Below are 115,343 nucleotides of genomic sequence, written 5' to 3' on the forward strand. Positions count from 1 at the left end.
GACGGACCGGAATCTTTTCCCGTTGCAGGTGTATTTGCGTGAGCTGATCATGTTCAATCAATCGAACATCAGCAATAACAACGGGTACTCCGCCAATATCGACAGCACCCTGCTGGCCTTGGAGTCCTTAAAGGCTGCGGCGCTGATTGCCAGCACGGTTCCGATCCTGATCGTGTATCCGTTTCTGCAGAAGCATTTTGTCAAAGGGATTATGCTTGGATCCGTAAAAGGCTAGAACGGCATGTAACATGAAAAAAGAGAGGGGATTGTGATATGAAAGTTTCAATCTTCGTAAAAAGATCCGTATCCATTCTGGTGGTGACTTCCATGCTGCTGGTGTCCGCGTGTTCATCCGGCACGAAGGAGGAAGGAGCCGAAGGGAAGGAAAAACGCCAGGCCATTGATATCGTATTAAGCAATGCCGGACGGAAGTTCCCGCCGGGCATGGACGAGAACAATAATCCTTATATTGATTACATCCGTGAGAACACGGGCCTGGACATCAAGCTGATCACGCCTCCTGCGGACGGTTACGGGGATGCCCTGAACGTGATTATGGCCTCCGATGATCTGCCCGATATGCTCCTGTCCTATGATGCCAATTGGTTCGAAAGCTATGTCCGGCAGAAGGCCCTTACCCCTCTGAATAATTTAATCGACGAATACGGACCGAATTTGAAGAAAAGTATCCCGGAGGAAGCCTGGAAGGTTGTCACTGTGGACGGAAAGATCTATGCGATTCCCGGCCTGAACCCGATCCCGGGCAATGAAATCATGTTTGCACGCAAGGATTGGCTGGACCGTCTGGGGCTCAAACCGCCGACAACGCTGGAAGAATACAAACAGGTGATTCGCGCTTTTGCGCAGGATGATCCGGACGGAAACGGCAAAAACGATACGTTTGGTCTGATCCTGCAGGAAAACCTCGGCAGAGTAGCTCCGTTTATCGGGGCATGGGGAATCCAGCGGGGCCAATGGACTGAACGGGACGGGCAATTGGTGAATTCCAGCACACTGCCGGAAATGAAGGAAGCACTAAGCTATCTTGCCGGTCTCTATAAGGAAAAGCTGATTGATCCCGAGTGGGCTTTAAATAAGATGGCCAATGTTGACGAGAAAGTCGCCAGCGGCAAAGTGGGTCTGTTCTCCGGGAACTGGTATGATACCCGCGGCCCGATCCTGACCAACCAGAAAAATGATCCCAATGCCGAGTGGATTACCCTCGAATATCCAACCGGACCTGACGGGAAGCAGGGAACCTGGGGCAATAGCTATGTTTCCGGATTTAATGTGATTCCGGTTACGAGCAAACATCCGGAGGCTGTCATTAAGATGCTTGATTTCATGATCGGAGACGGATACCGCACACTCATGCTCGGATTTGAGGGCGAGGTATGGAATATGGAGGACGGGAAGGTGGTTACGAACTTTGATGAGCACAACAAGCATATTTACCGGCTAACGCTCGGCGAAGCGATTGTACCGTTCAATTCTGAAGTATCCAGAGAACGTCTGGACTCGCTCGGTATGGAGTTTAAGCTGAATGAGATTGTCGACAAGATTAACAAGGTTGCCATCCGTAATCAATATCTGGGCGTACCGACGCCTGGAATGGGTAAATACGGGCCTAAGCTGTCCAAAATGGAGGTCGAAGCCTTCACGAAAATCATCATCGGCCAGCAGCCGGTAGACAGTTTTGATCAATTTGTTGAAGACTGGAAGAAAAACGGCGGCGAAGAAATGACGAAGGAAGTCAACGGGCAATAAACAGGACGGATAACGGGGTCTAAGCTATAATGAAGGCAGCATGTATCGTGGGGGAATCGTATGAAGTGGCTGACGCAATTCCGCAGCGTCTTGAAGCAGTCGATACAGTTTAGGCTAACCTGTTATTTTCTTCTCATCCTGCTGCCGCTGGTGGCGTTCAGCATGTTTGCCAATGTAAAGTCTCAGCGGATTTTGGAGCAGGAGCTTGGCGAGCGCACGCTCAGTGCCATGAACTCCGCTTTGGAGTTTGTTGACTTGACCTTAAAGAGCATCCATAATCTGTCCACCTTGATCGCAACCGATACTAATTTATCCACCCTGCTGTCTCATCAGGAGAAGACCCTGACCTCCGGGGCGATTATGGACTTCACGCGTGTCATGGAAGAGATTACGAATATAACCATGGTCAATGAATATTTAAGCGACGCCATGATTTATCATCGTCCCTCCAACTCGCTGATCGCAAGCAAGCTCGGGCTGCTGCACCGTGAATCCCAAGGCCCTGAACCATGGTACGATGAAGCACTGAAGGCAAATGGCGCAAGCATATACTACTTGTCAGAACGCCATGAAGAGAATTTGTCCGGACTCCCGGATCCTATCTATAACCGGAATCAGCTTATTATGATGAGACTTATGGATTTCTATCGCGCCGAAAAAGGCGAAAATGTTCTCATGCTGTCGATTTCGAAGAATCAGTTGCTCCGCTCGCTGTCCCATTTGCTGGCGAACAGCAGCTCCAAGGTCTATCTGTTTGATGCCCGGGAGCGGTTGATCGTATCGAATGCTTCTACAGAAGAAACGTTGTCTTTCGAATGGAGGGACGTCCAGCCAGGCAGTGTTGTTGTCCGGGTAACCCCGGAAACGGATGAGAAAAATTTGATTCTGCGGGTGACTTCTCCCCGAAGCGGATGGTCGCTGCTGCTGATCCAGCCCGAGCGTGAGATTTATGATAAGTCGAGGCCGCTGCAAATTTTTGCGTACTGCATTATTGCACTCAGCATCGTGCTTGCCGTCTGGATTGCCTGGTTTATCTACAGCGGAATTGCTTCTCCGATATCAAGACTTGTGTCCGGTATGCGGCAGCTGCGTAAAGGCAATCTGAATATCAGGCTGGAGAACGGGCGGCAGGACGAGTTGGGGTATTTAACGGATGCTTTCAACGAAACGGCGAGTCAGCAGCGTCATCTGATCAAGGATATCTATGAGCAACAGCTCAGAATGACCAAGACGGAGCTCAAATTTCTGCAGGCTCAGATTAATCCCCACTTCTTGTACAACACGCTGGATTCGATTTATTGGACGGCCAAAAATTATGAAGCGGAAGAGATCAGTACAATGGTGCTCAACTTGTCGAACTTCTTCAGGCTGAGTTTGAGCAAAGGGCAGGAGTCGTTTACGGTGGAGGAAACGTTCAAGCACCTTCATTACTATATTCGCATTCAGCAAATCCGTTTTGCCGACCGGTTTACGGTGGAGTACTGCGCTTCTGAGGATAGCCATCATTTGCATATTCTGAAGCTGCTGCTTCAGCCGCTGGTTGAGAATGCCATATTGCATGGATTGGAGAAACGAAAAAAAGGCGGAACCTTAAGCATCCGCACCGATGTGTCTAATGACCGGCTGATCATCCAGGTAACCGATAATGGAAGAGGGATTCCAGGGCCGAGGCTTATGCGGATTCAACAGGCCTTGGCAAGAATCAGATTCGGGGATTACACGACGCCCCCCGAGAAGAACTCCGAGTTTTTTGCGCTGCTCAATGTCCAGGCTCGAATCGCCATTTACTATGGGGAGACGGCGGAATTGAAGATCGTCAGCGGGGAAGGGAACGGAACGGTGGCGGTCATCGATTTACCGGCAGACCGCTGCCGGGAGGAGAGAGGGGAAGCGGAACATGAATCTCATGATTGTTGAAGATGAAATTCGAATTTTGAATAGTCTGGCCAACAATATACCGTGGAATGAGCATGGCATCGAAGTGGTAGCGCTTGCCGAGAACGGCTTGGAAGCGCTATCCATGATCGAACGCAGGAAGCCCGATATCGTGCTGCTCGATATCGAGATGCCGGAGATGGACGGGTTAACCTTGGCGAGAACGGTGCTGCAGCAGGAAACGCACATGAAATTCGTGATTTTAAGCGGCCATGACGATTTCCCGTATGCGCAGGCTGCTGTGGGGCTTGGCGTCATGAAGTACTTGCTGAAGCCGGCCGGAGACGATGAAATCTTGAAGGCTATTCTTGCGGCTGCGGAAGAGATCCGAGAGGAACTGATGGAAAAGCACAGTATGATTGAGCTGGAGCGGAAATGGCATGACCGCCTGCCTCAGCTCCAGGATGATTTTTATAGAAACTGGATACAGGGCCGGTATGCGGACTGGGAGCTCAAGAAGCATATGGAGGAGCTGAATCTGGAGCTTGCCCTCTATAGCTGGTTTGCTGTAGCCGTATGTGAAATCGATCCGATTCACGAGCAAGGAGAACGATTTACGTCTTCGGATCAGGCGTTGCTGCAGTTTTCGCTGGAATGCATAGCGGCTGAATGTTTGCAGCATGAAGACTGCCGGGTCTTTAATGATGCGGACGGAGCAACCGTGCTGCTCTTTTTGGGACAACCGGAGGAATCGGCTCCAGATATCATTCAGCGGATTAATGTTCACGTTCCCCGTCTCTTCAACATTGTTAAAGAGTGTCTGAAGCTTACCGCCAGTGCCGGACTAGGGACCCCAGGCTCATGGGACCATGTTTCGCTGTCCTATCGGCAGGCACGCCGTGCACTGCAGGAGCGGGCCATTTACGGACATGAGGTGTTCGTTCCTTACCTGGACGTAACCAACAAAGAGCAGCCGTTTCATTATGACGCTGAATTCGAAAAGCAGCTGGAGATTGCGGTTCATACGGATCACGCAGCAGCGGTTGCTGAGCTGATAGACTGCTATTTCAAGAACGTATACTCCCAGGCTGTCTCAACCCAAAAGGTATACGAGCATTTGCTGTATTTGAGCAGCTTATTTACACGTATGATTCAATCGCGGGGCTGGTCGATGCAAGAGGTGCTGCAAGAGGATTATTCGATGTTTCTGTCCTTTGAATCCCTGCTCTCCAAAGAGCAAATTGTGGAATGGTCCAAAAGAGTGGCCAGCCGCATTACCCAATACCGGGAACGCGAGCGAAAGCATTCAAGCCATCGGCTCGTTAAACAAATGATTGAGGCTGTGGAGGAAATGCTGGGGAAAGAAGAACTGACCTTGCACACGCTGGCCGAAAGATTATATGTCAATCCCTCTTACCTTAGCCGGCTCTTTAAGCGGGAGGAAGGGAAATCCATTTCGGAATATCTCCTGAAGCGGAGTATGGAGCACGCCAAAGAGCTCTTACACAGCGGCGTTAAGGTGTATGATGCAGCAGAAGCGGCAGGATACCGTGATGTCAGCTATTTTGCCAGAGTATTTCGTAAATATTGGGGCGTAGCCCCGAGTGAATTAAAGAAACAAGAGCGTTCGGTCTCACCGCGTTCGATGTAAGCTGAAGCTGCAATGGAAGAAATCAGGTGGAGGTGGTCAGAATGACCGATATGGCATTAACCGTTAAAATACCCGAGCGCGATATTCCTGTCTACACAGAAGTGGATGTTGTCGTTGCCGGAGGAGGACCGTCAGGAGTAGCGGCAGCGCTCGCAGCGGCAAGAAACGGGGCATCTGTATTGCTGATCGAGCAAAGAGGATACCTGGGCGGTATGGCGACGGTCTCTCAGGTTCCTGCATTTTGCCCGTATACCGATCAGGTCAAGGCGGTCATACGTGGGATTGGGCTGGAAATTCTGCTTGATATGAAGAGCAGGATGGAGGAGAGGTTTCAGGAAGCATGGAAGGACCGGCTGGATTGGGTGCCGATTGATGCGGAAATTCTAAAACGCCTATTGGACGAGAAGATGATGGAGGCTGGCGTTAAAGTGCTGTATCATACGTTCGTCGGTCAAGTTCTTGGGCAGGACGGCATCCTTGAAGCGGCGGTCATTACCAACAAGACCGGAACCCAGGCGGTGAAGGGGAAGATATACATTGATGCAACGAGCGATGCGGATCTTACCTATCTTGCGGGCGGGCAGTTCGCCAAAGGTGGAGATGATGGAGAGCTGCAGCCGGGGACGATGTGCTTCGTTCTAAATAACCTGGACCGGAACAAATTTCTCTCAAGTGCTGAGACGCACAGTCATGATCTGAAACATGCGATCAACAAGGCGAAGAGTGAAGGGCGGTTACGCGTCGCCAGAGATTGGGCCGGTATTTCCTGGATAAACGATCATACGGCAGGCTTCAATTTCGGGCATGTATTCGGAATTGACGGCTCCAATACGGATGATCTGACCCGCGGAGCAATCGAAGGCCGCGCACTTGTTGAACACATTACCGGTTGGCTGAGGGAAGCGATTCCCGGATTTGAGAACGCTTTCCTGACGTTGACGGGCGAACAGATCGGGATTCGGGAAACCCGCCGGATCATCGGCGATTATATCGTCACCGCCGACGATTTTCTGGCGTGCCGTTCGTTCCCGGACGATATTGCCCGAAATGCCTACTTTATTGATATTCATATGGCAAAGCCTACGAGCGGCATGACGATGGTACGTCTATCTCCGGGAGAGTCGCACGGCATTCCTTATCGCGCCTTGCTTCCGGCCGGTATTCAGAACGTAATCGTAGCCGGCAGAGCGATATCAACCGATCGAGCGGCCCAAGGCTCCACCCGGGTTATGCCGAATTGCTTTGCAATGGGCGAAGCCTCCGGTACGGCCGCGGCGATTCTGGCCGAGACAGGCACGCGGGAAACGCGCAGTATCGACATCACTGAGCTACAGCGCAGACTTGTCCGCCAAGGCGCATGGTTAGGAGAGCAGATCAATGAGCGGTACTAGGAAATAAGAAGGCTGAGCCCAAAGTCATATTTTTGACTTAGGCTCAGCCTTTTGCTGTTTCAAACCAATATGTACGATGTCTGAATAACAAAAGGCATAGTCCCGGAGCGATGGGTCTATCGATTCGAATTACAAATGTCGATAATATTATGTATTCCAATCAAAAAGGAAAGTTGAGGTTTTCGTTTTGAAAAAGAAGTTAATCAGTTTCACGGTTGCTGCCCTGGTTTTTGCAAATGTTGGTGGGGTGGTGTCTGCTAAGAATTATGAATCCTTACCAATAGCGGTTTGGACTCAAACACCGAATGAAGATTACATACCGATTCAACCAGAGAGTTATTATGTGCCGGGACAAGAAACGCTGTACTTACATGTTGGAGAAGAAAGATTCTCTGAGACAAAAGTTTGGTCACCTGATACAATCCGAGCCGTAGATCCCAAAACCGGAAAGGTGAAATGGGTATTCTCGTTTGCAAAGGCAGGATACGGATGGCCAAGTACAGAATATCCTTTTGCTTATGCACCAGACGGTACGGTATACGCCTATTTCTCATTTCCAGGAGTTCTTTATTCTGTGAGCCCTGCAGGGAAGGAGAATTGGAGTAAGCGTGTAGGACAAGATCTAGGGGCATTTGACGGCAAGTTATATCGCATGAGTGACGGAAACTTAATTATTGCAGGTCAGAAATCGAATACAATCGGTGCAGAAACGGTGCAACTACTCTCTTTTGATAAAAATGGCAAGCAGAAAGCAAGTAAGGTGGTATCCGGAAAGTTAACTACCGTGTCGAAGAACCAAATCGCCATAGAGATGTTAACCAAGCAGGGCAATGCTCAAAAAGTTGAAGTGTACAATTCATCCTTACAGCGCTCATTCCAATACACCTTCCCAAAGGGAGCAGGCGTCAGCTTTTATACTGATTTTGCACTCGATGATGGCACTTTTGTGTTTTCAGTACATCAAGCAAATACGCAGAAACTTATAGCTTTATCTCCAAAAGGCTCCGCTATCTGGGGAAGAACAATCGATCCACTTGGGTTTGCTTTCCAAGCCGGGGATCATTACATGGTATTTAATCCTAAAACCAAAAAATTAAGCTTGTTCAACCAGAAGGGTTTAGTAAAGGATAGAGTACTAGCGAATTTTAATATGCCTGAGGGTGACGGTCTGCCAACAGCGAAGAAAACGATAGAAGGAAACCTGTATGTCGATTTGCTTACCTCCCAGTATATTTTAGATGCAAAAACGTTGGCCTCTATTCACGAATTTTATGGAATAAAAGGAACTATATTAGATTATCGTGAGAATAGTGTCTTAGTATACGACTGGAATGAAGATAGGATCTCAAAGCATCTATTGAAATAATGACCGCAAAAGACAACACGAAACTATTGAGATCGGAGCCGTAAAACTCAATGAAAGACTGAAGACTGTGAGCGATTTTCAAATTTTTGTAAATCCCGCATTAAGCCCACAGCTTTCTGATTTTTGTAAACAGCTTACCTCCATCTCTCAGGCGGATGTGGATGCTGCAATGTATTTTCCGCAGGCAATAAGTCAATTTCAAGAGTGGATAGGCAATGAACCTCATGTCCTCTGCTCCTGGGGATTTTATGATAAAAACCAGTTGCAGAAGGATTGTGCACTACATCAAATCGCAAGTGAATGGACGGATAACCATATCAGTCTCAAGCATCAGCACGGGAGAATGATTGGTAAGGAGAGGGGAGTAGGCATGGAAAGAGCCTTAACTATGCTTAAACTGCCGCTTGAAGGTACTCACCATAGAGGTATCGATGATGCCAAGAACATTGCGAAAATCTTCGTTAAAATTTTTGACCAATTGAAGTTTTGATAATATAGGGTTCATACTGTTGTCTTTAAAAAATCAATCATTTTCCTGTTCATAGTTTCTGCATCCTTGCCAAGCCAGATCAAATGTCCCCATGATTCAAAAAGACAAAGCTCGGCTTGCGGAATGAGTTCAAAGGCTGCATGAGCGTGCGCAGGTAAAACGGCCTGGTCATATTTACTATGTATAATCAGAGTAGGACATAATATTGCAGGTAGACCGGAAGGTTCAAACGAAGCTAGCTGCTCAAGATCTAGTATAAATCCATGCCCTGAGCGCTGGCGTTGATTCATGGCAACAAATTGTTTAACATCTTCTTGGGTGAATTGTTGCATGACTTGGCTGGCCGGAAGGCTACTGAAGGAAGGAATCATCTGCTTCAGCATGAATTTCGAAAAGCTGCGGCTGAAGACGGAGAGCAGTTTCCAAGTATATTTTTCTGTCTTCGGATGGAACAATATTTTGGACACTTTATATGTTGTATCCTCATGGCTATGCCATGCCTTAGATACAGCAGACTGAAGCGTAAGGCTGTGAACCCGATGGGGATAGCGGGCAGCAAAAGTTAAGCCAGAGGGGCCTCCGGCAGATACAGCGATAATATGCACTTTAGTAAGATTCAAATGATCCAGTAATTGCTCATATGCTTTACAGGCAGTATTTAATGAGCTTCCAAGCTCTTTGCTTGTTCGGCCATAACCGGGCCGCGATGGTGTAATAATGGAATACCCGTTCTCCAGGAGAATTTTATAGCCAAAATCCTCCTGGCAGTTGGAATGTCCGCCATGAAGAATGAACACTGGTTCACCTCTTCCCGCAACTGTATACTCAATAACCGCTCCTGTCTCCAATTTAAATGTTTGGGCAATTCTTGGCATATTCCATTCCCCCAGCTTGCCAAATAGGTTAAATAGGCAAGTCTTTTTTATTAAACCAAAGAATTCCCACAGTATACAGCACAGCCGCCAGTCCCGCAAATACAGCCATCCCTATATATGCAAAACTATCACCGGCGAATAATCGTTCCGGGTCGAACAAGGCGAATAAAGAGAAATTTCCGAGCCATTCCAGCCTTTCCCCGGAATCACCTAGCATTTGCAGCAATACAAATGTGATCGGGAGGCCGGCCCCCAGTCCGAGGCTGTATCTGGCTTCGTTCGCCAGGCAGGAGGCCAGGAAACAGATTCCATTAATCGTGTAATACATCAGGAGTGCGTAAAGATTCAATAGTATAAATTGCTTGGTGTCCATTAGTCCGGGAAACATGACAGAAGAGGTGATTAGCGTCAGGACAGTGATCCAGCTGAAGATTGCAGTTACAGAGGTCAGACTAAATACGGCCTGAGTCACGGCGATCCGAATTCTTGAGTTGGAAGTTGAGAGCAGGTAGGCCATACTGCCTTTATCTACATGTACGGCTATAAGCCGGTGGTTAACAACAATGGACAAGATCATGGGGAATAGATACAGAAGGATACTGTATAACGTCCCTGACAGAAAAGTCAGCAGGGTTGACCCGAAATTCATTCCCATGGCGTTCATTAGCCCGGAAGGAAGCATATGTAGCATATCCTTCAATTCATCTGCGCTATCCGGGTTGAACATACTTAATAAGACCACGGAATAAAAAGAATACACGGCGACAATCAGAAGCCACAGAAAACGGTTAACTCGTATATTTGCTTTAAATAGAGCCCAAGACATCACAATTAGCGCCCCTTTCCATAAAAGTCCATAAAAATCTGTTCAAGCGTCTGGGGAGTTGACACCATATGAGCCACTTTACATTGAGCCAGTAGGCGCAGCATAGGGTCATAATCCTCTTTGATAAAGATCTCAACGATAAGAGGAGCTCTTTGTATATAATTCAGAGTACTGTTTTGGAGAAGGGCCATATCTTCCTTATCCTCCATGGTAACAACAAAGCTTTGCGGCAACGCTGCTTTTAGTAAGCGGATGTTCTCAACGGCAACAAGTTCTCCCTCCCGTATAATAGCTGCCCGTTCACAGGTCTGATCGATCTCTTCGAATAGGTGAGAGGACATCAGGACGGTTTTCCCCCGGCCGCGTTCCTCAATAATTAATTCTATAAAACGTTTCTGCATAAGCGGGTCCAGTCCGCTTGTCGGCTCATCCAGAATGATAACCTCAGGATCATGCATAAAGGCCGCAATTAATCCTACTTTTTGCTTCATTCCTTTGGACATTTTACGGATTTTCCCGCCAGGCTCCAGCTCGAATCTGTCGATTAATTGACTGCGGCGTATATGATCTTTACGTCCCCTTAACTCATCAATAAAGGTCAGAAATTGGAGTCCGGTCATGTAATCGTAGAACGCAATTTCCCCGGGTACATATCCCAGAGTCTTTTGGATCTGTGCAGCGTCTCTACTGCAGTCAAGGCCCTTGATCGTTGCCTTCCCGCTCGTTGGGTGAACGAAACCCATCAACTGGCGGAGCGTTGTTGTTTTTCCGGCTCCATTAGGTCCCAGGAAACCGAAAACCTCGCCTTCCTTCACCTCAAAGCTAATCTCCCGCACTCCTTTACCGTTGGAATAGAGCTTTGTTAATGCTTCAATTGTAATCAAAAGCTTGACGCCTCCCGTCAAAGTTATATAACAAATATGATTTCAGTTACATAATATTCTCATCTTGCTATGAAGTCAATAAATATATAACATAAGGGTATGCTGTTTCATAAATATCAGGATTAGGTGGAATTTATCATGAATGGCTTTGAAAAACGAAGACAACAGAAAAAAAAGCAAATTTTAGAATCGTTAACGGATATGGTCATGACGAGAAACTTTAAAGAAATAGGCGTCCGCGAGATTGCACAGCAGGCAGGTGTCTCTCCGGGATCCATCTATAATTTTTTTGGCAATAAAGAGGAGCTGGCCAAAGAAGTCTTTTACCATCAAATGGAGGAAGAGGGTAAAGATTTCATCCAAATGATGAACTCAGACCTGCCCTTTGAAGAAAAGATGAATAAGATGTATGAGGTATCGGTGAACAATCAGGAATCCATAACCAGCGAAGGGATGAAGAACTTTATCTTTACAGATCCGGCATTCAAAGCATATGTTGAGCAGTATGCCAATACTGTTGCCATCCCAGAAATCATGAAATTAATTGAACAGGGGAAAGCTGAGGGGAAAGTAACTGGGGGCGTATCTGCAGAAGCTATTATGATTTTTATGAACGGAATTATCACTATGCTAGGCAATCCGTCCATTGCTGAGAACTTAACTGTTGACTTAAGAAAAGAGTTAGGAAATCTATTTCTGTATGGGGTATTGGGCAAGAAAGAGTAGTGTTCTCCAGATGGAGAGGACAATATACGCCGTCAATATTCTTTACTTTCTCTCTTGAGAACTATATAATAAAGCCAATTGTATACTGAAGTACCCGGAGGAGCCTGCCAACAGCGGGCTCTTTTTGTGTTTTTACCTGGAAAAAATTAACTTACGGAGGATTTCAAATGGAAATGAAGCTGGAGAGTATTATGGTGTGTGTGCATTACGGGCCCCATGGACAACGGTTGATTCAGAGAGGCGGCGAGCTGGCCAGAAAGCTTCAGGCTCCGCTTACTGTTCTTACTGTAGATGCCAGCGGAGATGGTGAATATAATCACGAGAAGCAGTTGTACCTCTCCGCTTGGGAGCAGCAGACCCAGGATGCCGGAGGGCAATTTCTGAACCGCAAATGCAACGGGAAAAAGACAGCTCAGGTAATCGTGGAAACTGCTCAAGAATACCAAGTGACACAGATTGTGCTGGGGCAATCCAGCCAAACCCTGTGGCAGGAAATTACACGCGGCAATTTCATCAATGATCTGATGGAGCTGGTCGGCACCATTGATCTTCATATCGTTGCCGTTCAAAGGTATCCCGAGCTTCTGGAGCAGACACATGAACGGGGATTTACTGCCTATCTGGCCAAAAAAGGCGACCGCTATATTTTAATGGAGGAGAATACTGGCAGCGAGGCGATAAAGGGCACCTTCTTCCGGGAATTGGATACGGATTTTAATACAGGTCTCTTTAAAATGGTTACCAATGGCGAGGCACAATATTTAAGAATTGTACAGAATGAATGGGTCAAGCCGAAGTGAGCACTATAACTATAGATAGAAAGGGGTACTGAGCCGTGCTGCATATCATCATTCTTCTTCCGTTTCTACTATCCGCGCTGTTACTGCTGACCAGACAAACTGCGCGCTTCCATCTGGGATGGCTCGTTCTGCCCCTGCCAGCGGCGCTATTCCTGTATTTGCTGACGAGGATTCCTGTGATCCGTGCAGGTGATTCTATAGTAGACACCTTCGCCTGGATGCCGTCTTTTGGAGTGAATATCACCTTGATCCTGGATGGGCTAAGTCTGATCTTTGTCCTGCTGATTTCGGGAATGGGCGCGCTTGTTGTGCTATACTCCATTTTTTATCTCGACAAACAGACGGAGGGAATCCGGCGGTTCTATATGTACCTGCTCATCTTCATGGGCGCCATGCTGGGGGTAGTGCTGTCCGATAATCTGATCGTACTATACGGGTTCTGGGAACTTACCAGTATATCCTCATTCCTGCTTATTGCTTTCTGGTACGGGCGGGAAAGATCCGGTTATGGGGCACTCAAGTCTATGCTGATCACCGTGTTCGGCGGACTTGCCATGTTTGCCGGATTTAATCTGCTGTATGTGATGACCGGTACTTATAGTATCCGCGAGATTATTGCATTGGCAGGAACCATCACGGATCACGCTATGTTTATCCCGGCTATGCTGCTGATTCTGCTGGGAGCCTTTACGAAATCGGCTCAGTTTCCGTTCCATATCTGGCTGCCGGACGCCATGGAAGCTCCGACTCCGGTCAGCGCCTATCTTCACTCCGCTACCATGGTCAAGGCAGGGATTTATCTGGTGGCCAGGCTTACTCCTGTCTTTGCGGGGCAAGCGGAGTGGTTCTGGCTGGTGTCTGTAACCGGCCTGCTTACTTTGATCTATGGGTCGTTCAAAGCGATCCGGCAGACAGATCTCAAAGCCTTACTGGCCTATTCTACGATCAGCCAATTGGGCCTCATCATGTCACTCTTTGGTCTGGGATCAGCAGCCGGCTTTGCCGGCGGAAGACAAGACGCGATTTTTTATACGATGGCTACTACAGCCGCGCTGTTCCACCTCATCAATCATGCTGTGTTCAAAGGCAGCCTGTTCATGGTGGTAGGTATCATCGACCATGAGACCGGCACCCGCGATCTCCGCAAGCTGGGCGGATTGATGTCTCTTATGCCGATTACCTTCTCGGTCGCACTAATGGGGGCGTTCTCCATGGCCGGGCTGCCGCCGTTCAGCGGATTTCTCAGCAAGGAGATGTTTTTCACTGCGGTACTGAATATCCGCGAGTTCGATGTTCTGAATTCAGCATTCTGGCTGCAGCTCTTTCCTGTCATTGCCTGGATTGCGAGTGTATTTACTTTTGTATACAGTATGATTCTTGTATTTAAGACCTTCGGCGGTAAGCTGCATTCAGACAAACTGGACAAAACGCCGCATGAAGCTCCACTAGGACTCTTGCTGGCACCCGTCATTCTGATTTCTTTTACACTAGTGTTTGCCTTTTTCCCGGATCTGGTCTCGGTCACGCTGATTGAGCCGGCAATGGCCTCCATACACACGGGGATGCTCTCTCCGGGAGAAAGCTTTGAGACTTCTATTCATTTCTGGCACGGCTGGACACCCGAGATCTTCATGACACTTGGTGTTGTAGCCGCCGGAATTCTCCTGTTCAAAAGCTATACCCGTCTGCGGGTGCTGGACCGTGAAGCCAGGGGGCGGAATACGCTTAACCGGGTGTATGATGCGTCGCTCCGGCTACTGGAACGGGGGTCTGCGCGTTTGACAGATGCTTATATGACCGGCTCTAACCGCCATTATCTACTCTATATCTTCAGCTTTTTGATCGTGGCTGTGCTTAGTGTTCTCCTCCGGGAACCCGGGATCAGCTTTGGCATGAAGCAGTATGCGGACTTATCCTTCTATGAATGGGCCGTTATTGTAACGATGCTGCTGGCAGCCTTTGCTGTTCCTTTTGCCAAATCACGGGTCAATGCGATCCTATTCACTGGCGGTGTCGGGTACATGGTAACGCTGCTGTTTGTCCTTTTCCGGGCACCTGATCTTGCGCTGACCCAGATGATTATTGAGACCGTGTCCGTCATCCTGTTCCTGCTCTGTTTCCGGTACTTGCCGAAGCTGAGGAAGCAGAAGGAGAACATGCGCTTCAAGTTGCCTAACCTGATCATCTCGCTTGGTGTGGGTGTAACAGTGACGCTGGTCGCTCTGGCAGCAATGGGCAGCAGTCCGTTCGCGTCCATCTCCGAGTATTTCTTACAAGAAAGCTACGCTCTGGCGGGCGGAAAAAATGTAGTTAACGTCATTCTTGTAGACTTCCGCGGATTCGATACTTTGTTTGAGATCATGGTGCTGGGCATCGCTTCGCTGGGCATTTATGCCCTTGTCCATCTGAGAATGGAAGAGGAGCCTAAGCGAATTGATCCGCAGCTGGCTGTACCTCTGCGCAGTAATGATGTGATTCTGCAGACGATGTCCAAAGGAATTGTCATCATCATTCTGATCTTCTCCCTGTATCTGTTCTTTGCAGGTCATAATCATCCGGGGGGAGGCTTCATTGGCGCATTGATGACTTCCGCAGCGCTTATACTGATAACCATCGCGTTTGGCATGGATCAGATTCGTAAAGTGTTTCCTGTAAACTACCGTCTGCTCACGGCAGCAGGGCTCATGCTGGCTATTCTTACAGCTTCAGGCTCATTTCTCTTTGGTGTCCCTTTTCTGAGTCATTCCTTCGGACACTTCCATCTTCCTATCCTTGGAGATGTCGAACTGGCAACAGCTGTGCTATTTGACTTAGGCGTCTATTTAGCAGTGGTAGGAGTTGCGATGAACATTATTTTAACGATTGGAGGGGATAAAAGATGGAACTAGTAATGGCGATAGCAATAGGCATTCTGTTTACTATAGGGGTGTACCTGATTTTGTCCAAAATCCTCCTGCGGGTTGTCCTGGGAACCTCCTTACTGACGCATGGTGTACATCTGCTGCTTCTGACCATGGCCGGACTCAAGCGGGGGGCAGCTCCTGTGCTGGGTAATGAGGAGACTTATGTCGACCCGCTGCCGCAGGCTCTGATCCTGACCTCTATCGTGATCAGCTTCGGCGTAACTGCCTTCTATTTCGTGCTTGCTTACCGCTCTTATCAGGCCTTAGGTACGGATGAAATCGACAGTATCAAGGAGGCCAAGGAATGAATAACCTTCTGGTTCTGCCTATTCTGATTCCGTTATGTACAGCAGTGATTCTGATTCTATTCAAAGAGCAGATACGCCTTCAGCGGGGGATTAGCGTAGTTAGCGGTATCCTTACTATCCTTAGTACAGCCTTGCTGGTTACACGTGTACATGCTGATGGCATTCTGACCTTACAAATGGGAGGGTGGGTACCCCCTTACGGAATTGTATTTGTTGGAGATATGTTCGCTTTACTAATGGTGATGATGGCTTCCATCGTAAGCTTCGCCATATTGCTCTATTCCTTCAGCAGCATTGGAGAGCAGAGGGAGCGGTATTATTATTATACTTTCTTTCATTTTTTGCTGGTCGGGGTATACGGCTCTTTCCTTACAGGAGATATTTTCAACTTGTTCGTCTTCTTTGAGGTGATGCTGATTTCTTCATATGCCCTTATCTCCCTGGGAGGGACCAAGCTGCAGTTACGGGAGACGGCGAAATACCTGCTGATCAATATTGTGTCGTCAACGTTGTTTGTAGCAGCCGTAGCGTATCTGTATGCGGCTGTAGGGACGCTGAATATGGCGCATTTGTCACAGCGGATTGCTGAAGCGGGGCAAGGAGGCATATTGAACGTAATTGCTGTACTTTTTTTAATCGTATTCTCCTTAAAAGCGGGGCTGTTCCTGTTCTATTGGCTCCCAGGATCGTACGGCGCACCGCCTTCGGCGATCAGAGCACTATTTGGTGCTCTTCTTACCAAAGTAGGACTATATGCCATTATCCGCACGTTCACCCTGATGTTTGTGAATGATACCAGTCTCACGCATAGCTTGATCGCCTGGATGGCTGCGGCAACCATGATTCTGGGCAGCATTGGGGCAGTGGCCTACAAGGATATCACTCGGATTCTTAACTATAATGTCATTATTAGTGTCGGATTTGTGGCTTTCGGGCTTGCTGCAGGTACCGGGGATTCGCTGAACGGAGTCATCTTCTATCTGCTTCACGATATGCTGGCTAAAGGGCTCCTGTTTATACTGGGCGGATTAATCATCTCCGCAGCAGGAACAGATCGTTTGAGTGGTATGGGAGGCATGATCAAAAAATATCCGCTGCTGGGCTGGATGTTCTTCATCCTGGCTCTTGCATTGGTAGGGATTCCGCCGCTGAGCGGTTTTGCCGGAAAGCTGCTGATCATCCGCGGAGCTTTGGATGCCGGTATGCTGACACTGTCTCTGATCGGTCTCGGCTCAAGCTTTATGGTGCTGTATTCCTTAATCAAGATGTTCAGGCTGGCCTTCTGGGGAAATGAACCTGAGAGAGAACTGCCTGCTGTGAACCTGAAGAGAGCTTCTGCTGTCGCCGCTGCACTGCTTGTGCTTGTCATTGCAATGGGTATTGGAGCAGATGCTCTATATGCCTATGTAGCACAGGCCGGAGAGGTTCTGGCTTCACCTGCGGAATACATTCAAGCCATACTGAAGGAGTAGATATAATGGCTCTACAATTCTTGTTTAATCTGTTAGTTGCTTTATTGTGGATGGCAATCAATAATAGCAGCTCCGGCGCCACTTTTCTTATCGGGTTTCTGCTCGGCATAGGGATGCTGCTGTTATTCAGAAGATCCAAGCCTCAGGCCCGGCCATTTTATTTAAAACGCCTATGGTCCATATTCAAGCTGCTGCTGATCTTTATCCGCGAATTGACCATCTCGAACTTTGTGGTAATTTATCATATTCTTCGTCCGAAGCTGGCGATCCGCCCTGGAATATTCGCCTATGAGACGGCGTTAACCTCAGCCTGGGAAGTTACACTGTTGTCTTGTCTAATATGTCTGACTCCTGGCACGCTGACCCTTGATGTGTCGAGGGATGGGAAGACCCTATTTATTCATGCCATTGACATCAAAGATGCTGAGGAAATGGTGAAGCAGATCCGGGGTAATTTCGAACAAGTGATCATGGAGGTGACCCGCTGATGGTCTCCGTACTATTAACTACCGCATTGATCATTCTGGGAATGGCCATACTCGCGTGCCTGTTCCGGCTTCTGAAAGGACCTACCCGTTCGGATAGGGTGGCCGCCCTAGATACGATAGGCATTCATGTACTGGCTATGATTACTGTCATTAGTATGCTGCTGGATACCCGCAATTTTCTTGAGGTAATTCTGGTTATAGGTATTCTGACGTTTATTGGAACCACTGCACTCGCAAGGTATATCGAACGTGGGGTTGTTGTGGAAGAAGGAGGGGAACTGCATGACAGGTGAGTTGTTTAGCTCGATTCTAGTGGTGCTGGGCGCCATTTTTTGCGGCATCAGTGCCTTTGGCCTGATCCGGCTGCCCGATGTCTATCTGCGTTCACATGCGGCCACCAAAAGCGCAACGTTCGGGGTGTTATGTTTACTGGGCGGCGGCTTCCTTTACTTTTGGTTCAAAGATGGAGAGATCAGTGTCAAGCTGCTGCTGGCGATTCTTTTTGTATTCATCACTTCGCCGGTCGCAGGCCATCTAAATGGCCGGGCGGCCTACCGTTCGGGCGTTCCCTTGTGGAAAAACAGCGTACAGGATGATCTGCTGACCCATAAGGAAAGAAGTAAGGAGCAATCTGAGAAATGATATTTGCCGCTGAATTCCTGTAAAGGAAACGGGGGAACCAAAAGTTCCGGGGTGAATCTCGAGAATATCGAGTAGGGCTACTCAGGTCCGAATCCGTCAGCTAACCCCGTAAGCGTTCATGAGAGGGGAATCCTGCAGTGCCTATTGTTGATGTCAACGGAACAACCTTGTATTATGAGATATCGGGTAGCGGTCTGCCCATCGTTTTTATCCATGATTATTCGACCTCCCACCATCTTTTTGAACCACAGGCGGAATATTTCAGTAAGCGCGCGAAAGTAATTGTCTATGATCTAAGAGGAAACGGGCTGTCAGGGAAGATGAATGTTGAGATTGGCCGGATCGTAGACACTCAAGTTGAGGATCTAAAGGCATTATTAGATAAGCTGGATGTAGAAAAGATTGTAATTGTAGCCTGCTCCAGTGGAGCTATACTTGCCCAGAAGTTCGCCTATCTATTCCCTGAGCGGGTGATTACCATGATTTTGGTGGATAGTTATTTTCAAGGTGATTACTCTGCTAGCGGAAGTAAGTTGAAAGAAGCGTTGCAGTTCTGTGCCTGGATTTCTCATTATCTCCCTGCTGAAATGTTTATCAAGCCTTTACGTATCACCTATCACAGGTGGCTCTTGGCTTACCATATCTTGAGAAAAGAGCTTATGCATAAACGGACGACAGAATGGATTAAGCAACGCATGGCGTTGAAGTATTCGGACGGTTACGGGTTTGCGCTGCGGCTGCAAATTCCGGTGCTGATCGTGTCAGGTAATCACAATGAGCGGGTGTTAGAGCAAGTTAAAAAAACAGCGGCTAAGTATCCCAAAGCTCATTTAGCGATCATCGAGAATGCCATGTATCCTAGTCACCTATGTCAACCGCAATTATTTAACCGGCTTTTGCTCGATTATCTAAAGGATCAACAGTGTTTTCAACAAGAGCTACCTGGCTGATACTCTCACTGGACACACACCCTTGAAGGTGACGCAGCGCTGTTTATTTACGAAAAGAATCATTACAGGAGCCAGTGATATGTTTACAAAAAGGTACCTTTGGTTTACTCGAAAACTCAGTCTAACCTCATCAAGAATTATTCTTTTAGGTTTTGCTGTAACCATCATTCTGGGGACAATTATGTTGTCCTTACCGGTATCTTCATCCACCGGAACTAGTGTGGGATGGCTAAATGCATTGTTTACCTCAACTTCAGCTGTGTGTGTCACTGGATTGGTGGTGCTGGATACAGGAACCGACTTTTCCAACTTTGGACAAATCATTATCCTGCTCCTCATTCAAATCGGAGGATTAGGATTCATGACGTTCAGTGTTCTAATTGCCGTAATTCTGGGGAAGAAGATTGGGCTGAAGGAGCGTTTACTCATCCAGCAATCTTCGAACTCCATTGAAACACAAGGGGTCGTCCGGCTATCACTAAGCATTGTACTAATCTCATTTATCTTCGAAACTCTTGGGGCATTGTTGTTGACCATCCGGTGGGCGAATGACCTGGGTGTTGCCAAAGCCCTATATTATGGAATTTTCCATTCCATCTCGGCCTTTAATAACGCAGGTTTTTCATTATGGTCGGATAGTCTGAGCCGGTATGTTGGTGATCCGTTAGTCAATATTGTCATTTCATTTTTATTTATCATTGGTGGAATTGGATTTATTGTGATTCTGGATCTATACCGCAAGAGAAGCTGGAAGGCTCTGTCTTTTCACACAAAAATCGTGCTAATCACTTCAGGAGTGCTTTGTTTTGCAGGGTTTCTGGTCATATTTGTCTTTGAGCTTTTTAATACCAGAACATTTGGTACACTCACATGGGGGGGAAGAATCTGGGGTGGATATTTCCAGGGAGTGGTTACCCGCACAGCGGGTTTCAACTCCATTGATATTGGTGCGATGTTACCGGCGTCCCAGTTCTTTATGATCTTTCTGATGTTCATAGGAGCTTCATCAGGCTCGACAGGCGGGGGGATCAAGACGACCACCTTTGCGGTACTCATATTAAGCATCTTCTCAACCATCAAGGGGAATGCTGATGTGCAGCTGCTAAAAAAACGGATACCTCAAGATCTTATTTTCAGATCACTGGCTGTAATGACCATCTCCTTAGGCCTTGTTCTTGGAGCAACCTTTTTATTAACAATTACTGAATATACCCGCCATACGGATATTCTTGCTCTTTTATTTGAAGCTACATCAGCCTTTGGAACCGTGGGCATGTCCATGGGCTTAACCCCTGATCTGTCACCAATTGGTAAATGTATCATCATAGTTATAATGTATATTGGGAGACTGGGCCCTTTAACCTTAGCCTTTGCCTTGGCACAAAAAAGTGTTAAACAGAAGTACCGTTACCCAGAGGACAAGTTGCTGATTGGTTAGTAAGTAAGGAGTAGTTGGAACTGATTGAAAGGAGAAGTTCTTCCGTTTACGGGTAGAACTTCTCCTTTTTTATCTTCATTTTTATAGTAGAAGCTTCTCCATAATCATCACATCAATAAACGTTTTGTCTATAATCCCCTGCTTCTCCAATAGACCAACCTGCCGGTAGCCCATCTTCCGATACAACCCTTGACCACTCTCATTAAACGGGAAGGTAAAGAGAACGATTTTATAAAAGCTATTTTCCTTGGCCACCTTGTGCAAAGAATCCAGGAGCGAGTTGCCTACACCTTGGCCACGGAAGCGGCGATCAATGTAAACGGACAGGTCAGCTACCCCGTTATAAGCGCAGCGGAGGGAATAGGGATTCAGGGAGGCCCAGCCAATCACTTCACCTTCTCGTTCCGCTACAATAACGCTATAGCGGCCTTGATGATCTTTGAACCACGCCTCCATATAAGAGAAATCTTTCGTCTCTGTTTCAAGTGTAGCGATTCGATCCTCGATTCCCTGATTATAGATTCGGAGGATACTACCGATATCTTCTGGTGTGGCCTGACGAACAGTTAATGTAGTGATCAATTGAACATCCCCTTAAGATTGTTTTCTCGCTTTAATCACAGTAGAGACGATGTATTGCTCAACGTTCGCACCGGGAACCCAATCTTTGATAAATGTTCTGGATTCGTCTTTGGGCTCAATATGGATCTCAGTAAAGCCGCTTTCCTGAAGCATCATCTCCAGATCAGAAATGAAAGAGGCCCCGGAGATACAACCCGAATATAATTCGCCCAGGTCATTTTTGATCTCGGGGGGTAGCTCAGCTGTAGTTACAATATCAGAGATGGCCAGACGCCCTCCGGGCATAAGTACGCGATAGGCTTCACGGAATACTTGCTGCTTATCAGGCGAGAGGTTAATCACACAGTTGGAGATTATGACATTAACCGAATTGTCGGCCGCCGGAAGATGTTCAATTTCTCCCAACCTGAATTCGGTATTATTAAACTTACCTTTAATGGCATTATCTCTTGCCCGGCTAATCATCTCAGGAGTCATATCTACACCGATAACATGGCCTTGTTCACCTACCTGCCGGGAAGCGAGGAAGCAATCGAACCCGCCGCCGCTCCCGAGATCCATAACATATTCACCTGCCCGCAGTTCAGCAATAGCCTGGGGGTTGCCGCATCCAAGTCCTAGATTTGCGCCTTCAGGAACAGCAGCGAGATCTTCGTTTGAATACCCTAATTCAGCGGATATAGCATCATAATCAGCAGAGGAGCAGCAGGAAGAGGCAGGTTCGACCTTATTTACAGCAATCGTTTGATAACGTCCCCGTACATTTTGGCGGATTTGGTCATTCGTAAGTTTGTTCATGAATACACACTCCTTATCATTAAAATAACTTGCAAGTTACAAATAAAGACCAAGGGAAATCACCCTTTAACAGGTGCGCAGCAATTGCTGGATTTCCCCATAGCATCGTTGAAAAGCTTGATGGATCGTAGCAATGTTTCTACTTCAAACTCACTCATATGCGAGAAGGCTTCATTCAGGTATTCATTCATTTGTTGATCAATAGTTGCAGCCACCAGTTTTCCTTCGGAAGTAAGGGAAAGGGTATAGATTCTCCGATCGCTGGGTTCAGGTGTCTTTTTTACCAAATTCATTTTCACCAACGACTGGACTTGTCTGCTGAAGGTGGTAATGTCCGTGCCCAGTGCTTCGGCAACTTGCTGCATGGAGGGATTATGGCTCCGGGCGATCTCATAAAGCAGATGGCTTTGGGCCGCGGATAGTTTACATCCCCTTACGCTGCAGCAGTCCTTATTGAGCAATCCTAAACGCCGGGTCATGATTTGAAATAGTTCTCGTGGGGTTTCCATGTGTTCACCTCTTGAACTGGTTATACTGCAATTGATTGCAAAATGCAAATATTATTTTAATCTGGTTGCTAATTGGCCATTAAGGTCTTAGAATATAAGTATTGCCTTATATAGATGGGAGGAGCTTTTAAATGAATGTACTAAATGAACTTGCGGAAGATTTAAAACTCCTTGGAGATAAAACACGGCTCACGATTCTAACCCTTTTAAAAGAACGGGAGTGGTGTGTATGTGAATTCGTGGATCTTTTTGACATCTCCCAACCAGCCGTAAGCCAGCATCTGCGCAAATTGAAAAGCAGCGGATTGGTTAAGGAACAGAAAAAAGGCCAGTGGGTGTATTACTCTTTAAGCATTGAAGATAAGCCTCATGTTGCGGCCATTCTTCAGCTTACACCGGATACCAGCTTCATTCTATCCAGTTTAAACAAGCCGTCTGGTGCTGCCTGCTGCGAGTAATATTTTGATATTGAATATATAAGCATATAATTATATAATGATGTACGTTAGTATACTTAAGGATTTGAAGGGAGTGCTCTGGAATGTGTTATAGGCATGTATGTTGTCGTATATGGTCTAAGAAATGCGGGGCTTACCCATGTATTAGCTGATGTCATCCAGGCCGTTGCAGACCAAGGGTTGTTCGCAGCAACGATGGGGACGGGCTTTATAGCTGCGGTAATCTCCTCCATAATGAACAACATGCCTACTGTAATGATTGATGCACTGGCCATTGATGCCACGAACACTTCCGCACTGATTAAGGAAGCTTTGATTTATGCAAATGTTATTGGTTCTGACTTAGGTCCGAAGATAACACCCATTGGTTCACTGGCTACCTTACTGTGGCTGCACGTGCTTTCCACCAAAGGAGTAAAGATATCCTGGGGAACATACTTCAAAACAGGCATTATTTTGACGATCCCAACGCTGGTCATCACACTGCTAGGTTTATATATAACCTTGAATCTATTTTAAAATCAAAGGAGACTGCAGCTCATGAATAAGAAAACCATTTACTTCTTATGTACAGGAAACTCCTGCCGGAGCCAGATGGCGGAAGGCTGGGCCAAAAAATATTTGGGTGAGGAGTGGAAAGTATACAGCGCCGGCATAGAGGCTCATGGTCTGAATCCGAAAGCCGTTCAGGCGATGAGTGAAGCAGGTATAGATATCTCAGGTCAAACGTCTGATATTATTGATCCGCAATTGCTCAACAGCTCCGATCTAGTTATTACATTGTGTGGAGACGCAGCTGACAAATGCCCTATTACGCCGCCTCAGGTGAAACGTGAGCACTGGGGATTCGATGATCCAGCGAAGGCTCAAGGAACAGATGAGGAAAAATGGGCGGTGTTTCAGCGGGTTCGTGATCAAGTGGGTGAGCGCATTAAACGATTTGCTGAAACAGGTGAATAGTTTTTATATCCAGAAACATAATTATTGTGTCTGGACAATAACACAGTCCTATAAGATCCCGCGCCCAGCGCGGTTTTTTTGTTGTAAGGGGGAGACAAAAAGGCTGAGCCCAAAGTCATATCCTTGACTTAGGCTCAGCCTTTTGCTGTTTCAAACCCGTTCATCCGGGCCAGTTATTTACACGCGTTACGTCTATTCGGATTCAGAACGAGGAAATCCTCTGGAAGCTCGAACAGCTTGGCCACCAGTTCGTCCATGCCGGACTCCAGCTTGAATTCCATTTCCTCCCGGTACAGGGGAACCAGGAAATAAACCTGAACCTGATTGCCGTCTTTCGTATGGACGGTGCTAACCTCTTCCGGCAGAGCATAGAGGATCATGCCGGACAACCCAGTGTTAGACGCATAGGGCTCGTAATCCTCAGTGTTAGGGATCGTATGTCCATATCCAAGCCATGTCTGATACATATGCGGGAACCGGGCAAGCATCTTCATCAGCCGGATCGGCCAGTAGTTCTCCTCCGACTCAAAATCCTCCTGCGTAAGCGGCCAGTCCGCCGGCAAAAACATCATCAGCTCCGCGCGTTCCAGATGCTTGTACTCTTCACGGATCTCCTGCGGGAGCGTCATCGGCAGATCGCTCATCCCATTGGTGTACAGCACCCGGTATGGCTCATCAGGTGTAGCTTCCATAATATTCACATCAATATGTACGATGTCAGAAATCAGCTCATGGAACACGCCGGTTTCCCGGTTGGGAAAGACCCGATTGAAATGTTCGTTTAATTCTTCCATGTACAGAATATTGGAGGGAGGTGTAATCTGCTGCTCATCCAGAGCGTCATAACCATAAATGATGGTACCGTCTTCCGATTTGCCCATTTCATTGCCGCCAAACCATTTTTTGAAAAAGTTCATGTCTTTGCGCTCCTCTGTGTGGGTATATAATTAAAGTGCGAAAAGAAAATAGAAGGTTTGAAACCTCACTTGAAAGTATAACAAAAGGCATAGCCCGGAGCGATGGGTCTATCGATTCGAATTACAAAAGGAGTATTTATGAACTATATCATTTTTGATCTGGAAGCCACTTGTTGGGAAAATGACCGCAAAAGGCAAAACGAAATTATTGAGATCGGAGCCGTAAAACTCAATGAAAGACTGAAGACTGTGAGCGATTTTCGAATTTTTGTAAAGCCCGCATTAAGCCCACAGCTTTCCGATTTTTGTAAGCAGCTTACCTCCATCTCTCAGGCGGATGTGGATGCTGCAGTGTATTTTCCGCAGGCAATAAGTCAATTTCAAGAGTGGATAGGTAACGAACCTTATGTCCTCTGCTCCTGGGGGTTTTATGATAAAAACCAGTTGCAGAAGGATTGTGCACTACATCAAATCGCAAGTGAATGGACGGATAACCATATCAGTCTCAAGCATCAGCACGGGAGAATGATTGGTAAGGAGAGGGGAGTAGGCATGGAAAGAGCCTTGACTATGCTTAAACTGCCGCTTGAAGGTACTCACCATAGAGGTATCGATGATGCCAAGAACATTGCGAAAATATTCGTTAAGATTTTTGACCAAATATTATTTGCAGGAAATGATTAATCCTGGCAGGCAAATCATTTTAAGGTCTGAAAAGTTTCTCTGGAAATGTGCTCATACATTTGAAGAAGATACCAGGAATAGGTTCCAGAGAGTACTGCTGTTTCTTCCAGCATGGGGAATGTCTGTATTAGCCTTACCGTTTACTTTTTTGAGAAGGCTTGGCTAAAACCCATATTAAGAAATATTATTATTAAAACAACTCTAAGGAGTTGTTTTTTTCTGGCCAGAAGGGGACTTGTCGCCAATGGGGCCATGTTCTTGTCATAGGTTCAGCAATTATTGAGGAAGTTGGCATCTATTAATAAACTATAAACATTCGATAGCTTGTTAAACCCAATCCACCGAAAATCTAACGGACCGGAGAGATCTTATCCCCGCGAAAACGCCACTTTTTGCAGCGTAACGGACTCAGGCGACCTTATAGTCTCTCTATGAGACGTTTCGGAGCTGACGTGTAAAGGATAAGGCCTGTGGAGTCCCTTATTCACCCAATTGGCGACTTTCTTCCCAAATAAAAGCACCTCAGTCCGTTACGCTAAGCCAAACGCCCCTGAAGAACAAGGCCCGCTTGGAAAAAAGATGTAATTCGAAGGGGAATTGCGTCTGCTCCACCATTTTAAATCTGATGAAGTACTAGATTGATACTTGAATAAATTGTGAAATTCTACATAGGGTGAAATAACAACTAATTTATGGAGGAGGAAATCATGAAAGCGCTATTATATCCGCGCTGTTATATCCGCTGCGATGAAGTAAGCTGTTGAAGCCTTGGTGTTTACGATATGGGTAAGCCGTGGGTGCACGGATCGAAAAAAGGAGGATTTTCAATGATATCAAAACGATTTGGCAAAATGCTCGTGTTCCTATGTTGCTTGCTAATGGTGGCGTCACTAATGCCTGCCAGCTTTGCCGCCGCCACTGACAACAACGAGTATACAGAAGCACTTAATGGCGACAGCAGTTCTACAGATCTTACAAGCTTGCAGACAAATGAAACGCCTACCGCCATTTTTGGAACTCCCGAACTCGGGTCAAACGACCCGCTGTGGGCCCTGACCATGGAGCATCTCATCAACAAAAGCACGGTGCCCGGCGACCCCAGGCCCCATTCCACAGGCACAGCCAGGATCCTTTGGGACCAAGACTACCTGTATGCCCGCGTAGTCGTGGAGGACAGCAATCTATATCAGGGACCCGGCAATGATTATCAGTACGACGGCCTGGAGTTTTATGCCGGCGCCGGAACCCAAGGCGCGAATCAATGGCGCATCAGCGCGGCAGGCGTGTTTTCAGGGCAAAACGCTCCGGGCAGAGCTGCGTGGACTGAGATCACGGACACAGGATATATCGTGGAGATGAGAATCCCTAAAAGAACCTTGAACTTGCAGGCAGGCCCGTTTACCTTTGAAGTTTATATCAATAACTCGTCGGAAAAGGGCGGTGACCGCTATGAAGTCGTTTCCTGTTTCGGAATTCCGGACGCGGCTTACAACAATGCTGCTTCTTATACAAACAGCCTGAATCTCATTGCCGCTAGTGGAGCGGACGAGAGATTCTCAATCACCGCCACGGCGGAATCGGGCGGCCGAATAACGCCGAACGCACCCGGCAATGTTCTGAGAATAGCTAGCGGCTCAGACCAAACCTTTACGGTTACCCCCGATTACGGCAAAATTGTAGATACCGTAAAGGTAGACGGAGAGGACGCAGTTCTATCCGATGATGGCACTTATACCTTTTCAAATATTGTCGCTAACCATACCCTTCAAGTGACATTCAAAAATGATTCGACCGCGGAGTTGCTCCCCTTTATTGTATGGAATGACAACTTCGCGCGTGGCGAGTACACGACGGCTGTCATCATTGACTTAGGCGAAGGGAAGGCGGCGGAAGGCTCCAAGCTTAATCCGGACTTGTTTACCGTTTCGGCCAGGAACACGACCCTGAACGGCGACTCGGTAACCTTTGAAGGGACGCGCAAGATCACTAGGGTATACGCCAATGACGAACCGAAGGTACGCGGCTATCTGGGGACGGTAAGCCGTTCACCGGATTATCAGGAGGGACTGGAACGCGGCCGTTACATCGTAGTTGAGTTTGAGTTTTATTCAGAGAGCGGCGGCAATATAACACTGGATGGCAACATGAACTCAACCAAACAGGTTTACAGCGTCGTCCAAAACGGCGAGATCCCACTGACAGAAGGGGATCCGCTTAACTACGCGGTTTTTGAACAGAAAAAAGTTGTGAATCCGATCCTTGATCAATTTACAGCACCTACGGGCAATTCGGTCAATCGCGCGCTCTACCTTCACAAGGATGGAAACGGTGAAGTGTCGCGGGGCTTGCCGCTGTATGTCTATACCCACGGCAGGGGACGCGGCGGCACAAGCGCTGCGACTGACCCAAAAGCGGCGATGAAATCCGCCAACGGCTCGGTCGCTCTGATGAAGAAAATGGAAAAGTCCCCCGAGAAATACGCCAGCCATATCCTGAATATTTCCTATAATGGCACGAGTACTCCCTCCACAGCCAATGTTAAGAAGGTTATAGATGACCTGGTTGCCAGCGGTGCAGTAGACCCTAACCGTATTTACGCGGCGGGCTTCTCATGGGGCGGTCAGTATACGAACAGCTTAATTAACGCTTATCCCGGCTTCTTCGCGTCCGCCGCACCTATGTCTCCGGTAAGCGGCTCACCGAACGCGAACGCCAACTACGTTCACACCAACCTGGCCTATTGGATGTTTATCAATGAGTATAACGTTGGAGTATACCAGACTAACCTCGCTAACTTCATAAACACCAATATGCCAAAAATGATCAACGCGAAAGCTTCGCGCTTTGAGAGCAATGAGGCTCTTGTATGGCCTTACAATCAATTTGATCAGCCGAATCAGAAACCGAATCCGAACCATTCACCTGCCCTGAGTGATTCGGTGGCGCATGAAGTTGAAGCGGCTGTTCTTTACAATGACATAACGATGGGGACTTGGAGCATAGCGCCAACAGCGCAGTCCTCTAACTTGCCGGCTTGGAACAATGATTACACTGACGTCTTTGATTGGATGTTCGCGCAGACCACAGCAAACCATCGGCCTGTTGCCGGATACGGTTCACCTGTACTCAGCACTAACGACAAACTGTGGGAACAAGCTGCGGAGTTTGACATCAACAACAGTAGCGCACCCGACCAGAAGATAGGCCCCAAGGCTACCGGCAAAGCCAAAGTATTTTGGGACGAAGACTACCTGTATGCACGCGTTGTGGTTACAGACCCGAATGTGTGCTTCGGTCACACTCCTGGCACTGAGTACATGACCGACAGTGTGGAATTTTATGTCGGTGACGGAAGAAGCGGCTCTAACCAGTGGCGTATTGGCGCAAGCGGTATTTTCTCAGGTCAAACCGCTGCGGGCCGCGACGGTTCGGTTACACGAACGGACACCGGGTATATCGCGGAAGTGAAGATACCTAGAAGAACCATTGAATTCACGAGCAATTCCCCGATTACGTTTGATGTGTACATCAATAACTCAACGGGTGCGGGGAATGACCGTTATGAGGTGGTATCCGCTTTAGGTAAGCCCGACGCGGGTTATGGCAGTTCTGACAGCTTCAAGAATAGCTTGTTGCTGCTTGGGAGCTCCACGGTATCCAGGCACCCCGTTAACGCCACGGCAGGATTAAACGGCACCATCTCGCCATCCGGCTTGATTCGGGTAGCTGACGGCGGAAACCAATCCTTTACATTCACTCCGATCAGCGGTTATGTCGTGGATACCGTAACTGTAAATGGTGCATCTGTAGAGATTGCAAACAATACCTATACCTTGAAAAACGTGAACACCGATGACAAGGTAATCCATGTTACATTCAAACCCGATCCGGCCGCAACGTTACTTAACTTTATCGTATACAACGATAACTTTGCTACCGGAGAATTTACCACAGCTGTTATCATCGATCTGGGTGCGGGAAATGAAGCTGTGGGTGCCGACCTTAGTTCAAACCTGTTTACAGTCTCGGCGAGGAATACTCTGCTGGACGGTAACCTGGCATATCAAGGCACACGCACCGTCAATAGAGTGTACGTCAATGGCGAACCTAGACCCAGAGGGTATAAGGGTGTGAACCAGAACTCCCCTGATTATCAAGCTGGACTTACTAAAGGCCGCTACATCGTTGTAGAATTGGAATTTTGGACATTAACCGGCGGACAGTCCACTTTGGAAGCATCCAAATCCACCATCCAGAATTACAACATTGTATCTAGTGGCGATATCAAGCTTGATGGCAAGGCTGCCATTGTTAAGACGTCTTTCGCACAGTCAGGAACCGTTAATGAAATCATCGACAAATTTGAAGTGGGTCCCAAAATTGACAACGCGGAAGCTATGCAGTATGGACTCTATATTCATAAGGACGGCAACGGCGTTCCGGTAAAAGGGCTTCCCCTTTACATCTATGCTCACGGTTCTACCCGCGGCGGTACACAGGACGGGGATACCTTTGCGCCCATCAGGTCCGCCAACGGAGCCACCGCGCTTATGAAGAAAATGGAGAAGAACTCTAAATACGCTAGTCATATAATCGCTTTGCGGGCGCAAAACAACGTTCAGGCAACACCCGCTACCTTAAAGGCTTATATCGATGATCTGGTAAGCAAGGGACTTGTTGACCCCAACCGTATTTACATGGCAGGCTTCTCTATGGGATCCGCTTATACGAATACGTTCTTGACGACATATCCCGATTTGCTCGCAGCCGCAGCGCCTATGTCTTTTCCACCATCAATCAACGCGAAACAAGCCGAAACTCTTAAAAACTTTGCATACTGGTCATTCGTTAACACAACTGATTCTTCAACAATAAAAACAGGGGCGGAAACTTATATAGCGAATATAATGCCCCTTTTGGAAAACGCCAGGCACACGTTCATCGACAGAAACGAAATATTCGTTTGGCCTTATGACCAATGGACAAAGGCGGAAGCACCTGTTAATGGGACCAACTGGATTCCTTCCGGCCATGAGATGGAAGCTTCAGTTCTGTGGAACAATATTTCAGGGTACACGGATACTTTGTCCAATGTAGGTTCCAACAAGGAGTGGAGCCTTAAGCCTACGGCGCAGTCCTCTAAGTTACCGACATGGAACAATGACTACACTGACGTCTTTGACTGGATGTTCGCGCAGAGAAAAACGGGCGTACCCAATCCATCTGGTGGCAATACGGGCAATACCAGCAGTTCGGGCAATACCAGCAATACAGGCAATACAGGCAAAACCAGCACCGGGACAGTCACTGGATCGTTGAAGCCGACCTACACAGTGATCACACCGAAGGATAAGCCCGCGGTCACGGACAAGAACGGCAATACCACGCTGCCCGGCGGCGGCGAGATTACGACCAAGGGCGGAACGAAGATTAAGGTACCCGAAGGTACGACTATAGACTCAAAAGGTAAGGTGACCCTTCCGGCGGGCAAGAGCGCCGAAGTGACACTACACGGCGGCGCGAGTGCCGGCGTAGATAAAGGCATGTCGCTGAACATCCATGAGGGTACGGAATTTGTGTTCGATGACGACACCCCGCTGGGCTTCCTCGTGATGTCTGGCAATCCTTTCAGGGATGTCAACATGGACGACTGGTTCTACAGCTACGTAAACTCCGCCTTCACATACAGTCTTTTCAACGGCACGACGTCCACGACGTTCTCACCGGGCACCTCAATGACGCGTGCGATGTACGTGCAGGTACTGGCCAATCTGGAGAACGTAAACCGCTCCGGCTACACGAATTCCCGCTTTAGCGACGTGCCGGATGGGCAGTGGTACACGGCGGCAATCGAGTGGGCGGCCGAAAGCGGCATAGTCAACGGTATAAACGCAGACCTGTTTGAACCCCATTCCCCGATGACACGCGAGCAGATGCTGGTGATGCTGTACAATTACATGAAGTACAAGGGCTATGAGATACCTGAAAGCCAATCTAAGTCTTTCGCGGACGAGAGTCAGATCAGCCCATGGGCGTTGAAGGCTGTTCAGGCACAGCAGGGCATCGGAATTGTATCAGGCAAGCCGAACAACTTCTTTGCCCCCCAAGCCACCGCCACCCGCGCTGAAGTAACTGCTATCTTTATAAAGTTCATCGAATATCTCGCTAAGTAAAAGCGTAATCAGAAACATGCGGACCCTTTCGGCTGGGCAAGATCCAGCCGGAAGGGTCTCTTTTCAGTAATCCTGACTACAAGAGAAGGGAAAGCGTCGATATGTGGCGAAAATACCTAAAGAAGTAAAAAAATCTCACAGGAAAGGAGACCGCATGTTCATTGTTAATAAAGAACATTATGACCAGCATGAGCTGGAACGTCGAATAAACGCGATATACGCATTATTGGGTTCCTCGGTTTGGAAGGAACGGCGGACAGCTGTATGCATGAAGGAGCCGGCGAATATTCTGGCCGCCACGGAGCTGATTATTAGGAATGAGGGCTCGGTGCTTCTGATCAATGGCGATACCCCGATTGAAAGCGCTCTCCGTCAAGCCGAAGACGCAGGCTGTACGGGTCTGCTAATTGACACAGGAGGCAGCGCCGTCTTTCACCCTCTACACTCACGCCTGGATCGGATGAATGGGGAGCCGTCCTTGCTTCAATTCAGCTCCGGCACGACCGGCGCTCCCAAGCTGGTTGAACGGTCTTGGTCTCATGTGCAAATGGAAATCGAGGCCTACAACAAGCTGCTGCCCTGCAGCGGGGAGGATCAACCGATCATTCTGGTGCCCGTGTCCCATTCCTTCGGATTAATTACAGGCACGCTTTCCGCACTTAAGCGCTCCGTCAAACCGGTTATCGTGACGGACAAGAACCCTAAGTTCGCCCTGCATCTCATGCAGCAGCATGATCGCCATGTGGTGTATGCGGTGCCCTTCCTCTTTCAAATTCTGCTCAGCCTCATGAGAGAGAAGGTGCTGCTTAGAAAGATGGTATCCTCTGGTTCCCCGATGTCTGCAGAACTGCTGAACAGGCTTGCGGGTGCAGGGGTGGAGGTGATCCAGCAATACGGGTGCTCTGAGGCGGGCTGCATCTCGCTGGGCGACCGGCCCTCCGATCCTACGGATGCCGGGATGCTGCTGGAGCATATGGCAATGGAAAGGGCCGGAACCCGGGATCGGCCGGATGAAATAATCATTGTCACAGGCGGACGCCGGATTCCTACCGGAGATATGGGATATTGGCTCAGCGGCAGGCTTCATGTTCAGTGCCGGATGGATGATCTGATTAATGTATCAGGACTGAAGGTTGCTCCCTCCGAGGTGGAGGATATCATCCGGAGGCTGGACGGTGTTCAGGAAGCTGTCGTGCACAAGGCTCCGCATCCCGTCTGGGGGGAAGCTGTCAAAGCTCGAATCGTCCGGAAGGGCGATGCGCTGTCTCAGGAGGATGTGAAGAGGTGGTGCGCGCGGTTTCTGCCTGCTTATAAGGTTCCGGGCTTTATTGCTTTTACGGAGGACATTCCGAAGACGGGTACAGGGAAGGTTATGCGAAAACAATTGGTAGAAGAGGAGTATGGTATTCATGGATAAGGAACAAACGGTATCTCAATTGCGGCAGCTCATGTCCGAACAATTGGGGCTCTCACTCCCGGATGTCATTAAAGAGGAAGACCGGCTGTACGAAGACTTAAACGCAGATTCGATCATGGTACTCCAATTGGTGGTATGCATCGAGGAAGTGTTCAACGTAACTGTGCCCGAGGAGGAGATGGATCCTGCCGTCTTCCAAACGGTCGGTTCTTTAGTCGATTTCATCCACGCCCTTAAGGGGGAGCACATCGCCTAAGTGGAAATCAAATCTTAAGATCATAGGAAGGGATGGATACGATGATGAACGTGAATGAACAGGATATCGTACAATTCGTGATTGATAGGGTGGCCGATTTGACCTCCAGACCGGAGCTGGCGGAGGAATTGAATGGGGACGCCCCGCTAGAGGATGCAGGCGTGGATTCGGTGCTGCTGGTCAACCTGATGATGCAGCTTGAACAGCAGTACGACATTTTTTACGAGGACGACGAGCTTCTGCAGGAGAACTTCGCCACCGCGCGCTTGATCGCACAACGCATATTGGCCAAACGGGCCGTTAAAACCGGGGTTTGACGTGAAACAAGCCCATTGCTTTCTGAACGGACTCGGTTATGGCTTGGAACAAGCCGGATGGGATGAACGTCCGCTCTATATCGGTGCTTGGGACGCGCCATTCAGCGTTACGGAGGACGGCAAGCTGACCTATTTCTCAGCGGACATCACACCGGCCGAATATTTGCGGCTGTTCACCCGCCTGTACGGGGAAGGGGCCCTGGAGTGGTATGATTACGGGGCCGACAAGCTCGTCAACCTGAAGAAGTTTCTGGAGGTCCTGCGGCGTCATCCGGAGCTTCCTGTTTTGGTACAGCTCGACCTGTTTCATATGCCTTATCAAAAAAGAACGTTTCAAACTATGCATCAGCCCCATTTTGTCATCGTACACGGAATGCGGGGCGATCAATTCATGGTATACGACCGCTATTTTGAATGGGAAGGGTTTGTGGCCGAGAGCCATGTACACGATGCTTTTCTTAGCAATGAGCTGGGCGGGGGACTGCTGCTTCATCCCGAATGGCTCCATGCGCCGGACGCTCACGAGGTGGCGAGAATCTTCGAGGATACGATAGAGGCCGATCCGGGGGAACGGTCGCTAACCGGCATGGTGAGGCGGAGGATTATGCAGACGGTGGAGTCGCCCGATAGGTATCCGCCCGGGGCCTTGAAGGATGCAGTATCCCAGCTCGGCATCCTCGCCAAACGCAAATACAGCTACGGGCTGCTGTATCAATATTTTTCGGAAGCGCTTAATCAAGGTACGGAGCTGTATCAGGAGCAGCTGGAAGGATTCATAAGAATGTGGAGTACGCTCGCATACCTGGCGATCCGTACGTCCATGCCGGGACGAACCGGGGAAATCGGACTGCTGGTGGATAAGGTGGAGCAGCTGCACAGGACGGAGCAACAGCTGAAGGAGGAATTAATCGATGTCTATCATCGCTGGAAACCCCGATTTGCATGCGGAGTGCAGACCTAGGGTGGGCTGCTTCGACGGCCATTCCCCCCGGTTGAACGAACGGGTGATTGATGACCAATGGACAGGGTATCTGGCTGAATATACGGAGCTCATCCGCATTCCGCCGGTACGCTTTGCCAAGATCTTCGGGGGTTCGCTTCGCCAGTTTTCCAAGCAGCCGATGTCTTCGCTTCCGCAAGCCTCGGAGCGGCTGGCCCGATTATGCGAGGAATACGGAATCGATACGCTGTATGTGAACGCTCCTTATTTCATGCCTTTCTTAATGCTGGTTCGGAGCTTCGCCAAGCTTCCGCTTCGCTTCATGGTTATCGCCCATTCCGTCGCATCCGCCCGTTGGCTGACAACCTGGCTGTCCTGTGCGCCTTGGATTACAGAACAGGATTTGCTGCTTGCCAGTACGGAATCTTGCAGACAGGCGCTGGTTAATCTCTCACCCCGGTATGCGCATGCCCATAAGATCCCGTTATGCATCGACACCTTGCTGGCTGCGGAGCCGGTTCGGCCGCTTGCCGGTAAACGTCTGTTATCCATCGGCCGGCTGGAAGAGGTTAAGAACGTTCATGTGCTCTTAGAGGCTATGGCGGAAATAAAGCAGCGTGTCCCGGACACTGTATTGACGATTGCCGGAGAATATACGGGGTCTTTGCAGGAAGCGGACCGGTATAAAGAACGGCTTGAAGCCCTCGTAGCGGAATATAGACTGGAGCAAGCAGTGGAGTTTACAGGTCCCGTCCACGGGAGTGAGAAAGACCGCCTGTTCAGGGAATCCAGGCTTCTGGTCAACCTCTCCACCGATCCGGGAGAGACGTTTGGCTTCAACCTCCTGGAAGCGAAAGCCCACGGTCTTCCTGTGGTCTGCACCAACTGGGACGGCTTCCGGGAGCTGCTTGTTGACGGCGAGGACGGTTTCTTCGTCCAGGTAGATTGGTCCGGTGAACTTCCGAAGATCGATCTGGACGGGCTGGTTAGCAGCTGCACCGAGGTTCTGCTGGATGAGAAGCTTCACGGCAATCTCTCGCAAGGAGCGCGGCGCAATGCTCTAATGTACGACTATCGGACCATCATGCCGCAGATCAGGAGGCTCCTGAATGCTCCCCTTGGACAGATAGCGGGTGAGGCGGAGGAGACCGCCCTGCTGGAATCTTCTATGAGAACGCTTAACAAAATCTATCATTGCAGCTTATTGGAAGCGACAGGCTGTTTGAGTGAATCGCCGCTGTCGGTTCTGGATTGGCAGCCGCAGGGTGACACGGGGGAATGGATGCGCAGGGTGAAGCCGCTTATTCAACGTTTTGCCGGGAGGAACCATCATGCACACGTTTAAACTGTTCCGACGTCTTGCTCCCTACGTGAAGATCAAATGGAATTTAACCTTGATCGCTTATGTTTGTACGTTCCTGCAATTGGGACTCGTCATGCTTCAGCCCTTAATCTTCGCTTATCTGATCGACCACGTGCTGATTGGCGGAAACCGTAAGCTGATTGTCCCGCTGCTTAGCCTTTCCTTGGGAATAGGCGTTCTCTCCATCGTGTTCCTGTTTATCCGGGTAGGTCTGTTCCGCTATCTGGGCATCTGTAATATGCTGGATATCCGGAACGAGCTGTTGAAGCATGTCCGGCAGATTCCCATTCCGGAAATCCAGAAGGAAGGACCCGGGAAATTCTCGGCCTTGCTCGGGATGGATACAGCTACGATGGGAAATTTCCTCAACCACATCCTGGTCGAGATTACCTCACAGCTGTTTATGATGCTGATATCCCTCGGAATCCTGTTCTATATGGACTGGCGGCTTGGCATCGTTGCGACGCTTAGCATCCCCTTCCTCTTATGGGTGCCAGGGCTGTTCCGCAAGCCCGTGGCGCGTTATTCGTCCGACGTTCGAACCCATAATGAAGAGATCGGAACCTATCTCTATGAAGCGATCGAAAGTTCGCAGGAAATCCGGGCTTTAGGACTAGAGGGATGGGAACAGAAGCGGAATGAAACGATGTACAAGGGGCTGGTGAAGGCCAGCACCCGGGAAACGCTATATGCCGTTATGTCGTTTCAAATCAGCGGTTTCGTGATTAGCCTGATCCTGGCTGCCATCTATTGGATCGGCAGCGATCAGGTGCTCCACCAAATGATGACCGTTGGCATGATGGTTGCTTCCGTAACCTATCTGCAGAACGCTCTGAATCCGGTACAGCAGATTAACAACTTTTTCAGAGAGCTTCAAGGCGCGGAAGTTGCCATGGGCAGAATCGAGCAATTTATCCAGACCCCGATCGATCCCTATTCGGAAAACGAGAGGAAGCAGGCTTCGCCTGCAAGGAAGCCTCAGCTTGAAGCAACACCGTCCGATATCGAAGTGTGCAATCTGCGCGTCGGGTACGGTGGAACGGAAATCTTGAAGGATCTGTCACTATCGCTGTCTCCGGGCAAGGTTTATGCTTTCGTCGGGCGAAGCGGGTCCGGGAAATCCACTCTTTTCCGGGCGCTTATTGGGATGATGCCCGTTCTCGAAGGTGAAATTCGAATCGGCGGACAGAATCTGGAGGAGATGACCCGCAGCGCGATCAGCCGCAAGGTTGGCATCGTGTTCCAGGAGCCTTACTTATTCCGGGGTACCCTTATGGAAAATATTGCTGTCGGGAAGCTGGACGCAACGGAGGAGATGGTCAAGCAAGCAGCCCTGAATGCGCGGCTCGGATCTCTGCTGGATCAACTGCCGGAAGGACTCCACACGAAGATTGACCATAGAGGCTTCCAGCTATCCGGCGGACAGCGGCAGAGGCTGGCTATTGCGCGTGCCCTCTTGCACAATCCCGATATTCTTATCCTGGACGAACCGACCTCCGCCTTGGACCAGCTTACGGAGATTGAACTCATGGATTCCATACGCCAAGTCATGGCGGGCAAGACGGTTCTGGTAGCGACCCATCGCCTGCAAACCATTATGAACGCGGACCGTATTCTGGTGATGGAGAACGGTTGTCTGGTGGCGGAAGGCGACCACGAAGAGCTCATGAATCAATCGGCGGAGTATTATGCTATGGCCTCGACCTTCGAGCGCGATACATCTGTGGCCGGACAGGCCTCTCCTAAAGAGGGGGTGCTTGCATGAAGGGCATAGGCACCCTCAGAGAATTGTTTCAACGTGCACGAAGGCATGACCGGGGAATCACCTACGCGGCACGAAGCGGCGAGTCCGATTGGACAAGCTATGCGGAACTCGGAAACCGCATGGACCTTCTCGCTGAACGGCTGAAGCAGGAGCAGCTGCGTCCGAATTTTATCGGGGCCGTCTGGATGGCTCCGACGCCGGAGTGTCTGGCTGTCATCGGGGCCGTCATTTTGGCGGGAGGCATTCCGCTTCCCATCCACAGCTACATGCCAGGACAGGATATGCTTCGCCTCATCCGCAAATTTGAACCCGAAGCTGTGTTCGTCTCTGAAGAGAAGCTTCCCATCCTTGCGGAATGGAACATGCAAGGGGAAGAGTTGCCATTCTGCCTGTATGCAGGTATGGCAAGCGGACCGGTTACAGGAATAAGCGCAGCTCCGCGGCCGGTACGCCGGTACACGCCGCCAGAGGCCGCGCGTATGATATTCCTCTCCTCCGGTTCGACGGGAGAGCCGAAGGGGATCATGCTGAGCGACCACAACATGCTGTCCAATGTGGACGCGATCCTGGAGTACACGACTCTGTGCGACGAGGACATCGTTCTGCTCTCGAAGTCACTGGGGTATTGCTCGACCATTGTTGGGGAATGGTTCGCCGCCATGGCCTCTGGAGCCAATCTTGTTCTAAGCGGGGGCTTCGTGCATCCCTTCGAGATGATCCAGTGCGTCCGTAGGAACAAGGTGACCTTCTTATGCACTGTGCCGTCTGCGATTCTGCCTCTAATCCATTCTGCCAAATGGGCGGCGGAGGATCTGCTCACGCTCCGGCAGATGCTCATTGTCGGCGGCCCGATGCCTGCCGTCATGCTGCTTCGTTTGGCTGACCGTCTGCCTCACGTGAGGATAACGCCCTCCTATGGACTGACCGAAGCAGCTCCGCGCGTCTCGTATTTGCCCTACGCCCAGTTGAGGACGAAACCGCAATCCGCCGGGATACCCATTAACGGCGTCGAGCTGGCCATCGTTCAGGACGGAAGGGAGGCGGCAACAGGGGAGAGTGGTGAGGTGGTCGTTCGGGGGCCGAATGTGATGATCGGCTATTATGACGATCCGGATCGCACACGTGAGATCCTAGGCCCCCTCGGCCTGCATACCCGGGATACCGGGTATCTGGACGAGGATGGATATTTGCACTTGACCGGGCGAACCGATAACGCTCTCCTTGTCGGGGGACACACGGTGTACCCGGAAGCGGTCGAAAGCGTCCTATTAAGCTTGCCTGGGGTGGCAGACGCTGCTGTGTCGGCCGTAGAAGACCTTCAATGGGGACATCGTCTGATTGCCGTGGTAGTATCCGAGGCTTCCACAGAGCCTGTCAAGAGCCCGGAGCTGCATGCCTGGTGCGTAAAGCGGTTATCCCCGGCCTTGCGTCCCAGGGAATTCCGCTTCGTTACCGCTCTGCCCAGAACAGCCAGCGGGAAGCTGGATCGCAAAGCTCTGAAATCTATGGTGAAGGAGGAAGAACATGTCCATAGAGCATGAAGATCTATTCTTTAAGGTGAGAGAAACGATAGCCGCTGTGGCCAAGAGGCTAACAAGCGAGGTCGAGCTGGACCATGCTTTGGTAGATGATCTGGGAATCGACTCCATTCAAATACTGGAGCTGCTGTCGGCTCTGGAGGATACATTCGGCTTTGAGCTGGATGTGGACGATATTCGCCCGGAATCGTTCCGAAGCGTCCAGGCCGTATTGCATTTTGTAGAAGGCAAGGTGGCTTCATGAAAGTATTCACCCCGGGCCATTTGCAAGAGCTGGCCGGCGAATTGCGCCGGACGTACCCGTTTTATAACCCTTATACGGACGTTGATTTCCATCAGCTGCCGATGACAGACAAACACTTGATCGCAGGTAACCGCGCCCTTTTCGAACATCCCGATGCGGGACGGGTGACTGAATCGTTCACCTCGGGAACTACCGGAGTGCCGTTCCGCTGCGTGAAAACCCCGGAGGAGATATGGACACTCTCGCTGACCCTGTATAAGCATCGTAAAAAGTGGGGGCTGCCGGCCAGACACCGGATGCTGCTGCTGAGCAACCGTCTGCTGGCGGAGCCCAGGTCCCTTAGACATTATGCAGAACTGATAATCAGGGAAGATCCTCATTTTATCCAGGGGAGAGCTTCCGCTCTCTGCGCGTTGGCCGAATATATGCGTGACGAGGGATATTCGTTGCCGTCTTCCCTCCTGTTTACCCAGAACTGGGGCGAAACGCTGCATGGCTCCCAGAAAGAAAGGATCGAGGAGGTGTTCCGCGTTCCATGCGTAGACTATTACGGTTTGGAAGAGTTCTGGTGTATCGCGTTCGCAGGCCAGAGCGGCCAACTGGAAATTGATGAGTCCGCCGTATATGTGGAAATTATCGATCAGGCCTCCGGACTCCATGTAGAGGAGGGGGAATTCGGCGAAGTGTTGGTCACCTCGCTGATCATGAGGAGTCTGCCTTATGTCCGTTACCGGACAGGGGATATCGGAAGTATTCGCAGGGACCCTGAAACCGGCCGTCTCCTTCTGCAACTGCTTCCCGTTCGAACCTCCCAGATTCGGCTGCCTGGAGAGCAGGTGCATTCCGCCGTCTTCCGGTATTTGGACAAGTTTTTTTGGGAGCTTGCTGCAGCCAGAGGAGTCCGCCAATTTCAGATCGTGCAGCATACATTCACCTCTTTTTCCGTCCGGCTGGCGACTGAAGCCCCTCCAAGCGAGTTCGAGGATGTGCAGACCAAGCTATCCGCTTTTCTTCACCAAGCGGCGGGCAAGCCGGTGAAATTGTCCATAGAAACCGTCTCAAGGCTCGAAGCCGATCCTGTCAGCGGCAAAATACCGTCCTTTGTTTGCCGTATTTCCTCAAATGAAGAAGGAGAATGAAGAGATGACGTCTCGTACGGATACGCCGGATGCCAATCCGGACATGATGAAGCTGGCGGCGATGGAATGTGCAGCTTCCTGCATCTTGACCCACTTATACCGGTCCGGGGCCAACCCTGATCTGTTTCTGCTGGATTACTGGAATGTCAATTATGTATCGCGCATTATTACGGCGAGCCAGCATGTGCGATTGAACAAAAGCTTGCCTTTTCTGTACGGCATCCATCTGGTTTACAAGGGAACTGGACCTGAGGGGCTAAAGCAGTCTGTTCAGTCAGGAAACCGTGCGGTAGTGAAATGCCGCCCATCCGATCTGGATTTTTTCCCTCCCCATATGCTGATCATGGCGGAGAGTGGATTCGATCATTATATCCTCGCTGATAGCTTCGATGAAGCGCGTAACGCCTTCAGAGTATTCGATCCCATTGTCGGCTTCAACGGATTCCTGACCGGAGAAGAGCTAATGCGGGCATCGGCGGAGCCGGAAGAGGAGGTAATCATTTTCTACGAGCTTCAGCCGGATCAAGAAGGGAAGGGGAAGGTGTTCGAGTCTCCTGACAAGCGTGATATCTTCGCCTATGCAGCCAAGCGAAACTACGACATGTATGTCCGTTCTCAATACAGTTCGGGTACCGCCGCATTGGACAGCTTTGCCCGGGATTTGCAGGAATCTCTAGCTTTAAGCCCGGAACAAACCTCGAACTGGTTGAACCAGAACTCGATCGCCATTGCTTCCTTAACCAAGCTCCGGTCTTCCATATGGAATAGCTTTGCCCAGCTGGGCGTGATGGACAAGGGGCAGGCGCTGGAAGGAACGAACCGGATCAGCGGGATCGTGAAGTTATGGACGACACTGAATTTCCTGCTTGTGAAATACCGCAAGCACATCGGGGACGAAGCGCTGCTGCGCTCGGCTCTTGCCAGACTGCGGGAAGTCCGGGATGCGGAGCTTCAATTCCTGGCCTGGATGAATGGAATAGGCGGTGATCTGACTGCGGTATAATCTATGCACGATTTCTTTTCGACACGAGCTGGTATCCTTCCGGGAGCTGCTCCGTTATGCTCGTGATACGGGCTTCAACGGTATAGAACTGTGGGGCGTGCATGCCAAGGCTTTGCTTCGCCAACGGGGACAGGAGCTGGGAGGGATACTGGACGAAATGTTCAGCTACGGGCTCGAAATCAACATGCTGAGTGATTATATCCCTCTTCTGGGGAATATCCCAATGGACGTTCTGCTTAAGGAATGGCAGGAAACCGTACAGGCGGCCAAAGCGTTCCACACAGATAAGCTGAGGATTTTCGCCGGAAACCTGAGCAGCCAATCTCTTGATGAGAAGGACTGGGAGCTTTGCACTGAACGTCTAAATATCCTGTGCGCCGTAGCAGAGAGGGAAGGGGTCTATACAGTGGTTGAGACTCATCCGGGAACCGCTGCCGACGGCTTAGCTTCCACACTTCAACTGCTTAGGCAAACCGGCCACCCTGCCTTGAAGCTGAATTTGGACTTTCTGCACATTTGGGAATCGGGCGCTGATCCCCTTGCCGCCTACGAACGCTTGAAGCCATGGATTGTCAATATCCATCTGAAGAATGTGGAATCCCGGCAATGGCTCGAAGTATTCTCTCCTGACAATATATATTCTCCGAGCGGCAGCCGCAGAGGTATCGTACCCTTGGCCGATGGAGAAATGGACTGCCAAGCCATAATGAAGCGCCTTCTCATGGACCCTACCCGAGCCCCGGTATCTCTGGAATGGTTCGGAGCCATACCCTTTCAAATCTTAAAGTCGGAGCTAGGCTGGCTTAAAGGGCTGGGGTCCGATCACAGCCTGGGGAAAGTGGAGGTGACGGGATCATGAATAACGCATCTTATGTGGAGCATCTGACCGGAACGCGCGCACCGAGGCTCTGGTACTCCAATATTAATTGGGAACAAGGAAAAGCCGCTCAAGAGATTCGCTTACCCCAAATTAACAATGCGTCCGGAGACCGGCTCGTCTCGCAAATGGATCTCTACCAAATTTATTTGGCTGACCGGGAGGATCTTGTTCTCCTGAAAGAGGCTCCGGATCCTGAATTCCTATCTTATTTGGAAGAAGAGAACATAGCCATACCTTCAATCGCGATTGGCGAACGGTCTGAATATACGGGTGAGTTTCGCAACCGGATTGCTGTTCCTTACTTGATGGACGAGCAGGAGGAGCAGTTTCTCAAGGAAAACGGAGGGAGGTGGATCGGCCCGCCAGCCCGATTGTCCGTGGAACTGAACAGCAAGATCGCAACGCGTAAATTATGCGAAGAAATCGGCTTTCCAGTCAGCGACGGTAGGATATGCGAGGGGCTTGACGCGATCCGCCGTACTTGCGCCGAGTTGGAGGGACGGCATCCTGGAGCCCGGCTGGTTGTAAAAACCGCTTACGGTTCTTCCGGTAAAGCGCTGTTCCATATCCATAGAGGCCCGGATTTGGAGATGCTGCTCGGATATTTAGAGAGGCAGATCTCGCGGGGAGGCGGGCAACCGGTTGTGACGGTGGAACGCTGGCATCAGGTCGAGCGCCATCTGACGGCACAACTCTGGCTGGGGGGAACAGATTGCGAGATCCTGGCTATGACCGAGCAGAGGATTACGGATGCAGGAGTGTACAGGGGGAGCCGTCTGCACCCGGACCTGCCTGAATCCTTGATCGCGGCTTATACCGAACAGCTGCAACAGCTGGGTACATCTTTACATTCCCGGGGCTACGAGGGTTTCATCGGGGTAGACTCCATACTGGATGAAGACGGAACTTTAATACCGGTTATTGAGATCAACGCCCGTCTTACCATGGTCACGTATTTGCTGAAGATTCGCAAGCATTTGCTCGAACGCGGGTTTCCTAGAATGGAGACTCAATCCTATGATTTCAAGCTCCACCCTGGGGCCAGATTTGCAGAATTTGCCGAAAAGGTGACATCGATAAGAATCTCTGCCGGACAAGGCGGGGCATTCGTGTATGGTTTCCACCAGGATGGGGAATCGGCAGACCGCATCCGGCCTTGCAGGGTCTCGACTCTGAGCTGGGGTGTGGACGATGAAGCGGAGAAGCTTGCCCGTCAAGGGCTGGAGGAAGCAATCATGGAATGGAGGGGAGCTGTCATATGACTATGGCTTCACAACGACTGTCTACTCAGCAGGAAGTGGGCCAACCCTTTTGGCTGGAAGCAGTCGAGCCATTTGGATCACCCGTTTATGTATATGACGAGGGAAAGCTGGCCTCCGATTATTTTTCGCTGCGGGACGCTTTACCCAAGGATGTGACGCTATATTATTCCATGAAAGTCAATCCCAATCCGGAGGTATGCCGTCTCATAAACGGCTGGGGTTCGCCGATCGAAGTCGCATCGGTAGGGGAATATGAGATGGCCCGCTCTAACGGGGTAAATCCGCACAGCATCGTGTTCACTGGACCGGGCAAAAGCGCGGACGAGATTCATCATGTGCTTCGCCATGGGATTTACGCGATTAATGCGGAGTCCATCCCGGAGCTATTCGTCATTCACGATGAAGCGGTTGCGCTTGCTATTGCCGCTCCCGTTATGTTAAGGGTCAATTTGTCTACTGGAGCCAAAGGCTCGCGGATGGCATCGGTCGGACATGCCTCCCAGTTTGGCATCGACGACAGTGAAATTAATGAAGCGGTGCAAACCGCCATTACCCTTGAAGGGCTAGAGCTGATCGGATTGCATACGTACCAGGGCACGCAAAATTTCCACCTCGACTTTTATATGGAGAGCGTTCCGATGATGTTCGGTCTCACCCGGCAGGTGCGCAACCAATTCGGCCTGCAGCTTCGATGCTTAGGGCTCGGCGGCGGTTTCGGCGTTCCCATGTTTGAAGGCGATGAGCCGTTTCCTGTCGAAGCTTTCGGAGCGTATCTTGCCGGGGAGTTAGAGCGCAACCGGGATCTGGAACTGGAAATGGTATTCGTAGAATCAGGGCGGAGAATTGCCGCAACGATGGGGATGTATGCGGTCAGAGTGCTGTACACCAAGCTCTCCAAAGGCAAAGCCTTCGCCATTGTCGATGGGGGTACCCACCATCGGGCTTTTTCCAGTCTGATGGGACGAAGCTTCAAGCAGCCTCTGCCGCTTCAGCTTTGGAAGGCGGGGGAGCGCAAGCTATACGAATCCGGTGAAGGAGAGGGTCGAGTCCCCTACAATGTTTGCGGTAAATTGTGCACTCCCACAGATGTGCTGCAAGGCAGCGTCATGTTCCCCCCTCTAGAGCCGGGGGATTGGATCGCGTTTCCCCATATGGGGGCCTATGGCTTAACCTGCGGCAATGTTCATTTCCTGTCTCATGCTCTTCCGAAGGAAGTTATGTTTCGCCCTGACGGTACGTTAAATGATGTGAGCTGGCTATCCACCTAATAAGTGAGTTCATCATAGGGAGTTGACCATGTGACACCTACCCATCGAATTTTACCTTATAATGACATATGGCTTGATTGTGTCAATAATAACTTGATGTCGATTCTCATTAGTCATCATTCATCGTTCGAGAAGCTGCCGCTGACTTTTAAAACGCAGTACTGGAAAAAACTCATCAACCAGACATTCCCCGAAGACAATTTTGAAAGCTTGCTGCATCAAGGATTAATGCTGCCGAAGGTTCAATATGACACGGAACAGCTCTATCATTATCTTCGCTTTGAGGATCAGCTTCTTGAGCAATCTGATATCCCAAACCTGGATGAGATGATTCAAGGCGCTTTAGACAAGAAGAAATATGTCTTTCTCGATGTGGACCGCTTTTTTTATTCCAGTGGAAGAGAAGCCGGAAAAATTCATTTTATCCATCCGACCTTTATTCATGGAAAATGTGCGGGTGGGGATGCATACACAGTAATTGAAGATTGCTTATCTCCAGGGCGAATGCACGATTATCAAACTCCGCTTGAAGTCATTATGGAATCTACCCAATATCTAATGACAAGCGGCAAAAAAGTTAGATTCATAATGGTTTCGGTGCATGAAGGATCGATAAGAAATTTTAACCATGAATTTTCAGTACCGGACTCGTTTATCTCAGAACTCAGAAGCAATCTATTGGATGATAAAGTCGTTTTTCTTGAGCAATATGGTCTTCATTATCAGTTGGGACTACAAGCGTTGACCGATTATGTAGAGGAATTCGAAGAAGTTGTAGGCAATTTGAACGAAACAAGCATATTTGCCTTAAGAAGCAGTTCTTTTGCACAGAATCATAAGAAGAATAACAGGATTTTCAAGTTACTGGAAGATAAATCGTCCCATACAAATCTCTATAAGAAGTTAGCAGAACAAAGTGTGGAACTAAGTCATTTATGGGAAATTTATAGAACGACAGTTATTAAAATGATCGTATCTAATCATGTTCGTGATCAAGCTATCGTAAAGCTCGAAGAGATTGTGAAGAAAGAATATAACATGGTCCAGACGATGAAAATGGCAACTGAGGTTAGTAACTCTTAGAAAAAGGCCGCCAATTGGCGGCCACTGCAAACCCCGATCATATGTAGGTGGACAAAATAAAACGATCATTTCTTGACTACATGGTCAATAACTGATATATTAATCCCATGAGCAGACCAAGAGAATTTGATGTCGATCGTGTATTACACCAGTCTATGGAAGTGTTCTGGAATCAAGGCTTCAAAGCAACTTCTTATGAGGACCTTACGCGTATCACAGGAGTCAAAAAGCAAAGTTTATACTGTGTTTTTAAAGACAAGCGATCGTTGTTCCTGAAGGCGATGGCACTTTACCGTGAACAGGTTGTATCGAAACTGAAAGATATTGAAGCCCTGGATTCGTCTCCCGGTGATAAACTGGATGCCTTACAACATTCCCTTTTAGACGATGAAACTGGCTGCAAAGGGTGTCTAATTGTGAATGCATCACTCGAATTCGGAACAGATGACGAGCAGGTCACACGCGAAGCTAAACTCATGGTAGAAGAGATGCAACTAGTATTAGAGAAGATCATAAGTAGTGGCCAGAAACAACAGTTAATTTCCAACCGGTATACGAGTATAGAGCTTGCATCTTACCTAAATAACACCATCCTGGGTGTGAGAGTTATGCAAAAATCAGGTTTATCCCGTGAACAGATCGAGACGGTTCTGCGTACTTCATTTGGCATGATCGTGTCTTGATCTTTTTTTTGTGTAATTCTTGACTGCGAAGTCAAGAATATTTAATTCGGATTAAGACACCACGAACCCTTGAAGGAGGTGGGGCTTTTCGTTAAAAAATCGTGGATTGATTCTTTTGGAAGCAAGTGAACAGAGGTATAAATTAAAAAACAAAATCCAGGAGGAATATCAATGAAATTATTAACGAATCGAGTTGCCTTGGTGACAGGTGCAGGAACGGGTTTGGGCAGAGCAACAGCAATACAATTGGCAACCGAAGGAGCCCAGCTTGTACTGGTAGGAAGACGCGAGAACAAATTAAAAGAAGTCGCTACTATAATATCTGAAAACAATGGTGCTTCATCTGTGATCATTAGTGCTGATGTTACAAATTTGGAAGATGTCAACAGAATTCGTGAACAGGTCATTGCAGAACTTGGGAAGCTAGATATTATGATCAACAATGCTGGAGGAACTGGCGAATTCAGTCCAATACATGATATGACTTACGATACCTGGGATCATACAATTAAACTTAACTTGTATAGTCAATTTTTGATGACTAATGCTTTCCTTCCATTAATGAGAAATCAACAATATGGACGAATAGTATCAATATCTTCAGTAGCGGCTAATGCTGCACTTGAAGGATTGGGAGCATATTCTGCTGCAAAAGCAGGATTAGAAGGGTTAATGCGAACCGTTGCCTTGGAAGAAGAAAAACACAATATATTAGTTAACATGTTTGATCCAGGCGTTCTAAAGACAGAACAACACCCTCTTGAAGAAACAGCCCCCGCAACAGTAGTACATAAAATTATCAAGTTGGCATCGTTACCGGAAAATAGTGAAAGTGGACAAGTCATTAGAGCTTGAATTAAAGCATCAATGGATGTTTATCATTCGTTCATGTGATCCATCGAATGAATATCCAAAAAAATATGAACTGATTAATTACGTTAGTTCATATATAAAGAAGCAAGATTATTAAAACAACTCACTCGAGTTGTTTTTTTGTGGCTGAAATAGGGGATTAATCGCCAATGGGACCAAGTTCTTGTCCTACAGGAACATCATAATATCGATCCAAAGGACCAAGTATCAACCTATATACATATGTACAAAATACGGGTTTTGTGAAGAAGTATGTTCAAATCATTTCAGGAATGTTCAAATCAGCTTATATGTTACATGTCCCGCAATCGATATCTTGATTGCAGGACTATTATGTCATCTCTTATCAAACTAGGTTTTAGCCAGGATTTCCTTGCCAGAATCTATTTTTCGTAAATAATCGGTGCCTTGTGGATATATGCGTCGTTTTCCAATGCGTCTACGGCGAATTTCGCTACATTCATACGGCTAATTATCAGAGCAGGCTTAGGGCCTCCGACCTCTGTTACCTGCAATGTTTTTGACTTGTCGCTGTTACTTAATCCCACAGCACGAACAAGCGTCCAATCGGTATCCGTATCGCGGATTTCTTGATCCACCCAATTATGATCATCATATGTCTTGCCTACATTGGTATATTTTTCCAACCAGCGAAGGAGAATCGGAGCTGTGGAAAAGGAATCCCCTACCCCGAGCGCCGAGATGATTACAATACGCCGAAGTCCTCTTTTTTCCATAGCGATCACCGTGCCTTTTACTGCGTTTGCCATAAATCGCGGTGGGCTAACCTGCTTTGCCCACGGAAAATCGGAGGTACGCACATTGTTCAGCGCCACGAGCACTCCTTGCGTACCCTCCATAGCATGGTCAATATCTTCGGGATTTTCCGGCGTTCCTTTGAATAAGGTCAGACCTTCTCGCGGTTGTATTTTGTCCGGGTTGCGAACCAGTGCGTTCACTTTATAGCCTTTGCGCAAAGCGTAGTCCAGTATAAGGCGTCCGGTACGACCGCTTGCGCCCAGGATGAGTATCTTTTTCATATTGCGCTCCTTGTATGTTTTCAGAAAAGTATCGTATATCTAACTGCAATACCTCACTTTTCTATCACCTATTGTTTTTACAACGGATGTTGTATATTTGGATTATATTATTATTCAAAGATTGTTCAACCAACGGTTTTAAACTTTTGTCGGATATACGACATATAAGTGAATATGTATAGAAAATTATAAATAGAAACGGGGATTTCCTATGGCTGAAGCAAAAATAGATCCACGTATTATTCGTACACGCAGATTAATCATGGATGCATTTATTCATCTTTCAACCAAAAAAAAATTTAAGGATATCACCATCCATGATATTACGGCAGAAGCAACAGTGAATCGTGCCACCTTCTATTATCACTTCACCGATAAACATGATTTAATGGAAAAAGCAATGAAAGAGGAATTCACGAACAATGTGTTTAATGAAATCAATGAGTACAAAGAACTGAATCAAACAACGATCATTAATGTTTTCCTGTCCATCACAAATTTTCAGGTCGCTTTATCAAAACAGTGTCGATACAGCTTCGAGACCTTCAAAGCAACCCTTGAAGCAAATATACAAAAAGAACTGGAAAGGATTTTTTACCAATTGTTGTTAAATGAACATTCCACTGTCAGCGATGAATCTCTAAGAATCGCAGCTGTCATATTAAGCTGGGGAATTTTGGGGGCTTCGGTTGATTGGCAACACAATAACACTGCGCCACCAGAAGAATATATAAAATTGGCTATTCCTTACGTTACGAACGGAATTAATTCCCTTCTTTCAAGATGAACGCCAACAAAATGAGTTCGAAATTCAGAAATTCTTAAGATTTTTCCTTTAATTTTCTTCAGAGTTTATCTCTATGATGGATACATTGATTATGCATTGAATCGATTTTCGATTATCCATTTAGGAGTTGAGCGCTTGAAGCTTATGAAACCTTCCAACAAATCCGCTTATTTATCTTTGCTGTGGCTTGCAGCGATTCCAAGCCTGAATATATTTTACGGCATTCTAAATCGGCCTGGAGTTCATGTCTATAGTCTTGCCACAACGCTGGATTCCATGATTCCTTTTATACCAGCCTTTATCATTCCATATATCCTGTGGTATCCGTTCATTACAGGTGCATTGATCGCACTCGCTTTTATAGACAGAAAATCTTATTTCCAAACGCTGACTGCACTTTGCTGTGGTCTGGTGATTTCTTACATTTTCTTTTCATTGTTCCAGACAGGAATTAACCGTCCGGATCTTCAGGGTCACACCAGCTTTCTCTATACGATGGTATCTTACGTCTATAGTAATGATCAGCCCTATAACTGTTTTCCATCAATCCATGTATTAACCAGTTATGTGATTCTTCGGGGAACCCGCATCTTCGGACTAGCGATATGGGTGATGACCTCTGCCCTCTCCATTCTAATTATCGTCTCTACTGTGCTGGTGAAGCAGCATGTGGCGGCCGACATTGCCGGGGGAATTGTGGTTGGAGAGCTGTGCTTCAGGGTGACGGGTCAAGTGCTCCATTCCCTGTCATCCCGTACGCGATCGGCCGGCTTGGAGCGATGATGAAGATAATGACTCTTCTGTCCTCGCTCTCCCGCCGCCAGAGTATTCGCACTCATATCGTCGTTCGTGCCTGTGCAAGCTTTCTGATTGCGTTATTTGTAACCTTTCTGTGTGCCCTGCCGCTTGCTTATCTGGCTGACCCCAAGCTCATTCACTTCTATTTTGTGTTTCTTACTGGCATCTTTACCATTTTACTTGTAATCTCTTTAACGATTCTAACTCGTCCGTGGCCTGGAGAATTCTCCTGTATGGAGACGGCGATCAGACAAGAGATTCACGAGCCGCTGGAAGAGGTTGTAAGAAAAATAAAGTGCATCCGCTCCAACTCTGCTACGAATCAGGAGGAACGGCTGATGATGATCCAGGATACCTGCGCAGAAATCATGCAAATTCAAGACCGGCTGAATGAATACATCCTAAAAACCCGCTGCTAATCAGAGACCGCTCATCCAATCACTGCAACAGCCTCCATCCGCTTTAAGCCTTGCCAACTAGTTGGTTAGGCTTTTTTTGTGAGATTTTTTATGAACATACTTATAGATTCTTTAGATTTTCTTCAGATTTATACTCATGAATTTCCTAATTTTTATTCTTTATGCTTGCTATATCAACCACTGAGGAGGCAAAAACAATGATCAGTCACACCCTCTTAGAGCTGTTTCATCAGTACGGATATCTAATTTTTTTCGTTGCCTTCTCGTTAGGGCCATTTGGCATTCCTATTCCGAATGAGATCACGATCATCAGCGGTGCCATCTTGAGCAGCACCGGTGCTTTCAATTCATGGATCACCTACTTCTGTATTCTCGGCGGACTATTAACGGCCATTACAGTTGCTTATTTTGCAGGCAAGCTATTCGGTCCCCAGCTCCGCCGCAGATTTCAGCATCATAAGCACTTTGTTAAGGCTGAACAGCTTCTGAAGAAGTATGGCAAGTATGCCATGTGCATCGGGTTGTTTATCCCGCTTGTGCGGTACGTTCTTCCCATAGTCATTGGACTGAGCGGCATACGTTACCGGAGATTTGTGCTCGTCTCCTATTCCAGTGCTTTGCTATGGACCATCACCTATTTTACAGCCGGCACTTATTTCGGCGCTCCTATATTATCAGCGCTTCAATGATTTCATTTGCAACTGGTTATATTACCAATACACATACGGAGGAACCCTACATGAATACCAATGAACCTATCCTATTCCTAAGAAGCTTCCTGCAGAATCCCAAGCATGTGGGCAGTGTCATGCCCAGCTCCCGTTTTCTTGCGAACAAAATGGTGAAACAGGCATCTTGGCCGGAGACAAAAGCCGTAGCCGAACTCGGCTCAGGGACAGGTGCCATCACCCGTTATATTCATCAGCATGCACAAGACTCCACCAAAGTGTTATTGTTCGAGATGAACGACACGATGAGGAATAATCTGCGGACCGCATATCCGGACTTCGCCTGTTATCCCGATGCCTCACGATTAGTTGAAGCCATGAAGAAGGAGGGCGTTCAGCAGCTCGATTATGTTTTTAGCGGCTTACCCTTCTTTAACTTTGAATCTGAAGTAAGACATACGCTGGTCGATCAGATTCATAAGGCACTGAAACCTGGCGGAGTATTCATCGCCTTTCAATATTCACTTCAAATGAAGAAGACACTATCCGCACACTTTGTCATTGAAAAAATAAAAGTAGTACCCGTCAATCTCCCTCCTGCATTCGTTTATGTCTGCCGCAAAAAGGAAACAATTTAAACATCCCAGGCTATCGTTTACACTGGAGTTATCCGCTCAAGGAAACAAAGTCCAAAAGGAGTTATTGTAATGACTACCATACTTGTTGTCGATGATGAACCGGATATCCGGGATGTCATTCATGTCTATCTGCGGAACGAAGGTTATCAGGTCATTGAAGCAGCCAATGGAGAAGAAGCACTAAAGACGATCCAAACCACCCCGGTCCAGCTTGTGATCCTAGATGTCATGATGCCTGTGATGGATGGAATTAAGGCCTGCTTCAAAATAAGAGAAATATCCGCCGCCCCAATTATCATGCTGTCCGCCAAGGAAGAAGACATCGATAAAATCACGGGTCTGACTACCGGGGCTGACGATTATATGGTTAAACCATTCAATCCGCTAGAGTTACTGGCTCGAGTTAAGGCCCAGCTGCGGCGGCAAAGTCTGATGGGCAAGGCTGAACTAAACTCCCTGCTGTTGATTAAGGAACTTGTTATTGATACCAGCAAACATTCGGTGAAGCTCAGGGATAAGGATATTTCCCTTACACCTCTGGAATTCTCCATCCTGGTGCTGCTGGCGAGCCATCCCGGACAAGTATTCAGCTCGGAGAAAATATACGAAACCGTCTGGAAAGAGCCTTACGGCTATTCGGATAATACGGTGATGGTTCATATCCGGAATCTGCGGGATAAGCTGGAGGTGAACACACGAGAACCTCAGTACATCAAAACCGTATGGGGAGTAGGTTATAAAATTGACTAGAGCCTCTAAGCCTAAACCACGGGCCCGGAAGAAAAAAATTCAGGCGAATATCCTGAACCGGATTATTTTGAGCACGGTAGTGGCTGTCTTTTTGAATAATATCATCATCTTAATTTCGCTGGAGTATTTCAATATCCGTAACCAGGATTGGATAGATAAATGGTTTACATTCGTCATCACTCCTATCTTTATTATCAATTTCGTTCTTACCTTTCTCTTCTTAACACGGCGAATGGTAAAAGATATTATTCATCTGGAACAAGGGCTGCAGGTGATTGCGGAGGGTAATCTGGAATACCGGGTTGCAGTTGACCGGCAGGATGAGCTTGGGCGGGTAGCTTCCAGCATTAATCATATGACAGAACAATTGCAGCTGCAGATGCAAAAAGAGCGTGATCTGGAGAAATCCAAGATGGATTTGATCTCTGGAATCTCCCATGACCTCCGTACTCCGCTGACCAGTATCATCGGGTATATTGAGCTGCTGCGGACCGATTCTTTTCAAGACAAGGCAGAGTATGACCGCTTCATTCAGAACACCTATAACAAGGCAACGCATCTGAAGAAGCTGCTTGATGATTTATTTGAATACACCCGGCTTACCTCGGCTGACACCCGGCTGGAGCTGAATAAGATCGACTTGAACCAGTTGATGGGTCAGCTGCTGTTTGAGTTTGAGCCCATTGCGAAGGAGAATGATATTCACATTGAGCGAAGGCTCGGAGATTCCCCTGTCCCGGCTTACATCGACAGTAACAAGCTCGCCCGCGCCATCGACAATCTTCTGATGAATGCTCTGAAGTACTCCTTGAAGCCGGGTGTGATTACTGTCCGGATGAACATTTATCATGACTTTATTACGGTCGAGGTCGAGAATAAAGGAAAACCGATCACAGGCGAGCAGATGGATAAACTGTTTGAGCGCTTCTATAAAGTGGATTATTCCCGAAGCAGCGAAGGCATCCAGTCAGGGTCCGGCCTCGGCCTCTCCATCGCCAGGAATATCGCCGAATTGCATCAAGGCACCTTAACGCTGCAACACGTGGATAACGTATTTACGTTTCAGTTAAAGCTGCCTCGCAGTGCCAAAACATAATGAGTTATACTAAACATACCAAACCAAATCAAACCAAATTCGCTATGGGAGGCGCAATAAAAATGAGAAAACTCGTTCTATTTCTGCATGCTTCGCTTGACGGTTTTGTTGAAGGGCCGAACGGCCCAATGGATATTAGCTGGGTTGCCTATGATGCTGATCTGGAGAGACACGCGAGGGAAATTCTGAGTACTGCGGACACGGTCATTTGGGGTCGTGGAACTTATCAGATGATGCACAGTTACTGGCCTGCCGTACCTTCGGACCCAACCGCTTCGCAGCACGAACGGGATCATGCGGAATGGATTGAGAAGACAGCCAAAGTGGTCTTTTCCACAACCCTGGAGAATGTTGAATGGAATAATTCCAGACTGGTCAAAGAGAACGTCGAGGAAGAGATCAAGCGCCTCAAAGAGCAGCCAGGCCAGGATATCGTCATTCTCGGCAGTCCCCGGTTCGCACACACTCTTATGCAGCTTGGCTTAATCGATGAATATAAAATTACGGTCTCCCCCGTCCTGATCGGCAGCGGCTTACCGTTATTCCAAGGTGTCCAGGAGAAAACTAATCTGAAGCTTATCGAAAATAAAACATTTGATTCTGGTGCCATAGGCCTCATATACCAGACCATTAAATGACCTCGTCACTATTCCGGTTCAGGCAAATGTACTGTCCAGCTTCACCAACCTCTCCACGAACACCTCATTCGCTCTGCTGGGAACATGACCGGTCAGCCGCACAATCGAGAAGTCTCTTTCAAGGCTCAGGCCTTGCACAGGAATTTCTATTAGCTTACCGGTCTCGATCTCCCTGCGGACCACCCACTTCGAGAGAATAGAAATCCCCAGTCCGTTAGCGACAGCCTCCTTCACTCCCTGACTGCTGTTGATCTCATACGAGCGCTTCATTCTTAGACCAGCTTGTGTCAAAAAATGATTGCTGAACGAACGCGTCCCCGAACCGCTCTCACGCAGCACCCATATCTGATCCTGGAGTACGCCCACCTCCACCGCGCCCGTTCGTGAGAGCGGGTGATTCTCAGCAGCGACGATAATCAGTTCGTCTTTCATAAAATGAACAACCTGCAGATCCGCCGCCTCGATGCTTCCTTCGATCAGCCCCACTTCAATCTTGTTCTCCCGCAAGGCAGAGACAATCTCCGTTGAATTCGCAATCGTCATCCCCATGTCCACATCGGGATATTGCTTGGCGAAGGATGAGAACAGCCGCGGCAACACATATTCGCCAATCGTAAAGCTTGCCCCGATATGTAAGCTTCCGCTCACGGTATCATGCAGCCGGGCCAGATCCAGCTTCACCGACTCGTAGAGATTCAACATTTCCTTCGCCCGTCTATAGAACAGCTCCCCTGCTTCCGTCAGCTTCACCCATTTGGGCGAACGGTTCATGAGCTTTACGCCGACTTCCTTCTCCAGATTACGGATCTGCAGACTGACCCCAGGCTGTGACAGATGCAGAAGCTCTGCCGCCCTGGAGAAGTTCCGCTGCTCCACAACCGTTACATAGACCACCAGGGATTCCAGCATGATAAATCGCTCACTCTCTCTCTTAAGATAAGTATTCGTTATGATATACATTTAAAATCCGTATTTCCCTAATCAATCATAACTGAATATAGTGTTTAAAGGAACTAAATTCAACCTATTGGACGTGACTTCGATGAATCTACACTTAGCTGTGCACATGGAAGAAAAGAAGAAGCTGGGCTTTGCGCTCGGTATCGCCTTGCCTCTAATGCTGGCCCTGTTCGCCAAATACGTATCCGCCTTCCCCTTCCTGTGCATTATGGGGCAATTAGTCATTGCTATTCTGCTCGGAATGATCTGGAGAGCCACGCTAGGCGTTCCAGGTTATGTAACCCATGGCATCTCTTTTACCTCCAAAAAGCTTTTGCGGTATGGCATCATTCTGCTCGGCATGAGACTTAGCCTGAAGGATATCCTTCAGGCGGGTCCCAAGGTGCTGCTGATCGCCTTGGTGTGTATTGGGTTCACAATCTGTACCGTGCTTGGTCTGGCCAGATGGTTCAAGGTAGAATCCAGACTGGGGCTGCTGACGGCATGCGGCACGGCGATCTGCGGAGCGGCAGCGGTTGTAGCCATCGCCCCACAGCTCAAAGCAAGCGACGAGGAGACGGCGGTCAGCGCGGCTACCGTTGCGATCTTGGGCACCCTTTTCACACTGGCGTACACCCTTCTCTACCCTATCCTTAACCTGACCCAACTGGGCTACGGTATATTCTCGGGAGCTACACTCCATGAAATCGCTCATGTCATTGCAGCAACCGGGCCAACCGGCAAGGAGGCCGTTGATCTGGCCGTCATCGTCAAATTAACCCGTGTCACCATGCTGGTACCGGTCGCTGTAATCATCGGAATCTGGGCCAACCGCAAGGAGCGGCAAGCGAACCCGGAGTCCGGACCCTCCAATTGGAGGGCTGTACCGGTTCCTTGGTTCATCCTGGGGTTCCTGCTAATGAGCGGAGTCAATACTCTTCATATTATCCCTGAAGCAGTCACGGATAAGCTTATCTTAGCCGCTTATTTCCTCATAGCCATGGCGATGGCCGGACTCGGCTTGAACGTAGATGTGGCTGCTTTTAAGCGTATGGGCCTGGGGGCCTTCGGAGCCGGCTTGATCGGATCGGTTCTGTTATCCGGGTTAGGCTTTCTGCTGGTGAAGGTTTTGAACTTGGGTTAAGGTACTCAATCCCATTCAAAAGCTCCCGTATATAACTGATAATATATCCCCTTCTCTGAAATTAACTGCCGGTGATCACCGTGCTCCTTAATCCGCCCCATGTCCATCACCATGATGGCATCGGAATTCCGTACCGTGGACAGGCGGTGGGCGATGACGAACACAGTTCTGTGATCCATTAGATTATCCATCCCCTTCTGTACCAGGGCTTCTGTCCGCGTATCGATGGATGAGGTCGCTTCATCGAGAATCATCACCGGCGGATTGGCAATGGCTGATCTGGCAATCGCCAGCAGCTGGCTTTGGCCCTGTGACAGTCCATTCCCGTTCCCGTCCAGCTGAGTCTGGTATCCGTCCGGCAAGCGTTCGATGAAGCTCGCGGCATAAGACAGCTTGGCGGCCTGCATAACCTCCTCGTCAGTGGCCTCCAGCCGGCCATAGCGGATATTATCGGCCACCGTGCCGGAGAACAGATGCGTGTCTTGCAGAACGATACCAAGGGACCGGCGCAGGTCCGCTTTGCGGATACGCTGTATATTGATGCCGTCATAGATGATCTCACCCTGCGTGATATCGTAGAAACGGTTCAGCAGGTTGGCCACGGTCGTTTTTCCGGCACCTGTAGCGCCTACAAAAGCAAGCTTTTGCCCAGGCTCCGCAGATAAAGTAATCTCCTGCAGCACCTGCTTCTTCCCGTCATACGTGAAGCTCACATCCTTGAACTCCACCTTCCCGGCAAGCGGCACTGTGGAACCATCCTCCAGCCTCCATGCCCATCCGGTGCCTTGCGGGTCTTGCTCCAGGCTAACGCGGCCCTGATCTTCTTCCGGCAGCTCGTCCATCAGGTTGAAGATCCGCTGTGCGCCTGCAAGCGCCACCACGAACATATTGATCTGGGAGGATATTTCAGCAATCGGCATCGTGAAGTTACGGGACAGGCTCAGGAACGCCGCAATGCTTCCCAGCGTCAAGCCTTCATTCCAGCCGGAGATCGACATGGCCCCACCCGCTATTGCCACCAGTACATAGATTAGGGTAGCCAGATTGGCATTCACCGGCATCAGAATATTCGAATATTTGTTGGCTGTCGTGGAGCTATCGAACAATTCTCGGTTCAGGTGCGCGAACTGTTCGATGGATCGCTCTTCACGGCCGAACACCTGCACGACCTTTTGCCCGTGAATCATTTCTTCAATATATCCGTCCAGTGCGCCAATAGATTCCTGCTGCCGGAAAAAGTGGTGTGTCGCCTTCCCTCCAACCTTCTTGGTAATCCATAGCATCACCAGTGCGCCTAATACCACTACAATCGTCAGCGGGACATCCAGATACAGCATCGTGCCAAGCACCACTATAACCGTCACAACCGTAGAGAGCAATTGCGGCAATCCGTCTGTGAGCATCATATTTAGTGTATCTACGTCATTCGTGTAGTGACTCATAATGTCTCCGTGCTCCTTGCGGTCGAAGTACTTAACCGGCAGCTTCTGCATATGAGCGAACAGATGGTCACGGATTCTTTTCATAATGAGCTGTGAGACTGTAATCATCAGCCGCTTGGAGATGAATGTGCTGAGGACACCGGCGGCGTAAATGACAGCAAGAATGGCCAGTGCCTGGAACAAGGCATCAAATACCGGATGCTGATCGCCCAGCAGGGGCGTGATGAAGTCATCGATGAGCAATCTCAGGAACGTAGCGGAAGCTACAGATACCGCAGAACTTACCAGCACCAGCAGGAGGGCCAGTGAGGTTCTGAACTTGAAGAGCTTGAAGTAGGCCAGGAGCCGCTTAATCGTTCTGCCGTAATTAATGTTGTTCATGCTGTGCTTCCTCTCCCTTCGTCTGTGTGTTGTAAGCTTCCTGATAGATCGTACTCCGGCTCAAAAGCTCCTGATGCGTCCCGGTATCCGCCAGCTCCCCGTCATCCAGCACAATAATCTGATCTGCATCTTCGACAGACGCGATCCGCTGGGCAATAATGATCTTGGTCGTATCCGGAATACTCTCCTTGAATACAGTTCGGATTAGTGCATCTGTTCGTGTATCCACTGCACTGGTCGAGTCATCCAGAATAAGGATTTTGGGCTTCTTCAGCAAAGCTCTGGCAATACATAACCGCTGCTTCTGCCCGCCGGACACATTCGTCCCCCCTTGATCCAGCCGGGTATCATATCCGTCAGGGAAGGACGTGATGAACTCATGGGCCTGTGCGGCCTTGCAGGCTTCGATCAGCTCTTCATCGGTAGCCGCTTCATTCCCCCAGCGGAGATTGTCCTTGATGGAGCCGCCGAACAGTACATTTTTTTGGAGTACCATAGCAACCTGACTCCGCAGCACATGCAGATCATAGTCCTTCACATTCGTTCCGCTAACAAGCACCTCGCCTCCGGTAACATCATAGAGCCGCGGAATGAGCTGGACCAATGTGGACTTGGCACTGCCCGACCCGCCGATAATGCCAATTGTCTGCCCTGATGGAATATGAAGGTTGATCCCCGATAATGCATCCTTCTTGGCCTTACTGGAGTAACGGAAGGACACGTTGCGGAACTCCACCTCGCCTGTATGCAGTTCAGTGACCGGGGAATCGGGACTTGTGATGTCCGGCTGTTCATCCATCAGGTCATGAATACGTCCGGCAGAAGCGCGGGCAATCGCCACCATCACGACCACGATCCCCAGCGTCATCAGACTCATCAAAATTTGCATGGAGTAGGCGAACACACTGGTCAGTTCTCCGGTTGTCATATTGCCGCCCACCACCAGCTTGGCTCCTACCCAGGAGATAATCAGCATCACCCCATACAGAATCACTTGCATAAGCGGCAGCTCAAATGCCAGGATGCGTTCAGCTTTGGCCATCTGTGCGAAGATCCTCAGCGACACTGCCTGGAACTTGGAGATCTCATGCTCCTCCCGCACGTAGGATTTGACCACCCGGATACCGCGGACATTCTCCTGTACGACCTTATTGAGCTCATCGTAACTGTCGAAAGCCCGTTCAAATACCGGGAAAGCAAATTTCAGAATCAGTATCATCCCTGCCGCAAGCACCGGAATAACGGCGACGAACCATGTAGCGATTGCGGGACTGACCCGGTAGGTCATAATCGTGGCAAATATAATCATCACCGGGCTGCGGAACGCAATCCGTATAATCATCAGAAATGCATTCTGCACATGCGTGATATCTGTAGTCAGCCGGGTGACGATGCCTGAGGTCGAGAATTTATCCATATTGGAAAAAGACAGCCGCTGCACATGACGGAACAGGTCTTCCCGCAGATTTCGCCCGAAGCCGGACATTGCGGTGGCTGAATGTTTACCGGCAAGAGCGCCGAATACCAGGGAGACCAGAGCGAACAGGATCAGAATCAGTCCATACTTCACGATCTGGTTCATCTGTCCCCCGGTGATGCCCTGGTCAATTAACTCAGCCATGAGCAAGGGAATCAGCACCTCCATGGCAACCTCTCCAAGCAAGAATATAGGAGTCAACCATGTATCCTTCTTATACTCCCGCACACTTTGCAGTAACTTCCTGATCATAAGCATTCTCCTTCTTTGTTGTGAACAAGTTGATTAACCGTAAGAACAGAGGTTATTATAAACTGTATAGTAACTATACAGTCAACCCGTCATTTAGAAGGAGATGAAGATGGCTAAACCTAAGACTGATTTGATGTCGATTAGCGCCTTTTCCAAGCTGTCCCGTGTACCGCGCAAGACGCTCATTTTCTATGATCAGATCGGCTTATTCAAGCCCGCCTTCGTGGCTGACAACGGCTACCGGTACTACATCCGCACCCAGTTGGATACCATTGGTGTGATTTATCTCTTCAAAGAGCTGGGCATGTCTCTGGAGGATATCCGGGAGTATCTGGAGCACCGTTCTCCGGCAAGCACCCTGGAGCTGCTGCGGAAGCAGGAGGAGATTGTGCAGCTACAGATTGCGAAGCTCACACAAGCCAGGCAGATGATTCTTCAGCGCGCGGGCAATATTGAACATACCTTGAATACCGACACCAGCCGTATGTCTGTTATCCACCAGGCCCGCAAGCCGATTCTGCGAAGCCGCCGTGTCCATGATTCGAGGCGGGAATTGAACGAGGAGCTGTGGGATGATTACCAGGAACGTCTGCATAAGGAGAATGCACCTGCCGGATATCCGGGCGGAGCGATTATCTGTAAGGAGGATCTGCTAAGGAGGGACGGAGATATAATCTCTTATATGTACAGCTATATGACTACACAGCATCACGAACAAGAATATATGCCGGAAGGCTACTATCTTGTGTCTTACACCCGGGCTGATTATGAGGATACCGAGAAGATTTATCCGCAGATTTTTGATTACATTGAGCAGAATCATTATGTCATTAAAGGAGATGCTTATGAGGAATTCCTGCTGGATGAGATCGTTATGAAGCATCCGGAGGACTATCTGGTGCGGGTGATGGTGCATATCGAGGAGCCGGTCAAGTCATAGCCTCTACTAAAAACGGCGACCCGCCCCGGTAGATCCAGGGCAACGTCGCCGTTTGTTTATTATATAGGATGAGTGATCGAATTAATTGCCAGTCATCTTCTGATAAGTGCTCTCAGAAATGGTTCTTCTGGCAGTAACATAGCGTTCCTTATAGTAACCTGATGACAGGCTGGTGATCGTAACGCCCTTATTGCTGGAGGAATGTGCAAATTTGTTGTCGCCCACATAGATGCCTGCATGCGAGATGCCGTTGCCCCCGGTTTCGAAAAAGACCAGATCTCCTGGACGTAAATCGGACTTGGCCACATATTCGCCTGCACTTGCCTGCGACTTGGATGTTCTCGGAAGATCTAAGTTGAACTTGCCAAATATGTATATTATAAATCCGGAACAGTCAAACCCTTCAGATGCCTTGGTGCCCCCCCATTTGTATGGAGTTCCCATCACACCATTAACCTCTTGGTCAAGCCTGGAGCTGTCATCCGCAGATGCTCTTTCAGATCCAAACGATAGCAATATCAGAATACTAAGCAGCCATACGATTCCTTTCTTCAAAAAGAACTCAGTCTCCTTTCTTGCCGGCTAATGCTGCCTGACAATTATTAATTTTTTGTAACTATTATGAATGATAGTGTAATATTCTCCGTTCGTCAACCCCTCCGGTGATTTTTGAAAGAGTTTACATCCCCAGGCGCAGGTTAATCTTCCGTATCTGCTCCAGTGCCACCTTCGGCTCGCGCTCCGCAGTCATTAACCCGTTGACCTCATCCTGAACGTCTGTAACCTGCGTATAACAGTACCCGGAGATGAAAGAAATGGCCTGAATCGCCCGGGTTAAGCTGCCGAACCGCTCCAGAAAAGCTTCCTCGCTATCCACCTGATGGCCATAGCCCCAGCCGTGCTCGCTCTTGAAGGCAATCCCCCCATACTCGCTGATGATGATCGGCTGCCCCTTATAGCTGTACCCTTCTGCAAAAGCAAACTTCCATTCGTTATACGTGCCGCTGCTGCCGGTAATAGAGTCTTTATCCTTGTAGGTTTCATATAGCGCTTCCCCCCGCTCCACATAATCATGCAGCGTCAGAATGTCGGACACGGTGTGCTCCCAGCCGTCATTCGTAATCACCGGACGATAGGGATCGATAGATTTGGTCAAATAATAGATCCCTTCCGTGAATGTCTGCTGCCGGACGTCATGAAGGATATTCTGTACCCCCCACGATTCGTTAAAAGGCACCCAGGTGATAATGCACGGATGATTATACTGCTGCTGCACGACCTCCAGCCACTCCCTGGTGAACCGCTCCAGCGCCTCGTCGTTATATTCATAAGCAGCCGCCATCTCTGACCAGACCAATAGCCCTTTGACATCGCACCAGTACAGGAAGCGGGCGTCCTCCACCTTCATATGCTTGCGGAGGCCGTTATAGCCCATCTCCATAATCGCTTCAATATCTTGAATCAGCGCTTCTTCTGACGGCGGAGTCAGATGAGTATCGGTCCAGTAGCCCTGGTCCAGGATCAGTCTTTGGTACAGGGGGATATTATTCAGCAGGATCTGGCTGCCCTTGATTGAGATATTGCGCATACCGACATACGAGCCGACCCGGTCAAGCTCCTGTTCACCCGCATACAGCACGAATTCGATGTCAAAAAGGTTCGGATTCCCCGGTGACCACAGGTTCTGCAGCCAAGGCCCGTTAATGCCTTCCATCATGCTGATTTCCACAGTCATGCTTGATCTGTCCACCGGCAGGCTAAGCTTATTTACTCTTTGGCCCTTTAACGTAATTTCGGTCTCCAGCCGGAGATTCCGGGCTTCGCTCAGGCCGTGTACACGGTAATCCAGGCGGAGCATTTGGCGGTTAATGTCGGGTGTCATCTTCACGGAATCCAGCCGGGTAGCGTGGACATGCTCCAGCCAGACGCTTTTCCAGATACCGGTGGTCTGCACATAGAATGAATCGTGGTTCCGGCCCGCCCAGCGCTGCTTCCCCCGGGGCTGCAGACAGCTGTCGCTGTCAGTCACCATCAGCACGATCTCATTCCCGCCCTCAGGGCGCAGCAGATCGGTAATATCGAAGGAGAACCGGGTATACGCCCCCTCATGCTCTCCGGCATAGCTGCCGTTCACCCAGCAGACCGTTTTATAGTCCACGCCTTCAAAATGCAGCACCGTCCGCTTCCCTTCTACCGCCGGGGACAGAGCCAAATGCTTGCGGTACCAGATCCGGGGGTGAAAGGTCTCATCGCCAATGCCGCTGGCCGCTGTCTCGTAGGAGAATGGAACATTGATGGTGTGCGTGGCCGGAAAATGGTCCATCCAGCGCGCCGCAACGCCTGCATTGTCATCATCGAAGCTAAAGTCCCATTCTCCGTTCAGATCCAGCCACTGGCTGCGGACAAATTGGGGTCTCGGGTAGTTAGGGGTATAGAATTTCGTAGCTGCTGCTCTAATCATATCGGTCGTAGCCCTCTCTCTCGTTACTGAAGTATTCTCCATATTCACTATCACAGAGTACTCCCTTGTCCCTTGAAAGAAAATGATTTATCCTATTTAATGACTGATCTATTATCTAAAAGGTGGAATTGTGTATGATCACCCTGAAGCGGTGCGGTGCGAATGTAATTCATCCGGAGGGCATGACCATAGACCGCCCGGAGGGCTCCGGCGATTACGTCTTCGTATTTTTTCGGAGCAAGATGGAGCTGAGGCTTCAGGCGCAGAGCGTGTATGCTGAACCGAATACTTACATTATCTATAACAGAGACAGCCACTACTTCTACAGAGACGCTGAGCTGCCGCTGGTGCATGACTGGTTCCATTTTGAGCTGGAGGGGGCGAATGCTTGGTTTGACCGCTTGAAGCTGCCGCTGGACACCTTAATGAAGGCCCATGATCCGCTCTATATCACCAGAAAAGTAAATGAGCTGCACTGGGAGAATCTCCAGAACGGCAGCTTCCGCCAGGAGATTATCGACTCCATTGTTCGCTGTCTGTTCATGAAGCTTAGCGATATGCGGCATCACGTGGAGGCCAGCCAACCGGTCAGCAAATACTATGATTCGTTCCTGAACCTGAGAAACGAGGTACTCAGCTCTCCCTCCACCTGGTATTCTGTCGAACAGCTGGCAGAGCGGATGAACATGAGCCCGTCCTATTTTCAGCAGATCTATAAGCAAATCTTCGGCATTCCGGCCGTCAGCGACATCATTCTTAATCGTGTGGGCCATGCCTCCTATTTACTGAAGAACACCACCTATACCGTCAGCCAGATCTCTGCGGGTTGCGGTTATGAGAACGATGTCCATTTCATGCGGCAGTTCAAGAAGTTCACCGGCCAGACGCCGAGTGAATATCGGGGGAAGGGCTGATCGCGAAGGAAGAGCGGACCGGGGTTATTGGCTTGGATGAGCGGGATTAAAGATTCCGTAATACACCAAATCTTCATAGGCGTTAATCTTATGTACTTGATCTTTCAAAGTGCCTTCGTAGGTCATTCCGCATTTCTGCATAATTCTTCCTGAGGCCGGATTAGAAGCGAAATGCCGGGCATTTAACAAAAAAGCAAAAGAAGCGGAGGGGAAATTTGGAACTGTAGGAGCGGTAGCGGCCGCCTTTGTATTTGGATTTCTACCGCGAAAAGCGGTTCTAATCAGGAAATCCAAATACAACAGCGGCCGGAGGGCCAAACATTCTCTGGAGTCACGGCAGTCCCATAACAGAAAAAATATAAGTTCAATCTATTCAGTTAAACAATCCACATGATCACAACAATAACCAAAGCAATAACACCCACCGCAATCAACAGATCAGAGATCTGCCGCCAGAATCCCAAAGGCCCTTCACGATGAAGCTTCTGTTCATTGACGTCATGATTGGCTTTGTGCCCGCCGGGGTCATTTGAATAGATAGAAGGGCCAGGGTGTCCACCGCCAGTAGGGAATTCAGTCATCAGAATCACCTCCCTTTTCATAATTATACACCATTTACTCTCATTTTTGGTAAACGGAATGGCTATGGTATAGCTGACATTTGAATTTTGGGCGGAAATATCCTATTTTAAAAAGACAGATATTCAGCAGTTAGCAGTTAACGGAAGAGGCGAACACAATATGGGTGAAATACATGAAATGATGTCAGCGGGAACCCGTGCTTTAATCGAGGATAACTTCCTCCAGCTCATGGAGCAGGAAGGATTCCACAAGGTGAGCGTACGCCAGCTGGCACTTAGAACACATATTAACAGGGGAACGTTCTATCTGCATTTTACAGATAAATACGATCTGCTGGAGCAGCTTCAGCGTGAAATATTGGCAGGTCTGGAGCAGGTGATGGTCGTCAAAATCGTACGTGAAGAAATGTCGGAGCATTATCTGAAGGGTCTGCCTTATCCGCCGCTGGTGCATATCTTGGAGTACCTGCAGCAGCACGGCGAGCGGCTCCGGTTATTTCTCGGGGCCAAAGGGGAGGCGGGATTTCCGGGGCAATTCAAGGAGGTTATCAAGCGCAGCTTCTACCGGAAGCTGGAGATGAATGGCGTATTTGCCGGCCACCCGGCGGTTCCTCCAGAGTATCTCGCTGCGCATTCCGCGTCTATTTTTCTTGGAATTACGGAAGAATGGTTACACAGCGGAATGCCTTATACTCCGGAGGAGCTGGCGGTGATCTATAACGAGGTCTTATTCATGCAGACAACTCTAATCGCGAAGGCTTAAATGGTAATCAGCACCTTACCACGGAGCTTACCGGCCTCGCTCATGGCATGGGAGGCAGCCAGCTCGGCCAGCGGCAGACGCTCAGTAATCCAGAGCTTCAGCTTACCCGTATCCACCAGCTCTGCAACCCGAGTCAGCAGCGTACGATCCTCTCGTGCGAACAGCTGATGTACCTTAACACCAAGCTGCGCTGCCAGCGCTTCGTCTGCAGGATTCACCGCCGAGATCAGCGCTCCTCCCTCTTTTAGCAGCGGCAGCCAGGTATTAAGTACCTCTGAACTCTCAGGGGACAGATTGAGGATCAGATCCACCTTGTCCTTCAGCTTGTCCGTGACGCTCTCCTTGGTATAATCAATCATCTCGTCAATCCCCAGCTCCCGAAGCTTTGGCATACTGGCCGCAGAGGAAGTCCCTATGACATACGCCCCATGCTGTTTGGCGAAGTGCACCGCATAGCTGCCTACCCCGCCGGCGGCTCCGGCAATCAGCACACGCCCGCCATGCGGCAGGTTACCATGATCGAACAACCCCTGCCATGCAGTTAAGACTCCAATCGGCAGCGCGGCAGCATCGGATAACTCTATGGAGACTGGCGCCAGCGCAGCATACTGCGCTTGGGTGACCACATACTCTGCGGCAGCGCCGTCCCGGGACATATCAAGCGCAGCATAGACTCTGTCCCCCGGCTGAAAGTCTGTAACCTCAGCTCCTGCTGCCTCCACTGTACCCGACACCTCAATGTTAGGAATGTACGGGAATTCATGCGGGAAAACGGCTTGCAGGTAGCCCTTGCGGATTTTGACATCTGCAGAATTAAACGCAGTCCCTGCCACCTTAATCAGAATCTCGTCCGCTGCGGGAGAGGGAATCGGCGCATCCTCATACCTTAGCTCTTCTATCCCTCCAAACTGATGGATCCGAACCGCCTTCATATGTGTAGCTTCGTTCATTGCAATCACTCCTGTAGATGAATTGGGAATCCGCGTACCGTTGAAGCAATAGGTGTACTGTTCCTGTAACTCATTGTAGGCTCCCGCTTAAGGGGATACAATCAACAATCAGGTCTGAAGTGTTCATTCTTTCTTCTTACGGGTAGTAGATAATTAAGGAAGGAGCAATGCCTATGGAACATATGGATACGATCGATCTCATCGCCATTCTGGCTCTGGTGCTGGCACTATTGCTTATGCTCAGTGTGTTCAGTCTGAAGAGACGTGTGAACGAGCTGGAGTCCCGGTTAGCGCAAAGAGACGCTTACGGCGGAAAATACTCTCCCCCAGCAATCGGCAGAGCTGCCGACATCCCGGCTCCCCTGTTCGTGCAGAACCCTGAGCTGGCACCGGACCTCGAGCGGAGAATCCGCCTGCTGTTAGCCGAGGGCAAGAAAATCCAGGCAATCAAGGTCATGCGTGAAGCGCGGAATCTGGGCCTCAAGGAAGCCAAGGACTTCGTAGAGGACCTGGAGCAGGGCGGAACCTTCCGCTAAGTGTATTATGTACGAATAATCAAGAATGACCTCAGACTGCCACTGGACTGTGGAAGCTGAGGTCATTCTTGTGATGGCTTATACCGGTAATGAAGCTAGATATCCTTGTGCATATAAATCCGCAGAGAGACTAAATAAGAAGCATAGATAATCACGAGATAGGCCAGGACGCTGATGGCAACAAGCAAGACATTATCCAATCTGCCAGTGCTAATCCATTCGGCAAGTGCCGGAAACCGTTTAGACAAGCTGGTAATAGCCGTGAAATTCAGCATGATCACCATTATAAAGATGAAGTTGACGACCTGCATCCCTTTTTGTCCCAGCCAGTAATACAGCGGCAGATAACATGAGGCCAATAAAGGGAACGCGGCAATAGCTATTCCCAGCTCTCTCCAGCGCAGCGGTTCATCCAGCTTGCCCATCGTAAAAGCAGCCAGATACAGCAGAATCGTACAGGTCAGGCTGAACAAGGAGAATGGAATCAGCGTCATATATTTAGCCTGAATCAGCCGCTGTCTCGGGACCGGGAGCGTAACCAGAAACTTCTGATTGTTATGCTGCATATCGATGGTACAGGAGTTAATGAGCAGCAGCATAGCCGGAAACAGCGAGAACACCGTATAGGCTTCAGCGTTCATATAACCCATAATCAGATAATAGGGAATCAGCAGGAGGATAAACTTCCGGGTAAGCATGAAGTCTTTACGGATCAGAGCTATGGAGTTATACATGTGCTTCACTTCCTTTTACCGTATAGTACATAATCTCTTCCAGTGTAGGGGTCTCGCAGATTGCGGTGTCCCTGAAATAACGTTCCCCTTCCGCACGGTTGCTGATCAGCCCTTCGAAGCCCAGCCCGTTCTCCCGCAGCCCCACGAACCACCGCCGGACATCCCGGTCCAGCAGCTCCTTCCCGCCTTTGACCAGCAGATAGCGTTCGCTCAGACTCTCCTTCATCTCATTGAATACAATCCGTCCCTCGTTAATGAATACAATATAGTCGGCAATCCGGTCCAGATCTGTGGTGTTGTGGGTAGAGAACAGAATCGACTTCTTCTCATCCTGGATATGCTCACTGAGCAGCTCCAGCATCTCCCGGCGGAAGATCGGATCTAGTCCCGAAGTAGGCTCATCCATAATCAGCAGATCAGCACCATGGGACAAGGCTATGGCGAGGGAGAATTTGATCTTCATCCCCTTGGACAGATCCTTAATCTTCTTGCCCGGCGACAGCTTGAACTGCTCCTGAAACTTCACATATGTATCATTATTCCATCCGGGATAGAACGGGGCGATAATACTCTTCATCTGCTTAACGGTCAAGTGCTCATAATAGATATTCTCATCCGAGACGTAACCGATACGCGCTTTAACAGCCGCCAGGTCCTGCTGGTTGTTCTGGCCGAACATCAGAATGTTGCCTTGGTCCGGGAAAATTAACCCCATGATCATTTTGATCATTGAGGTCTTGCCTGCACCATTCGGGCCGATCAGCCCTGTAATGTAGCCCTCCTTGATGGGGAGCGAAATATCCCGCAGCTCAAAACGGTCGTAGCACTTGGTCACATGGCCCAGCTCAATTACATTACTCATTCCTGTTCCTCCTCATAGAGCAGCTTCAGCATCTCCGCGAGTTCAGCGTATTCCATGCCCAGCTGCCTGCTCTCGTCAATAATCTCCTTCAGCTTGCCCTCCACCATCCGCAGCCGCTGTTCCCGGATATATTCCTGATCGGCCCCGGAGACAAAAGATCCCTTGCCGACGATCGAGTTGATCAGCCCTTCCCGCTCCAGCTCCTCATAAGCCCGCTTCGTGGTAATGACGCTAATCTGCAGCTCCTTCGCCAGTAAGCGGATCGATGGCAGCGGCGTACCCGAGACCAGCTCGCCTTGGAGAATCATCTGGCGGACCTGTCCCACAATCTGGGCGTAGATCGGTTCGCCAGATGTACTTGATATCACGATATTCATGCAGCAGCATCAGCTTCCTTTGTGTTTGTTGTAACTAGTGTATATATGTAATATATACACTATATTCAGTTGTGTCAATCCCTTAGTGTGATACCCTTAATTAGACGATCATCCCCTGAGATCGTAAAAAGTGGTAGACGATCTCGCTCTGCATTCTTACCCTGAAGGCATAATCCAGGCTCCAGCAGGTCTCTACGGTCACCGCCCGGGCACCGAGCAGGCGCTGGAAGGCCATCCGGGAAGTTCCTGCACGCTCCCTATGCCGTATGTTGAAGCGGTATGCTCTATTCGTGATCGTCTGATTCATCCGCATCACAATTTGCTTCGCCAGTCCATGCGCCCGGCTGACCGGGCTGATGATCAGGGTCTGGCCGACCCGCTTCGGATTCAGCTCGGACAGCCCGTTCGCCTCATGCAGATCTAGCACCCACGAGGGACGGTAGCGCAAGGCAAGCTGCCATACGGCTGCCGACAACGGATGACGGGCCGGGGCGCCTGGTCCGCGCGGGAAGGTACGGTTCAGGTCGGGCTGCCCGCGAATCCCCTTGCGCCGTGCGATTTGGTTCACCAGCGGGACGATAATCAGCTTCCCTGAGCGCAGCATCAGATCTCCCCGGCTGAACCTGCTCGCAATTCCCTGCGCTGCGCGGCTGCTCGCCGGCTCATTGCCGTGAACACCGGAGATGATCATGAATACAGGTCCGGGGACGCCGCTGCTAATGACATAATAAGGTGTGGCATAAGGCGTTCCCGCTGCCAGCGTATGCTTCTCTACAGACACTGTGGTTCACCTCGCTCTGGATGATATGGATCATGTGGTTGTTACTCTGTAATGTATGCGGATTACCTGCGGAGGATTGGACGAATAGGACAGCAAAATAACCCCACAAAGTGGAGCTTTAGCGTAAGTGATGACTCAGGTACTTTGCGGGGGCCCCAAAACATATAAATTCTCTCTAAAAAAGCCGGACAAGTCCCATATGGACTCATCCGGCTTCTGCTCTGGATGTGAGATGATGTTAGCAGGTGTTAATAAAATACGACTTGGTTCTTCCCGGCAGACTTCGCCTCATAGAGTGCCTTCTCCGCCTTGGCAATGAAGTCCGACGGGCGGTCAGAGGGAACTGGCACCTTCAACAGGCCGCCTATGCTTACAGTGACCACACCTTCCTCTTCAAACCGGTCACGGGGAATCTGCAGATCATAGACGCCTTGACGGACGGATTCGGCCAATTGCTCTGCCTGGGAAGAGGAGGCTCCCGCCATCGTAAGGATGAAGTTCGCCCCGCTGAACCGGGCCACGAACGTGCCGTGCGTGATGCTGATGATATTCAGCACATCGGCTACCGACTGGATGCAGAGATCGCCGCCCTTCAGCCCGTGTACCGCATTATAGGAATGGAAATCATCGATATCAATGGACAGCAGCAGCAGGGGTTCCCGGGTGTTCAGGGAATCCTCCCAGCGCTGATCCAGCTTATTCTCAAGCGCCTGCCGGTTCGGCAGATCGGTTAGTGAATCGGTCGTCAGATAGGTTTGCATCTGATTGGCCGCATCGGCATAAGCCTCGCCCTTCGCCTCTGTACCGGTTCCGGTGTTCAGCACCGCCATAATGGACGGTCTGCCGCCATGAATGACCGAGGCCAGACTCAGGCTTACCTCCAGGGGTTGCCCGTCTCCATTCATGAATTGGCCCTGATCGGATACGAACTGGGTGACATTCTGGCTCAGGTCTAAGAAGTGCTGCTTCAGAGCTGGCCGGTAGGATTCCTGCACATAGTCCAGGAACGGCTCCCCGATCAGCGATTTGCCGTTCTCTTCTCCCGTCAGCTCCACTGCGCGGTTATTGCAGTAGGCAATCACATCATCGGTAATCATGAAGAAGGCTACGGGCGACAGGTCCATCAATTGCAGATACCGCTGTTCATTATGACGCAGACTGCGGGCGTTCTGCAGGGCCTGCTCTTCCGCCTGACGCAGCTGGTTCTCGGTCTGTCCGCGCAGAATAGATTTGAGCTGCGGCAGAATGTTAAGATGCTGCTCTCTCCACGGAAGTGAGGTGGACTGAACCACCTGCCGCCATTTCTCAAAGGACTTGCGGGGAGACAATCGCAATCCGTCATTTTCCTGAATGACAGCCTTAGCCGGATCTCCGGCCCAGTCCACAATCTCGACCACTTCAGGCCTGAACCAGATCATATAATTCTGGTGTCCTGGAGTCAGGGCGAGATAGATGGCACCGGAGGCCTTGTTCTTGTAAGCTTTGGCTGATTCATATTCCAGACTGAGCTTGGAGGTGCAGTAGGTGTAATCCTTGGACTTCCCGGCCAGCCAGCCGGCAAGCTCCCGTACCTGCTCCTGGGAAGGCGTGGCTCCGAACAGCATCAACTTGTCCTGGTAGCACACGGCTGCACCGGAAGCCTCCATCATACCCAGCAGCGTCTGCTCTTCATCGCCGAGCTGCTCAATCACCCGGGAAGAGCTGACGTTACCTGTGAAAATATCGACAATTCTCATCGCCTTGGTCCGCAGCTCCAGCTCCGTCTGATAATTGTCGAGCTGCTGACGCTGGTACAGTTCACTGGAGAAGAAGGCGCCCAGGAAATTACACAGATTACGGATACGGTGCGGGACATACTTGGGGGAATGGTGATGACAGGTGATTAGTCCCCAAAGCTTGTTGTTGTTAATCAGGGAGATGGTCGTAGTCGCCCCCACTCCCATATTCTGCAAATACTCGATATGGAGCGGAGATACACTGCGGAGGATGGACAAGCTGAGGTTCAGGGGCTTACCCGTAAGGGGCTGCAGCACCGGGGTGATCGGAACCGGAAGATAGTTGACATCGACGATCGTCCGCAGCCAGTTACGCAGATACAGCTCACGCGCCTGCTTCGGAATGTCAGACGCAGGATAATGATGGCCAAGGAACGGCTCCAGCTCCGGTTCACGGGCTTCGGCAATCACCTTGCCATTCCACTGTTCATCGAACTCGTAGATCATAACCCGGTCATAGCCCAACATCTCCTTCACCTGCTCAGCGGCAGCCTGACTGGCCTCCAGCCGGTTCGCCGTATGCTTCAGCCGTCCGAAGAACGTGCGAATCCAGTCGAAGTCATTGGAGCTGTCGCTCTGATCGATGGAGGCAGGCTCCAGTTCAACGATCATCAGACCTTCACTTTCGTGAATGATGCAGAAGAAGTCCTGCGGCTCACCCGCGACTTCAATCTGTATCACAATATATTGCAAATCGGCAGTTTCTTTCGCATTCACGCTGCGAATAAGCAGCATCTCCAGCTGATCCGGGCCTACCAGGTCAGCCATAGGCGTGCCTAACAGTGCTTCGGCAGCTGTTCCCAGTAACTTATCCGTATTCAGACTGGCCTGGACAATCCTATGGGCTGTGTCCTGAGTTACAGCCAGCAATACGCCATGCGGTTGAATAAGCCCGGGAATATGGATGGGCTCCTTCTCACAGTTATTAAGATCCACAGGTTCCTTGGGGTCCAGCCCTGCTTCATTCAGCAAGGTGCGGTTCAGCGGCTGATTCTCATGTTCTGTATTAAAATCTGACATAGGTGTAAAGCCTCCATTGAAGTAAATGATTTCTAAGCTGTTATGGCGCAGATTCATTTTATCTTATTCTGGGCTGCAATAACAAACATAAGTTTAGTCTATACAGCCTGCCTTGGCTTGTATTCCAGTCTTGGAATAATTATGTATAATATGGATGAATAGAGCATAACCTGTGATGGCTAATCCATTTATAATCCGAGGTGACCATAATGCGGCGAACTAAACGTTCAGGTAGAGAGATTGTGTCTTTTCTGCTAAGCGCCTTCTCCATAATGATCATTGCCTTCTTCATCATCCGCTATGTGGTTCAGACCGTTTCATTCGCACCTTAACAGTCTGCCCACGCAAAAAGGAGCATTTGGGGGAAATGCTCCTCTTCGGCTTGCATATACCATGTATTAGGTTACACTTCCGGAAGAATTGTAATCCGAAAGTCTTACCAATAATTTACCTTAAAAACCTCAATAATACAAGTATTTCCTTCTATTCCAGTGAAAATGTGACTAATTCATAACAGCGCTTCGCCGCTTGGATGCGCATCCGGGGATTTGAGGCACAGCGGGCTTTGCCGCCTGATCTATACGCCCGTTATAATGAACCTACTCTGCGCAGAGAATAATGAACAAGAAGGAACATTCACATGGATGCTAATCCCCTGTTACAGCGCAAGACCGCACAATTTACACTTCTCGTTACCGAAGGCACTCATTATGAGGTCGGACGCACTTTGGGCGCCCATCATAAGAATAACTCCGCCATGCTATCCTTCTTGTCCTCCCCCTTCATGGGAGCCCCCCGGCTGACTCCTTATGCTGCGGACAAAGCCATGGAGAGCTTCGAGCGCTATTGCCCCGGCTTGAATGAAGAAATTCAGGGCTTCGCCGATGAGACCGGCGTAGAGGCTGCCCATGTCGTCTTCTATTATTCCTACTTTCAGGCACCGGGCCACTGCACACAGGCAGCCTACCGACCTGTAGCAAATGCGGGTCAGAGCGGACAGATTTATCATATGCGTAATTATGATTTTGGCTGGGAGGATGAACCGTATAATCAGCTGCTGCTCAGCACAACCAGGGTGAAGGGCAAACTGGCGCATACCGGCTTTGCGCTGCAGTTGTTCGGGCGTTATGACGGGATGAATGAGGCAGGTCTTACCGTAACCACCACCTCGGGGAGAGTCCGGCCGGAGATGACCGGGGAGGGATTTGTTTTTCCAGGCGTAGTCCGGGCCTTGCTGGATCAATGTACTACTGCGGAAGAAGCGGCTCAGCTCATGCGCAGCATACCGGTGGCTGACTACAGAAACTTCCTGATCTCTGACGCCCAAGGGAACATCGCCCTCGTAGAGACGGCTGGTACCGAAAAAGCGATCCAGTATCACCCGGCTGCTGACAGCTTAAGCGCAAGCCAGCTTGTACTCTCGGCGAACCATTACACCCTGCCCTCCATGCAGCTACATAATCAGCAAGTCATGGAGAACTCATGGACCAGATATGACGCGCTGCGGGCAGCACTTATGGACGATAACACCGCTATCCATCCTGTAGAAGCCATGAAAGCTGCCGCAGGACGCGAATATCCCGAAGGAATCTGCTGTCACCATTACAGCGAAGGCTTAGGCACCTTATGGTCCATGGTCTCTGACAACACAGCCCGCGAGCTGCATATCTGCTTCGGTTCCCCGCAGCTGAACGGCTGGAGAACCTTCGGGTTCCATGACCCGGCGGGAATGCGTGTATACGAGGCAGTGCTGCCGGACAAGCCGTCCGCAGAGGGATTCTGGCACCGTCCCAGGTAAGCTCCCTCTCACTCTTGCTGCTGTGACGCCCTCTGCAAAATAGACTGCACAAACGCAGTCTTCCCGTCACAATACGCATCAATGTCATAACGGTACTCTTCAGCCAGCCGCTGCTTCACCGCCTGATATTCCTCCCGGGCAGCGGGATGGCTGCGCAGATAATCCCGGAACAGAATATGCTCCAGGTAACCCTTGCCGTCCTTGGGACATACATACAGATGGTATTTCATGAATCCATCATCCTGGTTGCTCTTGAAGGCTTCCCGGCCCTCAATGCCCAGGTTGCCCTGATGCTCATAACCGTACGCCTGCAATCTGTGGATGATTTCCGGCAACTGGTCATAGCTCTCCATCACCAGATCGACATCAATCACGGGCTTGGCCCACAGCCCTTCAATCGAGGTGCTGCCCACATGCTCAGACCGGATAATCAGATCCCCGGCGATCTCCAGCATCCGCGCCTCAATTCTGCTATATTCCGCCTTCCAGGCCGGATCATACGGGACCACTTCAACAACCTTGGTCTTCTCAGCCATCATCCTTCTCCTCCTTCGACTATAACCTACACCCCACACTGGAATAAAATACAAACCGCAACCTCATACTAACCCGCAGAGACGGAGGTGAACAGTATGCCCAAGAATAGTGCAGACCCCAAGCATGACCGTGCAAATAACCGCGCCGATTCAAAAAACAACCAGCAGAATCACGCCAGTATCAGCGAAATCCCCCAGATGGTGACTCCTGATAAAGCAGCAGATGTCGTGCCGAGTCTGAACGGCGTTACTAAGAACGAGAGCTGATTTCCGCTTTGATATGCTCGCAGACCAGGCTTCACCCATGGTATGGGCGAACAGCCTGGTCTTTTGCCGGACAGAGCAGTTATACTATAAATCTAATGATAGAAATAGAATACCTTACAAGTATAATCTATGGAATAGAATCATCAAGAAAAGAGTGGAAGTATGCGAATTGGATTTTTTGACTCCGGCATTGGCGGGTTAACCGTGCTTCATCAGGCGCTTAAGCTCTTGCCGCAAGAGGACTACCTGTTCTATGCAGATACCGACCATGTGCCCTATGGGGAGAAGACGAAAGACGAAGTCAGGGAATACATCCTGCAAGCGGTGGATTTCATGGCCAGTCAGCATATAAAAGCGTTGGTGGTCGCTTGTAACACAGCCACCAGCATTGTGATTGAAGAACTTAGGCAGCGGTATGACTTTCCGGTCCTCGGGATCGAGCCGGCAGTGAAGCCTGCGGTTGAACAATCAGAAGGTAAGCAGAAGAAGGTGCTGGTACTCGCAACCCGCTTAACGCTACAGGAGAAGAAGTATCATGATTTGGTGCACCGGATCGATCACGGGGAGATTGTAGACAGTCTGCCGCTTCCCGGGCTGGTCCAGTTTGCGGAGCGTTTTGATTTTGACGAAGAGAGAATTATTCCCTATCTGACAAGTGAGCTGGCACATTTGGACCTTGAGCGGTACAGCACGGTGGTCCTTGGATGTACCCATTTCCCCTACTTCGAGGGGAGCCTGCAGAAGATATTCCCGGATACGGTTGATTTCATCTCCGGCAGTCTCGGAACCGCCAGACACCTGAAGCAGATTCTCCAAGCGGGGGGACGGATCAACGAGGGGACGGGCGATATCCTTTTTTACAGATCCGGTGTTCTGGTAGACGATCCCGCAATGTTATCCAAATACGACAGTCTGTTCAAGCGTCTGGATGAAATTGAACAATCTCTTAATCTGAGCACAAAGGAGTGATCTAACTTGAGTCACTATACAGCCATAATGGAAAGATTGCGCCGGAATCCGCTGAAGAATGTGACGCTGCTCAAAATGATGACGGCGTATCATGCTCAGATCGACAGCGTGCTGATTGAACAACAGGATCATTGGGGCGTGCTGCTGCTTATGCCGGCCGCTACCTTCGGCTATGATCACCGGACCTACCCGGAGGCTGACACCGTTGTACTGATGGACTATAGCAGTCCCGAGGTCTTCCCAGCCCTGCTCAAACGGGTGCCGCGGGACGCCAACCTGGTCTTCAAGCTTCAGGAGGATGCGTACCGGGAGGCGCTGGAACCGTATTTCACGCTGCGGCGGGTCCGTAGTCTCTACTCCTATTCTTCGGCCGAAGGCCAGAGGTTTAGCCCAGATGAGGCCTGCACGGTCAGTGAAGCTATCGATGAACGGCTGCTGCCGCTGTGGATGGCGAATGATTATTCGCTAGAGGAGATCACGCAGTATTTTGAAGACGGGGCATTCGCTGTGACGTTATTTGACGGGGATACGCCACTTAGTACATGTATGGTCTACCGCAATGAGGAGCGAATCTGGGAGATCGGCGGCGTACGTACCATAGAAGCTGCCAGACAACGTGGATTAGCGCAACGCGTAGTCCGCACAGCAGTCTTTCACACCCTCAAGCGGGGCTACATTCCCAGGTATCAGGTGCTGGAGAACAATCCCGCCTCCATCCGCCTCGCCGAATCCATTGGACTTACCCGCGCTGTCACGCTGGAGCATTGGGTTAATTATTGATGGTTAAATTGGAGCAATCACTCACTACCCATGAAGGAGTTTAGATGATGAATAATCCCACTCCACCCTATGGAGAACAGAATTATTACCAGCAGTACCCGAAGCCTCCGCAGGAGCGGACGAACAGCAAAGCGGTTGCAGCACTGGTGCTGGGTATTCTCTCCATCGTAATACCTTACGTCGGCATCCTCTTCGGGATTACCGCAATCATTCTGGCTTCGCTTGCCTTCAAGGAGATCCGTTACAGCTATGAGCAAGGCCGGGGACTCGCGACTGCCGGACTGGTCTGCGGAATAGTCTCCACCTTTATTTACACCATTCTCATCATCATGTTTGTTTTAACTGTTGTGTTATTCAATAGCGCACACACTGCGATGGGGGCGTTTGGCTTAGCGTAACGGACTGAGGCGCTCTTCTTTGGGAAAAAAGTCGCCTATTGGGCGAGTAACGGACTCCACAGGCCTTATCCCATAGCGAGACTATAAGGTCGCCTGAGTCCGTTACGCTGCAAAAAGTGGCGTTTTCGCGGGGATAAGCTCTCTCCAGTCCGTTAGATTTTGGGTGGATAGGGCTTAACAACCTTATCCATGCTTTTTAATCTGATGCTTTACTAGGAGGCCGACTATGCAAGCAAGCGAAAGGTACGTTTACCACATTGTAACCCGGAAGAAGATGGCCCTGAATCAAATCATTAATTTTGACAACCAGCAGAAAAACACCTTATATCGTTTCTTTTTCGAGCAAGAACAGTTGAACTCCAAAGGGGAAGACGTTATCCAGATCCTGCACGGCAATTATACGGAGGACGGTTTAAAACTGGATAAAGAAGATGCAGCAAAGAGCTATGAAGATGCCCTGATGTGGAAAAGCATATTCGATTCGTATCACCGGAAAGTGTTACAGATCGTGAAACTTAAGGTCGCTGGAGCTATTTTTGAAGGTGACGGCAGTCTGTTGCCCATGGAAGACGCGGCTCCATTCTCCCGTAAAATCGAACAAGCCAGAGAATACTGGAAAGGTAATATCAATAATGCGCTTCCAGAGCTGTTGATTAACGGAAGAATCGAAGTTGCCGACATCATCACAGAGTACCCCTGCTCCTAAGAATGCTGATGCTCTCCGCTTGGCGGTATTCGGTGGGGGTGAGCTGGTATTTCTTGCGGAACATTTGGGTAAAATGGCGCATGTCCTGGTAGCCTACCCGCTCCGCGATCTCGGCCAGCTTCAGCCCCGGATTCAGCAGCAGCAGCTTCGCCTGCTCCAGCCGCAGCGAGGTGACGTATTCCTTATACCCCTGACCTGTCTTCTGCTTGAACAGCTGGCTGAAATACGCCGGATTCAGGAACACCACCGAAGCGATTCTTTCCAGCGACAGCTCCTCGTAGAAATGCTCCTTAATATAGTGCAGCGCCACTTCAATCGCCTTCTCCCCACTCCCTTTGAGCGGCTCAAGCGGCGGTCCCTGAAAGGCCGAAGCCTCACGCATCCGCTTCACGATCTGCGGCACCGTATGGAAGTCACAGCTCAGCCCGGAATGGATCATCTGAAAAGGGATTTTCAAATAATGCGTCAGATGCGTCTTCACCTCCTCCTGGAACTGCTCTATCCGCACACTCTCGCCCGGTGAGATCAAGCCCAGCAGGTGCTGGCGGTCATAGCTGACCACGAAGCCCCGACCATACCGCTCGATCAGCTCGGAGAGAACATTCTCGACAATGAAATGCTCCAGCCGGGCGCTCTGGTCTCCCGGCTCCAGCTGAATCATGACCAGATAGAAGGAATGATAATCCTCAATGAACGCATCGATGTCCAGATTCCCGATATCCAGCCCCGAGGCCAGCCGCTGAAAAACACCCTCGCGCAGGAATCGCAGGCTGGCCTTCAGCCGCTCGCCTTGCCGCGAGATTTGGTTATCCTGCTGGATTTCAGTCGTCAGGCTGTCGATCAGCCCGGTCAGCTTATGCTTGCCGATCGGCTTCAGCAGATAATCGCGCGCACCCAGCCGGACCGCTTCCTGGGCGTAGGAGAATTCGCTGTGGGCAGAGATGACAATCCATTTCACGTACGGATACCGGCGCTTCGAGATTTTCATGAATTCCAGCCCGTTCATGCCCGGCATCAGAATATCGGTCAGCACGATATGGATATGCTGCTCCTCCAGAATCTTCACCGCTTCCTCCGCCCGGCCGGCCACGAACACCTGATGCTCTGCACTGATCTGCTTAATCGTACGCTTGATGCCTTCACGGATGGCCCGTTCATCATCGGCTATAAGAATATTCACTTCAGCAGCTCTCCTTCCACTGGAATAGGCAGCACGATAGCCACCTGCGTTCCCTCACCGGGGAAGCTCTGAATCTGCAGACCATAGCCCTCTCCGAACATGAACCGCAGGCGGCGGTGCAGGTTCTGGAGTCCGATCCCGCTTTTGGCGCCTTCCTTGCCACTGGAGCCCGCGTTATCCGGACTATCCACATTCAGCGACGCCTGTAGCCTTGCAAGCTGCTCCCCGCTCATTCCGTCCCCGTTATCTTCCACAATCAGCTCAAGATGATCGCCCTCTTGCCGGGTGTAGACCTTGAGAATCCCCTGACGTGAGAGCGGCTCCAGTCCATGCTTGACTGCATTCTCAATGACCGGCTGCACCGTCATCTTCGGGACCCTGATGTTCAGCCAGCGTTCATCGACATTCGTCACGATTATAAGGCGGCCCTCCAGCCGGATGGAGATAATCTTCAGGTAATGCCCGATCTGCTCCAGCTCCTCGCTTAGGCTTACATCGGCCCCGTCTTCCCACTGACTGCTGTAACGGAACATTGAGGACAGGGAGAGTACCAGTTCCCCAAGCTGTTCATTGCCCTCCTCATCCAGCATCCAGTAGATCATATCCAGCGTATTGTAGAGAAAATGCGGGTTCACCTGGGACTGCAGGGCATGGAGCTCTGCATTCTTTTCGCTGACCGAAGACAGCTTAACCCGCTCGATCAGCTCCTCGATCCGCCGGACCATCCGGTTGAAGGAAGCGACCAGAATGTTAATCTCCTGATACGAAGAGACCTTGACCATGCCGCCGAAATTCCCCACCTCCACCTGCCGCATCTCGCGGATCAGCTTCTTCAGCGGCGAAGAGATGGTCTGCGATACGATCGACGCAATCAGCGTAGAGACCAGGATCAGCGCCGAGATCACGATCAAGAGATAACGCTTCAGCTCCACCAGCTCCACATTCAGATCCTGGTCCGGCGTAATACTCATCACCCACCAGCCCGAGAAAGACAGCTTGGACGCCACCACCAGCTGCCCGCGCTCCTGCTGAACCATCACATGCTCCGAAGCGGGGAGCTTGGGCAGACGGGCAGCGTCCGGCTGCGGATCTGTGGCCGAGGTGACAAACCGTCCATCCGGGGACATCAGGTAGACCTGACTGTGCGTGCCCAGCTTCAGATTCTCCAGCGCCTCCAGCACCGGCTGCGGGTCCGTCTCATACAGCACGATGCCTATCGGCTTATGCTCATTCAAGTCATAGAGCTGCCGCCCGAAGGCGAAGACCGGGCTGTCCTCCACTTGGTCGATCAGGGAGTGCGGATACACCCCGAGCCAGACCATTTTCCCCGAGGAAGCCTGCAATTGCCGGTACCAGTCCTCCTGTCTGTAATTTGGATCAACCACATTCATATAGTTGCCATAGTTATAGATCTTGCCGCGGTCTGTGATCACATGGATACCCACCAAATCATCCCGCGAATAAAAAATCGAGCCGATGATGTTCGTCACCGTCTGCTCATTGATATAGGCCACCGCCGGCCCGTCCGTCTTCTCATTAATCAAGCGGATCATCTCGAAGTTATTGCTGAGCGATTTGGACAAAGCGTCATACCCTTTATAGAGGAGCGTGAATAAGCCTGCGCTCTGGGCAACGTTTTTTTGCGACAAATCACCGATCTTCTCATGCAATTGGTCTGTAGTCCGGTTATAGTACAGCAGGCTGACAATAAGCAGAATACTGGACATGCAAAAAAGAAACAGCAAGAACAACCGATGATGAATGGAATGAAAGCCGATCTTCATAAGACTCTCCCCTTTACGCACCCGGTTCTGCCGTTTCTTATTATAAAACTTTACCATTTTTATGCAATGGGGTAATTCGGTATGCCATGCCTTATCCCTTAACCGCTCCTGCCACCATCCCTTTAGTAATCTGATTCGACAGGAAGAAGTAGATCAGAATCACCGGCAGCGCGCCCATCACCAGGAAGGCCCCGATATTGCCGTAGTTGACCGAATACTGGCTCACGAAGGTGTAGACCCCGAATGGAAGGGTTTTGAGCTTCTCTGACGAGATGAACGTGGCGGCCAGGATGTATTCGTTCCAGATGTTGATGAAGGTTAGGATACATACGGTCATGACAGGCGGAATGGACACCGGCAGGATGATGCTGCGGAAGATCCGGTACACACTCGCCCCGTCGATGAACGCCGATTCTTCGATCTCATGTGGAATAGCTCTCATGAAGCCGCTCAATATGAACACGGCGATAGGAGTTGAGAACGCGATATACGGCAGAATCAGCGACCAGTGGGTATTGAGGATATGCATATTTTTGAACATAATCATCAGCGGCAGCAGCGTGGCCTGCATCGGAATCATCATCCCCATCAGGAAAATGGTCATCACGACATTGCCGTACTTCCACCGGAACCGGGAGATTGCATAGGCTGCCATCGAAGCCAGCAGAATGACACAAATCATCGTAAGGCCAGTAACGAACACGCTGTTCGACAGGTACTTCAGATAGCTGCCCGAGGTGTAAGCCTCGTAGTAGTTATGCCACTGGAATTTATGGGGCAAAGAAAAGAAGCTCCCGTCCAGAATCTCCTCGTTCGTCTTCAGAGAGTACAGCAGCAGCCACAGCAGCGGGTAGAGCTGGGTAATGACAGGAATGGCAAAAAGAAGATACACGATTCCTTTTTTAAGCTTACGCATGGTCCGCGCACTCCTTTCCTATTCGAATTTTCGCTCAAGCCGGTTGAAGATCATATTAATGATGCCGGTAAAAATCAGACAGACCACCACGAGGAACGTCGCAATCGCGCTGCCATAGCCATACTTGAAGGACAAAAAGGAGCTGTTATACATATGGGTGGAGATGACATCCGTTGCATGCGCCGGACCGCCGCCAGTCATGACCATGACCAGATCGAAGGCTTGCAGGGACCCGATAAACGCCAGGATAATCGAGATTTTGAAAATCGGGATAATCAGCGGAAGCGTAATATAACGATCCGCCTTGAAGCCGTCTGCTCCGTCAATCCGGGCCGCTTCGTACAGCTCGTCAGGAATGTTCTGCACCCCGGTATACTGGATCAGCAGATGGTAACCGAAATACTGCCACAGGGATACCAGATACAGAGAATACATGGCGATATTAGGCTCGGTCAGCCAGTTATGCGTCCAGCTCTCCAGCCCCAGGGACACCAGCACACCGTTCAGCATGCCCCCCATGGAGGTCGGGTTATAGATGGTCTTCCAGAGTTGTCCAATAATAACGACGGATAAGATGACCGGCGTGAAGTAGATCGACACCAGCGTGTTGGCTCTGCGCAGATAGCGGTTCAGCAGGATCGCCATCCCCAGACAGAGCGGGATTTCCAGCATGGAAGCCACAGCATACAGCAGCGTTCTCCGCACAGAGGGCCAGAACACCGGGTCATGCCAGAACATATTCTTGAAGTTGCCGAAGCCGACGAACTGAGAGGTCGTCAGACCGTCCCACTTCAATAAGCCCGTGTATAATGAGACCAGTATGGGTACGAATACCAGGCACACATAGAGCAGCAGACATGGCAGTATGAAGACGGCGATTGTGCGTGCCGGCACCTTAAGGACTTTCATCTTTCCCGCCTCCTAATCAAGCAGATTCTTCTTTATCTATTAATTTATAGTGTTAATGATTAATGTCATTAACTTATTAAAGTGCATGATAAACCCGATGCGAAGTAGCCTGATTGGCTTGCTTCGCATCGAGTAGAACAGCTTTCCATTTGCAGTGTCGATATGGCTTAAGTTACGCGAACATTTAAAACTAAGCGGCTTATTTGTTGGCTTCGAACGCAGCCTGATGTTCTTTGGCTACCGCCTTGGAATCCATCTTCTGGACGAACAGGTTCTGGATACTGCTGAGGTGGACCTGTGCGGTTGCAGGGTTCATGGTGTTATCGAACGCCAGGTCGCCGCCCTTCACTTGGTTGAACAGTCCGGCAATATTCACCGCCAGATCAGAATACCCTGCAGCCTTGAGGTCGCCGTCTACCTTTTGGCCGATCCCTACAGCGTTCTTCAGCTCAAATTGCTTCTTAGGATATTGGGTGCCGAAGAAGTTGAGGAAGTCCTTGGTTTCCTGCAGATGCTCACTGTTCGCGGATATGGCGAAGGCGCTGCCGGGGGCGAGCATGAATTCGTTGGGATCGCCTTTGCCGTTCACAGTCGGGAACTGGAAGGCCCCTACTTTACCGGCAACCGGGGAAGCATCAATCGCGCCAGTCTCCCAAGAACCGATGGACCACATAGCGGCTTTGCCTGTTTTGAAAATATTCCCGCCCGCATTTGCATCAATAGAGGTGGCACCGTCAGGGAAAGCGCCCGCTTGAACCAGAGCCTGGAAGGCGTCAACTGCTTCGATGAACGCAGGATCTTCAAAGGTCTTTTTGCCGTCCAGCACATCTTGCAGGAAGCCGGGGCCGCCGTTAGTGCGCAGCAGAATGTTCATGAACAGGAACGAGCCGGTCCAGGAATCCTTTTCGCCGATGGCCAGTGGTGTGATCCCCTTATCCTTCAGGATCTTCACATCCTTCAGCATCTCCTCGAAGGTAGTCGGAGGGGCAGCGATGCCGGCCTGGGCGAACAGGTCTTTATTGTAATAGACGACTTCAATGTTGTTACCGTCAGGGATGGCATACACATTATTGTCGAAGCTGTAATAGTCGAGGAGGCCCTTCTGGTACGTGTCCTTCAGGCCATTCTGATCGAGCATGTCATTCAGCGGAGCGAACAAGCCTGCATCGACGAACGGTTTCATTTGGGCCGCCGGGTTCACGATGGTGATGTCCGGCACTTCTTTGGAGGCAGCCTGTGTCTTCAGCTTGACCTTCTGCTGGTCCGTGTTCAGCGTGTCCAGTTCAATTTTCACATTGGGATGCTCTTTCATGTACGCGTCGGTCAGCTCACGGATCATTTTGTAATTGGGCGTTGCGGGATCGGGGTAGATGTTCTGGAAGGTAAGCGTTACCTTTTTATCGCTTGGTGCATCTGTAGCTGCGGCATTGCCGCTGCCTGTGGCGGCGTTCGGTGCGGCGGTGTCCTTAGCCTTGGAATTGGCGTTGTTGTCCGAGTTCCCGCATGCGGCCAGGCTTACTGCCATTAGCGCGGCGAACGCGACGGTGGCGGTTTGCTTCATTTTTCTGTTGACCATTCATTAAAGCCCCCTCTGTCGTGATAAGCTAATTATCATCAGGGGGAGCGTTTCGGGCAAGGTGGGAACTGCAGAAATGAGGTTTGTTTTTTCTAGGTAAGCGGTTTCTCTAACATCTGCCCATCGTCTTTCACATAGCCGCAATCTTCGTAGGTCCGAATAGCCGCAGCGTTCCTTCTGCCCGTCAATACCTTGACCCGTTTCACTCCGCGCATTCTAAGCTCGTCTTCCAGACAAGTGATGATGCCCCTAGCGACTCCCTTTCTCCTGGCGGTATCTTGCACATAGAGTTCTGTAATTTCTCCATAGGGCTCCTCATAGCAAAAGGAATACAGGCTTTGGGCGCAGCCAAAACCCACGATGGTACCGTTCAATTCAGCTACGGCAATACATTCGTTACAGTTAGTATGTAGATATTCAATAATTTGGGCCGGGGGTCTGCGGACGCCGCCGTTGAACTCTTGGTTGAGTCCCGACAGTGCCTCAGCATCTGCTATGGACGCCAGCCTTACCCTTATAAGTGAATTCATTTGGAGTCACCTCGTTTATTTATATATAGTCATTTATGTTTGCTCGACAAGAAGCTGTCCCAGAAGCCATGAATTGACTGCTTGGGACAGCTCTTAAATAGAAGTAAGATTTACGTAAGCACTTGGGTGGACGCTCCGCAAACGAAACGTTGTTTAAGCGGAATCCAAGATCAATCTTCTACACCGGCAGAAAGATTATTCCCTGCGAAGTCCGGCTTCGCGTACCTTTTATTCAGAATGACCGTCTGCACGATAATGAATATCCCGCCAACCACCCAATAAAGCGGCAAGGCTGCGGGCACCTGAAACGAGAACAGGCCCATCATGACCGGCGACAACCATCCCATCCAAGCCATTTGATTACCTGGGCTTTGCTGATTCTGTACAGCTGCGGATTGCGATACGCGGAACTGCACGTAATAGACCGCTGCGGCAATAAACGGCAGAATCATATCTGCCGTCCCCAGGTTGAACCACAGGAAGTCGTGTGCGGCAATCTCAGGGGTACGTCGGATGGCGTAATAAAATGCCAGGGTAATCGGCCACTGGAGCAGCATCGGCAAGCACCCCATACTGAACGGATTGAACTGATGCTTCTGGTAGAGCTGCATCATTTCGGCCTGCTGCTGCTTAGCGGCATCCGCACTGACATCGTTCTTGTACCTCTCCTTCAGCTCCGTTAACTCCGGCTGGAGGATGGCCATCTTGGCTTTCATGGCCATTTGCTTCTTCGTCTGATTCATCATTAGCGGCAGGATCGCAAGCCTGATGATGAGCGTCATGAGCACAATCGATAAGCCGTAGTTCCCTTGGAATGCATCCCCGGTGAATCCGCCAGAATGGGGCTGGCCTGGGAGGCTGCTGAGCAGCCGCTAAGCACTATGGCCGGAATAAGTCCTATTGCTAGGACGAGAATGGGCTTGGCCCATTTTGGATACAGCTTCATCTTGTTCATTGTTGTCCTCCCTAATTGAATGTATGGATCTCAATGTGGGAAAGGACGATCGTCTTCGTCATCAGGAGCTTCTCTTCGCCTGGCGGTTCGTGCGATCCAGCGCTGAATACTGCTCGGCTGCGTAAGTCTGACCGCTACAGACCAAGTTAAACCGGGTGCAGCCAGTTCATACCCCCAGTGGATCTCCTGCATGGAAAAGTAGGTAAAGGGAATCGACACTACCGAATAGATAAGCGCGATGGAGAATGCCAATTGAATCAAGTCATAGAAATGCTCCAGTCCGGTTCACCTCCGCCTGTATGCGTCATAATGGAATAATATGAAAAATGGTTAATCGTCTATACGTCAGTGTAACGGTGTGGTTCCACGATTCAGCGTAATATCTCTAATTCTTGAAGAACTTCCTTTACGTCACAGCTGGAATTCAAGATATGGATCATCTCTTCCGTAATGGGGAGATCCTCGTAGATTTTTGCAACAACCTCTAAGGATAGGGATAATTCAAAATAATCTGTTGCAAATTCCACAAAATCCTCTGGTGTATGGAATATACAGCCCAATAAAAAATCAGAACCATCGCTTGTACCTTCTGGAATCTCAATGTTTCCTTTGTGCCAGCTGGTGTCACTGTTTTTACGCCAAATACAAAAAGTCACATCTTCTTTTTCAATTGCATCATCTTCAAGTAACGATAATAATTCCTTTGGGACGTCATCATAAATCCCTTGCCATACTTTATGTTCATCTTGTGCATATGGGCTTAATTCAGATTCGTGATCGAAGCCTTTTATTATGGAGCCTTCATTGGAAAACAAAATAAATAAATGATCCCCTGCTCCATTATCTATTTTCGCCATAGTCACACCCTCATTCCAATCTTGTACAAAGCTATGGTAACGAAGCCATTCCTCCTGACAAAGAATAATATTTAGTGAAGCTTGGATTTTCATTAGCTTTTGTAACATTCTTGGTTCCGGTAAACGCTCTAACGCTTTTGCTTCCATAGAATCCTCACCCACCCTATAATATTTTTCTAATTTTACCGTATTGATTTGTATAATTTCCGTGGGTGAACAAAAAGCAGCTGATCACGATAGGATCGACTGCTTCTTGTTGTATAAGCGAGATACATCTCCGCATATTGGCTATCGCTATATCAATTATGCCAGTGGCTGCTTCCACTGTTTGATCACACTGATCAGTCCAGGGACATCAAGGCCATCGAGCGAAAAGGCTTTGCGCAGCAGGTCATGCGGGATGAACTCATCATATTTGCCGAGATAAGGGGCCTCATCCGGCTTCAGGAGCGTAAGTGCATCCGTAGCCGCAGCGGTCTCGGCGATGATCTCATCCTCCAGCTTCTCTGCATCCACTTTACCGGCGACTACCATATAATACGGTTCCATCGGCACGACTGAACGCAAGCCAAGCGGCTCCTTCAGATTGTTCTTGAGCAGGCGCTCCAGCGTACGGAACTGGCGGCTGCCAGCCCACGGAAGGATGAACATGGAGTCTCCCCCGGCTGGCAGAACCGAACGTGTCAGCAGTCCGCTCTCCTTGGCAAGCCTCCGGGCACGCTCCAGTCTGGCGGCCGCGCTGGGTGCAAGGTAAGGGTACAAGGCGGTAGACCCCAACACCTCGCGGATCTTCGTCATAATCCGGGTATGGACATCTCCGCCTGCGCCGAGCCATAGGGTGTCCACTTTCCCTCGCGAGCCTTTGACATAGACAGCCTTATGGCGGTTGTCCACCTCTTCGACCTTCCACAGCTTGCCTGCCAGTGTGAAGCAGTAGCCCGGAGGCGGCACGGTGGTAATGGACCCGATCTCCTCTGTCCCATTATAGACAACATGCTCTTCATCATCTTTGAATACCGCATAGAAGCGGAAGTTGTTAACGATCTTCTCGCCCGCCATCCCGATCAGCAGGCTGCCCTCATCCATCTTCTCAATATGGCCCATGCCCAGCATGTACTCCATGAAATCATCATAATCAGCGGGATCGATGCTGCGGAAGGACGGCAGGCTCAGTACAGCCTCCTTCAGCTCCTCCGGCTCTGCTTCGCCCATGCTCTTCAGAATGCTCATCGTCTGATGATACAGGAGGCCGACCGGCAGCTGGCGAACGCTCAGCGGCTCCACCCATTTCTCGCGCACGTACAGCTCGATCACGGCAATGGCCCGCAGCAGCGTCCACGGCATGCGCGCCGGGAGCTGCGCCTCCTCGTCCTCCTCCTCGGGCGTGACGAAGATCATCTCGGAGGCGGCGTCCCCGCGCCTGCCCGAGCGGCCCAGCCGCTGCACGAAGCTCGCGCAGCTATAAGGCGCGCCAAGCTGCAGCACCCGCTCCAGCTCGCCCAGGTCAATCCCCAGCTCCAGCGTCAGCGTCGCTGCAGCTACAGCCGGCCCCGCGCCGTCACGGAGCGTGGCCTCGGTCTCCTCGCGCAGCATAGCGGAGATGCTTCCATGATGCACATGGAAGACATCCCGCTCGCCGCGCTTAGCGGCAATGCGCCGCATCTCCAGGATGGCCTCTTCGGCATCGCTGCGGCTGTTCGTGAAGATCAACGCTTTCTTGATATGCGTGTGATCGTAGATGAACCCGTAATACGCCTGTCGCGCCCGCTCCAGGTGTTCGGCCTCCTCCTCATTCCGCGCATCCGGGAACGAGAAATGCTCCACGCTCAGCCGCAGCTTGCGCCCGCCCTGCGGTGCGCTGACCTCTACGCTCTCGCGCGTGCCCGCCGCCAGCCACTCCGTGACGGAGGCGTAGTCGCTCAGCGTCGCAGAGAGGCCGACCCTCCGCGGATGACAGCCCGCCATCCGGGAGATCCGCGCCAGCTGGCTCAGCACCTGAATGCCGCGGTCCGCGCCCATGAAGGCATGAACTTCATCGATGACGATGAAGCGCAGATCATGGAACAGGGCCGGAATCGCATTCGGGCGGTTCATCAGCAGGCCCTCCAGCGATTCAGGGGTAATCTGCAGCACCCCCGAAGGGTTCTGCATCAGCTTGGTCTTGTCTGCCTGCGGCACATCGCCATGCCAGTGCCAGACCGGAATATTTCCTTCACGCAGCAGATCATTCAGCCGCGTGAACTGGTCGTTGATCAGCGCCTTCAGCGGCGCGATATACAGGATGCCTACAGATGCAGACGGACGCTCGTACAGCTCCGTAAGCGCCGGGAAGAAGGCCGCTTCAGTCTTGCCTGAGGCCGTCCCTGAAGCGATCAGCAGATGATGCGGCGTGTCAAACAGCACCCGGCAGGCATCGACCTGCGCCTCGCGCAGCGTATCCCAGCGGTTCTTGTAAATGAATTCCTTGATGAACGGGGCCAGCCGGTAGAACGGGTTATCACTCATAGGTCGAACTCCGCCAGGAAGCCGTCCAGCTCATTCTGCTCCGTCTCGGCGGGCCGCGAAGTCCGCTCTCCGACCAGCGTCTCGAATGAAAGCTCGGTATGCTGGTGTAAGGTATGCAGCAGATCCATGAAGTCCCGCACCACCTCACGTGCAGTGAGCAGTTCATCAGCTCCCAGCCGGTTGACTGCTTCTTCCATGAAATGCACCAGTTGCTCCTGCGTTAGTCTTGCTTCATAGCCGTAGTGCAGCGCGTGGATATCCCGCAGCTTCTGGAGCAGGATCAGAATCTCTTCGTGGGAGAGCATCTCCAGCGCGATAATCGGTCCTGTGTAATTATTCAGCCCGCTGCCTGCATACCGTCCGGCTACCAGCCGGGAACGCAGCGCCTCATAGCTGAATAGTCCACGCCTGTGGTCCTCCACGAACTGCGGCGTCCCGCCAACGAAGATGCCAAGCCGCTCTGCCTTCCCCTGCATCGTATCATTGAACATGGTCAGCAGCTTCTCGTAATTGCTCTGCCGCGAGATGCTGTTGGTAATCTTGTAGAGGTTCACCCCTTCATCGATGAACAGCAGCAAGCCTTTATAGCCGATGGCTCCGGTGAATTCCGCCCACAGCTTCATATAGTCATACCAGTTGTCATCATCGATAATGACACCAACGCCTAGCGCCTTCCGCGCTTCCGTACGTGTCGGGAACTCTCCCCGCAGCCAGCGCAGAGAATCCTGCTTCAGCCCGTCATCGGCCAGCTTGTGCCCGTTCCAGTAGGAAGCGAGTACCTTGGCGAAGTCGAAGCCATGCACCAGCCCGCGCATCTCGGAGGCTACCGAATAGATGCGCTGCTCAACCTCATCGCCCAGCTCCGGCGCATCGGGGCCGTAGCCCTTCTCCTGCATCACGGCCTGCTGCAGCGTCATGATCCACTTCTGCAGCATAATCTCCAGCGCCCCTCCATCCGGGCGGGTCCGGGTCGAGAGATGGCTCATCAGCTCGCGGTAGGTGGCGAGCCCTTGGCCCTTCGTGCCGACCAGCCGCCGCTCCGGTGACAGGTCAGCATCAGCAACCACGAAGTCGCGGTCCATCGCGTAGTTGCGGATGATCTGGAGCAGGAAGCTTTTGCCGCTGCCGAACTTGCCTGTAATCAGCTTGAAGGCGGCTCCGCCATCAGCGATGTTCTCCATATCGCGGAGAATCGCCTCCACCTCAGGACGGCGGCCGACAGCGATATGTTCAAGCCCGATCCGCGGCACAACTCCCGCTGTCAGCGAATTGACGAGCGCGGTGGTCATCCGCTTCGGTATTTTGAGTGGGTTCATTTTACGAAGTTCACCTCTTTATATAGTCCAGCATGGATAGACATTCTTCGGTCAGCTCTTCCCCGTCAATGATGAGGTCCCCCAGACTGTCCATGGCCAGCTCATTAATCTCATCGTAGAGCAACTCTGCCATCGTTCCTGCTCCCGCAGCCAGCCGCTGCACCTTCGCAGAACCGTCCTCCTCTGCCAGAGCCAGCACGGCCTCCCGTTGCAGCGGAGTCAGCTCTGAAGCGAACAATATCCAGCGGTCCGCTTCGCTATCAGAGGCTGGCGGCAGGGAAGCGGTTAGCTTCTGTACGGCAGACGGGGAATCACCCGAAAGCTCTTCCCGCGTGCCTCCTAACTGCTCACCCCTGGTCATACGGCCCGCCGGCTCTTCAGCTTTTGCAGAGCTATCGTAAACACTTTCCGCATTTGCTGATACCGCTGATTCAACTCTTGCATCCGCATTACTCTTTACATCTGCTGATTCAGCTCTTCCATGTACTTCTGCATCACTTTTCACATCTGCTGATCCGGTACTTTCATATGCACCTGCATCACTCTTTACATCTGCTGATCCGGCTCTTCCAGACACATCCGCATCACTTCCGATACCAGCCAATCCGGCTCCTCCAAGTGCTCCTTCAGACTCAATTATCCATTCTGCGTCATCTTCCTGACCCGGTTCCCCGGTGTCTTCCACCGTAAGCAAGGAACGCACCACCTCGGAGTCGCTTGCCAGCTGCTCCAGCTTCCGCTGGTCAATGACCACCGCCGGCCCCTTCTCTTCCTGCTCCGCCTTGCGGAATTCACGCTCCAGAAACCGGGTGACGAGATCATCCATATCGGCATCGACCCGGACATCCTTCAGTCTTCCCCGGTAGCCCATCAGCGCCCGCAGCTTGTTCTCGGTCAGCCGGAACAGGCGGGTAATCAGGCTGCGCAGCGGTGGGGACTTGCTGACCCGTATAACAGGCACAAGAACAGAATAGCCATACAGGGAGATATCGTATACCGCACTGCGGAACAAATAACGTTCACGGACAACAGGCGGGGCGGGCGGGAACATCGTGATCAGATTAGAGCCGTGCTTCCGCGCGACATAAGCATCAATTAGAGCTACAACCTGGGGAATATAACGATCCGCAGCGATTTTACCCTCGCCGGTGTAGAATTTCGACTTGCTGATATCATAGTCCGACATCACACTCAGTACCTCGATGCTAAGCTGCTCCGGGGCAGTAGACAGGCAACGGACCAGCTCAAGCTCAGCCAGATCCCCGGCCAGCCCTCGCGAACGGGCCACGATCTCCGAGAGTGAGATATCCAGCTTATGGACAAAAGAGAAATCCGCAATCCACCCGCCAAGGTACTGATCCAGACGTTTGTAACTATCGCGGTAAGCCTCCCACAGCAGATTGAGCTGACGGTAGCCTTCCTGAGGCTCATCCCAGCCCACGCCGTTAATCAGCTCATAGATATGCAGGAAGATATAAGAGAGATCGGTCTTCGGGTATCTCCCTTGCCGGACTTCATCCCGCCAGAAAAAATACCATCTGCTCTGCGCGCCGGTCATATGCCCGTAGGTGGGCCAATAGCTTTTGAACGGGACGAACAGCGCCGCAGGCTCCTTATGCTCTACAAGCTCACGTGCACGCTGAACGAACTCACTCTCAGTAGTGGTTACCGGCTCCACACTCTCTTCCATATCCCAGAGCTGGAGCTGGACTGTATCGTAACCGGAACCGGACGTCTTCTTCTTAACCGGCTCTGACTTTGGCTTCCGGCTGCCTTCATCTACAGTACCGCGCGGCGGAATCGCCACATTCTGCTCCGTACTCTCCCAGACCAGCTCCGAGAAATGCAGCCCCTGCCTGTCTTTAGCCATGCTTCATCGCCCCACCCGTATGTCTTGGTAATTCTCACATTATATCATATACCCTATGCAGCCGATGCAGCCGTTCCAGTCATGTGCAGATGGGGTTAATGCGGCTAACTCTTACTGCAACTCTGCTTCTTTCTCGATACTACTCACTTCTACTTACTTCTACTTACTTCTACTTACTTCTACTTACTCTTACTTACTCTTACTTACAGCCTCTCCCTACTACTTTACAGCAACCCACATCTACTTACTGTTATTCCCTACCACTTCCTGCTACTATTACTCCACGGCTTCTCTGCCGGACTGAGATTCCGCTATTCTGAACAGATCAGGCAAATATGACGGTCAAGCGGACTCAGAATCCCTTAATTAAACATTATCGTCTCATTTCAGGGCCGAATAATCCAAATAAGCGCTTCCCAGTCCGCTCGGGCCTCATAAAGTAGCTTTTTGAAGAAATAACGGCTTCTCAGTCCGCATCACCGCTAAAATATCCGAAGTGCCCGTCCGCATCTATGTAGTCGCACAGTCGCACAGTTGCACAGCAAAAATCCGCCTGCCCTCAGGTTTCCCGCCATAAATCAATAAAAAGACCTTGAGAGACTAACTCCTCAAGATCTTGGATGAGAGCGCCTGTCACCACACCGCAACTTGATGTAACCTGCCGGGCAATGAGAACGTTCGTTTGTGTCTCCATAAGAATATACTATACTCACCCTGCGGGCTGCAATAGCGGAGAGTCACCCCTTCAAATAATCACTAGGGCTGCGCCCGGTAATCATCTTGAACACCTGACTGAAATAGGCGGGGTTGTTGAAGCCGACCATCTCACTGATCTCATACACCATATGCTGGCCGGATTGCAGGAATTCAATGGCCCGGTCCACCCGGTACTGGTTCAGGTAGCTGACGAAATTCTCACCGCTGACCCGTTTGAACAGCTGGCTTAGATATTTCGGATGCACATGCAGCTCCTGCGCAAGGCCCATGAAGCTGATCTCCTGGGTATAGTGGGCTTCCACATAGCTTTTGACGCTCTCCACCAGCCGGTTCTTCTTGACGTTCATCTCGGTAAAAGCTGCGGTCAGGAAGGCCGGGATCATCTGGCCCATCCACTCCGTCAGGCTTCTCCAGGTATAGTAGCCCGTCACCGCCTGCAGGAATTCGGACATGCTCATAGGGGGAGTGCGGCCCGGGCAGCAGGCATTCCAGTAATACATCAGCGTAGTGAACAGCCCGACACACACCGTCTGAATATCCTGAATGTTATTCTGGCCCTCCTGCCGGAGCCTGCTGAAGATGATCTCCCAGGTCTCCCATACTTTTGAGGAATCCCTGCACAGCAGCACCTCATTCCACTCTTGGAGCAGCCTCGAATAGTCTTCCAGCGTCCACGGGTTGGTGCTTCCGCACGGCTCATAGGCATAGATGGGACTGGTCTCCTGAAACTCCGCAGAAGCAAGCGCCTCACGGCTCTCCAAGTACGAATCGATCAGTTCATGGATAGCAGGCTTGACCGACCCGATGCCGGCATAGGCCTGAAGCTGAATGTAATTCCGGATCTTATCCATCGTCTCCTGAACCACTTCCTTCAGGACGGGGATCGGTTCTCCCGCCTCACAGTCCAGCAGCAGTACCACTAGCAGATCGTCAGAGTAGTCCAGCACATGCCCCTGCACAGAGGGATGACCGGCAAGCTTGTGTTGTAGCGTCTCCCGGCAGATATTACCTGCTCCGAAGCGCAGCAGCTGCCATTCGCGTTCCTTCAGCTTATGCAGCGGCGAAGGCCGGTTAAGCTGGATGCTGGCCGCCGCCAGCCGCTGCGGGCGGGTAATCTGCAGATATCCGAGCCGTTCCTCAGAGCATTCCTCCGCACTGTAGCGGGTGGTTAGCAGCTCCATAAGCAGGCGTTCCCGCAGAAAAGGAAGCGTGCGGCCGATTTCCTGCTGATAACGCTCCTCCAGCCGCTTCTTCTGCTCTCCGGCATCCAGATCCAGCAGCACAGCGCGGAGCACAGCCTCGATCTCGTCTACCCGGGCCGGCTTCAGCAGGAAATGGCTGACGCCCCAGCGCATCGCCTGCCGGGCATTCTCGAATTCCTCGTATCCGCTAAGGATGATAACCGGCAGCTCCGGGGCCAGCTCCCTTAGCGCCTCTGTAAGCTCCAGCCCGCCCATGCCTGGCATATAGACATCGGTCATCACCAGATCGGGGGAGAGCCTGTGGAACAGCTCCAATGCTTCATGGCCGTTGACTGCTGTTCCAGCCAGGGTAAGGCCGAGCTTCTCCCAGCCCACATGTCTCGTAAGGGCTTTCAGAATATGCGGGTCGTCATCCACCAGCAGGATAGAGCGGCTCATAGCTGATCGCGCAGCAGCCGCTCCAGCTGCTCCTCCGTCTCAATGATTGGCAGCGTAATCATAGCCGCAACCCCTCTCTCCGGCCGGTTGGCCAAGTATAGTCCGTACGGTTCCCCGCAATACAGCTGAATCCGGCTCATCACATTGCGGGTACCGATGCCACTCACCTGTTCCATCGACCAGCCTTCCGCCAAGCCCCGGCCGTTATCCAGCAGCATGATTTGCAAGTAAGGCTGGCTTCCCGGTGTCTTCATCTCCCGCACCTCCAGGTGAATCTGCAAAGGGCCGGAGCCAGGCTCCCGGCTGCCATGAATAATTGAATTCTCAATCAGCGGCTGGAGAATAACCTTCGGAATGAAATAACTCCGGACCGCCGGGTCCGCAATCGACTCCGTATACTCGATGGCAATCGGCAGCCGTTCCTGCTGGATGCTCACATAACACCGCGCATGCTCCAGCTCGTCACGCAGACGAATGAGCATTCTGCCGCCGCTCAGGCCGATGCGCAGCATTTTGCCCAGCTGGGTGATCATGTAGCTGATATCCTGGGCGTCGTAATCCATCGCCTTCCAGTGAATCATATCCAGTGTGTTGTACAGGAAATGCGGCTTGATCTGGGCCTCCAGCAGTCCGGCCTGAGCCTCCCGCTTCGCGGCGCTTGCTTCCCGCTCGCTCTGCACCAGCTCCTGCAGCCGGTTCACCATGTGGTTGAAGCCGTAAGACATCTGCGTATATTCCTCCGTCAGCGACTCACTCATACTGGCCCGGAAATCTCCGCGCTCCAGCTTCCGCATCTCCTGAATCAGCCTGCGCACCGGACGGATCATATTGCGGATGAAGAAATACGCCAGCAGCGCCGACAGGAGCAGACAGAGCAGGCCGATCCCGATCACCTGCCTGTCCGCCTTACGAACCTCCTGCAGCAGCTCACGCGTCGGGATGACCTGGACCAGCCGCCAGGAGATCGTGCTCGGCCTTGAGAACAGGACGAGATAGGACTGCCCGTCCTTTTTCAGCAGCTCATAGCCTTCATTGCCCTCATACGTATGCTGGTAGAGCCAGTCTGCCTCCAGTACAGCCTTACCGGCAGAACCGCTCTCCTTGTTCACCAGCAGCAGGAGATTGCCGCTCGTATCCACCAGATGGATCTGGCCGTCCAGTACAGCAGGAATATCCTTGAACTGCTTCAGGATATCGTCGGCGGACAACCGGATATAAAGGTAGCCGATCGTTTTGCCTTCATTTCCGAACAGATGCTGGATATGGCCGATCAGATAAGGCTCGTCTTCGCCGCCGCTGCCCTCCAGGGGAACCCAGAGCGAATCCGCCTGCTTCAGCTGGGGATACCAGCTCTCGTTCTTAATCGAAGAGACCGGAAAGACAAGATCCGTCGAGCTTTGCGGCACCCCGCTGAACAAATCACTGTAAATCTCAATCGAGCTTACCCCTTCGTTCAGCACCAGCGAATGCTGGAGAATCTCCGTAATCTCCCGCCTTCTGGAGATCATCTGATACTTGGAGGCAGGCGTGTTCTCCAGCCCCTCAATCACGCTCTTGTTCGCTGCAATGGAGTAGGCGGTGCCCGACACATTGGTCATGAAGTCGAAGCCGCGCTTCGTGCTCTCATTCAGCAGCGCAAGCCTGGTCGTGCTGATCTCCCTGAAGGTTACGTCCGAGAAGGTCCGGTACGCCAGCAGGACAATGAACCCGAGAAAAATCAGATTGAACGTAATAATACTGGCTGCCATCAGCGTGGAGAGCTTGCTCCGCCTGATCCGCAGCAGCCAGGTGCCGAGCATTCTTTTTTGCATCTGCCCCATCCCTATGCTTTTCCCACGATTCTATCCTTTCAGGCCGGATGTCGCAATTCCTTCCACGAAATACTTTTGCAGCGTGATGAAGAGAATGAAGCACGGCACCAGCGACAATACCGACATGGCGAACATCGGGCCCCAATCTGACTGTGAGCTGGAGTCCAGGAACAGGCGCAGCCCGAGCGGCACTGTGTATTTCCCGATATCGCTAAGGAAGATGAGCTGGCTGAAGAAATCATCCCAGGTCCACATAAAGGTGAAAATCATCGTCGTGATCAGCGCAGGCAGCGCCAGCGGAATAATGATCCGGCTGAAGATTTGAACCGGCCCGCAGCCGTCAATCGTTGCCGCTTCGTCCAGCTCCTTCGGCAAGCCGCGGATGAACTGTACCGTCAGGAAGATGAAGAAGCCGTCCGTTGCCATCCACTTGGGCAGAACCAGCGGCGCGAAGGTGTTCACCCAGCCCAGGCTGTTAAAGAGGATGTAACGCGGGATAAGTGTCACATGCAGCGGCAGCATAATCGTCATCAGCATCAGCGCGAAGCCCAGTGCCTTGAACCGGAAATTCAGCCGCGCGAACGCATAAGCCGCCATGGAGCAGGTGATCACATTGCCGAGCACTGCGCCCAGAGAGACCAGAGCCGAATTCTGCAGGAACTTGGCGAAGGAGCTGCCCTGGAAGCCGAACCAGCCGCTGACATAATTATGGAAGTTCCACTGCCGGGGCCAGAACCAGATTTCCGAGAAAATCATATTCGCCGGCTTGAATGAGCTGCCCACCAGCCACAGCACCGGGTACAGCATAACAAAGGCGATCAGACAGATGATGAAGTGCTTGAGCCAAATGGCACTTTTCGATGCGCTGCCTGTATCCATAGCTTATTTCCCCCCATCTTCATAATGCACCCACAGCTTGCTGCTGCCGAATAGCAGGAGTGTGAATATCCCGATCAGCAGCACCAGGACCCAGGCCATCGCCGAGGCATAGCCCATCTGGAAGAAGGAGAAGCCCTTCTTGTACAGGTATAGGGAATACATCAGGGTGGAATTCACCGGTCCCCCGCTGCCGTTACTGATAATGAAGGCTTGGGTGAACGACTGGAAGGCGGTGATCGTCTGCATAATGACGTTGAAAAAGATAACCGGAGACAGCACCGGCAGCGTAATATGCAGGAATTGCCCCACCTTGCCTGCACCGTCCACCGAAGAAGCGTCATAATATTCCGGCGGCACCTGCTTCAGGCCGGACAGGAAGATGATCATCGACGAGCCGAATTGCCATACCGACAGCAGGATCAGCGAATACAGCGAGTATTTGGGATTCGATACCCAGTCAGGCGCTTGTATTCCCACCATGGCCAATAGCTGATTCAGCAGCCCGCCGCCGCCCAGCATCTTGCGCCACAGCATGGCAATGGCAACACTTCCTCCGAGCAGTGTGGGGATGTAATAGACCGTCCGGTAGATACCGAGGCCCCGTATTCCTTTGTTAAGGAGCAGGGCGACCGCCAGGGCGAACATCAGCTTCAGCGGCACCGACACGAATACGAAGATAAACGTCACCTTAAGCGACTGGATAAAGAGCGGATCTGCGGTGAGCATAGTCCTGAAATTATCCAATCCGATCCATCTGGAGCTCTCCAGAATACTGTAATCTGTAAAAGAAAAATAGAGTGAGGCCGCCATCGGCCCCAAGGTCAGGCACACCAGCCCCAGCAGCCAGGGCGACAGGAACAGGAGGGCAATCCCGTTCTGGTTGTAGCGCAGCTTTGTTTTACGCCGCTTCATGCCTGCTGGTCTATCTACTGTCATCAGATCTGCACTCAATGGCTCTCTCACTCCTCTGTATTTATTTGGCCTTGTCCAGTATGGCGTTAGAACCGGAGATGAACTGCTCGCTTACCTGCGGAATCCCGGCCTGACCGAAGGAGATCTGCTCGCTGGCGCTCTTGAAGTTCTTATCAATCTCCGAGAAGCCCTGCGGGTAAGGCGGGTCAATATCACTGGAATGCTTGGAGACCACATCGATAAAATCAAAGATTAACTGCTCCTCGGCGGTAAGCGACGGCTTCAGCTGCTCCCGGACTGCCGAATTGACCGGTACTCCCCGTTCAGCCCCCAGAATAGCAGTGCCTTCCGGGTCATTGACCATGAAGTCGATTAGCTTCGCTACCTCCTTGGGATACTTGGTCTTGGCATTCCCGGAGATGAACTGGCCGGGCTTCAGATATTCGCCGATCTTCTGCTCCCCTTCCATATGCGGAATCACCTGCATCTTCAGCTTCTGGCTCTGATCCTTCAGCACATTCTGATAGGTAATCAGCTGGTTGGACCAGGCGAAATCAAGGGCGGACTGGCCAACGGACAACGGCCGGGTCTCCAGAGCATTCGTCATCGCGGCAGTCACCTCTGCCGTTGTAGCACCGCCGCTGTCCCGCAGCCCCTGCCAGTAATTGAACCATTCATCGATGACCTCCTTGGAGAACCCGAGCTTGTTCCCGGCGAACAGACCGCTCCCGTTCTGGCGGACGAATACCTCGAAGATGTTCGTGGTGCCCGAAATATCCGGCGTCCCATAGTAGCCGTCGCCCTTCTTCTTAGCAATCGCATTCGCCATCTCCGCAAAATCCTTCCACGTCCATGACTCCTGCGGCTCCGCAATTCCCAGCTCCTGAAGCACAGAAGCATTATAGATCACGCCGGGAGCGTTCACTCCAAGGGTAACGGCATAGAGTTTGCTATCGATGCTTCCGGCCGAGAGCATACTGCTGTCATGCCCCTCCGTCCGCAGCGTTCCATCCTGGGTATAGGGCGTCAGATCCAGCAGGGTGCCGCGCTTGGCGTAATCGGACAGGAACGCATAGTCCATCTGAATGATATCCGGAGCATTCGAGCCTGCCACCTGAGTAGACAGCTTATCGAAATAGCCGTCCCAGCCGGAATATTCCGGCTTAATCGTGATGCCCGGATTCTTCTCCTCGAAGCGCTTGATCATCTTGGTGGTCAGATCGTGGCGTGTCTGTGAGCCCCACCAGGTCATACGCAGCTCGATTGCAGGTGCCGAACCCTCTGTCTTGGATGAAGCCTTGGCTCCGTCCGGTGCATTCGCACCGCCGGATGAGCATGCAGCCGTAGTCATCAGCAATATAGAGCTTAGAAGCAGTCCAAGTCCTTTAGTCCCCTTGATTGTCATCTGTTGCCTCCTCAAATTTGTGAAGTAAGCGGTTACATAAATGATTATACGGAACGCTCTGCATAGGGTAAATCCAGAAAAGTAAGGGGTTATATCAAATAAGTAAGACAAAAGCCAGCCGGAATCTTCCGGCTGGCCTGTTAGTCCTGGTTAGTTCTGTTAAGTATGAATCTGTTCCGTAAGCAGTTTACTCAAGCTCCAGTCCCTTCGTTTCCTTCCCCAGGAACAGCACCGCCAGGGCTCCGATTACAATCGTAACGAAGAAGATCATGAAGATGGAGCCGATCCCGACCGTCTTGCCGACCATCAGCCCGACCAGCGTTGGGGCAATAATGCCGCCAATCCGCCCAAAGGAGGTGGCGAGTCCGGCACCAGTGGAACGGATCTTAGTCGGATACAGCTCAGGCGTGTACGCGTACATCCCGCCCCAGGCTCCCAGGTTGAAGAACGACAGACAGATCCCGGCAGCCATCAGCATACCCTCGGTTGTTGAATTCCCGAACCAGGCCGCGCTGACGGCTGTCAGCAAGAGATAGATGACCAGTACGAATTTGCGGCCGTATTTCTCGATGAAATAGGCGGCGGTGAAGTACCCCGGCAACTGGGCGAGTGTCATGATCAGCACATACTCGAAGCTTTTGACCAGACTGAAGCCCTTCAGCACCATTACCGTCGGCAGCCACAGGAACATTCCATAATAAGAGAAGACCACGGTGAACCACAGAATCCACAGCATGATGGTCGAGCGGCGGTACTCTGCCGACCAGACTGCCGCTACACGCTTCTTCAAGGGCACTGGAGGAGCTTTCTTGATCTCCGCGAACTTCGGTGAGTCATCGATTGCCCTGCGCAGATAGAGCGCATATAGCGCCGGTACCGCCCCAATGGCGAAGGCGACCCGCCAGCCGTAATCCGGAATGACGAAGTACGCAATCAGCGCCGACAGAATCCAGCCGAGCGCCCAGAAGCTCTCGAGCAGCACCACAGCCCGGCCTCTCTCCTTGACCGGCATGCTCTCGGATACCAGTGTAGAAGCCACCGGCAGCTCTCCGCCCAGCCCGAAGCCGGCAATGAAGCGCAGTACGCACAGTACTGCATAGCCTGCGGCGAAGGCCGACAGTCCGCTTGCAATTGAGAAGATCAGCAGCGTCCAGAGCAGCACCGATTTGCGGCCGAAGCGGTCCGCCATAATCCCGGCTGCAGCTGCACCGACGGCCATTCCCACTGAGTTAATGCTGGTTAAATAGCCGATTTTCTCCGGTCCCAGCGACCATTCCTTGGCAAGTGCAGCCACGACGAACGAGATCATCCCTACATCCATCGCGTCGAACATCCAGCTTAGACCTGCACTGAAGAGCAGCTTCCGCTGCTTCGGATTCTGCAGCAGCGACATTTGATTCCACATGACTTAAGGCCCCTCTCCCCTGATTCCCGCTAATCCAATCATTCCTGACTAGTATCACTTACACATTCTAGAAGCGGATGGTTCAAAAATCAAGGAATAACACCGCATTGAAATATTGCCGGGCCATCGCCTGAAAATAACAGGTTTGCACCGAGATCGCAGCGATCAGCAGCATATTCTGCACCGCATCCCGCTGCCCTCTGCTCAAGTGGCTGAGCCGCTTCATCATTTTGTCCATGGCCGATTTGATTCCGCTGTCCGATTTCCACTGATATTCCTTGGGATTCCCGGTCAAAGCCTGTCCCTCAGCCGGCACCGGGGAACGGCTCTTAATCTCCTCGAACAGCTCCGCATACCCGTGATACAGCTGTGCCGGTTCCACCAGATCATCGTCATCACGTTCAGGCGCCAGGAACAGCATACGGAAGAGCTGCCTTATGCTCTCGAAATCAAGCGCCGCCTTCAGATCATCTATTATAAATAGAAGGGCCGCCTGATTAATGGAGTACTTCTTCCCTTCACGCGGGGACCCGAGATATTCCTTGAAATCGCGCTTTACCCAATTCTGCATAGCAGAGACGGATAATGTGGAATACTCAATCAGACCGCCAAGCGAAGCAATTTCACCCAGGGACAGCCCTTTGACGCCGGTACCTTTAATCAGTTTTTGCAGAATCGGGGGGATATCCGTAGACAGAAAAGCGGGCAGACTTGTCCCCTCCCGCACCTCGTCGCGGTGGAACTTCGTCCAGGCTTCCTGCAGAATATGGAGCGGCTTCCGCTCCGAGTTTGGCCCTAGAGACAGTAATAGTCCGGACATCTCTATCCGGCTAAGTGTAAAAGCTTCCATAGCTGGCAACCCTCCACCATTTGATATTCTACTGAAAAGTTCGTACAATAGGTTCATAAGAACTCATAATATGAGTATAACCTATTTTAGGGACGAAAGGGATGGTAAAGATTATATGGGTATAGGACTTAGTTTGACGCTCGTGGCAATTTTGATTATTTTAACCGCATTTTTTGTAGCGACGGAGTTTGCAGTAGTGAGATTACGGGGAAGCCAGGTCAGCCAAATGGTGCTGGACGGCAAGAAGAACGCACTGGCAGTACAGCGGGTAGCCGCTAACCTGGACGGATATTTGTCCGCCTGCCAGCTCGGTATCACGATTACTGCACTCGGGATCGGGGCATTGGCAGAGCCTGCTTTTGAGCAGCTGCTCATTCCATTGTTTGATCTGGCTGGTGTGAGCCACAACGTTAGTAAGCCCATTGCTTTTGCTTTGGCCTTCATTATCGCCACCTTCCTCCACGTCGTGGTCGGAGAGCTTGCACCGAAGACCGCCGCTATTAATATTCCGGAGAAAATTGGTCAGATTACCGCACCGCTGATTATTTGGTTCTACAGAATATTGTACCCTTTGATTTGGATTATGAACGGTTCCGCCAACCTGCTCGTCCGTATGTTCGGCATGAAGCCTGCCAGTGAACACGGCGACGCGCACAGCGAAGACGAGATCCGCCTGATCCTGTCCGAGAGCTATGAGAGCGGCAAAATCAACAAAGCGGAATACGGTTATGTTAACCGGATTTTCACCTTTGATGAGATGCTCGCCAAGGAAATTATGGTTCCCCGGACAGATATGGTATGCCTGTTCACCGATCATTCGCTGCAGGAGAACATTGATATTATCCGCAAGGAGCAGTACACCCGCTTCCCTGTAGCTGACGGCAGCAAAGACAATATCATTGGTATGATCAATACCAAGCAGCTCTACCTGCAATACGACAACAATCCTGATTTCGATTTCAAAAGCCTGATCCTGCCGCTGGTAACTGTATCGGAAGTTACGCCAGTGAAGACCCTGCTGACCCGTATGCAGAAGGAGCGCGTCCATATCGCCCTGCTGCTGGATGAATACGGCGGCACCTCCGGCCTGATTACGATTGAGGACATTCTGGAGGAGATCGTCGGTGAGATCCGCGATGAGTTCGACGAGGATGAGCGCCGCAATGTGGAGAAGCTGAGCGACACTCATTATCTGTTCGACGGCAATGTCTCTCTGCTGGAGGTCAAGGATCTTACCGGACTTGATTTCCATGATGAGGAAGTCACCACAATCGGCGGATGGCTGTACAGTCACCTGGAAGAGCCTGTGGTCGGCAAAAGCCATCAATACGAGCATGTCACCCTGACCGTCCGTGAGATGAACCGCCACCGTATCCGCAAGGTGGAGATCCTGATCGATCTTCCGGTCTCTGAAGATTCGGATGCTCACAACGAGTAAATCGTATAGATAAGCTGAAATAAATAAGGCGCTCCCCTTGAGTTACTGGGGAGCGCCTTACTTATTGTACATGATGGGGCGTGAAATGGGACTTAGTTGGATTTATTCCACTTGCTGGTGAACGAATCCAGGCCACTAAACCAGCAGTTGGATAAACAACACTTAAATCTGCTCATTTCACCCGCAGTGGTTAAATCAACTATATTTGATGTTGTTTTTCCACTTATTTAAGTTTATTGACCCATATTAGCAAAACCAAGATACACTTTTCCACTTATATATTGCTGGTAGCGTTTTTCGTCCCAATCCGTTCGACATGTCTGCTTTTCATCCTATAATTAATGTCATTAACAAATATAATTAACCCGATTAACTAAGTGACAGAGCGGCAGATCATCAGCACATTTCCGTCCGGGTCCTTGAAGTTAAACCAATGGTCATTCTCAATATCCGTAAGGATCTCCGCTCCGCTGGCTTTGACATAATCATAGGCGGCGTCTATATCCTCTGTAAGCAGATGGAAGGTCGGTACCTTCAGTACGGCTTCGGCTGTGAATATAATGCTGTCCAGCACGATCCCCGGTCCCTGCATCGGCACATCGTACAGATGCCCGAATAATACCTCGCCGTCCAGCGGCAGCCCCAGCAGGCTGCAATACCAGTTCTTGGACCTTTCGATATCACTAACCGGAATGAAGACAGCGCCAACCTGATTGCGTATCGGACTTGTCACAGCAGTATAGCCTCCTCATATAAGTGCAAGTTGTTGAATCCTATAGCCTATAATGATTTCGATAAAATATGTCAATATCCTGCCTGCTTAGTGAAGGGAATAGAAGTTATGCTATAATCTTGTCAGATCCTATCCCTATTGTCAGGAGAATGAACTTGGCTAACCTTTTCTTTGGGCATCTGAAGCTGACACCGCCCAAAATCCTATCCCTCGGCTTCGTGGTGCTGATCGCTGCCGGAACCCTGCTGTTATCGCTGCCCGCTGCTTCTACGGGCGGAAGAATCTCTTTCATTGATGCGCTGTTCATGGCAACCTCGGCGACCTGCGTAACCGGTCTTGCCGTTATCGACACGGGAACACAGCTTTCGACCTTCGGACAGATCGTGCTCCTTGTACTGTTCCAGTTCGGCGGTCTCGGCTTCGTGACGATGGCGACACTAATCACCCTGGTGCTGAACAAACGAATCTCATTGAAGGAACGCCTCTTGCTGCAGGAATCCATGAACCAGAACTCCATGCAGGGGATCGTAAAGCTAATCCGCCGGGTTCTAATCTATTCCCTGGTGATTCAGCTGACCGGGGCCATTCTGCTGGCTGCCCGATTTGTAGTGGATATGCCGGTAGGCAAAGCAGCTTATTATGGACTATTCCATAGCATCTCCATCTTCAACAACGCAGGCTTCGATTTGTTCGGCGATATTCACGGGCCGTTCAGCGGATTAACCCGGTATGTAGAAGATCCTGTTGTGAATATTACCTCTATGCTGCTGATCTTTCTGGGCGGAATTGGCTTCATCGTCTTATCCGATGTGATCGATTATCCCAAGCGTAAGCGGCTGATGCTGCATTCGAAGGTTGTGCTGGCGACCTCAGCCGTGCTGATTCTGGTCGGAGCTATAATCTTCTTCTGGCTGGAGCTGAACGCTACACTGAAGCCGCTGCATGCCGGAGGCAAGATTATGGCCTCCTTCCTGCAAGCTATTACGCCCCGTTCCGGCGGTGTGACAACCATCGAGATTCCGCTGCTGCGTGAATCTACCCAGTTCCTGATGATTCTGCTGATGTTCATCGGGGCGGCTCCCGGCTCTACCGGCGGCGGAATCAAGATTACCACCTTTGCCATTCTGGCCAGCACCGCCTACGCCAAACTGCGCGGCAAAGAGGATATTGTAATGTTCCGCCACCGGATCTCGAAGGAGAATGTATACAGGGCTATTACCATGACCTTACTCTCCCTGATGCTGGTGGTTATCTCCACGATGCTGCTGTCCGTAACAGAGCGCGCAGATTTCCTGAGCGTATTGTTCGAGGCGGTGTCTGCTTTCGGCACCTCAGGCATCACCATGGGACTGACCACAGAGCTGACCACGATAGGCAAGGTGCTGGTGATCATTCTTATGTTCGTAGGCCGGACCGGACCGCTTACCCTGGCCTATGCGCTCAAGCCGAAGAACAGCAAGGAGCTGTACCGTTACCCGGAAGGCAATATCACCATCGGCTAAAGGCCGGCGACTATTCATTAAAAATGCGACCCTGCCCGTCCAAGGCAATCTGCCGGGACGAGGGGTCGCATTGTTATATCCGCAAGTAAGCCTAAGCTTCCTCTTCCGGGATCTCTTGGGTATCCAGCGCTGCATCCAGCAGCTGATTGTACAGATCATCGTCATTCTCCAGCAGCGCATCCACTTCCAGGAACTGCTCCTCACTCCCCGGCTCACCGGCGAAGCTCAGGCTGTAATCCCATTCGGTTCCACGGGAACTGTAGAAAGTAATCTCATAAGGGGAACGGTGATTCTCTAATGTAAAGACCGTTCTCCCCACAAAACTTCTATCCTCTACGCGTTTCATTTCTGCTTTGGTGATTTCCAGGTTCATCCTCTTTCCTTCCTTTCATCTGATCATGCCCACAATATCCAGTATAACATTGATATGTCAGCATTTCTCTTTCCTTTTGCGCTGTAATTGACTTTTTTCATCCGGCGGTTAATAATTTAGTACAATGCTTATACAGAGCTAAAAATTATGGTAATGGAGGAAATGTCAATGACTGAAACAGAGCTTCAGGACAAGCTAAGTAAATACGCTGATTTAGCAGTACAAATCGGTGTGAATGTTCAGCCGGGACAAATCCTGGTCGTGAACGCCCCGATCACTGCGGCCGAGTTCGTCCGCCTGATTACGGCCAAGGCCTATGCCCTCGGCGCAAGCCAGGTTAAGGTGAACTGGAGTGACGAGTTCATCACCCGCCAGCAGTTCGAGCATGCGTCGCCCGAAGTATTTACCAAGGCCCCAACCTGGTTTGCCGGTGAAATGACCGAGTTTGCCGAGAACGGTGCCGCCTTCCTGTCGGTCATTGCTGAGAACCCGGATGCCCTCAAAGGCATTGATCCTGAGCGGATTGCGAACTTCCAGAAGACTCGTGGGGCAGCGCTTACGAAATACCGCGAATTGCAGATGTCCGACAAGGTTAGCTGGAGTATTGTAGCGATCCCGTCCCAGCCGTGGGCAGACAAGGTGTTCCCTGACGTTCCTGCTGACCAGCGTGTAGACAAGCTGTGGGAAGCTATCTTCCATACCGTCCGTCTGGACCGTGAGGACCCTGTTGCCGCCTGGCAGGAGCATCTCGACACACTGGAGTCGAAGGCTAATGTTCTTAACGCGAAAAAGTACGCCAGCCTGCATTACATAGCCCCTGGAACTGACCTTAGCATCGAGCTGCCTGAAGGCCATTTATGGGCACAAGGGGACAGCATCAATGCCAAAGGTCATTCTTTTGTCGCCAACATGCCGACCGAGGAAGTGTTCACCGCTCCCAAGAAAACCGGTGTTAACGGTACGGTCCGCAGCACGAAGCCGCTCAGCTACGGCGGAAATGTGATTGACGGCTTCTCGATTACTTTTGAACAGGGCCGGATTACCAGTGTGAGCGCTGAGCAGGGCCAGGAAGCCCTCGAATATCTGATCAGTCTGGATGAAGGCGCCAAATATCTGGGGGAAGTCGCGCTGGTGCCGCATAAGTCGCCGATCTCGGAATCAGGAATTCTCTACTTCAATACCTTGTTCGACGAGAATGCCTCCAACCATCTGGCTATTGGTACCGCCTATGCCTTCTGTCTGGAAGGCGGCAAAGAAATGAACCAGGATGAACTGACCGCCCGCGGCCTCAACAACAGTGTGACCCACGTTGACTTCATGATCGGTTCAGCCGAGATGGATATCTACGGAATTACCGCTGACGGTACGCGCGAACCGGTCTTCCAGAAGGGCAACTGGGCCTTCTAAAACCCTTATATGCCATTGCATTTCATCAGATAACGAATGGAGCTGAAGCTATTGCTGGATTTCAACCAAAAGCTGGAGAATTACGCACTGCTCGCTGTAAAGATCGGCGTTAATATTCAACCCGGCCAGACCCTTGTCGTAAACGCGGATATCGTATCGGCTGAGCTGGTCCGCCTGATTGTACGCCAGGCCTATGAAGCAGGTGCGAAGCTCGTCAAGGTTAATTATTCCGATGAATTCGTCACCCGTACCCGTTATGATCTCGCGCCGTCCGAGAGCTTCCTTGAGCCGCCGAAGTGGCAGGCTGATGAGCTGGAGGATCTGGCACGGGGCGGAGCAGCGTTCCTGACAATCATCTCAGCGAATCCGGACTTGCTAAGCGGTGTAGATGCAAGCCGCATTGCGGACCATCAGAAGACCGCCGGTCAAGCTATGGCTCCTTACCGTGAGATGCTGATGGCTAATCAGGTCAGCTGGACCGGCCTCGCCTTCCCATCCGCTTCCTGGGCTGCGAAGGTATTCCCTGACGCCGCGCCTGAGCAGCAGATTGACCTGCTCTGGGACGCCATCTTCAAGGCTGTGCGTGCAGACCAGGAGAATCCGGTGCAGGCCTGGAGTGTCCATCTGGCCGGCCTGAAGCAGCGCTGTGAACTGCTGAACGCCAAGAAATACCGCAAGCTGCACTACACGGCTCCGGGCACTGATCTGACAATCGAATTGCCTGAAGGCCATATCTGGTGTCAGGCCGGTGCGGTGAACAGCCGCGGCATGTCCTTCCTGGCGAACATTCCGACCGAGGAAGTGTTCACCGCTCCGTTGAAGAGTGGTGCGAACGGCACGGTCCGCAGCACGAAACCGCTCAGCTATGGCGGCAACATCATCGACCGCTTCAGCCTGACTCTTGAGAATGGTAAAGTTACAGACTTCACCGCTGAAGTGGGCCAGGAAGCCTTGGCTTCACTACTGGCTATGGATGAAGGTGCCGCCTACTTCGGTGAAGTGGCGCTTGTGCCTTTCCACTCCCCCATCTCGGAAAGCGGCATTCTCTACTACACCACCTTGTATGACGAGAATGCTTCCTGCCATCTGGCACTCGGCGCTTCCTATGCCTTTACCTTGCAGGACGGCATTACCATGACTAAGGAACAGCTAGTGGACAAGGGCATGAACCAAAGCCTCACCCATGTCGACTTCATGATGGGCTCCCCGGAGATGAACATCGACGGAATTGCCGATGACGGCTCCACCGATCCGATCTTCCGTAATGGAGACTGGGCGTAAGCTTAATTAGTGTACTATAAAAGAGTCCCCGCTATTTCCTCTTGAGGAATATGGCGGGGTCTTTGTGTTTTCTAGCGGGACTTTTCCCCTGTGAGTTCTATGCGGTGAGAGTGCTATGAGATTTAATAAGTGAGTGGCTGATTGCACTTTCTGCAATAGAATTCACGGAAACTACGGTTAAAACACCTTCTGCTGTATTTTGTACAACAGATTTCCGGATTTCAGCTCCAACCCCCCGTTTTCTCAAAATTCTAGTGTATAAAGTGCAATAGATTCATTTTTTCGGCGAAATTAGCACTCATCTAATGTATAAAGTGCAACCGGAGGTGAAGTTAAGTGGGTCAATGCAACCAAACAGCCCAAATGTGAACATTTAGTCAAAGAATTTTCACAATATTGTTGAATTTAGTTCACAAATATGTCACAATACAATTATAGATAGTGTTTACAGTGCCAAATGAGGAATGTTTTAGTCCTCGAGTAATCTCATGAATAATCTAAGGAGGGAATTCTGATGAAAGAATCTTTCAATCATGACAACACGGATTCTACGGAAACAGAACGTCTGGAAGTCCAGGCTCCCAAAGACTTAAGTATCGTTGCCTCCGACGCCATCAAATACACCGCCTACATCATGCTGCTGTTCGGATTCCTGTACTTCCTGGTTGCCTACCTTGGCCCTATGCTGTAATGCTGCTTCACAATACACAAGAGATGCAGGACAATCATATATTCGTAAGCGCTTACGGCCGGTCTGCTCCTGCGGGAATGAGATTAGCCGTTTTTATTTGTTCCCCATGTCAAAATACCAAAAACGGCAGCCCTCTTCCTGCTGAGGACTACCGTTCTTAATTTATTTCCAGGTTTATTTCCAGCCCAGCGCCTTGTTGATCCAGGCCACCGCCTCCGGTGCCCATGCCGCTTCCATACGTGAACGCAGCCAGGCTATCGCCTCTTCTCTCGATCCCTCAAAGGGCGGAATGCCAGCTTCCTGCATCCAATGCCCCGTGGTTTCATAAGAGGTGCTGTTCCAGCCATTCGGCTCTCCGTCCGCATTCACCCGCTGCTTCACACCGGAGATTACAATATCCAGAGACCCTTGCAGCTCCGTTACCGCATTGTCAAAAGCCGTCTTCTTCTCCTTGGCTTTCATGTCGGCCATAGAACGAAGTTGCCGGGTCTCTATCCCCTCGTTCGCCCGGATAATCTCCAATAGGGTCAGCGCTTCCCTGGTAGCCAGACCGCTCTCATACCGATCTACCAGAGACTGGTGAGGCCCGGCCGCAGCCAGATACGCCGGAAGCCACTCGCGGGATACGAGTATGGCTTTTTTCTTGATGAACTTCCCGTAGCCGGCTAAGCCTTCTCCAGGGAATCTGACCCGCCAGCCCCAGGGGTCCAGTTCGGTATCGGTATGCCAATTCTCCGCAAGCGTCAGCCCGTTCACGGACGGATGCTCCGGGATCAGGGAGGCCAGCGGTACAATCCCCAGCCTGGCGACTACCTCAGCCATCTCTTCAAAGGTGGTTACACCTTCATGCTTCTCAGTTCTTCCCACGTAATTCCGCCTCCTGCATCAATCTGGCTTGTACACCTAGTTAAGCTTATCACTATAAGCGGGCAAATTCACTTCAAAGTAATTTGTTTTAAAAATATACCATTCTCATCACAGCCAATCTGAAAATGTTCATCCTGTAAAATCCAGTCATCTGTTTTTTCAACAAAGAAATGAAAACCTCCGATAGATTGAACCAATGCCGGATCGATCGGTGTAGCACTTGCATTTATGCCAATCGCAAAAGCATCTGAGCCGCCACCTGCATATTTTGCATAAATCCTTACATATTGAGCCTCTTCCAGACCCCATTCATCCTTAAAAGAATCAATAGCTTGTTCCGTTACTTCAAATGATATCATCCCTGTGCTCTCCTTCCCGCAGGTTAATCACATTTTTTAACTTCCCCCCGATAGTTAGCCATCCGAAAACTGGCCCCGCATCCGCAGGAGGCTTTTGCATTAGGGTTATTCATGGTGAATCCGCCTATCATTCCGCTTTGTTCATAGTCAATTTCAAGACCGTCAATATATGGAATACTCTTCGTGTGAACTAATATACGGAATTTATCTTTATTGAACACCACATCCTCCTCTGTTTGCTGCTCATCCAAAACAAGGGTATAAGATAATCCGCTGCATCCCCCTTCTTCAACACCTACTCTAAGAAAAGAGTGCCTTGTATCAGCGGTTAATAGGATTTCGGCGATTTTCTCTGCAGCGATCTCACTGACCTCAATGTTCATGTTCATTCCTCCTATACAAGCTTAATTTAGTTTTGGGTCCCCCAGTCCATTAGACAAGGTATGAACATAGCGAGAGCTGCTCCTTTTGGTGTAAGTTCATACATGGCTCGTGCAGGACGCTGCGGACTGGTTCTCTTGACCAGATTATGATGTTGAAGCTCCTTTAAACGCTGGGAAAGGATTCTTTGCGTAATGGAAGGAATACTCCGGGTCATTTCGCTAAACTTCTTCGGACCGTAAGAAAGAGTGAATAAGATATGGATCGTCCATTTAGACCCGATGATGTCATAGGCTATAAGAAGTTTCTCCGTATCCTCAGTGGACAATGATATTTACACCCTCTTTCTTAGGAGCAGCTTTCCTGATGGATTGCGGTGAGATCCGGGTACTGGCAGTCAGACTTATGACGATCAACAAGAGATGGAAGCCCATGGCTACAATTAAGCCGGATTGCAGTGACATTCCAGCAGCCTGACATACGACAAGGATCGAACCCCCAATCCCGATCACTACACCGGGTGTAAAAGAATCCGCAAATTGCAGATTTGCCGAGGTTTGGCCCGCACCGCCTTCCCCGGCTTGGGAAAAGGCTACAACACCGCTAACCGGATGCGCCAATCCAATACCGACCCCGGCGATAATCTGACCCATAACTGCAACGGGAACAGAAACAACCGGTATCCAAAAGACGATGGCAATCCCTACGGCAAGCAGAAATACCCCCAGAATGATTCTCATATGACGTCCCCGGCCCTGATCTGCCGCATCCCAACGCCCTTGCAGATACGAAATGATACACCAGCTTAATGCTGCACTCGCTACGATTAAACCCGCCTGAGAAGGGGTAATTCCTTTCACATCAATTAGAGCCAATACCAGGAAATTCTGTGTACTGGCATAGGCAGCGAAGAACAATCCGCGTGTTGCCAGAATCGCTGGCATCCCTCTCCGCAGCGTAAGCGTTCCCTTCGGCAGCAATTGACGGAGCGGTAATATCATAACTACGAGGCCAATCAGGGCGAAGACAAATCCCATCATACCCGGAAGCATACTTAGACCAACCAGGAAAAGACCAGTCCCCATCGTTAAGAGTAACGCCATCCAAGTAGATGAAGAGCCGCTTGCCCCTCCCGTCTGCTGCACTTTCAATTTCCTGAAAGCCGGTAAACTAAGCACTGCTGAAACAACCAGCACAGGTAAGATCCCCCAGAAAACAAACCGCCAGGACCACTGATCTGCTATAAGACCTGCCACATATGGACCGAGCATGGACGGAAGAACATAGGCTGTTCCAAAGGCTCCAAGTATTTTGGCACGTAATTCATCCGGGTAACTTAAGGAAATAGCTGTATACACACAAGTCATCATTGCTCCGGCACCCAAACCTTGCAGGGCCCGTGATCCTATCATGATATACATATCTCCTGCTGTTGCCGCAGCGACCAGTCCTGCGATAAACAATAGAAGTGCATAAGTGAATGGTGCAGCAGGGCCTCTTTTATCTATGATCCGACCGACGACCAGCGTTCCGATAATCTGCGCAAGCAGATACGTACTGAATATCCACCCGAACAGGCTAAGACCGTTCAAGTCTCCAGCAATCGAGGGAGCAATGGTGGTTACGGACAGACCTTCGAATCCCACGGCCATCACTGACAAGATAATTCCTATGGATAATGCAAAGTAACGCGGACTGAAAATACTTTGATGATTAGACGGCATGAATGGTGACCTCCAAGAAAGTTTGGTATGTATACATCGTATCCGGATACTTAGTAAACATTTTTGTTTATAATGTCTAAGCTACAGTCTGCCTTTGACTTTGTCAACATTTTTGTTTAAAATGTAGGGAGTGATGTAGCTTCAATAGCTGCAAAAAGGAGGCGCACCATGAGCCCGAATCAAATTAAAAAGGATGTCTCCACCAGTACCCGAAGGGCGATCATTAACTTGTTAAAAGAGCGTGGGGGCTTGGATGTTATGACCCTCTCCTCTCATTTCTCACTGTCTGGAATGGCTATTCGCCAACATTTGAATGCGCTGAAGGAAGAAGGATTGGTTACGAATGTGGAAGAAGCACGTCCCATGGGCCGGCCCACCAAGCTATGGATATTAACACCCGCGGCTAATCGTTTTTTTCCAACCGGATATTCGGATTTATCCATCAGTCTCATTCAGTCGATGAAAGAAGCTTTCGGTAACGAAGGGTTGGACAAGCTGCTGGATGTTCGAAATAAAAAGATGCAGGCACAATATCTCCAGCATCTTGGCACAGCATCGGATGTTAGAGAGAAATTAGAGAAACTGGCCGAGATTCGAACGAATGAAGGTTACATGGCAGAGGTGAAGGAGCAGGAGGATGGCAGTCTCTTATTCATCGAGAAACATTGCCCGATCTGTGAAGCGGCGGCTGTGTGTACCGGGTTATGCAAGAATGAATTGCATTTATTTAAAACCGTTCTAGGCGAGGACGTTCATATTGAACGGGGGGAGTACATTTTAAAAGGAGGAAGAAACTGCATTTACACCGTTAGAACCAATCAGCCGTGACAACAAAGAGCAACCTCACTCGGAGATTGCTCTTTGTTGTTATTTCAGGCTTGCTTCGTCCGATCCCATACAGCGGATTCCCGCAATATAGGTATTAATCAGCCGGGTGAGCGTGACATTCAGGTCCAGCGGCATTCCAAATCCGCCCTGATGCTCCAGGGTAGACAATCCATGCAGGATACTCCGTAATCCACGGACAGCATGCAGATTGCCTTCCTCATCCAAACCGAACGCGGATATCAATTGGATGATGAGCGACAGAATCTTTGCACTCGCCGCCTCCAGAGCAGTATCCCCCTGTTCGGGTGCTTGGAGCGTCGTCTGGTACAGCCCCGGGTGTGCTCTGGTGAATCCGAGGTAAGCCTGACTCATGGCATGTACCGCTGCTTCTCCGCTGAGCCCCTCCGTTGCCTCCGATATAATCTCATACAGCTGCTCCAGGCCATATACGGCCATCAGTGTACGCAGCCCCGCCAGCCCGTTGATGTGATTATAGAGTGACGGGGAACGGACCCCCAGCTTCGCGGCTAATGCAGCCAGCGTCACTTCTTCGATCCCATGTTCATCCGCCAACTCTGCTGCTGCCAACACCAGCGTCTGTGTATCCAGACCTGCTCTAGCCATGTACCCTCTCTCCTCTCTTAGCTGCCCCTTCAGCCTCAGCAGCCGCCCGCTTCATCGCTTCTACCGGATCTCTGAGCAGATCCCCGTGTCCTACCGCCAGTAAGGTCGGGTTAAGCTCAATCAGCTTATACGCGCTGGCCAGCGCCTGCTCCAGACTCCAGGTGGCCATAGCCGGAAAAGGAAACCAAGGCACCTTCTTGCCGGACACCGCCGTGGCCCGGAAGGTCTGGAAGGCGTCCCCGGCAATCAGCGCTCCACTGCGCCGGTCCTGAAAAGACATCGAACCCGGCGTATGTCCGGGAGTACTGAACGCCATCAGCGAGCCGATGCTATCGCCGTCATGCAGCAGAATGTCGGGCCGGGTTACTATTTTGGCGGGTACACTCCCCTTAATAGGAGTCTGTAGCTCACCTGCTCTTAACGAGCGGTCACCAGCCAACAATGCAGCATCCCGCTCCGAGATATAGACCTTAGCCTCCGGCACCTGCTTCTTCAAGGCATCAAGTGCCCCGACATGATCCATATGACCATGAGTTA

At 50.6% G+C, this 115,343-nt stretch carries 110 protein-coding genes, 2 pseudogenes and 1 riboswitch (2 of these 113 only partly in view); of the genes and pseudogenes, 64 read left to right on the top strand and 48 right to left on the bottom strand.

The genetic code is table 11. From position 1 onward, the window contains the following. The 7 genes and pseudogenes from NSS83_RS03585 to NSS83_RS03615 all read left to right on the top strand — a co-directional run. Window positions 1–235 carry the 3' end of a carbohydrate ABC transporter permease gene (locus NSS83_RS03585; RefSeq protein WP_341185708.1) on the top strand. 647 nt of this gene lie to the left of the window's left edge, so only the last 235 of its 882 coding nucleotides appear in the window; its start codon lies beyond the left edge, outside the window; its stop codon occupies window positions 233–235. A gap of 38 nt (window positions 236–273) precedes the next feature. Further along, a complete protein-coding gene (locus NSS83_RS03590) occupies window positions 274–1,767 on the top strand; it encodes an extracellular solute-binding protein (RefSeq protein ID WP_341347690.1) in 1,494 nt (497 codons plus the stop codon). A gap of 60 nt (window positions 1,768–1,827) precedes the next feature. Beyond that, the gene (locus tag NSS83_RS03595) at window positions 1,828–3,684 is read left to right on the top strand and encodes a sensor histidine kinase (protein ID WP_341347691.1); all 1,857 of its coding nucleotides are present in this window, start codon (window positions 1,828–1,830) and stop codon (window positions 3,682–3,684) included. Further along, on the top strand, window positions 3,665–5,293 hold the full coding sequence (locus NSS83_RS03600; protein ID WP_341185705.1) for a response regulator: 1,629 nt from the start codon (window positions 3,665–3,667) through the stop codon (window positions 5,291–5,293). Before NSS83_RS03595 ends, NSS83_RS03600 begins: the two co-directional genes overlap by 20 nt. Window positions 5,294–5,334: 41 nt before the next feature. After that, entirely contained in the window at window positions 5,335–6,684 is a 1,350-nt protein-coding gene (locus NSS83_RS03605; protein WP_341185704.1) for an FAD-dependent oxidoreductase, read from the top strand. A 187-nt stretch (window positions 6,685–6,871) separates the two neighbouring features. Then, window positions 6,872–8,050, top strand: a complete 1,179-nt coding sequence (locus NSS83_RS03610; protein ID WP_341347692.1) for a hypothetical protein — start codon at window positions 6,872–6,874, stop codon at window positions 8,048–8,050. Between the two features lie 19 nt (window positions 8,051–8,069). Continuing rightward, window positions 8,070–8,540, top strand: a pseudogene (locus NSS83_RS03615) (3'-5' exonuclease); the annotation flags it as partial. An 11-nt stretch (window positions 8,541–8,551) separates the two neighbouring features. Here NSS83_RS03615 and NSS83_RS03620 read toward each other — a convergent pair. From NSS83_RS03620 to NSS83_RS03630, 3 genes are all read right to left on the bottom strand, one after another. Next, complete coding sequence (locus tag NSS83_RS03620) at window positions 8,552–9,415, bottom strand: alpha/beta hydrolase (protein WP_341347693.1); 864 nt, start codon at window positions 9,413–9,415, stop codon at window positions 8,552–8,554. A gap of 28 nt (window positions 9,416–9,443) precedes the next feature. Next, complete coding sequence (locus NSS83_RS03625; protein WP_341347694.1) at window positions 9,444–10,097, bottom strand: hypothetical protein; 654 nt, start codon at window positions 10,095–10,097, stop codon at window positions 9,444–9,446. Between the two features lie 149 nt (window positions 10,098–10,246). Further along, window positions 10,247–11,125 (bottom strand): ABC transporter ATP-binding protein, encoded by an 879-nt coding sequence (locus tag NSS83_RS03630; RefSeq protein ID WP_341347695.1) that lies wholly within the window; start codon window positions 11,123–11,125, stop codon window positions 10,247–10,249. Between the two features lie 138 nt (window positions 11,126–11,263). Here NSS83_RS03630 and NSS83_RS03635 point away from each other — a divergent pair, with 138 nt between their 5' ends. The 10 genes from NSS83_RS03635 to NSS83_RS03680 all read left to right on the top strand — a co-directional run bounded on the left by NSS83_RS03635 (window position 11,264) and on the right by NSS83_RS03680 (window position 20,852). Beyond that, complete coding sequence (locus NSS83_RS03635) at window positions 11,264–11,851, top strand: TetR/AcrR family transcriptional regulator (RefSeq protein WP_341185700.1); 588 nt, start codon at window positions 11,264–11,266, stop codon at window positions 11,849–11,851. A gap of 167 nt (window positions 11,852–12,018) precedes the next feature. Next, complete coding sequence (locus NSS83_RS03640; RefSeq protein WP_051494070.1) at window positions 12,019–12,651, top strand: universal stress protein; 633 nt, start codon at window positions 12,019–12,021, stop codon at window positions 12,649–12,651. A gap of 35 nt (window positions 12,652–12,686) precedes the next feature. Then, the gene (locus tag NSS83_RS03645; protein ID WP_341347696.1) at window positions 12,687–15,539 is read left to right on the top strand and encodes a Na+/H+ antiporter subunit A; all 2,853 of its coding nucleotides are present in this window, start codon (window positions 12,687–12,689) and stop codon (window positions 15,537–15,539) included. Further along, the gene (locus NSS83_RS03650) at window positions 15,530–15,862 is read left to right on the top strand and encodes a Na(+)/H(+) antiporter subunit C (RefSeq protein ID WP_341347697.1); all 333 of its coding nucleotides are present in this window, start codon (window positions 15,530–15,532) and stop codon (window positions 15,860–15,862) included. The genes NSS83_RS03645 and NSS83_RS03650 overlap by 10 nt, the downstream gene beginning before the upstream one ends. Beyond that, window positions 15,859–17,334 (top strand): Na+/H+ antiporter subunit D, encoded by a 1,476-nt coding sequence (locus tag NSS83_RS03655; protein ID WP_341347698.1) that lies wholly within the window; start codon window positions 15,859–15,861, stop codon window positions 17,332–17,334. Before NSS83_RS03650 ends, NSS83_RS03655 begins: the two co-directional genes overlap by 4 nt. A 5-nt stretch (window positions 17,335–17,339) precedes the next feature. After that, window positions 17,340–17,822 carry a Na+/H+ antiporter subunit E gene (locus tag NSS83_RS03660; protein ID WP_341185696.1) on the top strand — a complete coding sequence of 161 codons (483 nt, stop codon included), beginning with the start codon at window positions 17,340–17,342 and terminating at the stop codon, window positions 17,820–17,822. Next, window positions 17,822–18,115 carry a Na(+)/H(+) antiporter subunit F1 gene (locus NSS83_RS03665; RefSeq protein ID WP_076153742.1) on the top strand — a complete coding sequence of 98 codons (294 nt, stop codon included), beginning with the start codon at window positions 17,822–17,824 and terminating at the stop codon, window positions 18,113–18,115. The genes NSS83_RS03660 and NSS83_RS03665 overlap by 1 nt, the downstream gene beginning before the upstream one ends. Next, window positions 18,105–18,464: a monovalent cation/H(+) antiporter subunit G gene (gene mnhG, locus NSS83_RS03670; RefSeq protein ID WP_341185695.1), complete on the top strand. Its 360-nt coding sequence runs from the start codon at window positions 18,105–18,107 to the stop codon at window positions 18,462–18,464. The genes NSS83_RS03665 and mnhG overlap by 11 nt, the downstream gene beginning before the upstream one ends. Next, a riboswitch (cyclic di-AMP (ydaO/yuaA leader) is annotated at window positions 18,462–18,594 on the top strand. (Overlaps the previous gene by 3 nt.) Window positions 18,595–18,601: 7 nt before the next feature. Further along, window positions 18,602–19,414 carry an alpha/beta hydrolase gene (locus NSS83_RS03675; RefSeq protein ID WP_341185694.1) on the top strand — a complete coding sequence of 271 codons (813 nt, stop codon included), beginning with the start codon at window positions 18,602–18,604 and terminating at the stop codon, window positions 19,412–19,414. A 79-nt stretch (window positions 19,415–19,493) separates the two neighbouring features. Next, complete coding sequence (locus tag NSS83_RS03680) at window positions 19,494–20,852, top strand: TrkH family potassium uptake protein (RefSeq protein WP_341347699.1); 1,359 nt, start codon at window positions 19,494–19,496, stop codon at window positions 20,850–20,852. A gap of 81 nt (window positions 20,853–20,933) precedes the next feature. On the opposite strand, the gene NSS83_RS03685 is transcribed toward NSS83_RS03680, so the two are convergent. Genes NSS83_RS03685 through NSS83_RS03695 form a run of 3 tightly spaced genes read right to left on the bottom strand, consistent with a single transcriptional unit; the run spans window position 20,934 to window position 22,741 of the window. Then, window positions 20,934–21,431 (bottom strand): arsinothricin resistance N-acetyltransferase ArsN1 family A, encoded by a 498-nt coding sequence (locus NSS83_RS03685; RefSeq protein WP_341186799.1) that lies wholly within the window; start codon window positions 21,429–21,431, stop codon window positions 20,934–20,936. Window positions 21,432–21,446: 15 nt separating this feature from the next. Then, window positions 21,447–22,232 carry an arsenite methyltransferase gene (locus tag NSS83_RS03690; protein WP_341185692.1) on the bottom strand — a complete coding sequence of 262 codons (786 nt, stop codon included), beginning with the start codon at window positions 22,230–22,232 and terminating at the stop codon, window positions 21,447–21,449. 59 nt (window positions 22,233–22,291) lie between these two features. After that, on the bottom strand, window positions 22,292–22,741 hold the full coding sequence (locus tag NSS83_RS03695) for a MarR family winged helix-turn-helix transcriptional regulator (protein ID WP_341185691.1): 450 nt from the start codon (window positions 22,739–22,741) through the stop codon (window positions 22,292–22,294). 131 nt (window positions 22,742–22,872) lie between these two features. Here NSS83_RS03695 and NSS83_RS03700 point away from each other — a divergent pair, with 131 nt between their 5' ends. The 3 genes and pseudogenes from NSS83_RS03700 (at window position 22,873) to arsC (ending at window position 24,159) form a co-directional block, all read left to right on the top strand. Then, the gene (locus tag NSS83_RS03700; RefSeq protein ID WP_036701483.1) at window positions 22,873–23,199 is read left to right on the top strand and encodes a metalloregulator ArsR/SmtB family transcription factor; all 327 of its coding nucleotides are present in this window, start codon (window positions 22,873–22,875) and stop codon (window positions 23,197–23,199) included. Between the two features lie 90 nt (window positions 23,200–23,289). Continuing rightward, a pseudogene (locus tag NSS83_RS03705) lies at window positions 23,290–23,718 on the top strand (ArsB/NhaD family transporter); the annotation flags it as partial. 21 nt (window positions 23,719–23,739) lie between these two features. Further along, window positions 23,740–24,159: an arsenate reductase (thioredoxin) gene (arsC, locus tag NSS83_RS03710; RefSeq protein WP_341185690.1), complete on the top strand. Its 420-nt coding sequence runs from the start codon at window positions 23,740–23,742 to the stop codon at window positions 24,157–24,159. 173 nt (window positions 24,160–24,332) lie between these two features. Here arsC and NSS83_RS03715 read toward each other — a convergent pair whose 3' ends face one another. After that, window positions 24,333–25,076: a suppressor of fused domain protein gene (locus NSS83_RS03715; RefSeq protein ID WP_341185689.1), complete on the bottom strand. Its 744-nt coding sequence runs from the start codon at window positions 25,074–25,076 to the stop codon at window positions 24,333–24,335. A 138-nt stretch (window positions 25,077–25,214) separates the two neighbouring features. Here NSS83_RS03715 and NSS83_RS03720 point away from each other — a divergent pair, with 138 nt between their 5' ends. The 18 genes from NSS83_RS03720 to NSS83_RS03805 all read left to right on the top strand — a co-directional run bounded on the left by NSS83_RS03720 (window position 25,215) and on the right by NSS83_RS03805 (window position 47,946). After that, window positions 25,215–25,760, top strand: a complete 546-nt coding sequence (locus NSS83_RS03720; protein WP_341347700.1) for a 3'-5' exonuclease — start codon at window positions 25,215–25,217, stop codon at window positions 25,758–25,760. A gap of 827 nt (window positions 25,761–26,587) precedes the next feature. Next, window positions 26,588–31,933 carry a sugar-binding protein gene (locus NSS83_RS03725; RefSeq protein ID WP_341347701.1) on the top strand — a complete coding sequence of 1,782 codons (5,346 nt, stop codon included), beginning with the start codon at window positions 26,588–26,590 and terminating at the stop codon, window positions 31,931–31,933. 154 nt (window positions 31,934–32,087) lie between these two features. Beyond that, window positions 32,088–33,350 carry an AMP-binding protein gene (locus tag NSS83_RS03730; RefSeq protein WP_341347702.1) on the top strand — a complete coding sequence of 421 codons (1,263 nt, stop codon included), beginning with the start codon at window positions 32,088–32,090 and terminating at the stop codon, window positions 33,348–33,350. Next, window positions 33,343–33,606 carry a phosphopantetheine-binding protein gene (locus NSS83_RS03735; RefSeq protein ID WP_341347703.1) on the top strand — a complete coding sequence of 88 codons (264 nt, stop codon included), beginning with the start codon at window positions 33,343–33,345 and terminating at the stop codon, window positions 33,604–33,606. Before NSS83_RS03730 ends, NSS83_RS03735 begins: the two co-directional genes overlap by 8 nt. Before the next feature lie 32 nt (window positions 33,607–33,638). Further along, on the top strand, window positions 33,639–33,923 hold the full coding sequence (locus NSS83_RS03740) for an acyl carrier protein (protein WP_341347704.1): 285 nt from the start codon (window positions 33,639–33,641) through the stop codon (window positions 33,921–33,923). 1 nt (window position 33,924) lies between these two features. Next, on the top strand, window positions 33,925–34,884 hold the full coding sequence (locus NSS83_RS03745) for a DUF6005 family protein (protein ID WP_341347705.1): 960 nt from the start codon (window positions 33,925–33,927) through the stop codon (window positions 34,882–34,884). After that, on the top strand, window positions 34,835–36,208 hold the full coding sequence (locus NSS83_RS03750; protein ID WP_341347706.1) for a glycosyltransferase family 4 protein: 1,374 nt from the start codon (window positions 34,835–34,837) through the stop codon (window positions 36,206–36,208). Before NSS83_RS03745 ends, NSS83_RS03750 begins: the two co-directional genes overlap by 50 nt. Next, complete coding sequence (locus tag NSS83_RS03755; protein WP_341347707.1) at window positions 36,195–37,991, top strand: ABC transporter ATP-binding protein; 1,797 nt, start codon at window positions 36,195–36,197, stop codon at window positions 37,989–37,991. Before NSS83_RS03750 ends, NSS83_RS03755 begins: the two co-directional genes overlap by 14 nt. Continuing rightward, complete coding sequence (locus NSS83_RS03760) at window positions 37,988–39,532, top strand: class I adenylate-forming enzyme family protein (RefSeq protein ID WP_341347708.1); 1,545 nt, start codon at window positions 37,988–37,990, stop codon at window positions 39,530–39,532. Before NSS83_RS03755 ends, NSS83_RS03760 begins: the two co-directional genes overlap by 4 nt. Then, window positions 39,516–39,773 carry a phosphopantetheine-binding protein gene (locus NSS83_RS03765; RefSeq protein ID WP_341347709.1) on the top strand — a complete coding sequence of 86 codons (258 nt, stop codon included), beginning with the start codon at window positions 39,516–39,518 and terminating at the stop codon, window positions 39,771–39,773. The genes NSS83_RS03760 and NSS83_RS03765 overlap by 17 nt, the downstream gene beginning before the upstream one ends. Further along, window positions 39,770–40,912, top strand: a complete 1,143-nt coding sequence (locus NSS83_RS03770) for a hypothetical protein (protein WP_341347710.1) — start codon at window positions 39,770–39,772, stop codon at window positions 40,910–40,912. Before NSS83_RS03765 ends, NSS83_RS03770 begins: the two co-directional genes overlap by 4 nt. Window positions 40,913–40,916: 4 nt before the next feature. Continuing rightward, complete coding sequence (locus tag NSS83_RS03775; RefSeq protein ID WP_341347711.1) at window positions 40,917–41,915, top strand: hypothetical protein; 999 nt, start codon at window positions 40,917–40,919, stop codon at window positions 41,913–41,915. 46 nt (window positions 41,916–41,961) lie between these two features. Next, window positions 41,962–42,774, top strand: a complete 813-nt coding sequence (locus NSS83_RS03780) for a sugar phosphate isomerase/epimerase family protein (protein ID WP_341348706.1) — start codon at window positions 41,962–41,964, stop codon at window positions 42,772–42,774. Then, the gene (locus NSS83_RS03785) at window positions 42,771–44,057 is read left to right on the top strand and encodes an ATP-grasp domain-containing protein (protein WP_341347712.1); all 1,287 of its coding nucleotides are present in this window, start codon (window positions 42,771–42,773) and stop codon (window positions 44,055–44,057) included. Before NSS83_RS03780 ends, NSS83_RS03785 begins: the two co-directional genes overlap by 4 nt. Continuing rightward, window positions 44,054–45,325, top strand: coding sequence for a hypothetical protein (locus NSS83_RS03790; RefSeq protein WP_341347713.1), 1,272 nt, complete (start codon window positions 44,054–44,056; stop codon window positions 45,323–45,325). Before NSS83_RS03785 ends, NSS83_RS03790 begins: the two co-directional genes overlap by 4 nt. A gap of 30 nt (window positions 45,326–45,355) precedes the next feature. Further along, window positions 45,356–46,408: a hypothetical protein gene (locus NSS83_RS03795; protein WP_341347714.1), complete on the top strand. Its 1,053-nt coding sequence runs from the start codon at window positions 45,356–45,358 to the stop codon at window positions 46,406–46,408. A 107-nt stretch (window positions 46,409–46,515) separates the two neighbouring features. Beyond that, window positions 46,516–47,091 carry a TetR/AcrR family transcriptional regulator gene (locus tag NSS83_RS03800; RefSeq protein ID WP_341347715.1) on the top strand — a complete coding sequence of 192 codons (576 nt, stop codon included), beginning with the start codon at window positions 46,516–46,518 and terminating at the stop codon, window positions 47,089–47,091. Between the two features lie 171 nt (window positions 47,092–47,262). After that, window positions 47,263–47,946, top strand: coding sequence for an SDR family oxidoreductase (locus NSS83_RS03805; protein WP_341347716.1), 684 nt, complete (start codon window positions 47,263–47,265; stop codon window positions 47,944–47,946). 401 nt (window positions 47,947–48,347) lie between these two features. On the opposite strand, the gene NSS83_RS03810 is transcribed toward NSS83_RS03805, so the two are convergent. Next, on the bottom strand, window positions 48,348–49,004 hold the full coding sequence (locus NSS83_RS03810; protein ID WP_341347717.1) for an NAD(P)H-binding protein: 657 nt from the start codon (window positions 49,002–49,004) through the stop codon (window positions 48,348–48,350). Window positions 49,005–49,215: 211 nt separating this feature from the next. Here NSS83_RS03810 and NSS83_RS03815 point away from each other — a divergent pair, with 211 nt between their 5' ends. The 8 genes from NSS83_RS03815 to NSS83_RS03850 all read left to right on the top strand — a co-directional run bounded on the left by NSS83_RS03815 (window position 49,216) and on the right by NSS83_RS03850 (window position 54,798). Then, complete coding sequence (locus NSS83_RS03815) at window positions 49,216–49,791, top strand: TetR/AcrR family transcriptional regulator (RefSeq protein WP_341347718.1); 576 nt, start codon at window positions 49,216–49,218, stop codon at window positions 49,789–49,791. Between the two features lie 144 nt (window positions 49,792–49,935). Then, complete coding sequence (locus NSS83_RS03820; RefSeq protein WP_341348707.1) at window positions 49,936–50,574, top strand: inositol phosphorylceramide synthase; 639 nt, start codon at window positions 49,936–49,938, stop codon at window positions 50,572–50,574. After that, on the top strand, window positions 50,571–51,008 hold the full coding sequence (locus tag NSS83_RS03825; RefSeq protein WP_341185663.1) for a hypothetical protein: 438 nt from the start codon (window positions 50,571–50,573) through the stop codon (window positions 51,006–51,008). The genes NSS83_RS03820 and NSS83_RS03825 overlap by 4 nt, the downstream gene beginning before the upstream one ends. Before the next feature lie 197 nt (window positions 51,009–51,205). Next, a complete protein-coding gene (locus NSS83_RS03830; RefSeq protein ID WP_341185662.1) occupies window positions 51,206–51,697 on the top strand; it encodes a DedA family protein in 492 nt (163 codons plus the stop codon). 50 nt (window positions 51,698–51,747) lie between these two features. Then, complete coding sequence (locus NSS83_RS03835) at window positions 51,748–52,314, top strand: methyltransferase domain-containing protein (RefSeq protein WP_341185661.1); 567 nt, start codon at window positions 51,748–51,750, stop codon at window positions 52,312–52,314. A 69-nt stretch (window positions 52,315–52,383) separates the two neighbouring features. Beyond that, complete coding sequence (locus tag NSS83_RS03840) at window positions 52,384–53,064, top strand: response regulator transcription factor (protein WP_341185660.1); 681 nt, start codon at window positions 52,384–52,386, stop codon at window positions 53,062–53,064. Beyond that, window positions 53,057–54,160 (top strand): HAMP domain-containing sensor histidine kinase, encoded by a 1,104-nt coding sequence (locus NSS83_RS03845; protein WP_341347719.1) that lies wholly within the window; start codon window positions 53,057–53,059, stop codon window positions 54,158–54,160. Before NSS83_RS03840 ends, NSS83_RS03845 begins: the two co-directional genes overlap by 8 nt. Before the next feature lie 62 nt (window positions 54,161–54,222). Beyond that, window positions 54,223–54,798 carry a dihydrofolate reductase family protein gene (locus NSS83_RS03850; RefSeq protein WP_341347720.1) on the top strand — a complete coding sequence of 192 codons (576 nt, stop codon included), beginning with the start codon at window positions 54,223–54,225 and terminating at the stop codon, window positions 54,796–54,798. 18 nt (window positions 54,799–54,816) lie between these two features. Here NSS83_RS03850 and NSS83_RS03855 read toward each other — a convergent pair whose 3' ends face one another. Next, entirely contained in the window at window positions 54,817–55,710 is an 894-nt protein-coding gene (locus NSS83_RS03855; protein ID WP_341348708.1) for a LysR family transcriptional regulator, read from the bottom strand. Between the two features lie 130 nt (window positions 55,711–55,840). Between NSS83_RS03855 and NSS83_RS03860 the strand changes: the two genes are divergently transcribed. Then, on the top strand, window positions 55,841–56,881 hold the full coding sequence (locus NSS83_RS03860; RefSeq protein WP_341347721.1) for a YeiH family protein: 1,041 nt from the start codon (window positions 55,841–55,843) through the stop codon (window positions 56,879–56,881). Between the two features lie 5 nt (window positions 56,882–56,886). Here NSS83_RS03860 and NSS83_RS03865 read toward each other — a convergent pair whose 3' ends face one another. Together NSS83_RS03865 and NSS83_RS03870 are read right to left on the bottom strand one after the other, a co-directional pair. Next, entirely contained in the window at window positions 56,887–58,704 is a 1,818-nt protein-coding gene (locus tag NSS83_RS03865; protein ID WP_341347722.1) for an ABC transporter ATP-binding protein, read from the bottom strand. Continuing rightward, window positions 58,691–60,433, bottom strand: a complete 1,743-nt coding sequence (locus NSS83_RS03870; RefSeq protein ID WP_341347723.1) for an ABC transporter ATP-binding protein — start codon at window positions 60,431–60,433, stop codon at window positions 58,691–58,693. Before NSS83_RS03870 ends, NSS83_RS03865 begins: the two co-directional genes overlap by 14 nt. 109 nt (window positions 60,434–60,542) lie before the next feature. Here NSS83_RS03870 and NSS83_RS03875 point away from each other — a divergent pair, with 109 nt between their 5' ends. Next, window positions 60,543–61,373, top strand: coding sequence for a MerR family transcriptional regulator (locus NSS83_RS03875; RefSeq protein WP_341185654.1), 831 nt, complete (start codon window positions 60,543–60,545; stop codon window positions 61,371–61,373). An 81-nt stretch (window positions 61,374–61,454) separates the two neighbouring features. Here the strand turns inward: NSS83_RS03875 and NSS83_RS03880 are convergent, their stop codons facing one another. Together NSS83_RS03880 and NSS83_RS03885 are read right to left on the bottom strand one after the other, a co-directional pair. After that, complete coding sequence (locus NSS83_RS03880) at window positions 61,455–61,928, bottom strand: C40 family peptidase (RefSeq protein WP_341347724.1); 474 nt, start codon at window positions 61,926–61,928, stop codon at window positions 61,455–61,457. A gap of 124 nt (window positions 61,929–62,052) precedes the next feature. Next, entirely contained in the window at window positions 62,053–63,876 is a 1,824-nt protein-coding gene (locus NSS83_RS03885) for a sugar-binding domain-containing protein (protein WP_341185652.1), read from the bottom strand. Between the two features lie 92 nt (window positions 63,877–63,968). Between NSS83_RS03885 and NSS83_RS03890 the strand changes: the two genes are divergently transcribed. Beyond that, window positions 63,969–64,748, top strand: coding sequence for an AraC family transcriptional regulator (locus tag NSS83_RS03890; protein WP_341347725.1), 780 nt, complete (start codon window positions 63,969–63,971; stop codon window positions 64,746–64,748). Window positions 64,749–65,125: 377 nt separating this feature from the next. On the opposite strand, the gene NSS83_RS03895 is transcribed toward NSS83_RS03890, so the two are convergent. Next, the gene (locus tag NSS83_RS03895; RefSeq protein ID WP_341185649.1) at window positions 65,126–65,329 is read right to left on the bottom strand and encodes a hypothetical protein; all 204 of its coding nucleotides are present in this window, start codon (window positions 65,327–65,329) and stop codon (window positions 65,126–65,128) included. 160 nt (window positions 65,330–65,489) lie between these two features. Here NSS83_RS03895 and NSS83_RS03900 point away from each other — a divergent pair, with 160 nt between their 5' ends. Then, on the top strand, window positions 65,490–66,092 hold the full coding sequence (locus tag NSS83_RS03900) for a TetR/AcrR family transcriptional regulator C-terminal domain-containing protein (protein WP_341347726.1): 603 nt from the start codon (window positions 65,490–65,492) through the stop codon (window positions 66,090–66,092). On the opposite strand, the gene NSS83_RS03905 is transcribed toward NSS83_RS03900, so the two are convergent. Further along, on the bottom strand, window positions 66,089–67,042 hold the full coding sequence (locus NSS83_RS03905; protein WP_341347727.1) for an NADP-dependent oxidoreductase: 954 nt from the start codon (window positions 67,040–67,042) through the stop codon (window positions 66,089–66,091). The two genes, NSS83_RS03900 and NSS83_RS03905, sit on opposite strands and share 4 nt — an antisense overlap. A gap of 173 nt (window positions 67,043–67,215) precedes the next feature. Here NSS83_RS03905 and NSS83_RS03910 point away from each other — a divergent pair, with 173 nt between their 5' ends. Next, window positions 67,216–67,578, top strand: a complete 363-nt coding sequence (locus NSS83_RS03910; protein WP_341185646.1) for a ribosomal protein L7/L12 — start codon at window positions 67,216–67,218, stop codon at window positions 67,576–67,578. A gap of 95 nt (window positions 67,579–67,673) precedes the next feature. On the opposite strand, the gene NSS83_RS03915 is transcribed toward NSS83_RS03910, so the two are convergent. The 5 genes from NSS83_RS03915 to NSS83_RS03935 all read right to left on the bottom strand — a co-directional run bounded on the left by NSS83_RS03915 (window position 67,674) and on the right by NSS83_RS03935 (window position 73,127). Further along, window positions 67,674–68,312: an ABC-2 transporter permease gene (locus NSS83_RS03915; RefSeq protein ID WP_341185645.1), complete on the bottom strand. Its 639-nt coding sequence runs from the start codon at window positions 68,310–68,312 to the stop codon at window positions 67,674–67,676. Then, window positions 68,305–69,174 (bottom strand): ABC transporter ATP-binding protein, encoded by an 870-nt coding sequence (locus tag NSS83_RS03920; RefSeq protein WP_341347728.1) that lies wholly within the window; start codon window positions 69,172–69,174, stop codon window positions 68,305–68,307. Before NSS83_RS03920 ends, NSS83_RS03915 begins: the two co-directional genes overlap by 8 nt. Further along, window positions 69,171–69,551 (bottom strand): GntR family transcriptional regulator, encoded by a 381-nt coding sequence (locus NSS83_RS03925; protein WP_036695325.1) that lies wholly within the window; start codon window positions 69,549–69,551, stop codon window positions 69,171–69,173. The genes NSS83_RS03920 and NSS83_RS03925 overlap by 4 nt, the downstream gene beginning before the upstream one ends. Window positions 69,552–69,651: 100 nt before the next feature. Then, window positions 69,652–70,332, bottom strand: a complete 681-nt coding sequence (locus NSS83_RS03930) for a succinylglutamate desuccinylase/aspartoacylase family protein (RefSeq protein ID WP_341185642.1) — start codon at window positions 70,330–70,332, stop codon at window positions 69,652–69,654. Between the two features lie 248 nt (window positions 70,333–70,580). Then, window positions 70,581–73,127: a diguanylate cyclase gene (locus tag NSS83_RS03935; protein ID WP_341185641.1), complete on the bottom strand. Its 2,547-nt coding sequence runs from the start codon at window positions 73,125–73,127 to the stop codon at window positions 70,581–70,583. A gap of 209 nt (window positions 73,128–73,336) precedes the next feature. Here NSS83_RS03935 and NSS83_RS03940 point away from each other — a divergent pair, with 209 nt between their 5' ends. Further along, a complete protein-coding gene (locus NSS83_RS03940; protein WP_341185640.1) occupies window positions 73,337–73,459 on the top strand; it encodes a hypothetical protein in 123 nt (40 codons plus the stop codon). A 308-nt stretch (window positions 73,460–73,767) separates the two neighbouring features. Continuing rightward, window positions 73,768–74,925: a C45 family peptidase gene (locus NSS83_RS03945; RefSeq protein ID WP_341185639.1), complete on the top strand. Its 1,158-nt coding sequence runs from the start codon at window positions 73,768–73,770 to the stop codon at window positions 74,923–74,925. 8 nt (window positions 74,926–74,933) lie between these two features. Here NSS83_RS03945 and NSS83_RS03950 read toward each other — a convergent pair whose 3' ends face one another. Next, the gene (locus NSS83_RS03950) at window positions 74,934–75,464 is read right to left on the bottom strand and encodes a GrpB family protein (protein ID WP_341185638.1); all 531 of its coding nucleotides are present in this window, start codon (window positions 75,462–75,464) and stop codon (window positions 74,934–74,936) included. Window positions 75,465–75,557: 93 nt separating this feature from the next. Here NSS83_RS03950 and NSS83_RS03955 point away from each other — a divergent pair, with 93 nt between their 5' ends. The 5 genes from NSS83_RS03955 (at window position 75,558) to NSS83_RS03975 (ending at window position 78,581) form a co-directional block, all read left to right on the top strand. Then, complete coding sequence (locus NSS83_RS03955) at window positions 75,558–75,728, top strand: hypothetical protein (protein ID WP_340753466.1); 171 nt, start codon at window positions 75,558–75,560, stop codon at window positions 75,726–75,728. A 162-nt stretch (window positions 75,729–75,890) separates the two neighbouring features. After that, window positions 75,891–76,697, top strand: coding sequence for a glutamate racemase (gene murI / locus NSS83_RS03960; RefSeq protein WP_341185637.1), 807 nt, complete (start codon window positions 75,891–75,893; stop codon window positions 76,695–76,697). Window positions 76,698–76,703: 6 nt separating this feature from the next. Beyond that, complete coding sequence (locus tag NSS83_RS03965; protein ID WP_341185636.1) at window positions 76,704–77,477, top strand: GNAT family N-acetyltransferase; 774 nt, start codon at window positions 76,704–76,706, stop codon at window positions 77,475–77,477. Window positions 77,478–77,521: 44 nt separating this feature from the next. After that, window positions 77,522–77,875 (top strand): DUF4190 domain-containing protein, encoded by a 354-nt coding sequence (locus NSS83_RS03970; protein WP_341347729.1) that lies wholly within the window; start codon window positions 77,522–77,524, stop codon window positions 77,873–77,875. Window positions 77,876–78,101: 226 nt separating this feature from the next. After that, the gene (locus NSS83_RS03975; protein WP_341185634.1) at window positions 78,102–78,581 is read left to right on the top strand and encodes a DUF2441 domain-containing protein; all 480 of its coding nucleotides are present in this window, start codon (window positions 78,102–78,104) and stop codon (window positions 78,579–78,581) included. On the opposite strand, the gene NSS83_RS03980 is transcribed toward NSS83_RS03975, so the two are convergent. The 19 genes from NSS83_RS03980 to NSS83_RS04070 form a co-directional block, all read right to left on the bottom strand. Further along, window positions 78,559–79,761 carry a response regulator gene (locus tag NSS83_RS03980; RefSeq protein WP_341185633.1) on the bottom strand — a complete coding sequence of 401 codons (1,203 nt, stop codon included), beginning with the start codon at window positions 79,759–79,761 and terminating at the stop codon, window positions 78,559–78,561. The genes NSS83_RS03975 and NSS83_RS03980 overlap by 23 nt on opposite strands. After that, window positions 79,758–81,545 carry a sensor histidine kinase gene (locus NSS83_RS03985; RefSeq protein WP_341185632.1) on the bottom strand — a complete coding sequence of 596 codons (1,788 nt, stop codon included), beginning with the start codon at window positions 81,543–81,545 and terminating at the stop codon, window positions 79,758–79,760. The genes NSS83_RS03980 and NSS83_RS03985 overlap by 4 nt, the downstream gene beginning before the upstream one ends. 91 nt (window positions 81,546–81,636) lie before the next feature. Beyond that, window positions 81,637–82,461 (bottom strand): carbohydrate ABC transporter permease, encoded by an 825-nt coding sequence (locus tag NSS83_RS03990; RefSeq protein WP_341185631.1) that lies wholly within the window; start codon window positions 82,459–82,461, stop codon window positions 81,637–81,639. A gap of 18 nt (window positions 82,462–82,479) precedes the next feature. After that, window positions 82,480–83,370, bottom strand: a complete 891-nt coding sequence (locus NSS83_RS03995; protein ID WP_209990069.1) for a sugar ABC transporter permease — start codon at window positions 83,368–83,370, stop codon at window positions 82,480–82,482. A gap of 199 nt (window positions 83,371–83,569) precedes the next feature. Then, a complete protein-coding gene (locus NSS83_RS04000) occupies window positions 83,570–84,946 on the bottom strand; it encodes an extracellular solute-binding protein (RefSeq protein ID WP_341185630.1) in 1,377 nt (458 codons plus the stop codon). A gap of 92 nt (window positions 84,947–85,038) precedes the next feature. After that, window positions 85,039–85,476 (bottom strand): GNAT family N-acetyltransferase, encoded by a 438-nt coding sequence (locus NSS83_RS04005; protein WP_341347730.1) that lies wholly within the window; start codon window positions 85,474–85,476, stop codon window positions 85,039–85,041. 170 nt (window positions 85,477–85,646) lie between these two features. Further along, window positions 85,647–86,258 (bottom strand): membrane protein insertase YidC, encoded by a 612-nt coding sequence (gene yidC / locus NSS83_RS04010; RefSeq protein WP_341347731.1) that lies wholly within the window; start codon window positions 86,256–86,258, stop codon window positions 85,647–85,649. After that, entirely contained in the window at window positions 86,255–86,431 is a 177-nt protein-coding gene (locus tag NSS83_RS04015) for a hypothetical protein (protein WP_341347732.1), read from the bottom strand. The genes yidC and NSS83_RS04015 overlap by 4 nt, the downstream gene beginning before the upstream one ends. 371 nt (window positions 86,432–86,802) lie before the next feature. Further along, window positions 86,803–87,435 (bottom strand): hypothetical protein, encoded by a 633-nt coding sequence (locus NSS83_RS04020; RefSeq protein ID WP_341347733.1) that lies wholly within the window; start codon window positions 87,433–87,435, stop codon window positions 86,803–86,805. A 156-nt stretch (window positions 87,436–87,591) separates the two neighbouring features. Then, window positions 87,592–89,793: a DEAD/DEAH box helicase gene (locus NSS83_RS04025; RefSeq protein WP_341347734.1), complete on the bottom strand. Its 2,202-nt coding sequence runs from the start codon at window positions 89,791–89,793 to the stop codon at window positions 87,592–87,594. Then, window positions 89,790–91,109: an ATP-binding protein gene (locus NSS83_RS04030; RefSeq protein WP_341185624.1), complete on the bottom strand. Its 1,320-nt coding sequence runs from the start codon at window positions 91,107–91,109 to the stop codon at window positions 89,790–89,792. Before NSS83_RS04030 ends, NSS83_RS04025 begins: the two co-directional genes overlap by 4 nt. A gap of 10 nt (window positions 91,110–91,119) precedes the next feature. Then, window positions 91,120–92,979, bottom strand: a complete 1,860-nt coding sequence (locus tag NSS83_RS04035; RefSeq protein ID WP_341347735.1) for a TerB N-terminal domain-containing protein — start codon at window positions 92,977–92,979, stop codon at window positions 91,120–91,122. Window positions 92,980–93,716: 737 nt separating this feature from the next. Next, entirely contained in the window at window positions 93,717–95,336 is a 1,620-nt protein-coding gene (locus tag NSS83_RS04040; RefSeq protein WP_341347736.1) for a response regulator, read from the bottom strand. After that, window positions 95,333–97,147, bottom strand: coding sequence for a histidine kinase (locus tag NSS83_RS04045; RefSeq protein WP_341347737.1), 1,815 nt, complete (start codon window positions 97,145–97,147; stop codon window positions 95,333–95,335). Before NSS83_RS04045 ends, NSS83_RS04040 begins: the two co-directional genes overlap by 4 nt. A gap of 30 nt (window positions 97,148–97,177) precedes the next feature. Then, window positions 97,178–98,026, bottom strand: coding sequence for a carbohydrate ABC transporter permease (locus tag NSS83_RS04050; protein WP_341347738.1), 849 nt, complete (start codon window positions 98,024–98,026; stop codon window positions 97,178–97,180). 3 nt (window positions 98,027–98,029) lie between these two features. After that, on the bottom strand, window positions 98,030–98,938 hold the full coding sequence (locus NSS83_RS04055) for a sugar ABC transporter permease (protein ID WP_341348709.1): 909 nt from the start codon (window positions 98,936–98,938) through the stop codon (window positions 98,030–98,032). Between the two features lie 61 nt (window positions 98,939–98,999). Continuing rightward, window positions 99,000–100,343 carry a sugar ABC transporter substrate-binding protein gene (locus tag NSS83_RS04060; RefSeq protein ID WP_341185619.1) on the bottom strand — a complete coding sequence of 448 codons (1,344 nt, stop codon included), beginning with the start codon at window positions 100,341–100,343 and terminating at the stop codon, window positions 99,000–99,002. Between the two features lie 187 nt (window positions 100,344–100,530). Next, on the bottom strand, window positions 100,531–101,748 hold the full coding sequence (locus tag NSS83_RS04065) for an MFS transporter (RefSeq protein ID WP_341185618.1): 1,218 nt from the start codon (window positions 101,746–101,748) through the stop codon (window positions 100,531–100,533). 82 nt (window positions 101,749–101,830) lie between these two features. Beyond that, window positions 101,831–102,598, bottom strand: a complete 768-nt coding sequence (locus NSS83_RS04070; RefSeq protein WP_341185617.1) for a DUF1836 domain-containing protein — start codon at window positions 102,596–102,598, stop codon at window positions 101,831–101,833. Between the two features lie 115 nt (window positions 102,599–102,713). On the opposite strand from NSS83_RS04070, the gene NSS83_RS04075 reads away from it, so the two are divergent. Beyond that, window positions 102,714–104,036 (top strand): hemolysin family protein, encoded by a 1,323-nt coding sequence (locus tag NSS83_RS04075; RefSeq protein WP_341185616.1) that lies wholly within the window; start codon window positions 102,714–102,716, stop codon window positions 104,034–104,036. A gap of 373 nt (window positions 104,037–104,409) precedes the next feature. Here the strand turns inward: NSS83_RS04075 and NSS83_RS04080 are convergent, their stop codons facing one another. Beyond that, window positions 104,410–104,769, bottom strand: a complete 360-nt coding sequence (locus NSS83_RS04080; protein WP_076158048.1) for a VOC family protein — start codon at window positions 104,767–104,769, stop codon at window positions 104,410–104,412. Between the two features lie 149 nt (window positions 104,770–104,918). Between NSS83_RS04080 and NSS83_RS04085 the strand changes: the two genes are divergently transcribed. Beyond that, window positions 104,919–106,271: a TrkH family potassium uptake protein gene (locus tag NSS83_RS04085; protein ID WP_341347739.1), complete on the top strand. Its 1,353-nt coding sequence runs from the start codon at window positions 104,919–104,921 to the stop codon at window positions 106,269–106,271. A 91-nt stretch (window positions 106,272–106,362) separates the two neighbouring features. On the opposite strand, the gene NSS83_RS04090 is transcribed toward NSS83_RS04085, so the two are convergent. Continuing rightward, window positions 106,363–106,644 (bottom strand): hypothetical protein, encoded by a 282-nt coding sequence (locus NSS83_RS04090; protein ID WP_036695355.1) that lies wholly within the window; start codon window positions 106,642–106,644, stop codon window positions 106,363–106,365. A gap of 162 nt (window positions 106,645–106,806) precedes the next feature. Between NSS83_RS04090 and NSS83_RS04095 the strand changes: the two genes are divergently transcribed. From NSS83_RS04095 to NSS83_RS04105, 3 genes are all read left to right on the top strand, one after another. Next, window positions 106,807–108,051: an aminopeptidase gene (locus tag NSS83_RS04095; RefSeq protein WP_341347740.1), complete on the top strand. Its 1,245-nt coding sequence runs from the start codon at window positions 106,807–106,809 to the stop codon at window positions 108,049–108,051. A gap of 51 nt (window positions 108,052–108,102) precedes the next feature. Then, complete coding sequence (locus NSS83_RS04100; RefSeq protein WP_341348710.1) at window positions 108,103–109,332, top strand: aminopeptidase; 1,230 nt, start codon at window positions 108,103–108,105, stop codon at window positions 109,330–109,332. 514 nt (window positions 109,333–109,846) lie between these two features. Further along, window positions 109,847–110,023: a hypothetical protein gene (locus NSS83_RS04105; protein ID WP_340753439.1), complete on the top strand. Its 177-nt coding sequence runs from the start codon at window positions 109,847–109,849 to the stop codon at window positions 110,021–110,023. 174 nt (window positions 110,024–110,197) lie between these two features. Here the strand turns inward: NSS83_RS04105 and NSS83_RS04110 are convergent, their stop codons facing one another. From NSS83_RS04110 to NSS83_RS04125, 4 genes are all read right to left on the bottom strand, one after another. Continuing rightward, on the bottom strand, window positions 110,198–110,890 hold the full coding sequence (locus tag NSS83_RS04110; RefSeq protein WP_341185613.1) for a hypothetical protein: 693 nt from the start codon (window positions 110,888–110,890) through the stop codon (window positions 110,198–110,200). Between the two features lie 68 nt (window positions 110,891–110,958). Further along, window positions 110,959–111,249, bottom strand: a complete 291-nt coding sequence (locus NSS83_RS04115; protein ID WP_341347741.1) for a hypothetical protein — start codon at window positions 111,247–111,249, stop codon at window positions 110,959–110,961. A 23-nt stretch (window positions 111,250–111,272) separates the two neighbouring features. After that, entirely contained in the window at window positions 111,273–111,632 is a 360-nt protein-coding gene (locus tag NSS83_RS04120) for an iron-sulfur cluster assembly accessory protein (RefSeq protein ID WP_341185611.1), read from the bottom strand. Window positions 111,633–111,947: 315 nt separating this feature from the next. Beyond that, entirely contained in the window at window positions 111,948–113,354 is a 1,407-nt protein-coding gene (locus NSS83_RS04125; protein ID WP_341347742.1) for an MFS transporter, read from the bottom strand. A 168-nt stretch (window positions 113,355–113,522) separates the two neighbouring features. Here NSS83_RS04125 and NSS83_RS04130 point away from each other — a divergent pair, with 168 nt between their 5' ends. Beyond that, window positions 113,523–114,182: an ArsR family transcriptional regulator gene (locus NSS83_RS04130; RefSeq protein WP_341347743.1), complete on the top strand. Its 660-nt coding sequence runs from the start codon at window positions 113,523–113,525 to the stop codon at window positions 114,180–114,182. A gap of 39 nt (window positions 114,183–114,221) precedes the next feature. On the opposite strand, the gene NSS83_RS04135 is transcribed toward NSS83_RS04130, so the two are convergent. Both NSS83_RS04135 and NSS83_RS04140 read right to left on the bottom strand, forming a co-directional pair. Beyond that, window positions 114,222–114,806: a WHG domain-containing protein gene (locus tag NSS83_RS04135; protein WP_341347744.1), complete on the bottom strand. Its 585-nt coding sequence runs from the start codon at window positions 114,804–114,806 to the stop codon at window positions 114,222–114,224. Then, window positions 114,799–115,343, bottom strand: partial view of an MBL fold metallo-hydrolase gene (locus NSS83_RS04140; RefSeq protein ID WP_341185607.1) — the 3' portion only. Its footprint extends 184 nt past the window's final position; the window shows 545 of its 729 coding nt (coding positions 185–729); its start codon lies beyond the right edge, outside the window; its stop codon occupies window positions 114,799–114,801. The genes NSS83_RS04135 and NSS83_RS04140 overlap by 8 nt, the downstream gene beginning before the upstream one ends.

The organism is Paenibacillus sp. FSL H3-0469 (genome assembly GCF_038051945.1).
Classification (GTDB): Bacteria; Bacillota; Bacilli; order Paenibacillales; family Paenibacillaceae; genus Paenibacillus_AQ.

What these genes read in the sequence shown, in the direction of transcription:
- NSS83_RS03590 (WP_341347690.1), top strand. Translation starts at nt 274, where the DNA reads ATGAAAGTTTCAATCTTCGTAAAAAGATCCGTATCCATTCTGGTGGTG.
- NSS83_RS03595 (WP_341347691.1), top strand. Translation starts at nt 1,828, where the DNA reads ATGAAGTGGCTGACGCAATTCCGCAGCGTCTTGAAGCAGTCGATACAG.
- NSS83_RS03600 (WP_341185705.1), top strand. Translation starts at nt 3,665, where the DNA reads ATGAATCTCATGATTGTTGAAGATGAAATTCGAATTTTGAATAGTCTG.
- NSS83_RS03605 (WP_341185704.1), top strand. Translation starts at nt 5,335, where the DNA reads ATGACCGATATGGCATTAACCGTTAAAATACCCGAGCGCGATATTCCT.
- NSS83_RS03620 (WP_341347693.1), bottom strand. Translation starts at nt 9,415, where the DNA reads ATGCCAAGAATTGCCCAAACATTTAAATTGGAGACAGGAGCGGTTATT.
- NSS83_RS03625 (WP_341347694.1), bottom strand. Translation starts at nt 10,097, where the DNA reads ATGCTTCCTTCCGGGCTAATGAACGCCATGGGAATGAATTTCGGGTCA.
- NSS83_RS03635 (WP_341185700.1), top strand. Translation starts at nt 11,264, where the DNA reads ATGAATGGCTTTGAAAAACGAAGACAACAGAAAAAAAAGCAAATTTTA.
- NSS83_RS03640 (WP_051494070.1), top strand. Translation starts at nt 12,019, where the DNA reads ATGGAAATGAAGCTGGAGAGTATTATGGTGTGTGTGCATTACGGGCCC.
- NSS83_RS03650 (WP_341347697.1), top strand. Translation starts at nt 15,530, where the DNA reads ATGGAACTAGTAATGGCGATAGCAATAGGCATTCTGTTTACTATAGGG.
- NSS83_RS03655 (WP_341347698.1), top strand. Translation starts at nt 15,859, where the DNA reads ATGAATAACCTTCTGGTTCTGCCTATTCTGATTCCGTTATGTACAGCA.
- NSS83_RS03660 (WP_341185696.1), top strand. Translation starts at nt 17,340, where the DNA reads ATGGCTCTACAATTCTTGTTTAATCTGTTAGTTGCTTTATTGTGGATG.
- NSS83_RS03665 (WP_076153742.1), top strand. Translation starts at nt 17,822, where the DNA reads ATGGTCTCCGTACTATTAACTACCGCATTGATCATTCTGGGAATGGCC.
- mnhG (WP_341185695.1), top strand. Translation starts at nt 18,105, where the DNA reads ATGACAGGTGAGTTGTTTAGCTCGATTCTAGTGGTGCTGGGCGCCATT.
- NSS83_RS03680 (WP_341347699.1), top strand. Translation starts at nt 19,494, where the DNA reads ATGTTTACAAAAAGGTACCTTTGGTTTACTCGAAAACTCAGTCTAACC.
- NSS83_RS03690 (WP_341185692.1), bottom strand. Translation starts at nt 22,232, where the DNA reads ATGAACAAACTTACGAATGACCAAATCCGCCAAAATGTACGGGGACGT.
- NSS83_RS03695 (WP_341185691.1), bottom strand. Translation starts at nt 22,741, where the DNA reads ATGGAAACCCCACGAGAACTATTTCAAATCATGACCCGGCGTTTAGGA.
- NSS83_RS03700 (WP_036701483.1), top strand. Translation starts at nt 22,873, where the DNA reads ATGAATGTACTAAATGAACTTGCGGAAGATTTAAAACTCCTTGGAGAT.
- arsC (WP_341185690.1), top strand. Translation starts at nt 23,740, where the DNA reads ATGAATAAGAAAACCATTTACTTCTTATGTACAGGAAACTCCTGCCGG.
- NSS83_RS03715 (WP_341185689.1), bottom strand. Translation starts at nt 25,076, where the DNA reads ATGAACTTTTTCAAAAAATGGTTTGGCGGCAATGAAATGGGCAAATCG.
- NSS83_RS03720 (WP_341347700.1), top strand. Translation starts at nt 25,215, where the DNA reads ATGAACTATATCATTTTTGATCTGGAAGCCACTTGTTGGGAAAATGAC.
- NSS83_RS03725 (WP_341347701.1), top strand. Translation starts at nt 26,588, where the DNA reads ATGATATCAAAACGATTTGGCAAAATGCTCGTGTTCCTATGTTGCTTG.
- NSS83_RS03730 (WP_341347702.1), top strand. Translation starts at nt 32,088, where the DNA reads ATGTTCATTGTTAATAAAGAACATTATGACCAGCATGAGCTGGAACGT.
- NSS83_RS03735 (WP_341347703.1), top strand. Translation starts at nt 33,343, where the DNA reads ATGGATAAGGAACAAACGGTATCTCAATTGCGGCAGCTCATGTCCGAA.
- NSS83_RS03740 (WP_341347704.1), top strand. Translation starts at nt 33,639, where the DNA reads ATGGATACGATGATGAACGTGAATGAACAGGATATCGTACAATTCGTG.
- NSS83_RS03750 (WP_341347706.1), top strand. Translation starts at nt 34,835, where the DNA reads ATGTCTATCATCGCTGGAAACCCCGATTTGCATGCGGAGTGCAGACCT.
- NSS83_RS03755 (WP_341347707.1), top strand. Translation starts at nt 36,195, where the DNA reads ATGCACACGTTTAAACTGTTCCGACGTCTTGCTCCCTACGTGAAGATC.
- NSS83_RS03760 (WP_341347708.1), top strand. Translation starts at nt 37,988, where the DNA reads ATGAAGGGCATAGGCACCCTCAGAGAATTGTTTCAACGTGCACGAAGG.
- NSS83_RS03765 (WP_341347709.1), top strand. Translation starts at nt 39,516, where the DNA reads ATGTCCATAGAGCATGAAGATCTATTCTTTAAGGTGAGAGAAACGATA.
- NSS83_RS03770 (WP_341347710.1), top strand. Translation starts at nt 39,770, where the DNA reads ATGAAAGTATTCACCCCGGGCCATTTGCAAGAGCTGGCCGGCGAATTG.
- NSS83_RS03775 (WP_341347711.1), top strand. Translation starts at nt 40,917, where the DNA reads ATGACGTCTCGTACGGATACGCCGGATGCCAATCCGGACATGATGAAG.
- NSS83_RS03785 (WP_341347712.1), top strand. Translation starts at nt 42,771, where the DNA reads ATGAATAACGCATCTTATGTGGAGCATCTGACCGGAACGCGCGCACCG.
- NSS83_RS03790 (WP_341347713.1), top strand. Translation starts at nt 44,054, where the DNA reads ATGACTATGGCTTCACAACGACTGTCTACTCAGCAGGAAGTGGGCCAA.
- NSS83_RS03800 (WP_341347715.1), top strand. Translation starts at nt 46,516, where the DNA reads ATGAGCAGACCAAGAGAATTTGATGTCGATCGTGTATTACACCAGTCT.
- NSS83_RS03805 (WP_341347716.1), top strand. Translation starts at nt 47,263, where the DNA reads ATGAAATTATTAACGAATCGAGTTGCCTTGGTGACAGGTGCAGGAACG.
- NSS83_RS03810 (WP_341347717.1), bottom strand. Translation starts at nt 49,004, where the DNA reads ATGAAAAAGATACTCATCCTGGGCGCAAGCGGTCGTACCGGACGCCTT.
- NSS83_RS03815 (WP_341347718.1), top strand. Translation starts at nt 49,216, where the DNA reads ATGGCTGAAGCAAAAATAGATCCACGTATTATTCGTACACGCAGATTA.
- NSS83_RS03820 (WP_341348707.1), top strand. Translation starts at nt 49,936, where the DNA reads ATGAAACCTTCCAACAAATCCGCTTATTTATCTTTGCTGTGGCTTGCA.
- NSS83_RS03825 (WP_341185663.1), top strand. Translation starts at nt 50,571, where the DNA reads ATGATGAAGATAATGACTCTTCTGTCCTCGCTCTCCCGCCGCCAGAGT.
- NSS83_RS03830 (WP_341185662.1), top strand. Translation starts at nt 51,206, where the DNA reads ATGATCAGTCACACCCTCTTAGAGCTGTTTCATCAGTACGGATATCTA.
- NSS83_RS03835 (WP_341185661.1), top strand. Translation starts at nt 51,748, where the DNA reads ATGAATACCAATGAACCTATCCTATTCCTAAGAAGCTTCCTGCAGAAT.
- NSS83_RS03840 (WP_341185660.1), top strand. Translation starts at nt 52,384, where the DNA reads ATGACTACCATACTTGTTGTCGATGATGAACCGGATATCCGGGATGTC.
- NSS83_RS03850 (WP_341347720.1), top strand. Translation starts at nt 54,223, where the DNA reads ATGAGAAAACTCGTTCTATTTCTGCATGCTTCGCTTGACGGTTTTGTT.
- NSS83_RS03860 (WP_341347721.1), top strand. Translation starts at nt 55,841, where the DNA reads ATGAATCTACACTTAGCTGTGCACATGGAAGAAAAGAAGAAGCTGGGC.
- NSS83_RS03865 (WP_341347722.1), bottom strand. Translation starts at nt 58,704, where the DNA reads ATGAACAACATTAATTACGGCAGAACGATTAAGCGGCTCCTGGCCTAC.
- NSS83_RS03870 (WP_341347723.1), bottom strand. Translation starts at nt 60,433, where the DNA reads ATGATCAGGAAGTTACTGCAAAGTGTGCGGGAGTATAAGAAGGATACA.
- NSS83_RS03875 (WP_341185654.1), top strand. Translation starts at nt 60,543, where the DNA reads ATGGCTAAACCTAAGACTGATTTGATGTCGATTAGCGCCTTTTCCAAG.
- NSS83_RS03885 (WP_341185652.1), bottom strand. Translation starts at nt 63,876, where the DNA reads ATGGAGAATACTTCAGTAACGAGAGAGAGGGCTACGACCGATATGATT.
- NSS83_RS03890 (WP_341347725.1), top strand. Translation starts at nt 63,969, where the DNA reads ATGATCACCCTGAAGCGGTGCGGTGCGAATGTAATTCATCCGGAGGGC.
- NSS83_RS03895 (WP_341185649.1), bottom strand. Translation starts at nt 65,329, where the DNA reads ATGACTGAATTCCCTACTGGCGGTGGACACCCTGGCCCTTCTATCTAT.
- NSS83_RS03900 (WP_341347726.1), top strand. Translation starts at nt 65,490, where the DNA reads ATGGGTGAAATACATGAAATGATGTCAGCGGGAACCCGTGCTTTAATC.
- NSS83_RS03905 (WP_341347727.1), bottom strand. Translation starts at nt 67,042, where the DNA reads ATGAACGAAGCTACACATATGAAGGCGGTTCGGATCCATCAGTTTGGA.
- NSS83_RS03910 (WP_341185646.1), top strand. Translation starts at nt 67,216, where the DNA reads ATGGAACATATGGATACGATCGATCTCATCGCCATTCTGGCTCTGGTG.
- NSS83_RS03915 (WP_341185645.1), bottom strand. Translation starts at nt 68,312, where the DNA reads ATGTATAACTCCATAGCTCTGATCCGTAAAGACTTCATGCTTACCCGG.
- NSS83_RS03920 (WP_341347728.1), bottom strand. Translation starts at nt 69,174, where the DNA reads ATGAGTAATGTAATTGAGCTGGGCCATGTGACCAAGTGCTACGACCGT.
- NSS83_RS03925 (WP_036695325.1), bottom strand. Translation starts at nt 69,551, where the DNA reads ATGAATATCGTGATATCAAGTACATCTGGCGAACCGATCTACGCCCAG.
- NSS83_RS03935 (WP_341185641.1), bottom strand. Translation starts at nt 73,127, where the DNA reads ATGTCAGATTTTAATACAGAACATGAGAATCAGCCGCTGAACCGCACC.
- NSS83_RS03940 (WP_341185640.1), top strand. Translation starts at nt 73,337, where the DNA reads ATGCGGCGAACTAAACGTTCAGGTAGAGAGATTGTGTCTTTTCTGCTA.
- NSS83_RS03945 (WP_341185639.1), top strand. Translation starts at nt 73,768, where the DNA reads ATGGATGCTAATCCCCTGTTACAGCGCAAGACCGCACAATTTACACTT.
- NSS83_RS03950 (WP_341185638.1), bottom strand. Translation starts at nt 75,464, where the DNA reads ATGATGGCTGAGAAGACCAAGGTTGTTGAAGTGGTCCCGTATGATCCG.
- NSS83_RS03955 (WP_340753466.1), top strand. Translation starts at nt 75,558, where the DNA reads ATGCCCAAGAATAGTGCAGACCCCAAGCATGACCGTGCAAATAACCGC.
- murI (WP_341185637.1), top strand. Translation starts at nt 75,891, where the DNA reads ATGCGAATTGGATTTTTTGACTCCGGCATTGGCGGGTTAACCGTGCTT.
- NSS83_RS03970 (WP_341347729.1), top strand. Translation starts at nt 77,522, where the DNA reads ATGATGAATAATCCCACTCCACCCTATGGAGAACAGAATTATTACCAG.
- NSS83_RS03975 (WP_341185634.1), top strand. Translation starts at nt 78,102, where the DNA reads ATGCAAGCAAGCGAAAGGTACGTTTACCACATTGTAACCCGGAAGAAG.
- NSS83_RS03985 (WP_341185632.1), bottom strand. Translation starts at nt 81,545, where the DNA reads ATGAAGATCGGCTTTCATTCCATTCATCATCGGTTGTTCTTGCTGTTT.
- NSS83_RS03990 (WP_341185631.1), bottom strand. Translation starts at nt 82,461, where the DNA reads ATGCGTAAGCTTAAAAAAGGAATCGTGTATCTTCTTTTTGCCATTCCT.
- NSS83_RS03995 (WP_209990069.1), bottom strand. Translation starts at nt 83,370, where the DNA reads ATGAAAGTCCTTAAGGTGCCGGCACGCACAATCGCCGTCTTCATACTG.
- NSS83_RS04000 (WP_341185630.1), bottom strand. Translation starts at nt 84,946, where the DNA reads ATGGTCAACAGAAAAATGAAGCAAACCGCCACCGTCGCGTTCGCCGCG.
- NSS83_RS04005 (WP_341347730.1), bottom strand. Translation starts at nt 85,476, where the DNA reads ATGAATTCACTTATAAGGGTAAGGCTGGCGTCCATAGCAGATGCTGAG.
- yidC (WP_341347731.1), bottom strand. Translation starts at nt 86,258, where the DNA reads ATGACGCTCATCATCAGGCTTGCGATCCTGCCGCTAATGATGAATCAG.
- NSS83_RS04015 (WP_341347732.1), bottom strand. Translation starts at nt 86,431, where the DNA reads ATGAACAAGATGAAGCTGTATCCAAAATGGGCCAAGCCCATTCTCGTC.
- NSS83_RS04020 (WP_341347733.1), bottom strand. Translation starts at nt 87,435, where the DNA reads ATGGAAGCAAAAGCGTTAGAGCGTTTACCGGAACCAAGAATGTTACAA.
- NSS83_RS04025 (WP_341347734.1), bottom strand. Translation starts at nt 89,793, where the DNA reads ATGAGTGATAACCCGTTCTACCGGCTGGCCCCGTTCATCAAGGAATTC.
- NSS83_RS04030 (WP_341185624.1), bottom strand. Translation starts at nt 91,109, where the DNA reads ATGAACCCACTCAAAATACCGAAGCGGATGACCACCGCGCTCGTCAAT.
- NSS83_RS04035 (WP_341347735.1), bottom strand. Translation starts at nt 92,979, where the DNA reads ATGGCTAAAGACAGGCAGGGGCTGCATTTCTCGGAGCTGGTCTGGGAG.
- NSS83_RS04040 (WP_341347736.1), bottom strand. Translation starts at nt 95,336, where the DNA reads ATGAGCCGCTCTATCCTGCTGGTGGATGACGACCCGCATATTCTGAAA.
- NSS83_RS04045 (WP_341347737.1), bottom strand. Translation starts at nt 97,147, where the DNA reads ATGCAAAAAAGAATGCTCGGCACCTGGCTGCTGCGGATCAGGCGGAGC.
- NSS83_RS04050 (WP_341347738.1), bottom strand. Translation starts at nt 98,026, where the DNA reads ATGGATACAGGCAGCGCATCGAAAAGTGCCATTTGGCTCAAGCACTTC.
- NSS83_RS04055 (WP_341348709.1), bottom strand. Translation starts at nt 98,938, where the DNA reads ATGAAGCGGCGTAAAACAAAGCTGCGCTACAACCAGAACGGGATTGCC.
- NSS83_RS04060 (WP_341185619.1), bottom strand. Translation starts at nt 100,343, where the DNA reads ATGACAATCAAGGGGACTAAAGGACTTGGACTGCTTCTAAGCTCTATA.
- NSS83_RS04065 (WP_341185618.1), bottom strand. Translation starts at nt 101,748, where the DNA reads ATGTGGAATCAAATGTCGCTGCTGCAGAATCCGAAGCAGCGGAAGCTG.
- NSS83_RS04070 (WP_341185617.1), bottom strand. Translation starts at nt 102,598, where the DNA reads ATGGAAGCTTTTACACTTAGCCGGATAGAGATGTCCGGACTATTACTG.
- NSS83_RS04075 (WP_341185616.1), top strand. Translation starts at nt 102,714, where the DNA reads ATGGGTATAGGACTTAGTTTGACGCTCGTGGCAATTTTGATTATTTTA.
- NSS83_RS04085 (WP_341347739.1), top strand. Translation starts at nt 104,919, where the DNA reads ATGAACTTGGCTAACCTTTTCTTTGGGCATCTGAAGCTGACACCGCCC.
- NSS83_RS04090 (WP_036695355.1), bottom strand. Translation starts at nt 106,644, where the DNA reads ATGAACCTGGAAATCACCAAAGCAGAAATGAAACGCGTAGAGGATAGA.
- NSS83_RS04095 (WP_341347740.1), top strand. Translation starts at nt 106,807, where the DNA reads ATGTCAATGACTGAAACAGAGCTTCAGGACAAGCTAAGTAAATACGCT.
- NSS83_RS04105 (WP_340753439.1), top strand. Translation starts at nt 109,847, where the DNA reads ATGAAAGAATCTTTCAATCATGACAACACGGATTCTACGGAAACAGAA.
- NSS83_RS04115 (WP_341347741.1), bottom strand. Translation starts at nt 111,249, where the DNA reads ATGATATCATTTGAAGTAACGGAACAAGCTATTGATTCTTTTAAGGAT.
- NSS83_RS04120 (WP_341185611.1), bottom strand. Translation starts at nt 111,632, where the DNA reads ATGAACATTGAGGTCAGTGAGATCGCTGCAGAGAAAATCGCCGAAATC.
- NSS83_RS04125 (WP_341347742.1), bottom strand. Translation starts at nt 113,354, where the DNA reads ATGCCGTCTAATCATCAAAGTATTTTCAGTCCGCGTTACTTTGCATTA.
- NSS83_RS04130 (WP_341347743.1), top strand. Translation starts at nt 113,523, where the DNA reads ATGAGCCCGAATCAAATTAAAAAGGATGTCTCCACCAGTACCCGAAGG.
- NSS83_RS04135 (WP_341347744.1), bottom strand. Translation starts at nt 114,806, where the DNA reads ATGGCTAGAGCAGGTCTGGATACACAGACGCTGGTGTTGGCAGCAGCA.